This is a genomic window from Paenibacillus sp. CAU 1782 (assembly GCF_054551715.1).
In genome coordinates, this window is record NZ_JBTOLL010000020.1 from 1 (window position 1) to 93,622 (window position 93,622).

At 50.3% G+C, this 93,622-nt stretch carries 100 protein-coding genes and 1 other annotated feature; of the genes, 88 read left to right on the forward strand and 12 right to left on the reverse strand.

Translation table 11 applies throughout. The features are described 5' to 3' along the window. Nucleotides 1-252: 252 nt before the first annotated feature. Nucleotides 253-1,635, reverse strand: a complete 1,383-nt coding sequence (locus tag ACX93W_RS23820) for an aminotransferase-like domain-containing protein (RefSeq protein ID WP_459394883.1) — start codon at nt 1,633-1,635, stop codon at nt 253-255. Nucleotides 1,636-1,757: 122 nt separating this feature from the next. Here ACX93W_RS23820 and ACX93W_RS23825 point away from each other — a divergent pair, with 122 nt between their 5' ends. Continuing rightward, on the forward strand, nt 1,758-2,690 hold the full coding sequence (locus ACX93W_RS23825) for a DMT family transporter (protein WP_459394884.1): 933 nt from the start codon (nt 1,758-1,760) through the stop codon (nt 2,688-2,690). Nucleotides 2,691-3,151: 461 nt separating this feature from the next. Here ACX93W_RS23825 and ACX93W_RS23830 read toward each other — a convergent pair whose 3' ends face one another. From ACX93W_RS23830 to ACX93W_RS23845, 4 genes are all read right to left on the reverse strand, one after another. Beyond that, a complete protein-coding gene (locus tag ACX93W_RS23830; protein ID WP_459394885.1) occupies nt 3,152-3,628 on the reverse strand; it encodes a hypothetical protein in 477 nt (158 codons plus the stop codon). A 97-nt stretch (nt 3,629-3,725) separates the two neighbouring features. Next, nucleotides 3,726-5,567, reverse strand: coding sequence for an ABC transporter substrate-binding protein (locus ACX93W_RS23835; protein ID WP_459394886.1), 1,842 nt, complete (start codon nt 5,565-5,567; stop codon nt 3,726-3,728). A gap of 154 nt (nt 5,568-5,721) precedes the next feature. Continuing rightward, nucleotides 5,722-7,230 (reverse strand): ABC transporter permease, encoded by a 1,509-nt coding sequence (locus ACX93W_RS23840; protein ID WP_459394887.1) that lies wholly within the window; start codon nt 7,228-7,230, stop codon nt 5,722-5,724. A gap of 14 nt (nt 7,231-7,244) precedes the next feature. Next, a complete protein-coding gene (locus ACX93W_RS23845; protein ID WP_459394888.1) occupies nt 7,245-8,687 on the reverse strand; it encodes an ABC transporter permease in 1,443 nt (480 codons plus the stop codon). A 255-nt stretch (nt 8,688-8,942) separates the two neighbouring features. On the opposite strand from ACX93W_RS23845, the gene ACX93W_RS23850 reads away from it, so the two are divergent. Then, the gene (locus tag ACX93W_RS23850; RefSeq protein WP_459394889.1) at nt 8,943-10,670 is read left to right on the forward strand and encodes an ABC transporter ATP-binding protein; all 1,728 of its coding nucleotides are present in this window, start codon (nt 8,943-8,945) and stop codon (nt 10,668-10,670) included. A 221-nt stretch (nt 10,671-10,891) separates the two neighbouring features. On the opposite strand, the gene ACX93W_RS23855 is transcribed toward ACX93W_RS23850, so the two are convergent. Beyond that, the gene (locus ACX93W_RS23855) at nt 10,892-13,129 is read right to left on the reverse strand and encodes an S-layer homology domain-containing protein (protein ID WP_459394890.1); all 2,238 of its coding nucleotides are present in this window, start codon (nt 13,127-13,129) and stop codon (nt 10,892-10,894) included. A gap of 445 nt (nt 13,130-13,574) precedes the next feature. On the opposite strand from ACX93W_RS23855, the gene ACX93W_RS23860 reads away from it, so the two are divergent. The 15 genes from ACX93W_RS23860 (at nt 13,575) to ACX93W_RS23930 (ending at nt 31,538) form a co-directional block, all read left to right on the forward strand. After that, a complete protein-coding gene (locus ACX93W_RS23860) occupies nt 13,575-13,994 on the forward strand; it encodes an NEAT domain-containing protein (RefSeq protein WP_459394891.1) in 420 nt (139 codons plus the stop codon). Between the two features lie 161 nt (nt 13,995-14,155). Further along, on the forward strand, nt 14,156-17,575 hold the full coding sequence (locus ACX93W_RS23865) for an NEAT domain-containing protein (protein WP_459394892.1): 3,420 nt from the start codon (nt 14,156-14,158) through the stop codon (nt 17,573-17,575). Between the two features lie 228 nt (nt 17,576-17,803). After that, nucleotides 17,804-18,817, forward strand: a complete 1,014-nt coding sequence (locus tag ACX93W_RS23870; RefSeq protein ID WP_459394893.1) for an ABC transporter substrate-binding protein — start codon at nt 17,804-17,806, stop codon at nt 18,815-18,817. Further along, nucleotides 18,814-19,812, forward strand: coding sequence for a FecCD family ABC transporter permease (locus ACX93W_RS23875; RefSeq protein ID WP_459394894.1), 999 nt, complete (start codon nt 18,814-18,816; stop codon nt 19,810-19,812). The genes ACX93W_RS23870 and ACX93W_RS23875 overlap by 4 nt, the downstream gene beginning before the upstream one ends. Then, nucleotides 19,812-20,936 carry a heme oxygenase gene (isdG, locus tag ACX93W_RS23880; protein ID WP_459394895.1) on the forward strand — a complete coding sequence of 375 codons (1,125 nt, stop codon included), beginning with the start codon at nt 19,812-19,814 and terminating at the stop codon, nt 20,934-20,936. The genes ACX93W_RS23875 and isdG overlap by 1 nt, the downstream gene beginning before the upstream one ends. A gap of 289 nt (nt 20,937-21,225) precedes the next feature. Continuing rightward, a complete protein-coding gene (gene isdC / locus ACX93W_RS23885; RefSeq protein ID WP_459394896.1) occupies nt 21,226-22,314 on the forward strand; it encodes a heme uptake protein IsdC in 1,089 nt (362 codons plus the stop codon). Between the two features lie 75 nt (nt 22,315-22,389). Beyond that, nucleotides 22,390-23,367, forward strand: a complete 978-nt coding sequence (isdE, locus tag ACX93W_RS23890) for a heme ABC transporter substrate-binding protein IsdE (RefSeq protein ID WP_459394962.1) — start codon at nt 22,390-22,392, stop codon at nt 23,365-23,367. 19 nt (nt 23,368-23,386) lie between these two features. Beyond that, the gene (locus ACX93W_RS23895; protein WP_459394897.1) at nt 23,387-24,364 is read left to right on the forward strand and encodes a FecCD family ABC transporter permease; all 978 of its coding nucleotides are present in this window, start codon (nt 23,387-23,389) and stop codon (nt 24,362-24,364) included. Nucleotides 24,365-24,414: 50 nt separating this feature from the next. After that, nucleotides 24,415-25,098: a response regulator transcription factor gene (locus tag ACX93W_RS23900; RefSeq protein ID WP_459394898.1), complete on the forward strand. Its 684-nt coding sequence runs from the start codon at nt 24,415-24,417 to the stop codon at nt 25,096-25,098. Then, nucleotides 25,095-26,504, forward strand: a complete 1,410-nt coding sequence (locus ACX93W_RS23905) for a sensor histidine kinase (protein WP_459394899.1) — start codon at nt 25,095-25,097, stop codon at nt 26,502-26,504. The genes ACX93W_RS23900 and ACX93W_RS23905 overlap by 4 nt, the downstream gene beginning before the upstream one ends. 248 nt (nt 26,505-26,752) lie before the next feature. Continuing rightward, nucleotides 26,753-27,214, forward strand: a complete 462-nt coding sequence (locus tag ACX93W_RS23910; protein ID WP_459394900.1) for a CtsR family transcriptional regulator — start codon at nt 26,753-26,755, stop codon at nt 27,212-27,214. Nucleotides 27,215-27,239: 25 nt separating this feature from the next. Then, nucleotides 27,240-27,770, forward strand: a complete 531-nt coding sequence (locus ACX93W_RS23915; RefSeq protein WP_459394901.1) for a UvrB/UvrC motif-containing protein — start codon at nt 27,240-27,242, stop codon at nt 27,768-27,770. A gap of 6 nt (nt 27,771-27,776) precedes the next feature. Next, complete coding sequence (locus tag ACX93W_RS23920; RefSeq protein WP_459394902.1) at nt 27,777-28,880, forward strand: protein arginine kinase; 1,104 nt, start codon at nt 27,777-27,779, stop codon at nt 28,878-28,880. After that, entirely contained in the window at nt 28,877-31,336 is a 2,460-nt protein-coding gene (gene clpC / locus ACX93W_RS23925; RefSeq protein WP_459394903.1) for an ATP-dependent protease ATP-binding subunit ClpC, read from the forward strand. Before ACX93W_RS23920 ends, clpC begins: the two co-directional genes overlap by 4 nt. 61 nt (nt 31,337-31,397) lie before the next feature. Then, nucleotides 31,398-31,538 (forward strand): hypothetical protein, encoded by a 141-nt coding sequence (locus ACX93W_RS23930; RefSeq protein WP_459394904.1) that lies wholly within the window; start codon nt 31,398-31,400, stop codon nt 31,536-31,538. 237 nt (nt 31,539-31,775) lie between these two features. Here ACX93W_RS23930 and ACX93W_RS23935 read toward each other — a convergent pair whose 3' ends face one another. Together ACX93W_RS23935 and ACX93W_RS23940 are read right to left on the reverse strand one after the other, a co-directional pair. Then, nucleotides 31,776-32,045: a hypothetical protein gene (locus tag ACX93W_RS23935; RefSeq protein WP_459394905.1), complete on the reverse strand. Its 270-nt coding sequence runs from the start codon at nt 32,043-32,045 to the stop codon at nt 31,776-31,778. Nucleotides 32,046-32,087: 42 nt separating this feature from the next. Further along, nucleotides 32,088-32,936: a copper amine oxidase N-terminal domain-containing protein gene (locus tag ACX93W_RS23940; RefSeq protein WP_459394906.1), complete on the reverse strand. Its 849-nt coding sequence runs from the start codon at nt 32,934-32,936 to the stop codon at nt 32,088-32,090. A gap of 409 nt (nt 32,937-33,345) precedes the next feature. Here ACX93W_RS23940 and radA point away from each other — a divergent pair, with 409 nt between their 5' ends. The 3 genes from radA (at nt 33,346) to pssA (ending at nt 36,630) form a co-directional block, all read left to right on the forward strand. Next, nucleotides 33,346-34,713 carry a DNA repair protein RadA gene (gene radA, locus ACX93W_RS23945; protein WP_459394907.1) on the forward strand — a complete coding sequence of 456 codons (1,368 nt, stop codon included), beginning with the start codon at nt 33,346-33,348 and terminating at the stop codon, nt 34,711-34,713. Between the two features lie 9 nt (nt 34,714-34,722). Further along, nucleotides 34,723-35,799 carry a DNA integrity scanning diadenylate cyclase DisA gene (disA, locus tag ACX93W_RS23950; protein ID WP_459394908.1) on the forward strand — a complete coding sequence of 359 codons (1,077 nt, stop codon included), beginning with the start codon at nt 34,723-34,725 and terminating at the stop codon, nt 35,797-35,799. Nucleotides 35,800-35,886: 87 nt separating this feature from the next. Then, nucleotides 35,887-36,630: a CDP-diacylglycerol--serine O-phosphatidyltransferase gene (gene pssA, locus ACX93W_RS23955; protein ID WP_459394909.1), complete on the forward strand. Its 744-nt coding sequence runs from the start codon at nt 35,887-35,889 to the stop codon at nt 36,628-36,630. Between the two features lie 249 nt (nt 36,631-36,879). Here pssA and ACX93W_RS23960 read toward each other — a convergent pair whose 3' ends face one another. Further along, nucleotides 36,880-37,284 carry a nucleoside triphosphate pyrophosphohydrolase family protein gene (locus tag ACX93W_RS23960; protein ID WP_459394910.1) on the reverse strand — a complete coding sequence of 135 codons (405 nt, stop codon included), beginning with the start codon at nt 37,282-37,284 and terminating at the stop codon, nt 36,880-36,882. A 216-nt stretch (nt 37,285-37,500) separates the two neighbouring features. On the opposite strand from ACX93W_RS23960, the gene ACX93W_RS23965 reads away from it, so the two are divergent. The 59 genes from ACX93W_RS23965 (at nt 37,501) to truA (ending at nt 82,852) form a co-directional block, all read left to right on the forward strand. Continuing rightward, the gene (locus tag ACX93W_RS23965; protein WP_459394911.1) at nt 37,501-38,598 is read left to right on the forward strand and encodes a PIN domain-containing protein; all 1,098 of its coding nucleotides are present in this window, start codon (nt 37,501-37,503) and stop codon (nt 38,596-38,598) included. Between the two features lie 47 nt (nt 38,599-38,645). Continuing rightward, nucleotides 38,646-39,383 carry a 2-C-methyl-D-erythritol 4-phosphate cytidylyltransferase gene (gene ispD / locus ACX93W_RS23970; protein ID WP_459394912.1) on the forward strand — a complete coding sequence of 246 codons (738 nt, stop codon included), beginning with the start codon at nt 38,646-38,648 and terminating at the stop codon, nt 39,381-39,383. Continuing rightward, nucleotides 39,358-39,846: a 2-C-methyl-D-erythritol 2,4-cyclodiphosphate synthase gene (ispF, locus tag ACX93W_RS23975; RefSeq protein ID WP_459394913.1), complete on the forward strand. Its 489-nt coding sequence runs from the start codon at nt 39,358-39,360 to the stop codon at nt 39,844-39,846. Before ispD ends, ispF begins: the two co-directional genes overlap by 26 nt. A gap of 3 nt (nt 39,847-39,849) precedes the next feature. Then, nucleotides 39,850-41,322: a glutamate--tRNA ligase gene (gene gltX, locus ACX93W_RS23980; RefSeq protein ID WP_459394914.1), complete on the forward strand. Its 1,473-nt coding sequence runs from the start codon at nt 39,850-39,852 to the stop codon at nt 41,320-41,322. Between the two features lie 561 nt (nt 41,323-41,883). Further along, nucleotides 41,884-42,537 (forward strand): serine O-acetyltransferase, encoded by a 654-nt coding sequence (gene cysE / locus ACX93W_RS23985; RefSeq protein WP_459394915.1) that lies wholly within the window; start codon nt 41,884-41,886, stop codon nt 42,535-42,537. Nucleotides 42,538-42,542: 5 nt separating this feature from the next. After that, complete coding sequence (gene cysS, locus ACX93W_RS23990) at nt 42,543-43,955, forward strand: cysteine--tRNA ligase (RefSeq protein WP_459394916.1); 1,413 nt, start codon at nt 42,543-42,545, stop codon at nt 43,953-43,955. Next, on the forward strand, nt 43,952-44,398 hold the full coding sequence (locus ACX93W_RS23995) for a Mini-ribonuclease 3 (RefSeq protein ID WP_459394917.1): 447 nt from the start codon (nt 43,952-43,954) through the stop codon (nt 44,396-44,398). Before cysS ends, ACX93W_RS23995 begins: the two co-directional genes overlap by 4 nt. Nucleotides 44,399-44,450: 52 nt before the next feature. Beyond that, nucleotides 44,451-45,206, forward strand: a complete 756-nt coding sequence (gene rlmB, locus ACX93W_RS24000) for a 23S rRNA (guanosine(2251)-2'-O)-methyltransferase RlmB (RefSeq protein WP_459394918.1) — start codon at nt 44,451-44,453, stop codon at nt 45,204-45,206. 2 nt (nt 45,207-45,208) lie between these two features. Further along, nucleotides 45,209-45,739 (forward strand): NYN domain-containing protein, encoded by a 531-nt coding sequence (locus ACX93W_RS24005; RefSeq protein ID WP_459394919.1) that lies wholly within the window; start codon nt 45,209-45,211, stop codon nt 45,737-45,739. Nucleotides 45,740-45,964: 225 nt separating this feature from the next. Continuing rightward, on the forward strand, nt 45,965-46,618 hold the full coding sequence (gene sigH, locus ACX93W_RS24010) for an RNA polymerase sporulation sigma factor SigH (protein ID WP_459394920.1): 654 nt from the start codon (nt 45,965-45,967) through the stop codon (nt 46,616-46,618). Nucleotides 46,619-46,911: 293 nt separating this feature from the next. After that, complete coding sequence (gene rpmG / locus ACX93W_RS24015; RefSeq protein ID WP_082967189.1) at nt 46,912-47,061, forward strand: 50S ribosomal protein L33; 150 nt, start codon at nt 46,912-46,914, stop codon at nt 47,059-47,061. 18 nt (nt 47,062-47,079) lie between these two features. Further along, the gene (gene secE, locus ACX93W_RS24020) at nt 47,080-47,289 is read left to right on the forward strand and encodes a preprotein translocase subunit SecE (protein WP_459394921.1); all 210 of its coding nucleotides are present in this window, start codon (nt 47,080-47,082) and stop codon (nt 47,287-47,289) included. Nucleotides 47,290-47,313: 24 nt separating this feature from the next. Further along, on the forward strand, nt 47,314-47,847 hold the full coding sequence (gene nusG / locus ACX93W_RS24025) for a transcription termination/antitermination protein NusG (RefSeq protein ID WP_459394922.1): 534 nt from the start codon (nt 47,314-47,316) through the stop codon (nt 47,845-47,847). 59 nt (nt 47,848-47,906) lie between these two features. After that, nucleotides 47,907-48,332, forward strand: coding sequence for a 50S ribosomal protein L11 (gene rplK, locus ACX93W_RS24030; protein ID WP_068679396.1), 426 nt, complete (start codon nt 47,907-47,909; stop codon nt 48,330-48,332). 109 nt (nt 48,333-48,441) lie between these two features. Beyond that, nucleotides 48,442-49,134: a 50S ribosomal protein L1 gene (gene rplA, locus ACX93W_RS24035; protein WP_459394923.1), complete on the forward strand. Its 693-nt coding sequence runs from the start codon at nt 48,442-48,444 to the stop codon at nt 49,132-49,134. A gap of 19 nt (nt 49,135-49,153) precedes the next feature. Continuing rightward, nucleotides 49,154-49,319, forward strand: a sequence feature (ribosomal protein L10 leader region). 56 nt (nt 49,320-49,375) lie between these two features. Continuing rightward, nucleotides 49,376-49,879, forward strand: coding sequence for a 50S ribosomal protein L10 (gene rplJ, locus ACX93W_RS24040; RefSeq protein ID WP_459394924.1), 504 nt, complete (start codon nt 49,376-49,378; stop codon nt 49,877-49,879). An 84-nt stretch (nt 49,880-49,963) separates the two neighbouring features. Then, nucleotides 49,964-50,326: a 50S ribosomal protein L7/L12 gene (rplL, locus tag ACX93W_RS24045; protein ID WP_459394925.1), complete on the forward strand. Its 363-nt coding sequence runs from the start codon at nt 49,964-49,966 to the stop codon at nt 50,324-50,326. A gap of 92 nt (nt 50,327-50,418) precedes the next feature. Beyond that, nucleotides 50,419-51,018, forward strand: a complete 600-nt coding sequence (locus ACX93W_RS24050; RefSeq protein WP_459394926.1) for a class I SAM-dependent methyltransferase — start codon at nt 50,419-50,421, stop codon at nt 51,016-51,018. Nucleotides 51,019-51,397: 379 nt separating this feature from the next. Next, on the forward strand, nt 51,398-54,943 hold the full coding sequence (gene rpoB, locus ACX93W_RS24055; protein ID WP_459394927.1) for a DNA-directed RNA polymerase subunit beta: 3,546 nt from the start codon (nt 51,398-51,400) through the stop codon (nt 54,941-54,943). Between the two features lie 86 nt (nt 54,944-55,029). Next, nucleotides 55,030-58,656, forward strand: a complete 3,627-nt coding sequence (rpoC, locus tag ACX93W_RS24060) for a DNA-directed RNA polymerase subunit beta' (protein ID WP_459394928.1) — start codon at nt 55,030-55,032, stop codon at nt 58,654-58,656. Between the two features lie 278 nt (nt 58,657-58,934). Next, the gene (gene rpsL, locus ACX93W_RS24065; RefSeq protein WP_068679382.1) at nt 58,935-59,354 is read left to right on the forward strand and encodes a 30S ribosomal protein S12; all 420 of its coding nucleotides are present in this window, start codon (nt 58,935-58,937) and stop codon (nt 59,352-59,354) included. Between the two features lie 87 nt (nt 59,355-59,441). Further along, the gene (rpsG, locus tag ACX93W_RS24070; protein WP_068679380.1) at nt 59,442-59,912 is read left to right on the forward strand and encodes a 30S ribosomal protein S7; all 471 of its coding nucleotides are present in this window, start codon (nt 59,442-59,444) and stop codon (nt 59,910-59,912) included. Between the two features lie 29 nt (nt 59,913-59,941). Further along, entirely contained in the window at nt 59,942-62,020 is a 2,079-nt protein-coding gene (gene fusA / locus ACX93W_RS24075) for an elongation factor G (protein ID WP_459394929.1), read from the forward strand. A 116-nt stretch (nt 62,021-62,136) separates the two neighbouring features. Beyond that, the gene (gene tuf / locus ACX93W_RS24080; protein ID WP_459394930.1) at nt 62,137-63,327 is read left to right on the forward strand and encodes an elongation factor Tu; all 1,191 of its coding nucleotides are present in this window, start codon (nt 62,137-62,139) and stop codon (nt 63,325-63,327) included. A gap of 266 nt (nt 63,328-63,593) precedes the next feature. Continuing rightward, entirely contained in the window at nt 63,594-64,652 is a 1,059-nt protein-coding gene (locus ACX93W_RS24085) for an ABC transporter substrate-binding protein (RefSeq protein WP_459394931.1), read from the forward strand. Nucleotides 64,653-64,738: 86 nt separating this feature from the next. After that, on the forward strand, nt 64,739-65,656 hold the full coding sequence (locus tag ACX93W_RS24090; RefSeq protein WP_459394932.1) for an ABC transporter permease: 918 nt from the start codon (nt 64,739-64,741) through the stop codon (nt 65,654-65,656). Next, the gene (locus ACX93W_RS24095) at nt 65,656-66,450 is read left to right on the forward strand and encodes an ABC transporter ATP-binding protein (protein ID WP_459394933.1); all 795 of its coding nucleotides are present in this window, start codon (nt 65,656-65,658) and stop codon (nt 66,448-66,450) included. The genes ACX93W_RS24090 and ACX93W_RS24095 overlap by 1 nt, the downstream gene beginning before the upstream one ends. A 322-nt stretch (nt 66,451-66,772) precedes the next feature. Then, the gene (gene rpsJ, locus ACX93W_RS24100) at nt 66,773-67,081 is read left to right on the forward strand and encodes a 30S ribosomal protein S10 (RefSeq protein ID WP_005544556.1); all 309 of its coding nucleotides are present in this window, start codon (nt 66,773-66,775) and stop codon (nt 67,079-67,081) included. Nucleotides 67,082-67,138: 57 nt separating this feature from the next. Further along, on the forward strand, nt 67,139-67,762 hold the full coding sequence (gene rplC / locus ACX93W_RS24105) for a 50S ribosomal protein L3 (RefSeq protein ID WP_459394934.1): 624 nt from the start codon (nt 67,139-67,141) through the stop codon (nt 67,760-67,762). Between the two features lie 28 nt (nt 67,763-67,790). After that, nucleotides 67,791-68,414, forward strand: coding sequence for a 50S ribosomal protein L4 (gene rplD / locus ACX93W_RS24110; protein WP_459394935.1), 624 nt, complete (start codon nt 67,791-67,793; stop codon nt 68,412-68,414). Continuing rightward, entirely contained in the window at nt 68,414-68,707 is a 294-nt protein-coding gene (rplW, locus tag ACX93W_RS24115) for a 50S ribosomal protein L23 (protein ID WP_459394936.1), read from the forward strand. The genes rplD and rplW overlap by 1 nt, the downstream gene beginning before the upstream one ends. A gap of 17 nt (nt 68,708-68,724) precedes the next feature. Further along, a complete protein-coding gene (gene rplB / locus ACX93W_RS24120; RefSeq protein WP_459394937.1) occupies nt 68,725-69,555 on the forward strand; it encodes a 50S ribosomal protein L2 in 831 nt (276 codons plus the stop codon). Nucleotides 69,556-69,621: 66 nt separating this feature from the next. Continuing rightward, nucleotides 69,622-69,903 carry a 30S ribosomal protein S19 gene (rpsS, locus tag ACX93W_RS24125; RefSeq protein ID WP_459394938.1) on the forward strand — a complete coding sequence of 94 codons (282 nt, stop codon included), beginning with the start codon at nt 69,622-69,624 and terminating at the stop codon, nt 69,901-69,903. A 44-nt stretch (nt 69,904-69,947) separates the two neighbouring features. Then, nucleotides 69,948-70,283, forward strand: a complete 336-nt coding sequence (gene rplV / locus ACX93W_RS24130) for a 50S ribosomal protein L22 (RefSeq protein WP_459394939.1) — start codon at nt 69,948-69,950, stop codon at nt 70,281-70,283. A 13-nt stretch (nt 70,284-70,296) separates the two neighbouring features. Beyond that, nucleotides 70,297-70,959, forward strand: a complete 663-nt coding sequence (gene rpsC, locus ACX93W_RS24135) for a 30S ribosomal protein S3 (protein WP_459394940.1) — start codon at nt 70,297-70,299, stop codon at nt 70,957-70,959. Nucleotides 70,960-70,961: 2 nt separating this feature from the next. Beyond that, nucleotides 70,962-71,396: a 50S ribosomal protein L16 gene (gene rplP, locus ACX93W_RS24140; RefSeq protein WP_068679355.1), complete on the forward strand. Its 435-nt coding sequence runs from the start codon at nt 70,962-70,964 to the stop codon at nt 71,394-71,396. After that, the gene (rpmC, locus tag ACX93W_RS24145; protein WP_168123575.1) at nt 71,386-71,586 is read left to right on the forward strand and encodes a 50S ribosomal protein L29; all 201 of its coding nucleotides are present in this window, start codon (nt 71,386-71,388) and stop codon (nt 71,584-71,586) included. Before rplP ends, rpmC begins: the two co-directional genes overlap by 11 nt. Before the next feature lie 50 nt (nt 71,587-71,636). Continuing rightward, nucleotides 71,637-71,900: a 30S ribosomal protein S17 gene (rpsQ, locus tag ACX93W_RS24150; RefSeq protein WP_068679351.1), complete on the forward strand. Its 264-nt coding sequence runs from the start codon at nt 71,637-71,639 to the stop codon at nt 71,898-71,900. A gap of 50 nt (nt 71,901-71,950) precedes the next feature. Continuing rightward, nucleotides 71,951-72,319 (forward strand): 50S ribosomal protein L14, encoded by a 369-nt coding sequence (gene rplN, locus ACX93W_RS24155; protein WP_087570318.1) that lies wholly within the window; start codon nt 71,951-71,953, stop codon nt 72,317-72,319. A gap of 53 nt (nt 72,320-72,372) precedes the next feature. Next, complete coding sequence (gene rplX / locus ACX93W_RS24160; protein WP_459394941.1) at nt 72,373-72,726, forward strand: 50S ribosomal protein L24; 354 nt, start codon at nt 72,373-72,375, stop codon at nt 72,724-72,726. A gap of 31 nt (nt 72,727-72,757) precedes the next feature. Continuing rightward, a complete protein-coding gene (gene rplE, locus ACX93W_RS24165) occupies nt 72,758-73,300 on the forward strand; it encodes a 50S ribosomal protein L5 (protein ID WP_068679347.1) in 543 nt (180 codons plus the stop codon). A 26-nt stretch (nt 73,301-73,326) separates the two neighbouring features. Continuing rightward, entirely contained in the window at nt 73,327-73,512 is a 186-nt protein-coding gene (locus ACX93W_RS24170) for a type Z 30S ribosomal protein S14 (RefSeq protein ID WP_013312154.1), read from the forward strand. 32 nt (nt 73,513-73,544) lie between these two features. Further along, on the forward strand, nt 73,545-73,943 hold the full coding sequence (gene rpsH / locus ACX93W_RS24175; RefSeq protein WP_068679345.1) for a 30S ribosomal protein S8: 399 nt from the start codon (nt 73,545-73,547) through the stop codon (nt 73,941-73,943). Between the two features lie 31 nt (nt 73,944-73,974). Further along, nucleotides 73,975-74,517 (forward strand): 50S ribosomal protein L6, encoded by a 543-nt coding sequence (gene rplF / locus ACX93W_RS24180; RefSeq protein WP_459394942.1) that lies wholly within the window; start codon nt 73,975-73,977, stop codon nt 74,515-74,517. Nucleotides 74,518-74,603: 86 nt separating this feature from the next. Next, complete coding sequence (gene rplR / locus ACX93W_RS24185) at nt 74,604-74,972, forward strand: 50S ribosomal protein L18 (protein ID WP_459394943.1); 369 nt, start codon at nt 74,604-74,606, stop codon at nt 74,970-74,972. A 25-nt stretch (nt 74,973-74,997) separates the two neighbouring features. Further along, nucleotides 74,998-75,495, forward strand: coding sequence for a 30S ribosomal protein S5 (gene rpsE, locus ACX93W_RS24190; protein WP_459394944.1), 498 nt, complete (start codon nt 74,998-75,000; stop codon nt 75,493-75,495). A 13-nt stretch (nt 75,496-75,508) separates the two neighbouring features. Next, nucleotides 75,509-75,688 carry a 50S ribosomal protein L30 gene (rpmD, locus tag ACX93W_RS24195; protein ID WP_459394945.1) on the forward strand — a complete coding sequence of 60 codons (180 nt, stop codon included), beginning with the start codon at nt 75,509-75,511 and terminating at the stop codon, nt 75,686-75,688. Nucleotides 75,689-75,742: 54 nt separating this feature from the next. Next, on the forward strand, nt 75,743-76,183 hold the full coding sequence (gene rplO, locus ACX93W_RS24200) for a 50S ribosomal protein L15 (protein WP_459394946.1): 441 nt from the start codon (nt 75,743-75,745) through the stop codon (nt 76,181-76,183). Next, nucleotides 76,184-77,485, forward strand: coding sequence for a preprotein translocase subunit SecY (gene secY, locus ACX93W_RS24205; RefSeq protein ID WP_459394947.1), 1,302 nt, complete (start codon nt 76,184-76,186; stop codon nt 77,483-77,485). Nucleotides 77,486-77,577: 92 nt separating this feature from the next. Then, nucleotides 77,578-78,228, forward strand: a complete 651-nt coding sequence (locus ACX93W_RS24210) for an adenylate kinase (RefSeq protein WP_459394948.1) — start codon at nt 77,578-77,580, stop codon at nt 78,226-78,228. Beyond that, nucleotides 78,228-78,992, forward strand: coding sequence for a type I methionyl aminopeptidase (map, locus tag ACX93W_RS24215; protein ID WP_459394949.1), 765 nt, complete (start codon nt 78,228-78,230; stop codon nt 78,990-78,992). The genes ACX93W_RS24210 and map overlap by 1 nt, the downstream gene beginning before the upstream one ends. A gap of 5 nt (nt 78,993-78,997) precedes the next feature. Beyond that, nucleotides 78,998-79,279, forward strand: coding sequence for a KOW motif-containing protein (locus ACX93W_RS24220; protein ID WP_459394950.1), 282 nt, complete (start codon nt 78,998-79,000; stop codon nt 79,277-79,279). Nucleotides 79,280-79,282: 3 nt separating this feature from the next. Next, nucleotides 79,283-79,498, forward strand: a complete 216-nt coding sequence (infA, locus tag ACX93W_RS24225) for a translation initiation factor IF-1 (protein WP_015847200.1) — start codon at nt 79,283-79,285, stop codon at nt 79,496-79,498. A 48-nt stretch (nt 79,499-79,546) separates the two neighbouring features. Beyond that, nucleotides 79,547-79,660: a 50S ribosomal protein L36 gene (rpmJ, locus tag ACX93W_RS24230; protein ID WP_003333770.1), complete on the forward strand. Its 114-nt coding sequence runs from the start codon at nt 79,547-79,549 to the stop codon at nt 79,658-79,660. 19 nt (nt 79,661-79,679) lie between these two features. Continuing rightward, entirely contained in the window at nt 79,680-80,048 is a 369-nt protein-coding gene (rpsM, locus tag ACX93W_RS24235; RefSeq protein ID WP_459394951.1) for a 30S ribosomal protein S13, read from the forward strand. Between the two features lie 19 nt (nt 80,049-80,067). Beyond that, nucleotides 80,068-80,463: a 30S ribosomal protein S11 gene (gene rpsK, locus ACX93W_RS24240; RefSeq protein ID WP_116050217.1), complete on the forward strand. Its 396-nt coding sequence runs from the start codon at nt 80,068-80,070 to the stop codon at nt 80,461-80,463. A 126-nt stretch (nt 80,464-80,589) separates the two neighbouring features. Then, nucleotides 80,590-81,534 (forward strand): DNA-directed RNA polymerase subunit alpha, encoded by a 945-nt coding sequence (locus ACX93W_RS24245; protein WP_068679322.1) that lies wholly within the window; start codon nt 80,590-80,592, stop codon nt 81,532-81,534. A 45-nt stretch (nt 81,535-81,579) separates the two neighbouring features. Next, nucleotides 81,580-81,945, forward strand: coding sequence for a 50S ribosomal protein L17 (gene rplQ, locus ACX93W_RS24250; RefSeq protein ID WP_068679320.1), 366 nt, complete (start codon nt 81,580-81,582; stop codon nt 81,943-81,945). A gap of 103 nt (nt 81,946-82,048) precedes the next feature. After that, a complete protein-coding gene (gene truA / locus ACX93W_RS24255; RefSeq protein ID WP_459394952.1) occupies nt 82,049-82,852 on the forward strand; it encodes a tRNA pseudouridine(38-40) synthase TruA in 804 nt (267 codons plus the stop codon). A gap of 63 nt (nt 82,853-82,915) precedes the next feature. Here truA and ACX93W_RS24260 read toward each other — a convergent pair whose 3' ends face one another. Continuing rightward, a complete protein-coding gene (locus tag ACX93W_RS24260) occupies nt 82,916-83,950 on the reverse strand; it encodes a DUF4097 family beta strand repeat-containing protein (RefSeq protein ID WP_459394953.1) in 1,035 nt (344 codons plus the stop codon). 383 nt (nt 83,951-84,333) lie between these two features. Here ACX93W_RS24260 and rplM point away from each other — a divergent pair, with 383 nt between their 5' ends. From rplM to ACX93W_RS24290, 6 genes are all read left to right on the forward strand, one after another. Beyond that, on the forward strand, nt 84,334-84,771 hold the full coding sequence (gene rplM, locus ACX93W_RS24265) for a 50S ribosomal protein L13 (protein WP_459394954.1): 438 nt from the start codon (nt 84,334-84,336) through the stop codon (nt 84,769-84,771). A gap of 20 nt (nt 84,772-84,791) precedes the next feature. Further along, nucleotides 84,792-85,184 carry a 30S ribosomal protein S9 gene (gene rpsI, locus ACX93W_RS24270; protein WP_068679314.1) on the forward strand — a complete coding sequence of 131 codons (393 nt, stop codon included), beginning with the start codon at nt 84,792-84,794 and terminating at the stop codon, nt 85,182-85,184. 264 nt (nt 85,185-85,448) lie between these two features. Beyond that, nucleotides 85,449-86,144: a phosphoadenylyl-sulfate reductase gene (locus ACX93W_RS24275; RefSeq protein WP_459394955.1), complete on the forward strand. Its 696-nt coding sequence runs from the start codon at nt 85,449-85,451 to the stop codon at nt 86,142-86,144. Nucleotides 86,145-86,163: 19 nt separating this feature from the next. After that, nucleotides 86,164-87,330 carry a sulfate adenylyltransferase gene (gene sat / locus ACX93W_RS24280; RefSeq protein WP_459394956.1) on the forward strand — a complete coding sequence of 389 codons (1,167 nt, stop codon included), beginning with the start codon at nt 86,164-86,166 and terminating at the stop codon, nt 87,328-87,330. Between the two features lie 266 nt (nt 87,331-87,596). Further along, nucleotides 87,597-88,424: an N-acetylmuramoyl-L-alanine amidase CwlD gene (gene cwlD / locus ACX93W_RS24285; protein WP_459394963.1), complete on the forward strand. Its 828-nt coding sequence runs from the start codon at nt 87,597-87,599 to the stop codon at nt 88,422-88,424. A gap of 161 nt (nt 88,425-88,585) precedes the next feature. Then, nucleotides 88,586-89,689 (forward strand): Mrp/NBP35 family ATP-binding protein, encoded by a 1,104-nt coding sequence (locus tag ACX93W_RS24290; protein WP_459394957.1) that lies wholly within the window; start codon nt 88,586-88,588, stop codon nt 89,687-89,689. Between the two features lie 97 nt (nt 89,690-89,786). On the opposite strand, the gene gerD is transcribed toward ACX93W_RS24290, so the two are convergent. After that, the gene (gene gerD / locus ACX93W_RS24295) at nt 89,787-90,479 is read right to left on the reverse strand and encodes a spore germination lipoprotein GerD (protein ID WP_459394958.1); all 693 of its coding nucleotides are present in this window, start codon (nt 90,477-90,479) and stop codon (nt 89,787-89,789) included. Nucleotides 90,480-90,634: 155 nt separating this feature from the next. Between gerD and ACX93W_RS24300 the strand changes: the two genes are divergently transcribed. Then, complete coding sequence (locus tag ACX93W_RS24300; RefSeq protein ID WP_459394959.1) at nt 90,635-91,258, forward strand: KinB-signaling pathway activation protein; 624 nt, start codon at nt 90,635-90,637, stop codon at nt 91,256-91,258. 11 nt (nt 91,259-91,269) lie between these two features. Here ACX93W_RS24300 and pdaB read toward each other — a convergent pair whose 3' ends face one another. Continuing rightward, nucleotides 91,270-92,076 carry a polysaccharide deacetylase family sporulation protein PdaB gene (gene pdaB, locus ACX93W_RS24305; RefSeq protein ID WP_459394960.1) on the reverse strand — a complete coding sequence of 269 codons (807 nt, stop codon included), beginning with the start codon at nt 92,074-92,076 and terminating at the stop codon, nt 91,270-91,272. A gap of 133 nt (nt 92,077-92,209) precedes the next feature. Here pdaB and ACX93W_RS24310 point away from each other — a divergent pair, with 133 nt between their 5' ends. Further along, the gene (locus ACX93W_RS24310; RefSeq protein ID WP_459394961.1) at nt 92,210-92,836 is read left to right on the forward strand and encodes a stage II sporulation protein M; all 627 of its coding nucleotides are present in this window, start codon (nt 92,210-92,212) and stop codon (nt 92,834-92,836) included. 300 nt (nt 92,837-93,136) lie between these two features. After that, a complete protein-coding gene (locus ACX93W_RS24315; RefSeq protein WP_068679298.1) occupies nt 93,137-93,358 on the forward strand; it encodes a hypothetical protein in 222 nt (73 codons plus the stop codon). The last annotated feature ends 264 nt before the right edge of the window (nt 93,359-93,622 follow it).

Sequence of the window (93,622 nt, forward strand, 5' to 3'; positions counted from 1 at the left end):
ATCTTCAGATACATCATGGTCTACTACAACAGGCAGCGAATCTATACCTCTAATCCAGGGGGCTGGCCCCCAGCTATTTATCGCGAAAGAGTGCTATCACAAGCAGCCTAGTAACGGGATTTCAGCATGAGTGTGTTTTCAAACTGCACTTTTATTGACAACTCCATTCACAACTACCACCTGCTTGGCGCATATTATTGTGATCTGACTCATTATTGAATGTGCTGGTCGGTAGGTATAGCGGGTTAAAGATTAATGCCCTTTAATAATGCCTGAAAGTGCTTGATAGATGACTTGAATTCCCGCCTCTATACGATCCTCATGAATGTTTGAGATGTTAAGGCGAAGCATTTTGGGGGAAGCCGCTGCCGCCGTCTCAAAAAAATAAGGATCTGTAGTGCCCGCTATGATGCCTTGGGATCTCAGACGTTGTAATAATTGATCCTGCCTAACCTCATCCGGCAGAGGAAGAACGGTATGTTCACCGCCTGTGCGAGGGGCGAGCCGGAAGGGAGAAAAGTCCGGGTAGTCGTCCAATGCCTCAAAAAGCTTGGTCATCCGCCGTGCGTACCTGGATTGTATCGTTTTTCGATGTTGAGCAAACATTCCGTTGCGGATATACATATCCAACGCAGCTTGCGAAAGAATAGAGCTGTCGATATCGAGCATTCTTTTGTGCAGGCTGAAGGTTTCCGACAATGCTGAAGGTAATACTGCGGCTCCAATGCGCAAGCCGGGAAACAAAATTTTGGAAAAGCTTTTCAGATAGATTACTCGATCTTCCGTGTCATAAGACCTTAGTGGATCTTGTCTGGAGTTGTCCTCCAAATCGGCCAGATAATCATCTTCTACCAAATAAACATCGTATTTGGCTGCCATGGCGATTAGTCTTTTTTTGTCGGCTGCGGATAACGAAGTTCCTAATGGGTTGTGGAAACGCGGCATGACGTAAAAAAACTTGAGCGATTCCTCGCGAAAACGTTGTTCTAATACCTCCCAGTTTAGCCCTCCCAGGTTGCGGGGGACACCAAGCATAGGAACGTTTAGGCTCCGCAGCAGCGGCGGCATATTATGATACCCCGGCTGCTCCAGAAGTACATTGCGCTTACCGCCGGGGAAAGGCATTAAGGCGAGGACAGCCAAGGCTTGCTGAACGCCGGAGGTAATAAAAAATTGCTGAGGTTTTGCAAAAACCTGATAATCTGCAAACTGGTTTTGCAGCAACCCGATTAAAGATGGAAGACCCCGTTCTGTCCCGTAAAGAAACAAATCCTCATGATTTTTTTCCATAGCCTGGGCGACACAATGTTTGAAATCTCCATATGGGAACACGCGAGGATCAGGTGCAGCTGAGGCGAAATCAAGCAACCCTTCATCCAGAGCCTGGTCGTCTCTGCCTGTTGAATTTCTGACTACATAATATCCGGATTGCGGCAGGGCATAAACTAAATGCCGCTCCTCCAATATGGAGTATGCACGGATTACGGTGCTTATACTGCAGTTATACTGTTTTGCTAAAACACGGACGGCAGGCAGTTTGATGCCTTGCGCTTTATGATGGATAGAATCTGATTGATCTGCTTGCTGTCTAATCCACTGCAAGATTGCGTCAGCGATTTGCTCGTATTTTTTCATTACAGCCGCCTCTATGAACTGTACCGGTACAATTCTCTTTTTTACACATTGTAACCGAATTAGTCGCAAGATACACTATAGAAGCAGCTTGGCACAACACAATCATTTGGAGGAAAATAATTATGAACACATCACGATCGCAGCAATATGCATATCTGGCCGCCATTTTATACGCAAGTATCATCGGATTATCCTTCTTATTCGTTAAACTGACCGTTCAGCAAGCTCATCCCATGGATGTGTTAGCTCATCGATTTACTCTATCCCTGATCGTTACAAGTGTTCCAATCGCGTTAGGCTGGTTCAAGTGGAGCTTAAAATGGAGCGATATTTGGCGGATCATTCCATTGGGGCTGTTGTCGCCGGTCTTATTCTTTCTGTTTCAGGCATTTGGATTGGTTACGTCCAACTCCTCGGAAGCTGGCATTATACAAGCAACTGCACCGGTATTCACGCTGTTAATGGCCTCTTTGTTTCTGAAAGAAAAAACATCGTTGCTGCAAAAGCTTAGCTTGCTGCTATCGATAGGCGGAGTTATTTTTATTCTTGCAATGAAAGGCATCGGGTTATCCCTCGAAAACTTCCAAGGCATCGGATTGCTGCTTCTGTCTACCTTGTGCTTTGCAGGGTATGGGGTACTTGCCCGTCCGTTAACCCGCCGCTACAAGCCGATGGAACTCACATGGGTAACATTGGCGCTTGGATTCCTGGTGTTTAACGCTGCTGCATTCATACGTCATGCGATGGATGGAACGATGGATGCTTATGTGGCTCCGCTTACTGATCCCGGTTATTTGGGGGCACTTGGATATCTGGCGATATTGTCCACGATGGGAACAACGTTGTTGTCTAGCTATGCCTTAACGCATTTGGAGGCTTCAAAGGTGAGTGTATTCAGTAACCTGGCAACATTGATCTCAATTGCGGGTGGAGCATTGATTTTGGGCGAGCCGTTATTCATGTACCACTATGTTGGGGCTATCCTGATTATTGCGGGTGTATTGGGCACCAACAGAGATGCCAATCCGTTGAAAGTTCGCAAAACCGGGAAGTAACATAAAGCTGGGATAAAAGCGGACAAGTAAATAAGGAAGTAAGTGAAAGAGTAAGTAAGTAGTGATAGAGTAATTAAATGAGTAAATGAGTAAGTAAGCAAATAAGTGAATGAGTAAGCAATTGAGTAAATGAGCAAGCAATTGAGTAAATGAAGTAAGTAAGTGATAAAAGAGTAATTAAATGAATAAATGAGCAAGTAAGCAAGTGAGCAAACGAGCAAACGAGCAAACGAGCGAGCCAGCCGTATGGAGATAAGTACCGAGAGAAACAAAAAAGGAAGCACGTAATGGCAGAATAAAGGCTAAGAGATATCTTGAATAAATGCAAAAAAAGTTGAGTGGATAACATCATCATGTTTTCCGCTCAACTTTTTATTTTGGAGGCATATTAGCCTTCCCTATTCCTAACCCTTGAGAGCTCCACATAAGAAGCAACAATAACGGTACACGCGCTCTACTATTTATAAAGAAGTGCTTGCCGCTGGTTTGATCTGGTAGCTTTTTCTGCCTTCCTGCAAGGCTTGTCCTTCGTCAGCCACAGCGGGAGACAATGCCCAGCCAAAAGAAAGCACGGAGGATAGAAGCTCCGCTTCGGAATCGGTCAGAGCAGCAGAGACGGCCTCTTCGCCGGCTTCCAGCGACAAAACGCCCTCCTGCTTCAAAGCAACCAGAATCCAGCTGTGAATGCCGCGAATCGTATTATATTTGATTTGATAGCCATCCTGAACGGCGCTTCGGAACAACTCTTCATTTTTTTTGGCGAAGGACGTCAAGAGAGTGTAGTCAAAATGGAACTTGCTGTCGTCCTGCGGCAGATTCCCCTCCAGTACCTTTTGAATGAGCTCATCCTTTGGCCAACCCAAAGCCTTGACCGACTCCAGCATAAGAGCGTCCCATTGAGATAGTTTCGCTTTTGCTTGCGATAATGAATGGGTCATGCGGTTATCCTCCTCATTTTCCATGCAGGTGTGTAATACAAAAGCAAGAGACGCCGTGTGAGGCCGCCTCTTGCCAATGTTGGTTGTGTAAGCTGGATTATTTGCTGGCTTTGTACGCGTTCAGGAATTCCTTGACTTTAGCCGCGTCGGCTTTCAGTTCCAATCCGGTGTCAACAAGCGGGCTGAGGGTAGATACAGCCTTGAATTTGTTACCGCCGTAGAACGCCAGAATTTCATCCTGATTGATGGAATACAAAACAGCTTTACGCAGATCTACGCTTTCCGCTACAGGGCGGTTGCTAGTATTGAACAGCAGGTAGGATGCAGCGTTGCTTGGAACAGTTTGCAGCAACAGCTTGCTGTCGCCCTTCACAACATCAAATTTCGTTTCGCTTACGCCATAATACAGGTGGATTTCACCGCTGCGAAGCGCAGCCAGAGTGCTGTCTGCATCTTTGATGAAGCGAACATTGATGTTTTTGATTTTTGGTTCGTTTTCAGTGCCCTTCATGTAGCCAGGGTTTTTGTAGAAAACAGCTTCGTAATCATTTTTGTAAGCCAGGATGTAAGGACCGCTTGCATACAGCGTGTTGTTGTATTGAGCGCCTTCTGTTACGGTGTTTTGGTCGCCGTATGGAATATCTTTGTTGACGTCGAAGTTTGCTACGTCATACGTGTTGATGGCTTGAACCTGTTTTTGCGATACGATACCGGCAGATTGGTGAGCCAGGTAATTCAGAACTTGCGGGAAAGGTTTGGTTGTAGTCAATTTAACAACCTGGTATTTGCCGTCTTTGTTGCTTGCTTGGTTTTTATCGGAAACCAGCTCGGATATTTTGGCGTTCAGGCCATTTTCAAGAGCCGCTTTTACCGTTTCGGAGCTGCCGGATACTTTCAGCGCATCCAACGAAGCAACATCTGTTACAAGCTCAACGTTTTGGATATGCTCATGCAGCGTGTACGTACGGTGGTCAGGCACGGAATTTTTGTCTTTTGCACGCAACAGGGAGAAGATAACGTCGTCTGCGCCTACGCGCTCGCCGGAATCAACCGCTGTTTTGTTTTCAACACGGGCGAAGTTGATGTCGTCTCTCAGAATAAAGTAATAGTCGGAGTTTCCTTCAGCAATCGCGTGGTTCAGAGACAACGAACCTTCCGATGTTACTTTGTCATCGTCAGTCAGGTTAACGATACGAACGTTGGAGTTGGTGTTGATGATGTTGATGGAACCGTCATTGCCTTTGATTGGATCAAGCGATGTCAGAGTAGGCATCGTGGATTGCAGGACAAGCGCATCGGTTTCACGCTTGGATGTGTCGTTAAAGTCCAGCGCTTCCCAAGGCAGGGAACGCGATTTGGACAAGCGAACGGAATCTTTGTTCAGCACCTCTTGGTTAAATGCCTGAGATTTCAGCGAGCGGTACAAGGGCGCGATATAAGCTTTTTCAAAAACCAGCTTTTCTTCAAAAGCTTTGTAGGTTTCTTTATATTCTTCCGGTGTTTGAGTGGAAGCTTTTTCGATCAGCTCGTCGATTTCCGGATCGGACAGCTTGCTGTAGTCTCCGCCTGTTTTGAACAGCGAACGAACTGCATAGTCCGGGTTGCCGGTAACCGTAGTCCAGCCGGACAGGGAAATATCGAAGTTGCCGGCATCTTCTTGCGTTTTGAAGCTGCCGTAGTCTGGTTGAATGTTCAGTTTAACGTTAAAGCCGTTTTTGTTCAGTTGGTCGCGCACGATGTTGAGGTCGGCCTCGTTGGAGCTCATCCCGAGCAATTCGATATCCACGGGATTATTGTCGACGACAGCCTCGGTGCCCGCTGAAGCGGATGGGCTTGGGCTAGCTTCGTTAACGTCGTTTTTGGTGGTCAGCTTGCAGGCGCTTAGCAGAAGTGCCAAGCTTACCATTAGCAGTGCGACCAGCCTCATTTTCTTTTGCATGATTGTCTCCTCCTGTGTATCTAGATATATGTTAACTCACATTCATGCTTCGCCATTTTCGTTTGAACGGGAATGACGACGGAATATGAATGAGGTCCAAAATGGAAGGCCGTTAGGCCGTTTTAATCGGGTGTATCACCCTGCTAATCTGTTGTTAATCCAGCTTGGGATCAAGCGCGTCGCGCAAGCCGTCGCCCAGGAAGTTAAAGGACAGAACCAGCAAAATGATGGCAAGACCCGGATAAATGGCCGTGAACGAATGCGTCTCCAGATAGGCGCTTCCCAGCTTCAGAATATTGCCCCACTCCGGAATATGCGGCTCAACGCCAAGTCCGAGGAAGCTTAAGCTGCTGGTAGAAATGACGGCGGAACCAATCGTAAGCGTCGACTGCACGATCATGGGCGCAACGGAATTCGGCAGGATGTGCTTGAACAAAATAATCCAGTCGTTCGAGCCGAATGCCCGTGCGGCCTGAACATATTCCAGCGTCGAAACTTGAAGCACGTTCGCTCGCATGGTACGCGCATAGGTTGGAATGGAGCTGACGCTAAGCGCGATGATCAAATTGACGGTGCCGGCTCCAAAAGCCGCGATAATAGCAATGGCGAGCAGAATAGCGGGAACGGCATACAAAACATCCAGAGCACGCATAATTAGGTTGTCCGTGCGTTTGCCGTAATAACCGGATAAAGCACCTAGCAAACCGCCGATCAACAGTGGAATCAAAGTAGTTAAAAAGCCAACAATCAACGATATGCGCGCCCCGAACACGATGCGGGAGAAAAGATCCCGTCCATAGTTGTCCGTACCGAGAGGATACTCCGGCGTTGGCGATTGCAGAATAGCGCTGTAGTTGTTGTCGATAGCCAAGCCGTAATCAAATGTGATCAGGCTGGTGATCGACAGGGTTAGAAGAAACGTTACAAACAGCAGTCCAAGCATGGAGGTTGAGCTTCTTGACAATCTTTCAAAAACATCGCCAAAACGCGATCCAGACGTAAAACCTCGATTGCGAAGTTTGGCGAGCAGCATCAGACTGAGGAACAAGGCAAACAAATTGCCGGTTGCAGCCGTTGCCAGCAAAGCAATCGCAACAATTGCCATCCACCGCGGAAGAACGGCGCCGCCACCGAATTTTGCAATCAGCAGCAGGGATATCAATTGAATAATTCCCGCAATCAGCAGCAGCGACATGCCGGACAGGAAGCCATTAGCTACATAAGGTTTAAACAGGTTTAGGGCAGTTACGCCAAAAACCAGTACGGTAGTCATCAAAGAATAAACAGCCAGTGTATAAGCGGCGAATTTGTTTTTTTTCACGAGGTGGAATGCTGTCGAAGCGACAAAAACATTGCCTGTGAACAAGCTTGGCAGCAACAGAAAGCCAAGTCCCCGGGTCGCTTTGCCTATTGCGGCATGCTTGATGAGATTAGTCCGGATCAAATACCAGACAGTCAGCTGCAGCAAGCCGAACAGACCAAAGGCAATTCCGGCCCCCAACCCGATAGGCTTGAAGCTGCCATCCGCCGGGCTATAGGCATTCCATAACAGCAAAACGGCGATCGCCAGCGAGATAAGCCCGGCAAAGCTTGCTTGCCCGTATTCCGAATTGGATTTTAGCCGAAAATTCAGCTCTTGCTTGGTTAACGAAACATTTTTCACGGTCTGCACCTGCTTCAGTATTGTTTCATTTTGGATCGAATCCGAGGATCAAAAAACGCATAGAGCAAATCCACAATTACATTAACGATCGATATTGTGATGGCTACATAGACGACGCCGCCCATAATAGCGGGGATATCGGGAATGAATTGACGGTCGACAATGTAGCTTCCGATACCGCTGATATTAAACACCTTTTCCGTCACGGCAGCGCCGCCCAACATCCCGCCGAACATGAGGCCAATAACGGTGATGATGGGAATGAGCGCATTGCCGATGGCGTGCTTCCACAGCACTTGCCCGGAACGCAAGCCTTTGGCTTTGGCTGTCGTTATGTAGTCCTCGTGAATGACCTCAAGCGTGGAAGAACGGGTCATCCGCGCGACGGCGGCCGTAAAGCCGGTACCAAGCACGATGATCGGCATGACTGCAGATACCCAGTTATTAGGGTTGTATGTCGCCGGAAACCACGGCAGCTTGATCGAAAAGTTCAGAATAAAAATCAAGCCTTGCCAGAAGTTTGGAATTGACAATCCGAGCAGAGCGATAAACATAAAGGTATAGTCAAAAAAGGAATTGGGTCTGGTCGCCGAAATAATGCCGATCGGCAGCGCGATCACAACCGCAATGAGCGTCGCTATCACCGAAAGAGTCAACGTAATCGGGAATTTGTTGGAAATAGCGGTTGCCACTAATTCGTTGCCGGCAAACGACTTGCCGAGATCAAAGGTCAAGATGCCTTTTAGCGACTGCCAGAGCTGTACCAGATAAGGCTGATCCAGGCCATACATGCTATTAAAAGCCGCGATCTGTTCAGCGGTGGCCGTTTCTCCAAGCAGGTTGGCTGCGGGATTCATTGGTGATACATACAGAATCGTAAAGACAAGAACGGCAACTCCGATGATGACAAAAACGGTCATAACCAATCGTTCCGCAATATATTTCAGATAGGGATTGGCGTACAATGCCATCAAAAGATACATTGGGAATCCAATGACAAGAGATAGCGCAAAATAACCGGGATGGCTAATAAAACCATGGTAGGTGTCGGCAAAGGAAAAACGCGGGCTATCCGCTTCCTCCAGCTTGCGGGCAAGCTCTTCGCGAACGGCGGCATTAAACCGGGTTTCGGCTAAAGCTGCGGCTTCCTTCTCCAGGTCTTCCTTGCCGGCGTTTTTGCCGAAAAAGGCATGTTTGCGGGAAATTTGTTCCCGTGCTTCCCGAAGGAGCTCATTGCGGAGACCGGAATCCAGCAGTTCCTTGCTGATCGTTTGGGAAATATTGCGATAACCGCCTTTAGCGAGGCGATAACGATATAATATGTAGAGAAGAATGGTAAGCGGCGCGCCGAATACCAGTAGAAGGAATCGGTAGGACGGATGAAGAAGCATTTTGCGATAGAGGGATGCCGTTCCGTCTGCGATGCCGTTTTTTCTTGATGCAACATGCCCTGCCAAGCTGGTCCGCTCCTTTACAATCTATTTTTAATTTGCATTATTCCGATTGATATAGTAGATTTTATTTTACGAACTGCAAATTGTCAATAAAAACACGGCACAAATCACACAATCTTCATTATACAATATATAATAAGGATTAGTTAAGCCAAATGATGCGCAAGCATCGTTTTATCCCTATTACTTGATTATAGTATATCCATAACAACAATTAATGCGGCACTAAATATACAAAATGCGGATGCGGGTGACAACATGAGTGTATTGTTAGAGGTCAAGGATTTGGCGGTATCATTTTTTGCCAGAGACAAAGAGGTTGAAGCGGTTCGGGGCGTAAGCTTCGAGGTGCGCGAAGGAGAGACGCTGGGCATTGTCGGGGAATCCGGCAGCGGCAAAAGCGTAACGGCGCGTTCGATCATGCGGCTGCTTCCGTCCCCTCCGTCCATGGTAAAGGGCGGCCAGATTCTGTTTAAAGGGGAAAACCTGGCTTACAAATCGGATCGGGAAATGGAGAAAATCCGCGGCCGGGATATCGGTATGATTTTTCAAGATCCGATGTCATCTCTGAATCCGACCATGCGAATCGGCAAACAAATTGAAGAGGGGCTTATCAAGCATCGCAAGCTGAGCAAGGCGGAAGCCCGCAAGGAAGCAATCGCTATGCTGGAGCTCGTCGGCATACCTAACGGCGTAACCCGGTATACGCAATATCCGCATGAATTTTCCGGCGGCATGAGACAACGGGTCATGATTGCCATCGCGCTTGCCTGCAACCCGTCCCTGCTTATTGCGGACGAGCCTACGACCTCGCTGGATGTTACGATTCAAGCACAAATTCTGGATCAGATGAAAGTGCTTCAGAATAAATTCGGCACGGCCATCATTTTGATTACGCATGATCTGGGTGTTGTAGCCGGCGTGTGCGACCGAGTTGTCGTCATGAAAGAAGGCGAAATTGTCGAGACGGGAACAACGGCCGAAATATTCGCTAATCCCTCTCACCCCTATACAAAAAGGCTGCTAGGCGCTTTGCCGCGTCTGGATGAGAAGAAAAAGCCCAAGGCGGTGCCCGTTAAACAGGAGGGGCTGCCGATTTTGAAAGTTTCCTCTCTGAAGCAGCATTTCAACATGGGCAAAGGACAAATTCTTAAAGCCGTTAATGATATCAGCTTTGATGTGTGGGCTGGAGAAACGCTTGGCGTAGTCGGGGAGTCCGGCAGCGGCAAATCGACGACGGGCCGCAGCATTCTGCGCCTTAACGAGGTAACAGGCGGAGAGGTGTTGTTCAAGGGCATTCCACTGCAGCATTTGAACCGGTCGGAAATGAAAAAGATGCGCCGTTATATGGGCATGATTTTTCAGGATCCGTATGCTTCGCTTAATCCTCGTCTTCGTGTTGCGGACATTATCGGTGAATCGCTGGACGTGCATGGTTTGGCATCAGGCAAGCGGGAACGATTGAGAAGGGTGGAAGAGCTTCTGGACATGGTGGGGCTGGAATCTTCCCATGCCATGCGGTATCCCCATGAATTTTCCGGGGGACAAAGACAGCGGATCGGCATTGCCCGGACGCTCGCCGTTGAGCCGGAGCTGATCGTTTGCGACGAGCCGTTATCTGCACTCGACGTGTCTATTCAAGCCCAAATCGTCAAACTCCTGGAAGAGCTCCAGGAAAGACTGGGTTTGACTTATCTCTTTATCGCGCATGACCTCTCCATGGTCAAGCATATCAGCGACCGGGTAGCGGTCATGTACAAAGGAAAAATTGTGGAGCTGGCGGAAAGCGAAGAGTTGTATGCCAATCCGCTGCATGACTATACCAAATCGCTGCTGTCTGCCATTCCCGTGCCGGACCCCGAGATTCAATCCCGGAAAAAACCGATTATTAATGCGGAAGCGGGAAAAATCGATCCATACGGGCTGGACCGTTCCTCTTTTGTGGAAGTCAGCAAGGGGCATTGGCTTGCTGTGGCGCAGAAGTAAGGCTATACGCTCAAAGTATCCGGCTGTTTGTGCACGATCGACTTATGATGATGTTTTGTACAAGCTTTTGCTAGGGAGTGTCTGAACATGCCTTGAGCGAGTTTCCTGACACGCCCTAGAAAGCTGATCAGTAAAAAAGCGCGAATCAGGAACTGAAACGTTCCCGACCCGCGCTTTTTCTTTTTCAGCTACTTTTCCGATTGTTGCAGGTGATCGGTTTATTACAGCAGGGAAGCCAATACAATGGCGAATTCGCCGCGTGTCAGCAAGTTGCTGCCGCCTTGGGCCGCCTCAAAGGTTTTGCCTGTCAGCTCGCTGTATCGCGAGAGAATCAAATTCATATGATCGGCGGTAATGCCTTTGTTTGGTTGGAAGCGGCCATTTCCGTCGCCTTGCACCAGGCCGGCTTCCGCCGCCCAACCGACGTAACCGCTATACCAGCTGTTTTGAGCTACATCGCTGAACAAGCTGGATTCGGCAATGTCCACGCCCAGCAGTCGGCCAAGAGCTGTTACTGCGGCAGCTCTGGATAAGCCGGTGTCAGGAGAGAATGTTGTTGCGCCGGTACCTACCATAACGCCTTTGGCGTAGAGAGCCTGAATGGCTTCATAGGCGCTATCTCCCGGCTTGACATCCGTAAACGGCAAACCGCCGATGGTAAACTGCAGACGGGTTGCCCCTGTATAGGTCTCGTTGCCAGATATAACGGCAATCGTCAGCTGATATGTGCCGTCGGCTTCAGGCAGGATTGCGGCGAGCGCCTCCATTCCATCCGAAAGCAGGACGGATTCCGAATAGTTTTCAGATGGCACATCGGTAATGGTAATCTGAACATCTTCCTCTGGAACCTCGCGGTTGGCCGTAATGCTGTTTACGGCAACGCTTTTCCCGGACGCCGCATTGGAAATGCCTTTCCCTTCGTTCACGCTAAATGTTACTTTTTGCTTGCCGGAGGCATCTGTGGAATCCGTAACGGCGGAGAAGCTATGCACCGTTTCCGTCAAAATAAAGGAGACCGATGCTTCGCCGGTTGCAGCTGCTCCCGTAGTCGCTTGTCCGCTTGCCGCAGGAGGAGTCATGCCTTCAGGCATCTGTGGGATTTCACCGGATGGAGGCTCGGGAGCTTCGCCCGCGGGAGCCGTTCCTTGCTCGCCTGCCGGCCGTTCCCCGCCAGGAAAGACGCCGTCAGGGAAAGCGCCGCCGGCTCCAGGGAACCCGCCCATCATGCCGAAGGAGTTTCCGCTGTATTGCTGCTGGACTCCGTTCACATAAACGGAGTAATCCGTGTTAAGAGCCAAATCGGAAGACGTGAAGGTTAAGCTTTGGAATGCTTTTTCCGCGGTGTGGCGGAGCAGCTCCTTGCCATTGGCATCGGTAATTGTTACGACGCTGCCGGCTGATTGCGTAGAAGCAAACATAAGCTCCATGAAAGGTTGCTTGGAATTGGAGCTAGCCGCATCATTGCGTGTGCCTAATGCGATGACAGTGCCGCCGTTGAGCGTTATGTCCCCATCGGCGTCAATTCCGCCGTCCGGGCTGCGCTCATTGGACATCGTAATGACGGTGCCGCCATTAATCGTCAAGTAGCCGTTGGAGTCGATGCCATCCCCTTCGGCCCCCAGGCCGGCATTGACATGTAAATATCCGCCGTTGATAGTCGTAACGGAAATGCCGTCTTCATTTGTATTGATGCCATCATCCTGCGCTTTAATATAAATATTGCCGCTGTTTAAGGTGAGATGCAGCTCGGAATCCAGACCTTCGTTTTCGGCTGTAATGTACAGCTTGCCTGTTCCCGCCGTCTCGCCGCTGATGTTCATGGACATTTTGGAATAGAAGGCGCCATCGTATTTGTGAAGCTTTTTGGTTGTGCCTTCTTTATAAATACGGGCGACATATGAACCACTCACCTCATTAACAGAACCGTCTGCAAGGATTACCTGGGCGCCTGCTTTGGACAAGTTTGTTACGCCTCCCGTATCCTGACTTGCGCTATAAGGCTCATAGACGTTGTAAAAGATGACGGCGGGAGCTACTGTGGAAGTGATGTCTACGCCGTCCAGAATCAAGGTTACGACCGCTGCGGGATCATCCGAAGCGTCTTCGCCAAGATCAATGGCAAGCTGTCCAGCTGTCAACGTTCCCGAAACACGGTATGTACCCGGCTTTGTAATGGTAACGACGGTATGAGCGTCTGCTTCGCTGGCATCATGCTCGTCCACGGCCGTCCCTTCGCCGTAAGAAGCGCCTTGTCCGGCTTTATAGTAGATAATGTCTGCGCCTGTGTATACGGCAGAGGAAGATTGGGTCGAGGCGGTTGCGCCGTTTACCGTGACGCCGCTGTCGGCTAACTTGATTACGGTTTCGTCACTGCTTGCCGCATTTGCGGATGAAACAAAAAACAAGCAAGACCAGCTCATTACGACTGCAAGCAGCAGAGAGGTTGATCGTTTCAACATAAGGCTTACACATCCTTTTTTTAGTATGCTTGCAGTATAAATGCGTTTTCTTAAATGAATCTGAAGTGGAAACGGGCAAAAAATTTTGTAATCTTCCGTTCATACGTTGTTCATATTCATCTTGTACAATGAAAACTGTCACGGACGCCGTACACGTCCTGGACTTTTCTGTATTGTTAAGCAGGGTCTGTATACCGGTGCAGCCAGCTTTAGCCACAGAAATTTTTTTTGCACCTTTGTCGATAATGATTATCATTATCTTATTGCATAATAATCTGTGGTTCGCCGTTGGATTCATTTTTATAGCAAAGGGGAGATGAGCCCGACCTTCAATGGAAGCGGGGAAAGGAACGAGAAGCGGGAATTGATTGTCGCCAGTCAGGCCACTTTATTCATCCAGCCAGGAAAAATAAGAATGAAAACAAATTGAGGGAGAGATGATTCAATGAACTTTTCAATGAAAAAAACCTTGCCTGTTATGATCCTGACGTTAGTACTTTCGCTTGTAATGATTGCCGGTTCTGCGTTTGCAGCAACCTCGAAGGATTACAGAATCGTACGTGCCGACAACCCTGAAGTAAATTCCAGAGCCAATGACTTTGCGGTCACTCCTGCGTCTGTTGGGGACGACGGCACAACGGTCACACTGGGCTTCAACACTTCTTTCCTGTTCAATATCAATTCGCTGAGCATCTCCAATGACGGCGGTTCCACGTATACGACGTATTCCGGCACGACATCGGGCGGCGTGATCAACTTTACGTTCCCGGTTGATGATTTCTCCGTTAATACAAAAGCCAAAATTGCGGTTTCTGTCTTCGGGCTTTACAACGAAACTTACGATATTCAAATCAAATGGCTCTAGAGCCCAGGGCTTGAAATACTGCCTAACGTACGTTTAGAAGAAAGCTTTTCCTTTACTGTAGAAGCGACAGGCAGGTCGGTTAACATCGATCTGCCTGTCGCTTGTGCGGGAAAGCGGCCATTGGTTTTCTTCACAATCTATAATGCGAGGAGAGAAAAGGATTGAAAAAATCATTTAAGCGTTATTTAGCAATGCTGCTTTCATGCTTGCTTCTGTTGTCCGCCGCTCCGGTATATGGGGCCGATACGACATCAGCGTCAAAGGTTAGGGACGGGGAATATTCCGTTGACTTCAGAATTTTGAAAAATGGCACGAACAGCCAATCTGTAGCAGAGGGTTACCTGGAGTCGAAAACCGGGAAGCTGATTGCCCAGGACGGCAAGTACAAACTTCAAATCAAATTCATTAACTATGATTGGTTCCATTATTGGGGCAGCTTGAAAGCAGATGGAACGCCCGCTGGAGAAAACGCGGCTGCTGCGTCGCAATACGACGAAGCCAAGGAAATTGAAGTTTTGCCCGGTATGACCAAACGAGGCGTAGGAATGCCGGATACTCAGGTTGATGATTATTATGGGACAGTCGAGTTTGCAATCGAGGATATCCGAGTGAATCAGGATGTGTTGATGCACATCGTTGTAAAAGACACCTATATCTACAATCCGGGAACGGATTCGTGGTTGGAGTTTGGCTACAACAATTGGTACAGAGCGCAAATCGCAATTGATGTCAGCAATCTCCCTTTTGTTCCGCTTAACGATGAACCTTCCGGCACCGGCGCTACTCGCGAAGCTCTTTCCGAAAAGGTTGAGCAAGCCCGGTTGCTGCATAGAGACTCTGTAGACGGAAATTGGGAAGGAGCGTACCTGCCGGGGGCAAGATCCTCGCTGTTGTACGTAATAGAAAAAGCCGAAGCTCTTCTTGCCGATGGGGCAGCTGACGCGAATGACATTAACAAAACCTATAATGAGTTGGTTCAAATGCTGTCTTATTTTAACGAACAACTCGTTCATATCGATAAATCTGCTCTGCTTAATGTGCTGAATCAAGCAAATAGTCTGAAGCCAACGCTTTCCTACGTCGCTCCAAATGACGTTTATCAAGCAGGGTATATCGTTGGTTACGCAATCTCTCTGGATACTGTATTGCTCAATAGTCAAACTGTCTATGATAACGGACAGGCAACACAGGCAGAGGTAGATGCGAGCAGGACCGCATTGCTAAATGCATTGTCCGAAATCGAAAGAAACCGCATTGTCGAAGGCAATACCAAGCTCATTGTGCTGGACTCTCTGGCTTCCGATGCCGTAGAATCCGTCCATCGCGATTTGTTCGAAGAAGTCGTTGCCACTTTCACTAATGCTTCTAAGCGCACGCATGTTAATGTAACATTGAATACAGGCAAGGATGACCTGGAGGCAACGGCGCTAGCTTATTACAGGCCTGCCCTCAATGGAACAACGACTTTTGTCAGCCTAAAGCATTATCCGACGGAGACGGGTATTGATAAGGGTGCGGACAAATATTCTCTGCAATTTATACTTAATCCAAGCTTGAGCGCAGGTCAGTCTGTTAGCGGAATCATTCATTTGAATTACGCAACAAAGGAAGAACCAACCGTTACCCAATCCGTTTATTTAAGCATGAATGGTCAAGCGCTAGATAACTTGAACAAGGATGTTGCCTATGCTGAAGGCTTAGCTAACGGGAATCAAAATGCCGATGGAGACGCCCTTGCGAAGCTGCAGCAAGCGATTGTTGAAGCAAAAGCGGTTGGACAACAGCTTTCGTCGACACGTCCATCCATCGATTTGGCTTCCGAGAATCTGGGCAAGGCTGTTGGGGAATTCCTTACAACGAAGAACGAAACCAGACATTATACAATCGCTCATGCAACGGATAGCGCATTCTCCAGCTCGGACTCCTACTTTGGCAAACCGGCAGTGTTTGGCGGAGACGGCGCAGGAGCAAATTCCGTTATCATTACCATTTTGAACAGTTCGCAAATCAAGTCCTTCCAATATAAACAAGCAGACGGTACTTATGTTTCGCCTCAGGTGCTGTCGGAAGATACGTCCGGCAATTCCCGCACTGTGCTGCTGAAAAATATTAGCGCAAGCGGCTTGCTGGACGCCAAGCTGCAGGTCTCTATTCCCGCAGCCAACTATGAGCGCACTCATGATATTCGAATCAATTGGAACGGTGTTGACAATGCCGAATTGTCCGGTGAAATCAATGCCGGCAATACGAAGCTGCGCTCGGTCCAAGCAGGGACAGAGCCCGGCCAATACCCTGCCGCAGCGATAACGGCGTACAGAGCAGCCATTGCGACAGCTTCCCTCGAGGCTGTTAATACAAACGGATCGCAAGCGGCAACCGACGCCGCGCTTAACGCATTGCGTCAAGCAGTCCAAACCTTTAACGCTGCTGTCGTGCCGCCTGCAACGGGCAATCCCGATCCCGGCAACCCAGACACGGGAACGAACCCTCCAGTTACGCCTGTTGGTCCGGTGTACCCTGCTGATGGAACCTATTATGTTCCATTCACCATATTGAAGAAGGATTCCGGCGAGACTTCGGTAGCGAATCAATATTTTGTTAGTCCAGCGCTTGTGAAGGTTTCCGGCGGCAGCAAGACGGTTTCTTTCACCGTGCAGCAAAGCGCCGAAATTACAGGCCTGACAGTCGGCGGCTCCAGCGGTTCCGTCACTTCAAGCGATGCAGCAAAAAACACGCGGGTCGTTACCTTTACCCTATCCGATTTGTCGCAAAAGCTGAGATCGTGGGTAAAAGTGGATTGGCCTGCCGTTAACTACCATTATTCCTATGATATCGACTTCTTGTTCAACGAAGCAGGAGCTTATGCTGCAAGCGGCTCTGATGTGATTGGAGGAGGCCCTGTTGGACCTCCGGGATTGCCTAATCCAGCAACCCCCGGAAGCGGGACAACGCCTGGCGACGATGGAGACGACGAGCAAAGCGAAGGCAGCGAAGGCGCCAATCCTGGAACAAATCCGGGAACGCCAGCGACGCCAAACGTAGAATTTTCCGATACAGCTTCACATTGGGCAAAAGAGAGCATCGACCGCGCAGTGAAGCTTGGTATCGTAAACGGCTATCAGGACGGCAACTTCCGTCCGGAGAACGTGGTTACGCGCGGCGAGTTTGCCGTTATGCTGAGCCGCGCGCTGCAGCTGGAAGGAGAAGGAGATTCCTTGGCCTTTGGCGATATCGGCGACATTCCGGCATGGGCTCAGTCCCATGTGGCACGCGCCGTTGCGGCGGGGTTGATCGGGGGCTTCGAGGACGGCACATTCCGTTCCTCGGGCAAGCTATCCAGAGCGCAGCTGGCCGTTATGGTGTCAAGAGCGGCGGATCTGAAGCTGGATGAAGCAGATGCCGTTACATTTGACGACGGCGGTCAAATTCCGGCATGGGCTCAGAAGGAAGTGGCGGCAGCCGTCAAGGCGGGCCTGATCCAGGGCAAAGAAGGCAATGTCTTCGATCCCCATGCAACAGCAACAAGAGCGCAAGCATTAACCTTGATCATGCGACTTGTGGACAGCTTCACTCAATCCTGATCAATCCAATCTCCGATGTCTTGTCACTTCAACTCCGGGCTGCCTGACGGCGGCTCGGGGTTGTTGCTTTTTAACACGCTACGTTCAGGGGAATGGAAAATTGTAATCTGCTATTCACACGCCGTTCATATTTGGATAGTACAATGGAATCTATAGTGATAATCAATATCAATTAAAGAGCATCAATGAATGCAAAAACTTCAAGCAATAACAATGGAAGCAATAAAAATGGAAGCAACATCAATCACCATGCTTGGGGGCTTAAAAGTGAAGTTCGTCATAGGACGCAGCATAGGCTTTCTGGCAGCTATCGTCTGCGTAATTGGAATAACCGCAGGCTGCGGGGCATCGGCGGCAACCGATGGCGCAGAACATGCCATAAGCGCCGGAATCGGCGGAAGTAGTGGAGCCGTCGACATCACCGACTTTGCCGGTCGCAAAGTCAGCTTCGACAAAATGCCAGAACGAATTGTTGCGCTTGGCAGCGGAGAGGTGGATATCATCTACGCGTTGGGAGGAGAGGTCGTAGGCAGGCCCGATACAGAAGACTCCCTGCCGAATGAAAAAGCGGCCGCGGCAGCCAAGGTAGGTTCTACCCACACGGTTGATTTGGAAAAAATCGCGGTGCTCAAGCCGGATGTTCTGCTTGGCAATGATCCGCTTAATCTCAAGGATGTTCCGCTGCTGGAGAACATCGGAGCCAAGGTCGTGCTCACGCATGCCAATTCCGTTGAGGATATTCAGGAGCAGATCGAGCTGATAGGGCGGTTGTTGGGCAAGGAGGAGCGGGCTGCGGAGTTAATAGGGGACATAGAGGAAGGTTTGGCAAAGGAAGCAAAAAAACAGGCCAGAGATACCAGAGTATTGCTTGTTTACGGCGCTCCCGGGACTTACCTTGCCGCGCTGCCGAACTCCCTTAGCGGGGATATATTGGCGAAAGCCGGTGGCGTAAATGTTGCCGGAGAGTTTCAAGCCATGCAGAACTTTCCCCAATACGCCCAGTTGAATACGGAGCGGGTCGTGCAATCCAATCCCGAGGTTATTCTGATCATGACGCATGGCAGCTCGGAAGAGGTCGAAAAAGGGTTTGTGCGCGAGATGGAAGGCAGTCCTGCCTGGAATGCCCTAAGCGCCGTTCGGGAGGGCCGCATCCACGTGCTGCCGGCCGATTTGTTCGGAACCAATCCCGGAACGCGGGTGCTTGAAGCCATAGCGCTGCTGCAGGAGCTGCTGGAGCCATGAGCGTAAAATCCCGAAACAACAAAAGACGCTGGCTTGCCATCTTGGCCATTCCGGCCATTCTTATTGTATCGCTGTACGGAGTAGCCAGCGGCTCGGTTTTTATACCGCTGCCGGAAATCATTAAGGCGTTAAACGGAAACGGCGATGAAGCCTACCACACTATTATTTGGAATCTTCGCCTGCCCAGAGTGCTGGTGGGTCTGCTGGCCGGCGCTTGTCTTGCGGCTTCCGGCACGCTGCTGCAAGGCGTTATGCGCAATCCGCTTGCGGATCCCGGTATTATCGGCGTTTCAGCGGGGGGGGGGCTGGCAGCCGTCATTGCGCTGGTGCTATTCCCGCAGCTCTCCTATCTGCTGCCGGCGTTTGCTTTTGGAGGCGCCTTGATCTCCGCTTTGCTTATCTATTTGCTGGCATGGGATGGAGGAAGCTCCCCGGTCAAAATCGTGCTGGCGGGAATTGCCGTCAACGCGCTGTTGGGCGCTGTCATGAACGGCATTATGGTGCTCCATACCGACCGTATTCAAAGCGTTATTCCATGGCTGGCCGGCGGATTAAGCGGCCGAAGCTGGCCTCATCTGACCTTTATGCTGCCCTATGCCGCAATTGGTTTGCTGCTGACGCCTTTTGCGGCCAAAGCGTCCAATTTGCTCATATTGGGCGACCAATCCGCCCAATCGTTGGGGCAGCATGTGGAGCGGCAACGTTTCCTCATCATCGTGTTGGCGGCACTTCTTGCGGGAACGGCCGTCAGCGTCGCCGGACTTGTTGGTTTTGTCGGTCTGCTGGTTCCCCATGCGCTGCGGCTGGTCATAGGGGAGGATCACCGCTATCTGCTGCCCTTTTCCATCGTGGGGGGCGGAGTGCTCATGGTGCTGGCGGATACCATGGCCAGAAGCTGGTTTGATCCGCTCGAGCTGCCGGCAGGGATTTTGCTTGCTTGCGTAGGGGCTCCCGTTTTTCTCGTCTTGCTCAAAAAAAGGAGGCTGATCCGGTAATGGCTTTAGATATCAGGGAATTGTCCTACACCTTCGAACGGTTTCAGCTTCAGCACATTCATCAAAGCATACCTGCTGGCAAAATCACTTCCATTGTGGGCCGCAATGGTTCCGGCAAGTCGACGCTGCTTCGCCTCATTGCAAGATTGATGAAGCCGGATAGCGGAGAAATCCGCTACCAGGGGCAGCAATCCAAGGCCTACTCCCGCAAGGAATTCGCCAAGCTCGTCTCCCTGCTGGGCCAAGAGAAGGGCCAAATTCCGGATATTACCGTGCGGGAGCTGGTCGCTCTAGGCAGAGCGCCACGCCAATCTCCATTTAGGCAGCGGCTTTCGTCAACCGATCAATCCGCTATTGATTCGGCCCTGTCTGCCGTCGGCATCCGGCATCAGGAGGAACGATTGTTCCATACCTTGTCCGGCGGAGAGCAACAAAAAGCGAGAATTGCAATGGCGCTTGCCCAGGAAGCGGACATCGTGCTGCTGGATGAGCCCACGACCTACCTGGATTTATGCCACCAGCTAGAGCTGATGGAGACGCTAAAGCGCCTGAACCGGAAGCTCGGCATTACCGTCGTGATGGTGCTGCATGATTTGCAGCAGGCGGCCGCATACAGCGATCATCTGATCGCGATGGAGAACGGCAGCGTAGCGGCAAGCGGTCCGCCGCATGCCGTCATCAACCCCGCTTTTATGCTCAATGTATTCGGGGTTGCGGCCAAGGTTGATTTTAATGGAAGTTATCCCGTCATTATCCCCATACCAATCAAAAACGAGGAGGAAAACAAAATGGTAATTGTAACGAATGTATCGCAAATCACAAAGGGCAATGGAGAGAAGCTGATCGAGCGTTTCAACAAGGTAGGCAAAGTGGAAGGAATGGAAGGTTTTCTGGGTCTTGAGGTGCTTTTGACGGAAAATACGAAGGAATATGATGAAGTGTCGGTTGTAACCCGCTGGGCCAACAAAGAAAGCTTCCAGGGCTGGACTCGGAGCGAGGCGTTCCGCGAATCCCATTCCCACCGCGAGACGCCGGAATACATCATTTCCAACAAAATCGTATTTTATGAGGTGAAGGTTGTACGCCAGCCTCTCCAGCAATCCCTGGAAGCCCAAAACGCATAACCGAAGCAGACCGGATTTCTGGATCGGATTTCTGAACAATTTTAAAATGCACGAACTCCTTTTATAGCGGGCTATCAGGGATACAGCAGTTGCCTTGAGGCCCGTTAGGTCTGTTGCAGGAAAGAAGTTGAAGGGATATTCAGGAAAAAAGGTGTTGACATAGAGGATTTTATATTGATAATCTTGTAGTTGATAATAATTATCGTTATCATATAAAATTCTGACCGATATGTAACCGACGAATATGCAAGCTCCGATAGAATCCGTTGATCGAAGGGAAGGAACAACCTTGAAGGTAATTCAGACTTTGAAGTGGATAGGCATGTTTGTGCTTGTATTCCATGTGCTGATTAACCCCCAAAAGGCACAGGCCTCAAGCCAATTGGCAGACGGCACCTATACAGCCGATTATCTGGTGCTCAAAGCGGAGGATGACTCCGTGTCCATGGCCAATGACTATTGGGAAAAGCCGGCTACCGTAACGTTGAGCGGCGGCAAAGCCAGTATTCGCCTCACCATTAATCACAGCAAATGGGTAACGGAGTTTAAAGTGCCTTCCGGCGGAGGGTATGCCGACACGCGCGTCATATCCAGCAGCAAAAGCAAGGATACCCGTCTCGTTGAATTCGGGACGGATGACATCAGCAAACCAATCGTGTCCAAAATTCACGTTACGGTTGAAGAAATCGACTACGATCACGACTATACGATACGCATTGTATTCAAAGAGGATAGCTTCAAGTTGATTAAGGCGGCTGAAGCGGCAGCCGCGACCGTGAAGACGGAAGCTGTATCGACGGCAACCGCAGTGCCGACGCCTGCGCTAGCCGGCAGCGATAAGCCATCGGTTTCAACGAAACCATCCGGCTCCGAGAAACCTGCCGTTTCGGCATCGGCTGCACCAGGCCAGACTGTAGTTCCGGCAGCGCCTTCTGCTTCGGAAGCCGCCCTAGCGGCAGAAAGTGATAGCGCCAAGGAGAGTTCTCCCGAGCCTGATGGAGGTGCAGAGGGGGCTGAGCCATCTCAAGCGTCCGACCTGACTGCGGAGCTCAGTGAGGAAGCGGGAACCCCGGCAGCGGATTCCAGCAACAAGGCTGAAGGCGATGATCACGGCGGCGAAGAAGGACCAGCGCTTGCAGGAGGTGCTGATGCGGCGGCTGAAGAGCGCGCTTCATCAGAAGAACATGTGGTAGCCGACAGCACAGCTGAAAGCGGCCTTGAGGCAGAAAATGGAGAAGACGGCGGCTTGACGGCGGCAGCTCCTCAGAACAAGGAGGAATCGACATCCGGTTACGCGTTTCTGTGGTGGCTGCTGACGGCGGTTATCCTTCTTGGGGGCGCAGGAATCCTGTACGCCAGAAGGATGAAAAAACGGTAGGCGGCGTAAAAGCCATATGCCGTACAGGAGGATACAATGAAATTTTTGAATAGCTGGAAATCCGCAATGACATGGATGCTGCTGCTAACGGTACTGCTATTATCGGCTTGTGGTGCCAATTCAGCAATGGAACAGGGAGAGGCAGCGGCATCCCCGGAGTTGGGTCAAGAACAGAAAACGGAAGGCCCTCAAGACGATGGGAACAGACAGCAAGCAGTTGACTCGCAGAGCGAAGGAACGCGGCAGGAGGATGACAAGCAAGGGGATGACGAGGCTGACGGCGAACACCGCATCGTGTCCACGACGGTTGCGATTACGCAAATAATGGATCTGCTGGAGCTTGATCTGGTGGGAATCCCCAAAAGCGTAAAAACATTGCCTGAACGCTATAACGATGTCACCAAGGTAGGCAACCCTATGAGCCCGGATATGGAAATCGTCAAATCGCTTGCGCCAACCGATGTGCTTTCCGTGACGACGCTTCAATATGAATTGGAGCCAGCCTTCGACAATGCGGGAATCGCGGCTAGTTTTCTGAACTTGACCAGCATGGAAAATATGCAAACCGAGATTTTGAAGCTGGGAGAAAAATACGACAGAACCGAACAAGCGGAAGCCATCGTACGGGAATACGATGCCAAGCTGGAGCAGATCAAAGCTGCAACCGAGGGGAAGGAAAAACCAAGCGTACTGATTCTGATGGGCGTTCCCGGAAGCTACTTGGTAGCGACGGAGCATTCCTATATCGGCGACCTGGTGAGACTGATGGGCGGCGTAAACATTGTGCAGGGAGAATCGGTGGAGTTCTTGGCCTCCAATACCGAATACCTGCATCAGTCTAATCCCGACGTCATTCTGCGGGCAGCCCATGGCATGCCGGAGGAAGTCGTCAAGATGTTTGACGCGGAGTTCAAAAAGAACGATATATGGAAGCATTTCAAGGCGGTCCAGAATGATCGCGTATACGATCTGGAAGAAACGTTGTTTGGAACAACCGGTAATTTGGCGGCAGGCGAAGCGATGGATGTGCTGCTGCTAATGCTGTATCCGTAATGCGAAAGGAATGTGACAGATGGCCAGGCCTATTGTCGTATTAAGCTGCACGACGCTGCTGTTGATCGCGGCCGCCCTTTATTCCGCCACGACAGGAAGCTTGAAGATCGGTTTGCTTGAGTTGGTGCAAAGTCTTTTTAGCGGTTTCAGCGAACAGGGACAAATCGTCAAGGATTTGCGGTTTCCCCGCATCATCGTCTCCATGCTGGCGGGAGCTGCGCTTTCCGTATCCGGCGCGCTGCTGCAAGCCGTTATGAAAAATCCGCTGGCGGAGCCCGGCATCATCGGCGTTTCTTCGGGAGCGGGGCTGGTTTCTTTAACCGTCGTGACTCTTTTTCCGGCGCTGTATTTCTGGTCGCCGCTCTTCTCCGTGCTGGGCGGGGCGTTTGCCTGCTATCTGGTCTATTCCTTGTCATGGAAATCGGGATTGAGCCCTCTACGTTTGATCCTGGTGGGCGTAGCGATCAACGCTACCTTTACGGGACTGGGGCAATCCTTTAATTATCGCGGCAGCTACGCGGTGACAAGCGTCAATCAGGCGGTGTCATCTATTTTCACCATGAAGACCTGGGAGGATGTGCAGATTCTGGTCGTCTTCGGCGGTATAGGCTTGCTGTTGGCGATGCCGCTTGGCCGCTGGTGCAATATGCTGGCATTCCGGGATGAGACGGCCAAAAGCCTGGGCATGAGGGTTTTGCGGACCCGGCTGATTCTCTCGGCCGTAGCGGTACTTCTGGCCTCGGTCGCAACTGCGGTAGGCGGCCTGATTATGTTTGTAGGTTTGCTTGTGCCGCATATCGGAAGGCTGCTGCTGGGAGCCGACTTTCGTTACTTGCTGCCATTTTCCGCGGTTGGAGGCGCGCTCCTGATTCTGATTGCCGATACGCTGGGGCGCACGATACTTGCCCCGGTCGAAATTCCGGCTTCTATTATTATGACGGTGATCGGCGGGCCGTTTCTAATTTATATGTTGAAGCGCAGCGATCGCAAGCTCTAGCGTTAACCCGGGTTGGCAAATTTTCAAAAGGGATGGCAGGGAGGGGGAGTTTGTTAATGAAGCAGGTGCTGATTACGGATGATGATGATCACTATAGAGCGTTGCTCGGCCATTATATGGCCCAAGAGGGATTTCGCGTGCTGGAAGCTCAAAATGGGCGTCAAGCAATGAGTTTGCTGGAAGGAAATGTTGTCGATTTGGCCATTATGGATGTGATGATGCCGGAGGTCGACGGTTATTCGCTCTGTCAATATGTCAGAAAACATTATGATATACCCGTTATTATGCTGACGGCGCGAGATCAGCTTAGCGACAAGGAGCAAGGTTATCTGAGCGGAACCGATGACTACATAACAAAGCCGTTTGAGTTGCCGGAGCTGCTGTTTCGGATCAAAGCCCTGTTTCGCCGGTACTCCCTTGTCTCCAGCGACCAGATCAAGCTGTCCGGCATCGTGATCGACCGGAAAAACTACGAGGTGCAGGCTGGCGACGAAGTGTTTTTTTTGCCGCTTAAGGAATTTGAATTGCTGGCGCAGCTGGCGCAATACCCAGGACGACTTTTCTCGCGCGTAGAGTTGATCCGGCTTGTTTGGGGACTCGGCTACGAGGGCGACGAACGGACGGTTGACGTCCATATCAAACGTTTGCGAAAACGATTTTCCGAAAACGCGTGGAGCTTTGGCATACAGACGGTCAGGGGAATCGGCTACAAGTTTGAGGTAAGCCCGGCATGAGGTCGCTTTATTTTCGCGTATTCGTCATTACCATCTATACGATAACGCTCAGCAGCCTGTTGGGGTTTATCGTCTCCAATGTGTATTATCACTGGATGCTTAAGCCTTACAATGACGCCAAGCTATCCAGCATTGCCGGACACATACGCGAATTTGCCCAGCGCAATCCCGAACTGCTGCAGGAATATTTGCAAAATGCCGCGGATTTGGGTTATCAGCTTTATGTATACAGCGATGACGGTGCGGGCATCTTTTATGGAAGCCCGTTTCGCGATCCGGAGTTGCCGCAATCCGTCGCTCGGGAGGTGCTGGAGGGCGAGCCGTATCATGGCGTAGCCCGGTTCCCCAGCCACCTCCTCATTACGGGCTATTTTAAGAACAGCCTGGAAAATTCGGTTGGCCTGCCGCTGGAGGTGGGCGACAAACGGTACGCGTTGTTTTTGAGGCCGGACGTTTCCTTGCAATTCGGGGAGCTGCGAATCTTTTTTGCGATGATCCTGGTATTGTCCATCCTGTTCAGCATCCCTTATTTTCTGCTGAGTACCCGCTATCTGGTTCAGCCCATCACATTTTTGACGGAGGCGACCAAAAGAATCGCCCAAGGCGACTTTAATCTACGGCTTCCCACCAAGCGAAGGGATGAAATCGGACAATTGGCGTCTCATTTTCAGATCATGAGCAGTCAGTTGGAACGTTCGGACAAAGCCAGGAAAGACTTTGTCGCTAACGTCTCGCATGAAATCCATTCCCCGCTGGCTTCCATACAAGGCTTTGCGGATACGCTGCTGCAAGATGGACTGAATGATGGTCAGAAGCGTTATTATGCTGGAATTATCGGCCAGGAAGCGCGCCATTTGACCGCTCTCAGCAGGCAGCTTCTTTTGTTGTCCAAGCTGGACCATGACAAGGAAGACATAGCCAAAACCGTTTTCCCCGTGAAGTCCCAGCTTAGGCAAAGCCTCAAATTGCTGGAGTGGCAATTGACCGAAAAGGGGCTGGCCGTGCGCATGCAGGTACCGGTTGAGCTTCATGTTTTTGGGGACGAAGTGCTTCTTGTGCAGGTATGGTCCAATCTGCTGTCGAACGCGGTCAAGCATATAGCGGAAGGGCGATCGATCGAGATTAAGGCGTTCCAGGAAAACGGCTGTACCGTGGTTAATATTTCGGATAATGGAGACGGCATTCCGGAGGAGCAGCTTCCTTTTATTTTTGACCGGTTTTACCGTGGAGACGGCGCAAGGCAGAGGGGAGCGGGCAGCACGGGGCTTGGGCTGTCCATCGTCTGGGAAATTGTCAAGCTTCATGGCGGAGAGATCGGGGTTAAGAGCATTGTCGGGAAAGGAACGACGTTTTCTGTACGGCTGCCTTATGGGCACAAACCAACCGGACGAGGAGCCAATCGGTAAAAAGCAAACCAAAGATGCCGGAAAAATGGAGTTCGTAGGTATAATTTCGTGTTTGGCGCACCAACCTAAATGGAAAAGCGGTGCGCTTTTTTGGCGTGAAATTTTGCTTTTGAAGGGCCAGCGACGGGCATTTGGCGAGAAGCTTTGAATCGTCAGAAAATTTAAACGAAGACACTTGACCTCGGCCTTGTTTTGCGTATAATAAAGTTAAAGTCAAAGAAAGTCAAAGTCAATGGGAGGCTGGTGATTTGCGTAACATTTCCGACCTCATTGAACATTATTTAAAGCAGATGCTGGATGGGAGCGAGGAAGGCGCAGTCGAGATCCAACGCAACGAGCTGGCGGACCGCTTCTCCTGCGTGCCGTCGCAGATCAATTATGTAATCAGCACAAGATTTACGCTGGAGAAGGGCTACATGGTTGAGAGCAAGCGCGGCGGAGGGGGATACATCCGTATTCAGCGAGTGGATCTTCCCGCTCTTAAAAGTCTTCAGCACCATATTGAGGGCACCATCGGACGCAGCGTCGATCAGGCTGCCGCAGAAGGGCTGATCTATCAGCTCGAGGAAGCGGGAATCGTCTCCAAACGCGAAGGCAATATGCTTCGCGCGGCCATTCACAGGGATACGATAGCGTTAATGTTGCCAGCCCGTGATGAGATAAGAGCCCGATTGCTGACGTCCATGCTCATTTCGTTGCTGGTCAAATAGGACCGGCGGAAGGGAGGGGCTAACGTTGATTTGCCAGGAATGCGGCCAGAGGCCGGCAAGTTTGCATTTTACAAAAATCATTAACGGCGAAAAAACAGAATTCCATATCTGCGAATCCTGCGCCCGTGAAAAAGGCGAGGGCATACCGGGTTCGCCCGGAGGGTTTTCCATCCATAGTCTTCTATCCGGACTTCTGGATTTTGGTGCAGCAGGAATTGCGGGCCAGCATACAATAGGCAATGCGCCGCCGCAGCAGATTCGCTGCGAGGATTGCGGCATGACCTATGCGCAGTTCAGCAAAATCGGCCGTTTTGGATGCAGCTCCTGCTACCAGGCCTTTAACGAACGTTTGGACCCCCTGCTTAAGCGAGTGCATAGCAGCACGGCTCACAGCGGAAAGGTTCCAAAACGGACGGGCGGACAAATCCAGTGCAGACGGGAAATCGAGAAGCTGCGCCGTGAAATGCAGAGCCATATCCAGGAAGAAGAGTTCGAGAGCGCGGCGGGGCTGCGCGACCGGATTCGGGAGCTGGAGAAAAAGCTCGCAGAGCAATAAGGATGCATGGAAGGAGTGAGTCTGGTGAGCAATCACCGATTTTCGCGTGATGCGCTTAGCGATTGGATGCGAGGCACAGGTCCCGATTACGATGTTGTGATCAGCAGCAGAGTACGGCTGGCCCGCAATCTGAGACATCAGCCGTTCCCGCTCCTGGCGACAGGACAGCAGGCCATCGAGGTCCAGAAGCAGCTGACTGCGGTTAATGAAGAAGGACGGCTGAACAGCATAGGGACATTCGAAACGATTCTGCTCTCCGATCTCAGCGAGTTAGACAAGCGGGTGCTGGTGGAGAAGCATTTGATCAGCCCGGCGCTGGCGAACGAGTCGCGAGGCGGAGCCGTCATGCTGAGCGACAACGAAGCGGTAAGTATTATGGTTAACGAAGAGGATCATTTGCGCATCCAATGTCTATATCCCGGCTTTCAGATTGAAGAGGCCTGGGCATTGGCAAATGGAATCGATGATATATTTGAGGAAGCTGCGGACTTTGCGTTCGACGAAAAAAGGGGTTACTTGACGACATGCCCTACAAATGTAGGGACTGGAATTCGAGCTTCGGTGATGATGCACTTGCCTGCGCTTGTGCTGACTCAGCAGATCAACCGGATCTTGTCGGCAGTCACCCAGGTGGGCCTTGCTGTTCGGGGGCTTTACGGGGAAGGCAGCGAAGCGCTTGGCAATCTGTTTCAGATTTCCAATCAGATCACGCTTGGACTCTCCGAGGAAGAAATTATCGACAACCTGCATGGCGTTGCGAAGCAGATCGTGGAGCATGAACGCGCAGCCCGCAAACGGCTGCTGGAGGAATCCAGGGTTCGGATCGAGGATCGAGTAAGACGTTCCTATGGCATTTTGACGCATGCGGTTATTATGGATTCCAAGGAGGCGGCCCAGCGTCTGTCGGATGTCCGATTGGGCGTGGATTTGGGCATATTGCCTATCATTACGCCGCAAGTCATGAATGAATTGCTGGTGATGACGCAACCCGGTTTCCTGCAGCAAGCGTTTAATGAAAAAATGAGCGCGGAACAAAGGGATTGCCGGAGAGCTGATTTAATTAGGGAGAAATTGGGTAATCAAATGAATCATGGGGGTGCAGAACAATGATGTTTGGACGATTCACGGAACGCGCGCAGAAGGTACTTGCATTGGCTCAGGAAGAGGCGGTTCGCCTCGGACATAACAATATCGGCACCGAGCATATTTTGCTGGGACTTATTCGGGAAGGCGAAGGCATCGCCGCCAAAGCTTTGACCGGTCTGGGATTGGGATTGGAGAAAATTCAGGACGAGGTGGAGGCGCTTATCGGACGCGGCCAAGAGCAGCCGAACAATATCGCCTACACGCCCCGCGCCAAAAAAGTCATTGAGCTTTCCATGGACGAAGCCAGGAAGCTGGGCCACACTTACGTAGGCACCGAGCATATTCTGCTTGGCCTGATCCGCGAAGGCGAAGGCGTTGCCGCTCGCGTGCTCAACAATCTCGGCATCAGCCTGAACAAGGCGCGCCAGCAGGTTCTGCAATTGCTTGGAAGCAGCGAAGCGGTATCCAGCAACCATGGCGCGCCGGCTAACGTCAGCACGCCAACGCTGGACGGACTGGCACGCGATTTGACCGCCTATGCCAAGGAAGGCAATCTGGATCCTGTTATCGGACGCAGCAAGGAAATCGAGCGCGTCATTCAGGTGCTTAGCCGCAGGACCAAAAACAATCCGGTGCTCATCGGTGAACCCGGCGTCGGCAAAACAGCAATCGCGGAAGGTCTGGCGCAAAAAATCATCGCCAACGAAATTCCGGAAACGCTGCGCGACAAACGCGTTATGACGCTGGATATGGGCTCCGTCGTTGCGGGTACCAAATACCGTGGCGAATTCGAGGATCGCTTGAAAAAAATCATGGACGAAATTCGCCAAGCCGGCAATATCATCCTGTTTATTGACGAGCTGCATACGCTTATCGGAGCGGGAGGCGCGGAAGGCGCCATCGACGCATCCAACATTCTGAAGCCTGCGCTTGCGCGCGGCGAGCTGCAGTGCATCGGCGCTACGACGCTGGACGAATACCGCAAGTACATCGAGAAGGATGCAGCGCTGGAGCGCCGCTTCCAGCCGATTACGGTCGATCAGCCTTCCGTGGACGAGGCCATCCAGATTCTTCATGGCCTGCGCGACCGCTACGAAGCTCATCACCGCGTCAAAATTACGGACGAATCCATCGAGCAAGCCGTTAAGTTGTCGGACCGCTACATTACGGACCGCTTCCTGCCGGACAAAGCAATCGACCTGATCGACGAAGCAAGCTCCAAGGTAAGGCTTAACTCTTATACGGTACCGCCAAACCTGAAGCAGCTTGAAAACCGTCTGGAGGACATCCGTAAGGAGAAGGACGCAGCGGTACAAAGCCAGGAGTTTGAGAAGGCGGCTGCGCTTCGCGATACGGAGCAAAAAATCCGCGAAGAGCTCGACGTTACGAAAAACCAGTGGAAAGAGAAACAAGGCCGTACCGATTCCGAGGTTACGCCGGAGGATATCGCTCAGGTTGTGGCAAGCTGGACCGGCATTCCGGTCAGCAAGCTGGCGGAAGAGGAAACGGAGCGTCTGCTGAAAATGGAGGACATTCTGCATGACCGGGTTATCGGTCAGGAGGAAGCCGTTAAATCCGTTTCGCGCGCGATTCGCCGTGCTAGAGCAGGCCTCAAGGATCCAAAACGTCCAATCGGCTCCTTTATTTTCCTCGGCCCAACAGGCGTCGGTAAAACGGAGCTGGCGAGAGCGCTGGCGGAATCCATGTTTGGCGATGAAAATGCGGTGATCCGCATCGACATGTCGGAATACATGGAGAAACACTCCACTTCCAGACTGGTTGGAGCGCCTCCGGGGTATGTCGGCTACGAGGAAGGCGGCCAACTGACCGAAAAAGTGCGCCGCAAACCGTATTCCGTCGTGCTGCTGGACGAAATCGAAAAAGCGCATCCTGAAGTGTTCAACATCCTGCTTCAAGTGCTGGAAGACGGCCGTTTGACGGATTCCAAAGGCCGAGTGGTCGATTTCCGCAACACGCTGATCATCATGACGTCAAACGTGGGCGCCGATCAGATCAAGAAAAATTCCTCGCTTGGCTTTACGGCGGTACAGGATGCGGGCCGCGACTTTATCCTCATGAAGGATAAAGTGATGGCGGAGCTGAAGAAGAGCTTCCGTCCGGAGTTCCTGAACCGGATCGACGAAACGATCGTGTTCCATTCGCTGGGCGAAGAGCACATCGCTCAAATCGTAACGCTGATGTCCGACGAGCTGCGCAAGCGCCTGCGCGAGCAGCAAGTTGACTTTACGCTGACGGATGCAGCCAAGGCGTTCCTGGCCAAGGAAGGCTACGATCCGCAATATGGAGCTCGTCCATTGCGCAGAGCTATCCAGAAGCACATCGAGGACCGTCTGTCCGAAGATTTGCTGATGGGCCATATTCAAAAAGGCGATACCTTTGTCATCGACGAAAAAGAAGGCGCGCTTGTCGTGAACAAAATCGTTCAGGACCCAGCGCAAGAGCAGCCTGCCGCTCAATAAAGACCGTATACAAATGTAACCCCCCGATTCTTGCGATGCAAGAGCCGGGGGTTTTTTTGGCTTGATTCTGATAATTGATATTGATTTTGATTTTGATTTTGATTTTGATTTTGATATTGATTTTGATTTTGATATTGGGGTTGATGTTGGTGTTGGTGTTGGTGTTGGTGTTGGTGTTGATTTTTATACTGGTTTTGATTGAGACTTTTATTGTTTCTAACGGTTTCTAACGCGTGAATCACTTTCGACGGGGACTCGATCTGTGGGCTCGCGTTTTTTTTATGGACAAAAAAGGCCGTTAGAACACATTTAGGGCATCGAGAGTCATTCTAATGGTCATATATGTCCATTACTGCAAAAATAAAGCGAAAAATCTTCTTTTTCGGGCCCTAATGGACAGAATCGTCCGTTACAAGCGAGAATTTGCCTCAAAACGGTTTTAATGGACAGATTTGACCGTTAGGCGGCCATGCAGGGCAAGTAGTGCAAACAGTGCAAAAATGGCAAGCAGGCAATGCAGTGCAAGCAGTGGAAGCAGTGGAAGCAGTGCAAACATGGCAAGCAGGCCATGCAGGGCAAGCAGGGCAAGCAGGCAATGCGGTGGAAGCAGTGCAAACATGGCAAGCAGGCCATGCAGGGCAAGCAGTGGAAGCAGTGCAAGCAGTGCAAGCAGGCAATGCAGTGCAAGCAGCGCAAGCATTGCGGTCAAATCGAATAATAGCCATATGGTAACGGTGGCTGGCGATAGACATTAGACGACGTTGTTGCTGATCGTGCGCAAGAAGCCTTGCTGGGAAGCTGCGTCAAAGAGTTGATTAAAGGATTCTGCTTCGTCCGGTTGATACTCATACCATTGGTCCGCTGTCGCATCATAAAGCAACCAAGCCGGATATGGAGCTAACAGCTCGGCCGGAAAGTCGTTATTCAAGCTATACAACTCAAGCCGCAAAACAGAGCCGCCATCTTTGTCCAAAAAATCATTTTGGGGTCCTGGCGTATAGGAGCCTGGATCAACACTGCCCGTAATCCGATTTTGAACGAGTGGCGCTTCCACGGGCTTCCCTTTGGACTGCTGGAACAAATGATAAAAAGCTTCAACGTAGGCATTGCCCGTTATCTCAGAGACGATGCTGCCCATTGTCATGCGGACTTCGTTCTGCATGGCATAAATCTGTTTTCCTTCAATAATGAGAGGCGTGGTTTCAATTGTAACCGTTGGGCTGACATAATCCACCTTATACCCAAACGTTTCCGAAATAAAACGAAGCGGAACAAAAGTGTGCTTGTTCTTGATATAAGGCGCGACGTCCATCTGAATCGTTTTTCCGTTGACTATGGCTGTTTTGCTGTTTGCTTTCAGAGTAACTTCCAAATCATGCTTGGTTATTTTGACTTCAGGATCCAGCCATTCCACATGGGCGGCCAGGTTTTCACTTATTACGCGCAGAGGGACCATCGTGCGGTAATTTTTTGTTTCGGGCTTTACATCGCTTTTGATCGCGACGTCATCGATTTTGATTTGCAAGCCGGCGGCATAAGCGGGCGAAGCAATCAAACTTAACAATAGTGCAAAAATCAGGACGGATACGATTTTCTTCATTTCGGTCTCCTTTCAAAATCACCATGCTAACAAAAATGTGTTTCCTCTAGAACAAGGGAAGTCCAAAATTATAGACGCAATTACCGGGAAAAGGTTCCTTTATTTATTAAAATTTGGATAAAGAATGCCGATGAATGGCAGAACATTAGTAGAGGGAAGTCTAAGCTTCCGCTTAAAAGGAGGAGTCAAGGCATTTGGGGATGTCGGATCGTATTTTTTATAAAAAAATCACTTTTTCAAAATTGTCGAAAAAGCCTGAATAGCCGCCAATACGCAGGGGCGAGCCGTTGTTGTGTGGAAAGTGACAATGAAATTTGTGAACGTTAAGACTTTCTACATTCGACATATGATGGTAAACTCAAGGTAAACTGATTAGAATCATGAGAGAATCCTTCTGAAGGAGTTCGGAATGGCCAAAATAAAACTGAAGTTTGTCTGCACCGATTGCGGCGCCGAATCGCCCAAGTGGATGGGGAAATGCCCCGGCTGCAATGCCTGGAACACCATGGTGGAAGAAAAGGAAACCGTCGTCAAAACAAAGGGTGTCGGCTTATCGGGAATCCATACGAAAGAAAAGCCCCAATCCATCATACATATAGAGAGCGGGCAGGAGCCGCGCATCGAAACGCGAATGGTGGAACTGAATCGCGTGCTCGGCGGCGGCGTTGTGCCCGGCTCCCTTATTCTGGTGGGCGGCGATCCCGGTATCGGCAAGTCGACGCTGCTGCTGCAAACCTCGCACGCGCTGGCGAGCAAAGGATTGAAAGTGCTGTATATTTCCGGCGAAGAATCCGTCCGGCAGACTAAACTGCGGGCAGATCGGCTGGGAGCGCTTTCCGAAAATCTCTTTGTGCTGTGCGAGACCAATATGGAGCATATTAATGATGCGATAGAATCCGTCAATCCGGAATTTCTGGTGATTGACTCCATCCAGACCGTCTATGACCCCCGCGTGGAGTCGGCGCCCGGCTCCGTATCGCAGGTTAGGGAATGCACAGCCCATTTCATGCGTACGGCCAAAATAAAAGGCGTTGCCACGGTACTGGTCGGCCACGTGACCAAAGAGGGCGCTATTGCGGGACCGCGGCTGCTGGAGCATATGGTGGATTGCGTGCTCTATTTTGAGGGCGAGCGCCATCATACGTACCGATTGCTTCGGGCCGTGAAGAACCGTTTTGGCTCCACTAACGAAATTGGCATATTCGAAATGATCGAAGACGGGCTGCGAGAGGTGTCGAATCCATCGGAGCTATTCCTGTCGGAGCGGCCGCTAGGCGTGGCAGGCTCCACGGTTGTCGCCAGCATGGAAGGGACGCGTCCCGTGCTGGTGGAGCTGCAGGCGCTTGTAGCTACGACTCATTTCCCCTCGCCGAGACGGATGTCCACGGGAATCGATCATCATCGGATGGCGTTGATCATTGCGGTGCTGGAGAAGCGCAACGGGATGTTTCTCCAGACGCAGGATGCGTATTTGAATGTAGCGGGCGGAGTCAAGCTGGATGAGCCCGCGGTGGATCTGGCGGCCGCGGTGAGCATAGCCTCCAGTTTCCGCGATGCTCCGACCAAACCTTACGATGTTATATTCGGAGAGGTTGGCCTGACGGGCGAGGTAAGGGCAGTATCCCGTGCGGAGCAGCGAGTGAAGGAAGCGGAGAAGCTTGGGTTCAAAAGGGTGATCATGCCTGAGAAAAGCCTGAAGGGGTGGAAAGCTCCCCAAGGGATCGAATTGATTGGCGTCAATACAGTATCGGAAGCACTTAAAGCAGCGCTTGGATAGGGGGCACAGATGAAGGAACAGACTCAGCAGGAAGTCATGAATCAGCTTTTGCAGCTGGTGGCGCCAGGAACCCCTTTTCGGGAAGGGCTTGAAAATGTGCTCAGAGCCAAAACAGGGGCGCTTATTGTGGTGGGATACAGTCCGGAGGTCATGGAGGTCGTTGACGGAGGTTTCTCCATCAACTGCGATTTTTCCTCCAACTACCTCTACGAGTTGGCCAAAATGGACGGAGCCATCATTATGAGCGAGGATATGCGGCGCATTTTGTATGCCAACACGCAGCTGATTCCAAACAGCAGCATTCCATCCATTGAAACAGGCATTCGCCATAGGACAGCGGAGCGTGTGGCGAAACAAACCGGCAAGCTGGTGGTATCCATCTCCCAACGGCGGAATGTGATTACGTTGTACCAGGGCAACCTGAGGTATTCGCTTAAAGATATTGGCGTCATTCTCACCAAGGCCAATCAGGCCATCCAAACGCTGGAGAAATATAAGGCAGTTCTTTCGCAATCCCTGACCAACCTGTCGGCGCTGGAGTTTGAAGAGCTGGTAACGCTGCAGGAAGTTGCCCATGTCATTCAACGGCTGGAAATGGTGCTTCGGGTCAAAACGGAAATTAACCGCTATATCAACGAGCTTGGAACGGAAGGCCGCCTGATCAGCATGCAGATGGATGAGCTGGTGGGTGGCGTTGAAGAGGATGCCTGGTATTTGATTAAGGACTATGCCAAGGATAACAGCGATGAAAAGATCAAGGAAATTCGGGCAGGCCTGAAAAAGCTGAGCGCAGACGAGCAGTTGGATGGAGCGCCCATTGTCCGTTTGCTGGGTTATCCTCAGGGTCATAATATGGCAGAAGAATCGGTTTCGCCGAAAGGTTATCGCCTGCTTGGAAAAATACCGCGTTTGCCGCTTGTTATAATGAACAATCTTGTGGAACGCTTCCAGAATCTTCCCCGGATTCTAATGGCAACCATTGAGGAATTGGATGAAGTGGACGGCATCGGAGAGGTTCGTGCGCGGGCAATCAAGGATGGATTGAAGCGGATTCAAGAGCAGATGTTCATTGACAGGCAAATTTAAATCTCCTACAATGGATTGAATGTGTGCCAAACTTTAGGCGATAGGATCGAGGCCGGGTTTGGGCATATTAGAGAAGAGGTGGAACAGATGATTGCAAAATCGATACCGAGCCTTCTCACGGTTGGCAATTTGTTTTTGGGCGTTATTGCCATTATTCTGGTTTTTAACGACAATCCCGGAATGGCGGCCATGATGGTTCTGATTGCCATGCTGCTGGACGGGGTTGACGGTCGTGTGGCGCGTGCGCTTAACGCGCAAAGTGAGTTTGGCAAAGAATTGGATTCGTTGTCTGACGTTATTTCCTTTGGAGTAGCGCCGGCTTTTATTATGTACGTCGTTGCGTTTCAAGATTTGAATCATGCTTTGGCCTGGACCACAACGGCCATTTTCCCGATTTGCGGAGCGCTTAGACTGGCAAGATTTAACGTGGTTGCGAGTTCCCCTGGTTACTTTATCGGTCTGCCGATCCCTGCTGCAGGCGGTGTGTTAGCAACGCTTGCCCTGTTTAAAGAAGATATTCCGTTGCCTGTGCTGCTGGGCAGCATGCTGCTGCTTTCCTTCCTGATGGTCAGCACGATTCGTTATCCTAACTTTAAGAAGGTAGGCATTCCGCGCAGCGCGGTATGGGTTGTTCCTATCATTGTTGTTGTATCCGTTGTGCTGGGCCTCTTATTTGAGAACCAGCTGTCCAAAATATTGTTTGTGCCGTTGCTGCTATATGCGCTGTACGGCTTAAAAAAAAACGTTGACCGCCGGCTTCCGAAAGCGCGCAAGCGCCGTGCATTAGAGGAAGAATCGGAGGAAAAGGTTAATAACGAAAAGCCGGCCTGATAAACGGACTGGCTGACAGACTGTCTTGCATGCGGATTTTTTCGCAGGCAAGGCGGTCTTTTTTTTGTGCGACAGCATCACCAGCCTCCCGCTAAAAGAAAAAAAGCGCAAATGCCGGCACGGTTGCCGCCACTTACGCTTTAATTGCCACATAAGAAATCAATTCTTATTGGCGATAAAACCTACCGCTACACGCGGCCGCTCATCTTCGAGAGGCATGGGTAGAGGTTTCTCATCAGGTTAAATTAATCAGGTTAAATTAAACAGGCCAAGCGTAGAACATTTGTCGTATTCCTCGGCAACAACTTCATCCAAATTAATGTGCAGCAGATTGCATAATGCCGTCATATAGAACAAATTGCGGCCAAGCTCGCTCCTTAATACTTCGTTGCAATTCTCGCAGAGCGAACCGGACAGATGGCTTTGCAGCGTTTCCTTGGCATTTTCCAAATCCGGCTTGTCCGAATAATGCTGTTTTCTGGCATTCAGCTCAATGCAACCGCAGTCCGTCACTGCTTTGGAAACGGCGCGGTTTACCGAAGCGCCGGATTGTCCAAGCTTTGACATCACGTCAAGCAAACTGCGATGTCTGAGGAGAAGCTCCGAAACTTGCTGTTGGAATTGCTCCAGTGTGGGAGCGTTAGTGGATTCCACTTCAATCACCCGCCTTCGCGAAGAAGTTATCTCTTACCTATTATAATCTTCCTTTGGTCGTATTTCCACATGCCGGAAGCCACAGGTTCGTCCCGGGACCGCTTCAGCAAGGCTGAAAGGCCGCCGGCAGAGGTTTTCTCCTTTTTGCAAATTTTCACTCCGCCTCCGATTAGAGTTCCAAAGTTTGGAACATAATTGTAATGGAGGTGAACCGTAATGGTTAGAGTAGTCATTCAATTGATTGGTCTCGTGATCGGCGGCATGGTCGGCGGAGAGGTATACGGATTGATGGATAGCACCGCGGCTTGGTCAGGGTCGTCTTACGGCATGCTGGAGCAGTCCGGAACTTATTACATGAATGTTGCGGTTGGCGCACTGATAGGGGGTATTGCAGCCTCTTTTCTGGCTGCACCTGCAGTGAGGTTGTTTGGAAAAGGCGTGACCCTGATAGCGGAATTGCCGCTCAGGCAGCTCATGGTCGGTATTTGCGGGCTTGGGGCGGGATTATTGATGTCCGTTTTGCTGCATCCCGCTGTTTCCGATTTGCAGGGCATCGGCAGGCTGCTGCCTGCGCTGCTCGCATTGGGACTTGGGTACGGCGGACTGCGAATCGCGCTTGCGAAGCAGGATGAAATTGCGACGGGTTTTGCCGCACTGATGGAAAGGCCGGCCGCTCCTCAGCAAGAGGAGGAGAACCCGCGGTTCGAAGAGCACAAAATATTGGATACAAGCGTCATCATCGATGGACGGATTGCAGACATTTGCAAAACGGGATTTATCGAAGGCACGTTGGTTATTCCGGAGTTTGTGCTGGAGGAGCTGCAGCATATAGCGGATTCCTCGGATTTGCTCAAACGCAACCGCGGCCGGAGGGGGCTGGACATCCTTAACAAAATCCAGAAGGAGCTGGACGTCAAGGTGCTGATCTACGAAGGCGACTTCGAAGAGATCGGCGAGGTGGACAGCAAGCTGGTCAAGCTGGCGAAGGCGCTGCGCGGCAAGGTAGTCACCAATGACTTCAACCTGAACAAGGTATGCGAACTGCAAGGGGTTTCGGTGCTTAATATCAACGATCTCGCCAATGCCGTCAAGCCGGTTGTGCTGCCGGGCGAAGAAATCGTCGTCCAGGTTATCAAGGACGGCAAGGAGCATGGACAAGGCGTTGCCTATCTGGATGACGGAACGATGATTGTTGTGGAGGGCGGACGCGATTATATCGGCACCACGATGGAGGTGCTGGTAACAAGCGTTTTGCAGACAAGTGCGGGCCGCATGATTTTTGCCAAGCCGAAGCTGTTGGAAAAAGCTCAGTAACAAGGTATGATAGAACTAATTCCTTGAGCTTAAGGCAGGTAGAATGAATGGCAATTAACAAATGGGGTGTTGTCATCGTTGCGGCCGGTCGCGGTTCGCGGATGGGAACTGAGGAGAGCAAGCAATATTTGCTGCTTGACGGCAAGCCGATCCTGGTCCATACGCTGGAGCTATTCCAGCGCATGGACCTTATTGGCGAGATTGCGCTTGTTGTGGGCAGCGGCGATGTGGAACGTTGTTGTGAATGGGTCGAAGCTTACGGCTTGACCAAGGTCGGATCGGTGCTGGCTGGCGGAGCCGAGCGCCAGCATTCCGTATTATGCGGCCTTCGGGCGCTTTCTTGCCAGTGGGTGATGGTTCATGACGGCGTTCGTCCGCTTGTGACGGAACGGGCTGTGACGGCTTGCGCCGATGCCGCCGTTCAGACGGGCGCCGCCGTGCTTGGAGTGCCGGTGAAGGACACCATCAAGCAGGTGAATGCTTCTGGCGCAATTGTAGACACGCCGGATCGCTCGGCTCTGAGAGCGATCCAGACGCCGCAGGCTTTTCGGCGGGATTTGCTGCTGTCTGCCCATGAGCGGGCCGCGCAAGAAGGTTTTTTGGGCACGGACGATGCAATGGTAGTTGAACGCACGGGGACTTCGGTCGTTGTTGCGGAAGGAGAATACACCAATATAAAGATTACGACGCCGGAGGATTTGCCTTACGCAGAATTTCTGCTTGCGCAGCGTTTGGCGTCGGCAATGGGAGGTGAACGGAATGATTCGGGTAGGACAAGGATTTGACGTCCATCAGCTGGTTGAAGGACGTCCTTGCATCATTGGCGGAGTAACCATTCCGTACGAAAAGGGATTGTTGGGCCATTCCGATGCGGATGTGCTGCTTCACGCTATTAGCGACGCTATTCTGGGAGCGTTGGGACTTGGCGATATCGGCAAACATTTTCCGGATACGGATGAGGCGTATAAGGACGCGGATAGCGTCAAGCTGCTGGAGCGGGTATGGGAGCTTGCCGTAAGCAGAGGGTACAAGCTAGGCAATGTGGATTCCACGATTATTGCCCAAAAACCGAAAATGCTGCCTTACATACCTCAAATGGCCGAGGTTATCGCACGTACGCTGGGGGCCGAAGAATTGTTGCAGGTGAACGTAAAGGCGACAACTACGGAGCAGCTGGGCTTTACGGGCCGCGGCGAAGGAATTGCCGCGCAATCCGTCGTTTGCTTGATCAAGGAAAGAGAGGGATAGTTCATGACATCAGAGGTACGCGTACGTTATGCGCCTTCGCCGACAGGGCATCTGCATATCGGCAATGCCCGGACGGCCTTATTCAATTATTTATTTGCAAGAAACCTGGGCGGGAAGTTTATTATCCGCATTGAAGACACCGACGTGAAGCGCAATGTGGCCGGCGGCGAGGAAAATCAGCTGACCTATTTGAAATGGCTTGGCATCGAATGGGATGAAAGCGTGGATATTGGCGGCGGCTACGGCCCTTACCGACAAACGGAGCGACTGGACATTTACAAGGAGTATTGGCAGCAATTGCTGGATCAGGGTTTGGCTTACCGCTGTTACTGCACGGAGCAGGAGCTGGAGCAAGAGCGCGAGGAGCAACAAGCGCGCGGTGAAACGCCGCGTTACTCCGGCAAACATCGCGATTTGACGCCGGAGCAGGAGCAGGCATTCCGGGAGGAAGGCCGGATCGCCAGCATTCGTTTCCGCGTGCCTGAAAACCGCACCTACACATTCCGTGACATGGTTAAAGGCGAGATTTCGTTTGATACGTCGGAAATGGGCGATTTTGTTATCGTGAAAAAAGACGGCATTCCAACCTATAATTTTGCCGTTGCGCTCGACGATCACCTGATGAAAATCAGCCATGTGCTGCGGGGCGAGGACCACATTTCCAATACGCCGCGCCAGCTTATGATTTACGAGGCTTTGGGCTGGGAGCCGCCGATTTTTGCCCACATGACGCTTATCGTCAACGAAAGCCGCAAAAAGCTGAGCAAGCGCGATGAGTCCATCATCCAGTTTATCGAGCAATACGATGACCTTGGCTATCTGCCCGAAGCCTTGTTTAATTTTATTACGCTGCTGGGCTGGTCACCGGAAGGCGAGCAGGAGATCTTTACCCGCGAGGAGCTTGTTGCGGCGTTTAATGCGGATCGTTTGAGCAAAAGCCCTGCATTGTTCGACACGCAGAAGCTGGCTTGGATGAATAATGAATATATCAAAAAAACCGAAACAAGCCGGATCGTTGATCTGTGCCTGCCGCACCTTCAAAAAGCAGGCCGCATTCAGGAAAACGTGGACGGCGCTGCACGCGAATGGCTGACGGCTCTTGTTGCGCTGCATCAAGACAAGCTTCGCAGCGCTTCCGACATTGTTGCCGTAACGGAACTGTTCTTCCGCGAGGATGTGCAGGACGAGGAAGAAGCGGCTGCCGTGCTGGCAGAGGAGACGGTTCCCGTCGTGCTGGGGGCTTTCCTGAGCCAGTTGGAAAATGGAGCGGCGGAGTTTACGGCGGACGGCATCAAGGATGCCATCAAAACGGTTCAAAAGGAAACAGGCTGCAAGGGCAAAGCGCTCTTTATGCCGATTCGCGCTGCTTTGACGGGCCAGACGCATGGTCCTGACTTGAATCAATCGGTGGCTCTGCTGGGCCGTGACAAGGTGCTTGCCCGCCTGCGGAGCAGATTGGGTCAAGGGGCTCGGTAAGGCATCTATCCAGCCAACAGCCCGCAAGCGGCCGCTATGCTGGCTAATTGGCGCAAAAGGGGTTCCCTCTTGCACTTTTTCGGCTTTTCGGTATACTATAGTCTATTAATAAAATAGATGTACCGGCTATGAACAGGAGAAGTACGCCCTGGTATTGGATTTCCAGAGAGGACAACCGTCATGGAATCGGAAACAGAAGCGGGAGCATTATGCGCTTGCGGAGTAATCGATGTTTGCATGGGGCTGAAAGTTGTCTAATCCGCTTGGACGGAAATATGCACCTGGGAGCTTTGCTCCGAGCCGCTGCTTGCGGAAGCGCCATGTCGCGCTGCAAGCACGGGGTAGGCAGCAACGCAGGTCTGCGTTATGGACATGAGATGAACCGTGTCGGCGTAAGCTGGACGCGTGTTCAAGCAGAGTGGAACCGCGATTGCAAACGCCTCTGCAGCACATATGTGCTGCGGGGGCTTTTTTTCAATGTTCGCATAGAAGCTGCCGTAGATGCGGCCACGGCCCGAGAATAGAGATAAAGGCCGGCGAAGGCAAAAAGGGGGAGAGCTTGTGCTGTCAACATTTCGTTCGGACATCAAAGCTGTATTTGACAATGATCCCGCAGCCAGGAGCACGTTTGAAGTTGTGTTCACTTATTCCGGGCTGCATGCGATTTGGGCGCAGCGGATCGCGCACGGCTTTTACAAGAGGAAGTGGTTTTCGCTGGCCCGCGTGGTGTCCCAATTCAGCCGTTTTATGACGGGAATCGAGATTCACCCCGGCGCCGTTATCGGGAATCGGCTGTTTATCGATCATGGCATGGGCGTCGTCATCGGAGAAACATGCGAAATCGGAGATGACGTTGTCATTTATCAGGGCGTTACGCTTGGCGGCACAGGCAAGGAAAAGGGCAAGCGCCACCCCACCATCGGCAATAATGTCGTGGTTGGTTCCGGAGCAAAGGTTTTAGGCTCCTTCCGCGTGGGAGACAATTGCAATATAGGGTCCAACTCGGTTGTGCTGCGCGAGGTGCCCGACAATTGCACGGTGGTCGGCAATCCCGGCCGCGTCGTGAGGCGCAACGGAGAACGTGTCGGCGACAGGCTGGACCATACCCAGCTTCCGGATCCCGTGATCGAAATGTTCCGCGCAATGCAGAAGGAAATCGACGGGTTGAGGACGCAGGTGGAAGAACTGCGAGGCCCTGGTCATAAAGGAGAATGATAGATATGAGCATAACCGTTTACAATACGATGAGCCGGGCCAAGGTGCCGTTTGAACCGCAAGAGGCCGGCAAAGTGAAAATGTATGTTTGCGGCCCGACCGTTTACGATTATATTCACATCGGAAATGCGCGTCCGGTTATCTTTTTCGATGTCGTGCGGCGTTATTTGGAGGATGTAGGCTACGATGTTCTGTATGTTACCAATTTTACGGATGTTGACGATAAGCTGATTCGCAAGGCGGAGGAGCTTGGTACAACTGTACCGGAGGTGGCGGAGCAATTCATTGAGGCGTTTAATGCCGACATCGAAGCGCTGGGCGTTCGCAAGGCTAGCCTAAATCCGCGGGTGACGGAGCATATTTCGGATATCGTCGACTTTATCGGCGAGCTTGTGGCTAAAGGGCAAGCTTATGAAAGCGAAGGAGACGTATATTTCCGGACATCCTCCTTCTCGGAGTACGGCAAGCTTTCGCATCAGAACCTTGATGAGCTGCAATTCGGCATTCGTATCGAGGTTGGCGACCGCAAGGAAAACCAGGGTGATTTCGTCCTGTGGAAAGGCGCAAAACCCGGCGAGATCAACTGGGAAAGTCCATGGGGACCCGGCCGGCCCGGCTGGCATATCGAATGCTCGGCGATGGCTCGCCGTTATCTGGGCGATACAATGGATATCCATGGCGGAGGCCATGATCTGCAATTCCCGCATCATGAGTGCGAAATTGCCCAATCGGAATCGCTGACCGGCAAACCGCTGTCCAACTACTGGCTGCATAACGGTTATATTAATATCGACAACGAAAAAATGTCCAAATCGCTGGGCAACGGCATTAAGGTAAAGGAGCTTGTTCAAAAGATCAAGCCTCAGGCGATCCGCTATTTCATGCTGTCGACTCATTACCGCAGTCCGCATAATTTCAGCGACGATGCCATTCAGCAGGCGGAAAACAGCGTTGAGCGCATTGCCAACTGCCATGCCAACCTGCGCCACAGGCTGGAAACGGCGGGAGAAGCAGTTGGATCTAACGACGTTTTTCAGTCGCTGCAAGTCAAAACAAAGGCAATCCGCGAGCAGTTCGAGCTTAAAATGAACGACGACTTCAATACGCCTGACGCCATCACCGCATTGTTCGAGCTTGTGACGGAGAGCAATTTATATATGAATAATTCGGAAGCGGGAGCAGAGGGCTTTAAGCTGCTGCTGGCGGAAATCGACAGGATCAACGGCGTGTTGGGATTACTTCCCTTGAATGCGGGAGGCGATTCGCTGGATGAGGAAGTTGAAGGATTGATTGCGGAGCGTACGGAAGCGCGCAAAAATAAAAATTGGGCCCGGGCCGATGAAATCCGCGACAGGCTGAACGAACTGAATATCGTCATCGAGGATACGCCGCAAGGTATCCGCTGGCGGCGCAAATGACGGAGCGTGAGATCGTAAACCCGCTTGCCTTCCATCCCCCTCATAAGGAAGCCTCGCAGATGAATCCGGTGGTTCTTGCTTATATGGGGGATGTGGTTTTTGAACTGGTTGTGAGGCAATATCTGATTTCGCTTCCCAACCAGAAGCCGCATCATCTGCATCGCGAGGCGACGGGCCTGGTATCGGCCAAGGCGCAGCGGAGGCTGCTTGAGCGGCTTCAGCCGCTGCTAACCGAAGAAGAGGCGGACATGGTTAGGAGAGGGCGGAACGCCAAATCCGGCGCTCCGCCCAAAAACGCCGATGTTGCCGACTACAGGCAAGCGACCGCGCTGGAATGTTTGATCGGTTATTTGTATTATCAGGGCAAGCTGGAGAGAATCGGCGAGCTGTTAAATGCGGCCATTCAAGAACGCGGCCAAGTAGGAACAGACGCAACAAATTGATGTGCGGGGTCAAAAGATCGCTTTTTGAACAACCTCTTAAGGAGTGGATAGGATGTCAGAACAAATCAATCAGGAAGAGCTGATCGCGGGGAAACACCCTGTGCTTGAAGCGCTGCGTTCCGGCCGGAGCATTCATAAAATATGGATTGCCGAAGGCTCGCAGAAAAACGCAGGGGCGATAGTAGCCGAGGCCAAAAAGGCGGGAATCGTCGTTATGACGGTCGACAAGCGCAAGCTGGATGCGATGGCTGGTGGAGACATTGCCCATCAAGGCGTGATTGCTCAAGCTGCCCCATTTCCGTATGCGGAAGTCGAGGATTTGCTGGAAATTGCCCGGGAGCGGGGAGAGCAGCCTTTTTTGATGCTGCTTGACGAAATCGAAGATCCGCACAATTTAGGGTCCATTCTAAGGACGGCGGAATGCACGGGGGTGCATGGCGTCATTATTCCTAAACGCCGTTCGGCGGGCTTGACCGCAACCGTGCTGAAAACATCGGCGGGAGCGGCGGAGCACGTGGCAGTCGCCCGTGTGACCAATCTGGCGCAAACGATAGATAAGCTGAAGGAAGCGGGAGTTTGGGTTGCCGGGACCGATGTTTCCGCGACGGATGACGTGTACCGGTCCCGTTTTGACATGCCGCTGGCTGTTGTCATCGGCAACGAGAGCAAGGGCATGGGCCGCCTGATTAAAGAGAAATGCGATTTTCTGGTCAAGCTGCCCCTGCTGGGACGTCTCAATTCTTTGAACGCTTCGGTTGCGGCTGGTGTGCTTATGTATGAGGTTGTCAGGCAGCGCCGGAGTCTCTAGCGATGGCCCGGAAAAACGACGTCCTTCTGGTCGACGGATACAATATTATTGGTGCGTGGCCTGAACTGGAGCGGCTGAAGGAACAGGATTTGGAGGATGCGCGCGACCGTTTGCTGGACATGCTGGCCGATTATCAGGGCTTTACCGGCATGCAGATCTACGTGATCTTCGACGCGCATCAGGTTCCCGGCCTTGGCGCGACCTACAAGCAGCATAAGCTGATTATTGTTTATACGAGAGAGAAAGAGACGGCTGACGAATGCATCGAGCGCTTGTGCAGCGAGCTGATTTCCAGGAGGCGCGATGTCTATGTCGCCACCTCCGATCTGGTGGAGCAGCATGTCGCTTTTGGAAAAGGGGCGCTTCGGGTATCCGCCCGGGAACTCTATATCGACATTACCCAGAATGTGAAGATCATACGGGATTCCATACGGGAGGGCGTCGAACGGCCCGGCAAACGGAACCCCCTTGACGAAAATATCAGCCTTGACGTCTGGAGCAAGCTGGAGCGCTTGCGCAGAGGCGACAAGTAACGCCGAATCATGTATTAGCAAAACATGCCACAAAGTTACATTTTTGCTAGATAATCGATGGGTTTCGGGTGGTCTTTTGGTTGACGGTGTAAGGTTTCATCATGTATACTGGCTCTATGTTTATACAAGCATGCACAACCTTGGATTTGCCAATCATTTATTTTTTTTGACTTTAAAAATATGAATCTAGCGCGGTGTACGCCTTGCAGGCCGGAGGGATAGTTTGTGAGTATCGACCTCAAAGAGTGGAGTACGCTACAATACGAATGCAGCACAGACGAGGACATCGTTGAAGCGGTCCGTAACGGCGACAGCCTTGCGCTGGAATATCTCATTAACAAATACAAAAATTTTGTCAGGGCGAAGGCGCGTTCCTACTTTCTGATCGGCGCAGACCGTGAGGATATCGTACAAGAGGGCATGATTGGACTTTACAAGGCCATTCGCGACTTCAAGGGAGACAAGCTTGCCAGCTTTAAAGCTTTTGCCGAGCTGTGCATCACCAGACAAATCATTACAGCGATCAAGACGGCTACTCGCCAGAAGCACATTCCTCTTAACTCCTACGTTTCGCTGGACAAGCCCATCTATGATGAAGATTCCGACCGGACATTGCTTGACGTGATATGCGGCACACGCGTATCCGACCCCGAGGAGCTGATCATCAACCAGGAAGAGTTTGTTGGTCTGGAGGACAAGATGTCCCAGATTCTTAGCGACCTGGAACGGAAGGTGCTGATGCTTTATTTGGACGGGCGCTCGTATCAGGAGATCGCAGTTGATCTGAAGCGGCATGTCAAGTCAATCGACAACGCGTTGCAGCGCGTGAAGCGCAAACTGGAGAAGTATTTGGAAGTGCGGGATTTCGGCGGTTTGTAGCTCGAAGCAATCAACGATCCCTCTTTGCTGTCCGACGTTTTCGGGCAATAAAGAGGGTTCATTGGTTTATAGGGTAACCGGAGCGGCTATACTGGATAATAATTCAGGGAACGCCAGAGGTTGAGAAGGCCGTAATTTCGTTGACATGCGGTATTTCGTGTGATAAAGTGTTTAGGTAGGCCTTAATTCGAGGTTTTTTTTCGTTATGGGCCCATACGCTTTTGTGGAATCAATGAACTTTAACATAGAGTTTTGTGATTCGTATTTTTGAGCAGTTCGGGAGGTGTATTTGGGTGCGGGTAATTATCACGCTGGCATGTACAAATTGCAAGCAGAGGAACTATGCAACCACCAAGAATAAACGGAATCACCCCGACCGCATCGAGTTGAAGAAGTTTTGCAAGTTCTGTAACGAGCAGACTCCTCATCGCGAGACGCGATAGTCCATTGGAGGTGGAACCGTGGCTTTTTTGGCGAAACTGAAAAAAGGCTTTGGTACAACGTTTGGTTTTTTTGCCGACAGCTGGGCAGAACTGAAGAAGGTTCGCTGGCCAAGTCGTAAGGAGCTGACGAGCTATTCCATCGTCGTCTTAATGACGGTTGTGGCTGTGACGATTTACTTCTGGCTTCTTGACATCGGAATCTCTGAATTGGTTCAACTAATTGTCTAAGAAGGGTCCAAAGGTGGATTTGTAATGGAAAAAAGATGGTACGTCGTGCACACTTACTCTGGGTACGAGAACAAGGTCAAAACCAATCTGGAGCGCCGTGTTGAATCCATGGGCATGGAAGACAAGATTTTCCGTGTGCTGGTTCCAATGGAAGACGAGCTGGTGGAGAAGGACGGCAAGAAAAAAACCGTTCAACGCAAGGTCTACCCTGGTTACGTTCTGGTGGAAATGGTTCAAACCGACGATTCATGGTACGTTGTCCGCAATACGCCGGGCGTTACCGGTTTTGTAGGTTCAACAGGTTCAGGCTCAAAACCGACTCCTTTATTGCCTGATGAAGTGGATCAGATTCTGAAACACATGGGCATGGAAGAGCCGAAGCCGAAAATCGAGTTTGAACTGAAAGAAACGGTGCGCGTAAAGGTTGGTCCTTTTGCCGATTTTGTTGGATCGGTGGAGGAAATTTTGCTGGACAAGGCAAAGCTGAAAGTCCATGTCAACATGTTTGGCAGAGAAACTCCGCTTGAACTGGATTACACCCAGGTGGAAAAGGTTTAACGCAGAGCTTCGCACATAGACGCTTGGCGTCTGTATATCAAGGCAAGGAGGTGTGAATCATGGCAAAAAAGGTCATCAAGATGGTCAAACTGCAAGTTCCTGCAGGTAAAGCGAATCCGGCTCCGCCAATCGGTCCGGCACTGGGTCAAGCAGGCGTTAACATTATGGCGTTCTGTAAAGAGTTCAACGCTCGTACAGCGGATCAAGCAGGTCTGATTATTCCAGTCGTGATCACGGTATTCGAGGACCGTTCCTTCACTTTTGAAACCAAAACGCCGCCGGCAGCAGTATTGCTCCGCGTAGCAGCTGGTATCGAAAAAGGTTCCGGTGAACCGAACAAAAAGAAAGTAGCTACTGTTAAGCGTGATAAAGTACGCGAAATCGCCGAGACAAAAATGCAAGACCTTAACGCAGCATCCGTGGAAGCGGCAATGCGTATGGTTGAGGGCACAGCTCGCAGCATGGGCGTAACAATCGTTGATTAATCCGGAGATGTCCTAGAGACATCGACGGGCGCAGGCCTTCTGGCTCTGCAAGTGGGAGGATCGTCCCAAGGAGGATGCTTCGCTACTACCACATAAGGAGGAACTTACAATGGCTAAACACGGTAAAAAATATGTTGAAGCTGCTAAGCTGATTGACAGCGAAGCAAGCTATGAGTCACTGGAAGCAATCGAGCTTGTTAAAAAAGCTTCGACAGCCAAATTCGACGAATCCGTCGAAGTTGCAGTGCGTCTGGGTGTAGACCCTCGTAAACAAGACCAAGCGGTTCGCGGCGTAGTTGTCCTTCCGCATGGCACAGGTAAAACAAAACGCGTTCTCGTTTTCGCAAAAGGCGAAAAGGTGAAAGAAGCGGAAGCTGCTGGCGCTGACTTTGTTGGCGATGCAGACATGATCAACAAAATCCAACAAGGCTGGTTCGATTTCGACGTTTGCGTAGCAACGCCGGACATGATGGCTGAAGTTGGTAAGCTCGGCCGTATCCTGGGCGGTAAAGGTCTTATGCCTAACCCGAAAGCAGGTACTGTAACGTTTGACGTTGCAAAAGCCGTTCAAGAAATCAAAGCAGGTAAAATCGAGTACCGTCTGGACAAAGCGGGTCAAATCCACGCTCCAATCGGCAAAGTTTCGTTCGACTCCGAAAAGCTGAACGAAAACCTGAAAGCTCTGATTGATGCCCTTGTTCGCGCCAAACCGGCTGCTGCAAAAGGCGTTTACCTGAAAAACATCGCCGTTTCCTCCACAATGGGCCCTGGCGCTCGCGTTTCGACTGCTAACTACCGTTAAGTCGAAGGGAAACGACCACTTATATCGAATACGCATACCGTAGACAGTAGGTGCCCATGCCGGGCTTAATTTCCTACCGAGGTGTTATGATAAAATGTTGATGAATCGAGCAGGCTTGTCCCGCAAAATCATCTTAACGACATCATGGCCTTCGCAGTTCTGCGAGGGCCTTTCTCATGCATCGAGGAGAGGAAGATCCGACGCATAAACGGGATGTATAATTTTACGGGAGGTGTACAATTTGGCTAACGCAAAGATCATCCAAGGGAAACAAGAAGCGGTTGCTGTGGTTGCTTCGAAGCTGACTTCCAGCCCAAGCACTGTAGTTGCTGACTATCGTGGATTGAACGTTGCGCAAGTAACCGAACTTCGGAAACAGCTCCGCGAAGCGGGCGTTGACTTCCAAGTTCTGAAAAACTCCATCGTTCGCCGCGCTACTGAAGGTACGGAGCTGACGGAGCTTAACGAAATTTTGACAGGACCAACTGCGGTTGCATTTAGCGGCGATGACGCTATCGCTCCTGCAAAAATCCTGAACGATTTCGCTAAGAAAAACGATGCTTTGAAACTTAAAGGCGGCGTTGTTGAAGGTAAAGTAGTAAGTATGGAGCAAATCAAGGCTCTTGCTGAGCTTCCTTCCCGCGAAGGTTTGCTTTCCATGCTCCTCAGCGTGCTTCAAGCGCCAGTTCGCAACTTCGCGCTTGCAGTTAAAGCAGTTGGAGAAAAACAAGAAGCAGGAGCTTAAGCTTCTACTTTATGAAAGACCTGCTGCATAGCATCGCAATAAATGATTTAACAAAAATTAAACCAAATTACCGGAGGTATAACCATGTCTAAAGAGCAAATCCTGGAAGCAATCAAAGGTATGACTGTTCTTGAACTGAACGATCTTGTTAAAGCTATCGAAGAAGAATTCGGCGTAACTGCTGCAGCTCCTGTTGCAGTTGTAGCTGGCGGCGGCGCTGCTGAAGCTGCTGCTCAAACTGAATTCGACGTTATTCTGACAAGCGCTGGCGCTTCCAAAATCAACGTTATCAAAGTTGTTCGCGAAATCACTGGTCTTGGCTTGAAAGAAGCAAAAGAACTGGTTGACGGCGCTCCTAAAGCAATCAAAGAAAAAATTGCTGAAGACGAAGCTAACGGCATCAAAGCTAAGCTTGAAGAAGCTGGCGCTGTAGTAGAAGTTAAGTAATTTTTCTTTCCGCAAAGAAACCCCTTGAATCGCATAACTTGCGGTTCAAGGGGTTTCTTTCTTGCAATAATAAAAGAAAGGAGATGTGGCGTATGAGCAATCACTATTACAGCAAAAAGCCGGAAATCGCTCATAACCGGCAAACCCATGATTTTACGATTCGGGGACAACAGTTGAAGCTGATGACTGATGCCGGGGTATTTTCAAAAACAGGTGTAGATTACGGCAGCCGTGTTTTGATCCAGCAGATGGAGCTAAAGAAGGACGACCACATCCTAGATGTTGGATGCGGTTATGGTCCGATCGGGCTTGTGGCAGCCAGATTGGCTCCCGCCGGTCAAACCGTTTTGATTGACATAAACGAGCGCGCGGTGCAATTGGCGGCGGAAAATGCGAAATCAAACGGCATTTCCAACGTCGAGGCGCTGCAAAGTGACTTGTTCGAAGCGGTAAAGGGGAGACGATTCGACGTTATTTTGACCAATCCTCCTATCAGGGCGGGCAAAGCGGTAGTTCATCAGATTTTTGAAGAAGGCCTGGAGTTGTTGAAAGCCGGCGGCGCCATGTGGGTCGTCATTCAGAAGAAGCAAGGCGCGCCTTCCGCGCTGGAGAAACTTGAATCGTTGTACGAGTCTGTGGAAGAGGTAACAAGAGATAAAGGCTACTGGATTCTTAAGGCAATCAAAGCATAAAGCAGCATTAACACCGAAAAGTCCATAATTGAAATGGAAATGAATTGACTTGACATTTTGGATGTGGTAATATTATAAAATGTCAGCATAAAATTGCTCGAAATCTCTTTAGTCAACTAAAATGTCAAGTATGAATTTTTAGCGCAGAAATGCATACATTTGTGACATTTGACGTATAATGTTTACATTTTGGGCAAAATTACTTGATATGAGACCAACGCGCACTGCGCTGCGTATGGCAAACTGCCAGAAACATGCTCTTTTTTCGAACTATTCGATAAGGGCTTTTCTTTATTTATCTGTATAGGCGGCTGCCGCTGCCTAAGGGTAACGCAGGAAGTATCGATGCTGTAAGACAGACTTGAGGGGTGAGGTTAAGTTGGCAGGACAACTTGTTCAGTATGGTCGGCGAGCGAGGAGAAGCTACGCAAGGATCAGCGAGGTGCTGGAAGTCCCGAACCTGATTGAAATCCAACAAAAATCGTATGAAAAGTTTCTGGAAACCGATTTGATCGAGCTATTCCAGGACATTTCGCCGATTTCGGACTTTACGGGCAATCTATCGCTGGAATTTATCGACTATAGCTTAGGCGAGCCGAAATATTCGGTCGATGAGTCGAAGGAACGTGATGTCACGTATGCAGCCCCATTGCGGGTGAAGGTGCGTCTGTTCAATAAGGAAACGGGCGAAGTTAAGGAACAGGAAGTATTCATGGGCGATTTTCCGCTTATGACCGAGACAGGCACGTTTATCATCAACGGCGCAGAACGCGTTATCGTCAGCCAATTGGTTCGCTCCCCCAGTGTGTATTTCAGCACGAAGGTTGACAAGAACGGCAAGAAGACGTACACCGCAACGGTTATTCCTAACCGCGGCGCTTGGCTGGAGCTTGAAACAGACGCCAAGGATATCGTCTATGTTCGTATTGACCGGACCCGGAAAATCCCGGTAACGGTGCTTTTGCGTGCGCTTGGCTTCGGTACAGACGCTGAAATTCTGGATTTGCTCGGACATGACGAGTATATCCGCAATACGCTGGACAAGGACAGCACGGATTCCACGGAGAAAGCGCTCATTGAAATTTACGAGCGTTTGCGTCCGGGCGAGCCGCCTACCTTGGACAACGCGAAAAGCTTGCTGGTTGCACGCTTTTTCGATCCCAAACGATATGACCTGGCCAATGTCGGCCGTTACAAAATAAACAAGAAGCTCCACATCAAAAACCGCTTGTTCAATCAAAAGCTTGCGGAAAACCTGATCGATCCTTCCACCGGCGAAATTATCGCCGAGGCGGGCCAAATGATCGACCGTCGTTTGCTTGACGAGATTCTTGAGAAGCTGGAGAAAGACATTGGCTTCCGTACTTATCACGTCGCGACTGGAGTGCTTGATGCCGATAGTATACCACTGCAGGCTATCAGCGTATTCTCGCCGAACGACGAAGGCAAAGTCATTAAAGTGATTTCCAACGGCATTATCGACAAAGCAGTCAAGCATATTACGCCTGCGGACATCATTGCATCCATCAACTATTTCCTGAATTTGCTTCATGGCGTGGGAAGCACGGACGATATCGACCATCTGGGCAACCGCCGTCTGCGTTCTGTAGGTGAGCTGCTGCAAAACCAGTTCCGTATCGGCCTGTCCCGTATGGAGCGCGTCGTGCGCGAGCGCATGTCCATTCAGGATGCCAACGCGATTACGCCGCAGGCGCTGATCAACATTCGCCCGGTTATCGCGTCCATTAAAGAGTTTTTCGGTTCTTCGCAGCTGTCGCAGTTTATGGACCAGACGAACCCGCTAGCTGAACTTACGCACAAACGTCGTCTATCCGCGCTTGGACCGGGCGGTTTGACGCGCGAACGCGCGGGCTTTGAAGTACGGGACGTCCATCACTCCCACTATGGCCGCATGTGTCCGATCGAGACGCCTGAGGGACCGAACATCGGTCTGATCAACTCTCTGTCCACTTTTGCGCGAATTAACGAATATGGCTTTATCGAAGCGCCTTACCGTTGGGTAGATCCCAAATCGGGTACGGTTACGGACCAAATCGCCTATTTGACTGCGGACGAGGAAGACAACTACATTATCGCGCAAGCGAATGCCCAGTTGACTTCGGAGAACCAGTTTGCGGAAAAGCAAACCATCGTTCGTTACAATAAGCAGGCCGACAATATCCTGACAATGCCGAGCGACCGCGTCGACTACATGGACGTATCGCCGAAGCAGGTTGTATCCGTGGCGACGGCGCTGATTCCGTTCCTGGAGAACGATGACTCCAACCGCGCGCTCATGGGTTCCAACATGCAACGGCAGGCGGTTCCGCTTCTCATTCCGAAAGCGCCGTTTGTCGGTACAGGCATGGAGCATAAAGCTGCAAAGGATTCCGGCGTTTGCGTTGTTTCCAAATACGATGGCGTTATCGAGCGTTCCAGCGCCAACGAAATTTGGCTGCGCCGCGTCGAATTGATTGACGGCAAACCGGTTAACGGTGACCTGGTGAAGCACAAACTGCATAAGTTTATGCGTTCCAACCAAGGTACGTGCATCAATCAGCGTCCTCTTGTACGCAAGGGCGACATCATCAAAAAAGGCGATATCCTCGCCGACGGCCCGTCCACGGAAATGGGCGAGCTGGCACTGGGCCGCAACGTTGTCGTTGCCTTCATGACTTGGGAAGGCTACAACTACGAGGATGCGATCCTGCTTAGCGAAAAGCTGGTCAAGGAGGATGTTTACACCTCCATTCATATCGAGGAATACGAGTCCGAAGCTCGCGATACGAAGCTTGGACCTGAAGAAATTACGCGCGACATTCCGAACGTCGGCGAGGAGGCGCTTCGCAACCTCGACGAACGCGGCATCATCCGCGTAGGCGCCGAAATCGGCGCAGGCGACATCCTCGTGGGCAAGGTAACGCCTAAGGGCGTAACGGAGCTGACGGCGGAAGAACGCTTGCTGCACGCCATATTCGGCGAAAAAGCTCGCGAAGTACGCGACACCTCGCTGCGCGTTCCTCACGGAACTGACGGCATTGTCGTTGATGTTAAAGTCTTTACCCGCGAGAACGGCGATGAGCTGCCTCCGGGCGTCAATCAGCTGGTTCGCGCCTACATCGCTCAAAAACGGAAAATTTCCGAAGGCGACAAAATGGCGGGACGCCACGGCAACAAGGGCGTTATCGCCCGCATCATGCCAGAAGAAGATATGCCGTTCCTGCCGGACGGCACGCCGGTCGAGGTTGTTCTTAACCCGCTGGGCGTACCATCCCGGATGAACATCGGCCAGGCGCTGGAGGTTCACCTTGGCATGGCATGTAAGCATCTTGGCATCCACGCGGCAACGCCGGTATTCGACGGCGCGCGAGAAAACGATGTTTTCGACACGATGGAAGAAGCAGGCATGCAGCGCAACGGTAAAACGATTCTGTACGACGGACGCACAGGCGAATCCTTCGAGCGTGAAGTTACGGTCGGCGTCATGTACATGATCAAACTGGCGCACATGGTCGACGACAAAATCCATGCCCGTTCCACGGGTCCATACTCTCTCGTTACGCAGCAGCCGCTTGGCGGTAAAGCCCAGTTCGGCGGACAGCGCTTCGGCGAGATGGAAGTTTGGGCGCTCGAGGCCTACGGCGCGGCATATACGCTGCAGGAAATTTTGACCGTCAAGTCCGATGACGTGGTTGGCCGCGTGAAAACGTACGAATCCATCGTCAAAGGCGAAAATGTGCCGGAGCCAGGCGTTCCAGAATCGTTTAAGGTCTTGATCAAGGAGCTTCAAAGCCTTGGCATGGATGTCAAAATCCTGACCGAAAACGAGGAAGAAATCGAAATGAAAGAAATCGATGACGAGGACGAAGGCACAGGCGATAAGCTGAATCTCAATCTGGAAGGTTCAGAAGCAGGCGTTGAATAAATCATAAACTGAGCGTAGCGGCGGGTTCGGAAGCGAAGCCGCTGCTGCGCCGGTTACAGTCATACATGACGAAGGAGGGTTGCTCCTTGTTGGACGTTAACAACTTCGAGTATATGAAAATTGGTCTGGCTTCGCCGGATAAAATTCGCTCGTGGTCCCGCGGAGAAGTTAAAAAGCCGGAAACCATCAACTACAGGACGCTCAAACCGGAGAAGGAAGGTCTCTTCTGCGAAAAGATTTTTGGTCCTACAAAAGACTGGGAATGCCATTGCGGCAAATACAAGCGTGTACGTTATAAAGGCGTTGTCTGCGATCGCTGCGGCGTCGAAGTTACGCGCGCAAAAGTACGCCGCGAAAGAATGGGCCATATCGAGCTAGCCGCTCCGGTGTCTCATATCTGGTATTTCAAAGGAATTCCAAGCCGCATGGGTCTGGCTCTGGATATGTCCCCTCGCTCGCTTGAGGAGATCATTTACTTCGCATCCTATGTCGTAACCGATCCCGGTGATACGCCGCTGGAGAAAAAGCAACTGTTGTCCGAGAAGGAATACCGCAGCTACCGTGAAAAATACGGATACGGATTCCAAGCCGGCATGGGCGCCGAAGCCGTCAAAAAGCTGCTTCAGGATATCGATGTGGATCGCGAGCTTGACACGCTGAAGGAAGAGCTGCGCACGGCTCAAGGCCAACGCCGCAACCGCGCGATCAAGCGCCTTGAAGTAATCGAAGCGTTCCGCAACTCCGGAAATGCGCCGGAGTGGATGATTCTGGACGTGCTGCCTGTCATCCCGCCGGAACTTCGTCCAATGGTTCAGCTTGACGGCGGCCGTTTCGCAACGTCCGACCTGAATGACCTGTACCGCCGCGTCATTAACCGGAATAACCGTCTGAAGCGTCTTTTGGATCTGGGCGCTCCCGACATTATCGTACAAAACGAAAAACGGATGCTGCAGGAAGCAGTTGACGCCTTGATCGACAATGGCCGTCGCGGCCGTCCTGTAACAGGTCCTGGCAACCGTCCTCTGAAATCGCTCAGCCACATGCTGAAAGGTAAACAAGGCCGTTTCCGTCAGAACTTGCTGGGTAAACGCGTTGACTACTCCGGTCGTTCCGTTATCGTCGTAGGTCCAAACCTGAAGATGTTCCAATGCGGTCTGCCTAAAGAGATGGCGCTGGAGCTGTTTAAGCCTTTTGTTATGAAAGAGCTGGTTAACAAAGGTCTGGCCCACAATATCAAGAGTGCGAAGCGCAAAGTAGAACGCGTCAGCCCCGAGGTATGGGATGTGCTGGAGGAAGTTATCAAGGAGCATCCGGTTCTTCTGAACCGTGCCCCCACACTTCACAGACTGGGTATCCAGGCGTTTGAACCGATTCTGGTGGAAGGCCGCGCAATCAAGCTGCATCCGCTGGTATGTACGGCATACAACGCCGACTTTGACGGCGACCAAATGGCCGTTCACGTTCCGCTGTCCGCAGAAGCTCAAGCTGAAGCTCGTTTGCTCATGTTGGCATCGGGCAACATTTTGAACCCTAAAGACGGCAAACCTGTTGTTACGCCTTCGCAGGATATGGTTCTTGGCAGTTACTACCTGACCATGGACAACAAAGAGTCCAAAGGTTCGGGCGCTGTCTTTGCATCCGTGAATGAAGCGATCTCCGCTTATCAACGCGGTATTGTTTCCTTGCATGCGCGTATCTTGATTCCTGCTAAAGTTCTGAATAAAAAGAGCTTTACGGAACAACAACAGAAATCGCTGCTTATTACGACGGTCGGCAAAGTTATTTTTAACGAAATTTTCCCGACGGACTTCCCATTCATTAACGAAGCGACAAAGGTTAACCTGCTTCAAGGCACACCTGACAAATACTTCGTTTATGAAAAAGGTTCCGATCTGGTGAAACTCGCTGAAGAGCTTCCAACTCCGGGCGCGGTAGGCAAGGACTACTTGGCTTTGATCATTGCGGAGTGCTTCCGTCAATACCATACAACGCTGACTGCGATTATTTTGGACCGCATCAAGCAGCTTGGCTTTACCTATTCCACTAAAGCGGGGATTACGATCGGTGTATCCGACGTTATTATCCCGAAAGAAAAAGCGGAAATTATGAAAGCCTCCGATGAAAAAGTCGCTACGGTAATGAACCAATACCGTCGCGGTCTGATTACGAACGAAGAACGTTACGATCGTATTATCAGCATCTGGAGCAAATGTAAGGATGAAATTACCGAAGTGCTCATGAAGTCCATGGATCGCTACAACAACATCATGTTGATGGTGGACTCCAAGGCGCGGGGTAACAAATCCCAGATTACTCAGCTTGGCGGCATGCGCGGTCTGATGGCGAACCCGTCCGGCCGTATCATCGAATTGCCGATCAAATCGAACTTCCGCGAAGGCCTGACGGTCTTGGAATACTTTATTTCCACTCACGGCGCGCGGAAAGGTCTTGCCGATACGGCGCTTCGTACCGCTGACTCCGGTTACTTGACCCGTCGTCTCGTCGATGTTGCGCAGGACGTAATTGTGCGCGAAGACGATTGCGGAACGGACAAAGGCTTTAGCGTAAGCAAAATCCAGGATGGCAAAGAGGTTATCGAAGATCTGTACGACCGTATTGAAGGCCGTTATGCGTTCGAGACCGTTCGTCATCCGCAGACCGGCGAAATCATTGTTAACCGCAATGATCTCATCGATGCCGGAAAAGCAGACGAAATCATTTCGGCCGGCGTAGAGCGCCTGCAAATCCGCTCTGTTCTGAGCTGCCGCGCCCGTCACGGCGTCTGCAAAATTTGTTACGGACGCAACCTTGCTACAGGCAAGCATGTTGAGATCGGCGAAGCGGTTGGTATTATCGCTGCCCAATCCATCGGCGAGCCGGGAACACAGCTCACGATGCGTACGTTCCATACCGGCGGCGTAGCCGGCGACGATATCACGCAAGGTTTGCCGCGTATCCAGGAGTTGTTCGAGGCCCGTAATCCAAAAGGCCAAGCGATTATCTCCGAGCTGGACGGCGTCATCAAGGAAATTCGCGAAGCCAAGGACCGTCGCGAAATCGAGGTTCAAGGCGAAGCGGAATCCAAAGTGTATTCCGTTACCTATGGTTCCCGTATCCGCGTAGCGGAAGGCCAACAAATCGAAGCCGGCGACGAGCTGACCGACGGATCTATCGATCCTAAGGATATGCTGCGCATCAAAGGCATCCGAGGCGTGCAGAACTACATTCTGCAAGAGGTTCAGCGCGTTTACCGGAACCAGGGCGTTGAGATCAACGACAAACACGTTGAAGTTATGATCAAGCAGATGCTTCGCAAAATCCGTATCGTGGACGCAGGGGATACAACTCTTCTGCCAGGCGCATTCGTAGACATTCATGAATACGAAGCAGCCAACCGCGAGGCGATTTTTGCCGACAAAGAACCTGCGGTTGCCAAGCCGGTATTGCTTGGTATTACAAAAGCTTCCCTTGAGACGGATTCCTTCTTGTCCGCAGCATCCTTCCAGGAGACCACTCGTGTCCTGACAGATGCAGCGATCAAAGGCAAGGTCGACCAATTGCTCGGCCTGAAGGAAAATGTTATCATCGGCAAGCTGATCCCTGCAGGAACAGGCATGCATCGCTATCGCAACATTCGTCTGACTGGTCTGGAAGAGGAGACTCTGGAAGGCGAAGTTCAGGAAGAAACAGCGGAAGCTGTTGTCGTTGAATAAATAAAAGTCTTGTAAAGGCAGAATAGCAGTCGCTTGCATTCACTGATTCTAGGGGATGCAAGCGGCTGTTATGCTTTAATCAAGCAATGACTATAAACTTGGAACTTCCCGCTTGACATGTGGATAGGGGAAGTGATAATATATCGAAGTGTGCCTAACAGCCAGGCTTGTAGCACAGCATTGATCAATTATGAACCGCCTGGATCTGTGGGCTTAAATGTAGGGTGAAATGTCTACCACATAAAGACATGAATAAGGGGAAGGGGGTGGCAACCAAAATGCCAACTATTAACCAGCTCGTTCGCAAAGGACGTCAAGCGAAAGTCGTTAAATCGAAATCGCCAGCCTTGCAAAAAGGCTTTAATGCTCTGAAACGTGAAGCTACTGATATCAGCGCGCCTCAAAAACGCGGTGTCTGCACTCGTGTAGGAACGATGACTCCGAAAAAACCGAACTCCGCGCTTCGTAAATATGCGCGTGTGCGTTTGTCCAACCGTGTAGAGGTTACAGCGTACATTCCAGGTATCGGTCATAACCTGCAAGAGCACAGCGTTGTTTTGATCCGCGGCGGTCGTGTTAAAGACCTTCCGGGCGTGCGTTACCATATTGTTCGTGGTGCACTGGATACAGCGGGTGTTAACAACCGTAACCAGGCTCGTTCCAAATACGGCACGAAACGTCCTAAAGTTAAGAAATAAGACCGCGCTCTAAGCGGGCCGGATTGAATGGATTCACTCCATTTTGTTACAAAGTAATCCACTATTAAAAGAAAGGGGGACTTTTTCATGCCACGCAAAGGTCCTGTTACAAAACGCGACGTATTGCCGGATCCGGTGTACCATAGCAAACTGGTTACTCGTTTGATTAACCGAATTATGGTTGACGGAAAAAGAGGCGTAGCGCAAACTTTGCTGTATGATGCATTCAAGCTCATTCAAGAGCGTTCGGGAAATGATCCGATGGAAGTATTCGAAGCAGCAATGAAAAACATCATGCCTGTACTTGAGGTTAAAGCTCGTCGTGTTGGCGGCTCCAACTATCAAGTGCCAATCGAAGTTAAGCCTGAGCGCCGTACGGCACTTGCTCTTCGTTGGTTGGTAAACTACTCCCGCAACCGCGGCGAAAAAACAATGGTTGAACGTTTGGCTGCTGAAATTCTTGACGCATCCAACAACACGGGCGCATCGGTTAAAAAACGTGAAGACACGCACAAAATGGCTGATGCAAACAGAGCGTTTGCTCACTACCGCTGGTAGAATTATAATGATTGAAAGGAGACGATTTTATGTCAAGAGAGTTCTCCTTGGAAAATACGCGTAATATCGGGATTATGGCGCATATTGACGCTGGTAAAACCACAACAACTGAACGGATCTTGTTCTTCACGGGCCGTACCCACAAAATCGGCGAGGTGCACGAAGGTGCAGCGACGATGGACTGGATGGAACAGGAGCAAGAGCGCGGCATCACGATTACGTCTGCCGCTACAACCGCTCAATGGAAGGGTAACCGCATTAATATTATCGACACCCCAGGTCACGTTGACTTCACAGTTGAAGTTGAACGTTCCCTGCGCGTATTGGACGGGGCCGTTGGGGTTTTCAGTGCGAAAGAAGGCGTTGAGCCTCAGTCCGAAACTGTATGGCGTCAAGCTGACCGCTACGGTGTTCCACGGATCGCTTATGTCAACAAAATGGATATCATCGGTGCAGACTACCTCAATGTCGTAAAAGACATGCGTGAGCGTCTGCAAGCCAATGCGGTAGCTATCCAGCTTCCAATTGGTGCCGAGTCCGATTTCCTTGGCGTAATCGACATCATCGAGCGCGTTGCTTACACGTACAAAGACGACTTGGGCAAAGACCCAATCCAAGGCCCGATTCCTGCAGAATATGCAGATCAGGTTGAAGAGCTTCGCAATGAATTGGTAGAGAAAGTTGCTGAGCTGGATGAAGAACTGACTATGAAATATCTGGAAGGTGAAGAAATCACCGTTGCAGAATTGAAAGCAGTACTTCGCAAAGGTGTTTGCGAAGTTAAAATCTTCCCGGTTGTAGCAGGCTCCTCGTACCGCAACAAAGGTGTTCAGCTTGTTCTGGACGCTGTTGTTGACTACCTGCCTGCACCAGTGGATGTACCTGCCATTAAAGGTACGCTTGAAGATGGTGAGGAAGCGGTTCGTCCTTCTTCCGACACTGAGCCATTCTCCGCATTGGCCTTCAAAATCATGACTGACCCATACGTGGGCAGACTGACGTTCTTCCGTGTGTACTCGGGTATCCTGAAATCCGGTTCGTATGTTCTGAACGCAACAAAGAACAAACGTGAGCGGATTGGCCGGATTCTTCAAATGCACGCGAACAGCCGTCAAGAAATCTCGGAAGTGTATTCTGGTGACATCGCCGCTGCCGTTGGTCTTAAAGACACAACTACGGGCGACACACTGTGCGACGAGAAGTTCCCGATTGTACTTGAATCCATGAACTTCCCAGAGCCGGTTATCCAAATCGCTATCGAGCCTAAGACAAAAGCGGACCAGGACAAATTGGGCGTTGCTATCTCGAAGCTCGCCGAAGAAGATCCAACGTTCCGTGCTTACACAGACGAAGAAACGAATCAAACGATCATCGCGGGTATGGGTGAGCTTCACCTTGAAATCCTCGTTGACCGGATGTTCCGTGAATTCAAGGTTGAGACCAATGTCGGCAAGCCGCAGGTTGCATACCGTGAAACATTCCGTCTGGGTGCTAAAGTCGAAGGTAAATTCGTTCGTCAATCCGGCGGTAAAGGCCAATTTGGTCATTGTTGGGTTGAGTTCGAACCGCAAGAGGCTGGAGCAGGTTTTACATTTGAAAGCAAAGTAGTCGGCGGCGCTATTCCTCGCGAATACATCGCTCCGATTCAAGCAGGTATCGAAGAGTCGATGAAAAACGGCGTTCTTGCCGGCTTCCCGCTCGTTGATATCAAAGCGACTGTTGTCGATGGTTCATACCATGACGTCGACTCCTCGGAAATGGCGTTTAAAATTGCCGGCTCCCTGGCGCTTAAAGCTGCTAAAGACAAATGTAAACCAGTCCTTCTTGAGCCAATCATGAAGGTAGAAGTAACCGTTCCTGAAGAATACATGGGCGACGTTATGGGCATGCTGAACTCCCGTCGTGGTCGCATCGAAGGTATGGATTCCCGCGCTGGTGCGCAAATTATCCGTGCTAAGGTGCCTCTCTCCGAGATGTTTGGTTACTCCACAACACTTCGTTCCGGTACACAAGGACGCGGCGTATTCTCTATGGAGCTTTCCCATTACGAGGAAGTTCCTAAATCGATCTCTGAAGAGATCATCGCGAAGCATAGAGGCGGAGAATAGTTCTCCAAACGGCAATGCTCGCTCAACCGTTTGTTTTTGGTCCCGCCGGACGTGTACGCACAACCGGCGTCGGCCCGCACATAAAAATCAAGATATATTGAGGAGGACTCAGTTCAATGGCTAAGGCAAAATTTGAACGTAATAAACCGCATGTTAACATCGGTACTATTGGTCACGTCGACCATGGTAAAACAACTCTTACAGCTGCGATCACAACTGTACTTTCCAAAAAATACGGCGGTGCTGCAATCGCATTTGACCAAATCGACAAAGCTCCAGAAGAGCGCGAGCGCGGTATCACTATCTCCACTGCTCACGTTGAGTATGAGACTCCTAACCGTCACTATGCTCACGTTGACTGCCCAGGTCACGCCGACTATGTTAAAAACATGATCACTGGCGCTGCACAAATGGACGGAGCTATCCTGGTAGTATCCGCTTCTGACGGCCCAATGCCACAAACGCGCGAGCACATCCTGCTCTCCCGCCAAGTAGGCGTTCCTTACATCGTTGTATTCCTTAACAAATGCGACATGGTTGAAGACGAAGAGCTTCTTGAGCTGGTTGAAATGGAAGTTCGCGACCTTCTTTCCGAGTATGAGTTCCCAGGCGACGACACTCCAATCGTTCGTGGTGCTGCTCGTGAAGCCCTGCAAAACCCAGAAGGCCCTTGGGCTGACAAAATCGTTGAGCTGTTTGAGCATGTTGACTCTTACATCCCAACTCCAGAGCGCGACACAGCTAAGCCTTTCCTTATGCCTGTCGAGGACGTATTCACGATCACTGGTCGTGGTACAGTTGCAACAGGCCGTATCGATCGTGGCGTAGTTAAAGTTGGCGACGAAATCGAAATCATCGGTTTGCAAGAAGAAACTCGCAAATCCGTTGTTACGGGCGTAGAAATGTTCCGTAAGCTGATGGACTCCGCTCAAGCGGGCGACAACATCGGCGCATTGCTTCGCGGTGTAGACCGTAAAGACATCGAGCGTGGTCAAGTTTTGGCTAAACCGGCTTCCGTTAAGCCACACACAAACTTCACTGCTCAAATCTACGTTCTGACTAAAGAAGAGGGTGGCCGTCACAAGCCTTTCTTCACAGGCTACCGTCCACAATTCTATTTCCGTACAACTGACGTAACAGGTATCATCAACCTGCCAGAAGGTACTGAAATGGTTATGCCTGGCGACAACATCACTGTTACAGTTGAACTGATCGCTCCAATCGCTGTTGAAGAAGGAACTCGCTTCTCCATCCGTGAAGGCGGCCGTACAGTTGGCGCCGGCGCTGTTGCAACTATCCAAAAATAATGTATTGCGACATTAGTCGCTTTGCATGCAAAACCCTCACTTCGGTGAGGGTTTTTTTGTGTTTTATATAACGAATTGTCAAGTATTCTCGGTAACTTTACATTGACTATAAACATGACATCGACTTAATATAAAACGTATAGTCAGCTAGGGGCTTAGCTCTATCACATTGCTTCCCCAGTGCAAAGTGTTGAAGCGGTGGTCTGGACAAGCCCGCATACCATTGGTCATTAAGAAACAGAATATAATGAAAGGGGTTTTTGAAAATGAAAAAGAAAACAATGCTGGGTCTATTGCTGGCGGCCGTCATGGTGATTATGGCAGCCTGCGGAGGCGGCAACGGCGGCAAAACCAATGAAGGAGGCGCTGCAGGCGAAGGATCTGCTAACGGCGGCGCAACAGGCGGAGATGAAAAGGTATATAACATTGCGATTTCGCAAATCGTTGAGCATCCTTCATTAGATTCCACCCGATTGGGATTTTTGAAGGCGCTTGAGGATGCAGGTTATGTTGAAGGCAAAAATCTTAAAATTGATTACAATAATGCTCAAGGCGATCCTAATAACTTCAAGCCGATCGCTGAGAAAATTGCCTCTAATAAACCGGACCTTGCACTTGGTATCGCTACGCCAAATACTCAGGTGCTGGTAGACGAGATAAAAGATTTTCCGGTGTTGTTTGCAGCAGTTACCGATCCGGTTGATTCCGGAATCGTGTCGCAGCTGGAAGCTCCGGGCGGCAATGTGACAGGCGCTTCCGATACAAATCCGGATGCAATTGTGCAGACCATTGATTTTATCGCCAAAGAAATTGCTGATGTCAAAAGCGTAGGCCTTATTATTGACGAATCTCAGGATAATGCGGTCTATATGAGCAAAGTGGCTGAAGAGGCTCTTGCCAAACACAACATTCAGTTGGTAAAAGCGGCAGTAGCCAATGTGTCGGATATCCAGCAAGCCGCTCAATCCCTGGTGGGTCGCGTTCAAGCCATCTACATTACATTGGATAACACCGTTGTTCAAGGCGCGGAGAGCATCATTGATGTGGCCAACGCGAACGACATTCCATTTTTCTCGGCTGACCGAGATACGGTAGAAAAGGGCGCTTTTGCAACAGTTGGATTCAAATATTATGATCATGGTTACGAAGTGGGACAAATGGCAGTCGAAATTTTGAAAGGTAAAAACCCGGGCGAAATGAACGTAACCAGACCGCAGAAGCTGGACTTTATCATGAATTTGAATGCGGCGGAGGAACAAGGCATTACTGTAACGGATGAAATGAAGGCCTATGTTAAAGATGCAGAAAACAACCTGATTCAATAATGAATGGTTCATGCTGCATAACGTGTTTAAATGGGGTGGACCGGATTATGGTCACCCCATTGTCATGAAGTTGGGAGGCGATTTTGTTGCTGACATCGATTAGCGGCGCTATCGAGGCTGGTTTGCTCTATGCATTAATGGCGCTTGGCGTTTATATCACATTTCGTATTCTTGATTTTCCCGATCTGACTGTGGACGGAAGTTTTACGACCGGTGCTGCCGTTGGCGCCACCATGACCATAGCGGGTAGCCCTCCATGGCTTTCGCTGCTGGGGGCATTCATAAGCGGAGGGCTGGCAGGCGTATGTACGGGCTTGCTCCATACAAAAGGCAAAATCAACGGATTGTTGTCCGGCATCATCATGATGATCGCGCTCTATTCCATCAATCTTCGCATATTGGGAAAACCGAATTTGTCGCTTCGGGGCGAGGCGAATATTTTCCAGAACGGCGCTTCGCAGTTATTGATTGGGGGAATCCTGGTTATTGCGGCGGTTGTGCTGCTGGTTTTGTTCTTCAAAACCGATCTTGGACTTAGCCTTAGAGGCACGGGCGACAATAATCGCATGATACGCAGCTTTGGGGCAAATACGGACATGAGCATTATTTTGGGAGTGGGGCTTTCCAACGCTTTGGTGGCATGCTCTGGCGCTCTCGTTGCGTATTCGCAAAATGCGGCAAATAATTTGATGGGTATCGGCATGATCGTAATCGGCCTGGCTTCGGTTATTATCGGCGAAGCGATCGTGGGAGCCCGTACCGTCTTGCGGGCGCTTATAGCGGTGGTGATCGGGGCGATTATTTACCGAGTCATCTACGCGCTGGCTTTGCGTGTTCCTGGCTTGGACGCACAGGATATGAAGCTGATTACGGCGGTTATTATTATAGGTGCTTTGGTTATTCCTGCGATCCGGCGCACGCTCAAAGAAAAATCTGTGGGAAAAAAGCGCACCGAGCAAGTGTTGGCCTCTCTTGGCAGCAATAAAACGGGAGGTGTTCGCTGATGCTGAAAATCGAAAGTGTATCCAAGCTGTTTAATCCCGGGACCGTCGATGAAAAAATAGCTTTGCTGAACGGAAACCTTCATTTAAAAGCCGGCGACTTCGTTACGGTTATCGGGAGTAACGGCGCGGGCAAGTCTACTTTAATGAATATTATTTCCGGCGTTATGAAACCTGATGCCGGGAAGGTGTGGATAGATGGATATGATGTAAGCCTATTGCCTGAGCATAAGCGGAGCAAGTGGATCGGGCGGGTATTTCAGGATCCAATGGCGGGCACTGCTCCGCGGATGACCATTGAGGAAAATTTGGCGATTGCCTACAAGCGCGGCAAAACACGGGGATTAAGCTTTGGCATCAACAGCAAGCTCCGAAAGGTTTTCCGTCAAGAATTGTCGAGTCTTGGCATTGGTTTGGAGAATCGTCTCGGCGCTAAAGTAGGTCTGCTCTCAGGCGGCGAGAGACAGGCGCTCAGCCTTTTGATGGCAACCTTTACCCGCCCGCAAATCTTGCTGCTTGACGAGCATACGGCTGCTTTAGATCCCGCCAGGGCGGAGCTCGTAACTACGCTCACGGAAACCATCGTGAGAGAGCTGAAGCTGACTACCTTGATGGTCACTCATAACATGGAGCAGGCCATTCGGCTCGGCAACCGATTAATCATGATGGACAAGGGCAAGATTATTCTCCAGGTAGATGACAACCGCAAGGATAATCTGACTGTTGAGCAATTGTTAGGCGAGTTCGAAGCAATCAGCGGCAAGAAGATGGCGGATGACCGGGTTGTGCTGGGATAAGCATGGAAGAATAGCAATGGAGTAACGCGCGCGCGATCGGCTGGAACAAGCCGGAAGCATGCGCGTTTTTATGTGCGTGCAAAACGGTTCTATATAATAGAAGAAACCCGATAAAGAGGCTTGCTCAAAAGGCGATTTTTGCATTAAAAACTTTTAGTTGCATTCGCCCGCCTAATTGTATATAATATTGACTGTTGGTCTGACGTTGCGTTGATGTGAGAGGTTGCCGACACACCCGGCCCCTTTGCCATGGGACCTGTGGCGGGTTATTCTCACGGAGTATGTCCGATTAAAAAATTGGGCGATAGAAGGAGGGACTTATATGGCAAAGCAAAAGATTCGTATCCGCTTGAAAGCATACGATCACAGAATTCTTGATCAATCCGCAGAGAAAATCGTGGAAACTGCAAAACGTTCCGGTGCAGGCGTATCCGGGCCGATTCCGTTGCCAACGGAAAAGCAAATTATCACTATTCTTCGTGCGGTTCACAAGTACAAGGATTCCCGTGAGCAATTCGAAATGCGCACACACAAGCGCTTGATCGATATTGTGAATCCGACGCCGCAAACTGTTGATGCGCTGATGCGCCTTGACTTGCCGTCCGGTGTGGACATCGAAATCAAGCTGTAAAGTTATACACAAGTAAACATGTGATAGACGATCATAGAGAGGAAACGAGGTGTCAACATGAAAGGTATCTTAGGGAAAAAGCTTGGAATGACGCAAGTATTTACGCCTGAAGGCAACGTTATTCCTGTAACGGTTATCGAGGCTGGCCCTTGCGTGGTTCTCCAGAAGAAAGATGTGGAGACTGACGGCTACGAGGCAGTACAGCTCGGTTTCTCCGATAAGAAAGAAAAAAGAGCGACTAAACCAGAGATCGGCCATGCTAAAAAAGCAGGTTCGACTCCTAAGCGCTACGTTCGCGAAATTCGCGGTATCAACCTTGGTGAGTTTGAAGTTGGCCAGGAAGTTAAAGCTGACTTGTTCGCGGAGGGCGAATTTGTTGACGTAACAGGTATTTCCAAAGGTAAAGGCTTTGCCGGCGTTATCAAACGTTGGGGACAAAGCACGGGACCTATGTCCCACGGTTCCCGCTACCACCGCGGACCAGGTTCCATGGGTTCCATCCAGGCTAACCGCGTGCCTAAAGGCAAACGCCTGCCAGGACATATGGGTCATGAAACCATCACGATTCAAAAGCTTGAAGTTATTCGCGTAGACGCTGAGCGTAACGTGATTCTGGTTAAAGGCTCCGTGCCTGGACCTAAAAACGGTTTTGTGAAAGTGAAAGAAACCGTTAAGAAATAAATGGTGAGAAAGAAAGGAGGAACACGAAATGCCAAAAGTAACAGTATTTAATGTGAGCGGTTCGCAAGTTGGCGAATTGGAACTGGCGGATAGCGTATTCGGTATTCAGCCTAATACTCATGTTATGCACAGCGCAGTCATTCTGCAGCAAGCTGCAGAGCGTCAAGGATCGCACAAAACGAAAGGTCGCTCCGAAGTACGCGGCGGCGGTCGCAAGCCTTGGAAACAAAAAGGCACTGGCCGCGCTCGTCAAGGCAGCATTCGCTCCCCGCAATGGGTTGGCGGCGGTACTGTATTTGGTCCAACGCCACGCTCGTACGGCTTCAAGCTTCCTAAGAAGGTTCGCCGTCTTGCAATCAAATCGGCTCTTTCTTCTAAAGTAATTGCCGAAAACATCATCGTTTTGGATCAGCTGACATTTGCAGCTCCTAAAACGAAAGAATTCAAAAACATTCTGAACAACCTGAAAGCCGATCGTAAAGCTTTGGTTGTTACAGCCAACTACGAGGATAATGTGGCATTGTCCGCACGCAACATCCCCGGCGTGAAGTTCGTCGCTGCTGACGGCATCAATGTTCGCGATGTGCTTGTGTATGACAAGCTGATCATTACCAAAGAAGCGGTTGAGAAAGTACAGGAGGTGTTTGCGTAATGAAAAACCCTCGCGATATTATCAAGCGCCCAGTTATTACAGAACGTACGAGCGATTACATGGCTGTCAAACGTTACGTGTTTGAAGTTGATCTTCGTGCGAACAAAACGGAAATCAAACAAGCTGTAGAACAAATTTTTGGCGTTAAAGTAACCAGCGTGAACACAATGCGTGTTGCAGGTAAGCCAAAACGCTATGGCAAACATAGCGGCTACAGACCTGACTGGAAAAAAGCAATCGTTCAACTGAGCGATGACAGCAAAGAACTTGAGTTCTTTGAAACGTCTGTTTAGAAAAGGAGGGAAACCAAGTGCCAATCAAAAAGTACAAACCGACATCTCCTGCGCGTCGTCACATGTCCGTTTCGACATTTGAAGAAATTACGACAAGCACACCGGAGAAATCGTTGCTGGCTCCTTTGTTCAAAAAAGCAGGCCGCAACAACCAAGGTAAAATTACAGTTCGTCACCATGGCGGCGGACATAAACGTAAATATCGTATCATCGACTTCAAACGTACCAAAGACGGTATTGTTGGCAACGTGGCAACGATCGAATACGATCCGAACCGTACCTCCAACATCGCTCTTATCCACTACGTGGACGGCGCTAAAGCTTACATCATCGCGCCTAAAGGTCTTAAAGTCGGCGATCAAGTTGTTTCCGGACCTGAATCGGATATCAAAATCGGCAACGCTTTGCCGCTTAAAAATATCCCTGTTGGTACGATTATCCACAACATTGAGTTGAAACCGGGCAAAGGCGGCCAATTGGTTCGCGCAGCTGGTACAGAAGCTCAATTGCTGGGTAAAGAAGAAAACTATGTTTCGATCCGTCTGAGCTCTGGCGAAGTTCGTCGCATTCTGAACACTTGCCGTGCAACAATCGGTTCTGTTGGCAACGAAGATCACGAACTCGTGAAAATCGGTAAAGCCGGCCGTTCCCGTTGGTTGGGCAAACGTCCTGAAGTTCGCGGCGTAGTAATGAACCCGAACGATCACCCACACGGTGGTGGTGAAGGCCGCGCTCCAATCGGACGCAAGTCGCCTCTGTCCCCATGGGGCAAACCGACTCTCGGTTACAAAACACGCAAGAAGAAAAAAGCATCGAGCCAATACATTATTCGTCGTCGCACGAAATAAAGTCAGCTTGATTAAGTCCGCGTGAGCTCGTCTCACGCCAGCGCTTACGTGAAGGGAGGAACACACATGGGTCGCAGTTTGAAAAAAGGTCCTTTTATCGACGGTCATCTGTTGAAAAAGGTTGAGGATCTGAACGAAACCAGCAAAAAGGTTGTTATTAAAACATGGTCCCGTCGTTCGACGATTTTCCCACAATTCATCGGTCACACAATCGCGGTTTATGATGGTCGCAAACACGTGCCGGTTTATGTGACAGAGGACATGGTTGGACACAAATTTGGCGAGTTCGCGCCTACGCGTACTTACAAAGGCCATGCCAGCGATGACAAAAAAACGGGCAGACGTTAATCGGTGCCCTTTATCATTTGCAATGAACGAGAGGAGGTTCTCACATGCCAGAAGCTAAAGCGCACGCTAATTTCGTACGCATCGCGCCTCGTAAAGCGCAGCTCGTAGCGGACTTGATTCGCGGCAAGCAAGTGGGCGAAGCGATCGCAATTCTGCGTCACACGCCAAAATCTGCTTCCCCGATTATCGAGAAGCTGCTGAACTCTGCGATTGCTAATGCCGAGCATAACTATCAGTTGGACGTCAACAAGCTGGTTGTTACTCAGGTGTTCGCTAACCAGGGGCCAACAATGAAACGTTTCCGTCCTCGCGCGATGGGTCGTGCAAGCCGGATCAACAAAAGAACCAGCCACATCACCTTGGTGGTATCTGAAAAATAAGGAGGGATAACGTGTGGGTCAAAAGGTAAATCCAGTCGGCCTTCGTGTCGGGATTATCCGTGATTGGGAATCCAAATGGTACGCTGGCAAAGACTTTGGCGATCTTCTTCTGGAAGATGTAAAAATCCGTGAATACCTGAAGAACAAGCTGAAAGAAGCAGCTGTTTCCCATATTGAAATCGAGCGTGCCGCTAACCGCGTAAACGTAACGATTCAAACCGCTAAACCAGGCATGGTTATCGGTAAAGGCGGTTCCGAAGTTGAAAACCTTCGTACGGAACTGGGCAAAATCACTAAAGGCAAAAAGGTTCACATCAATATCTCTGAAATCAAACAAGCCGATCTGGACGCTATCTTGGTAGCTGAAAGCATCGCACAACAATTGGAGCGTCGTGTTTCGTTCCGTCGCGCACTGAAACAAGCAATTCAACGTTCTATGCGCGCTGGCGCCAAAGGGATTAAAACCGCTGTTAGCGGACGTCTTGGCGGTGCGGAAATCGCACGTTCAGAAGGTTATAGCGAAGGAACGGTACCGCTTCATACATTGCGTGCCGACATCGACTATGGCACTGCTGAAGCTCATACTACTTACGGCCGTATCGGCGTAAAAGTATGGATCTACCGTGGCGAAGTCCTTCCGACGAAGAAGAAAGCTCCCCAGGAAGGAGGCAACTAATCATGTTGGTACCAAAACGTGTAAAACACCGCAAACAACAACGCGGTAACATGAAAGGTCGCGCGAAAGGCGGCACTACTGTTGCTTTCGGCGAATACGGTCTTCAAGCACTTGAGCCGTCCTGGATTACGAACCGCCAAATCGAAGCGGCTCGTATTGCCATGACTCGTTACATCAAACGGGGCGGTAAAGTTTGGATCAAAATTTTCCCTGACAAACCAATCACTCAAAAGCCTCTCGAAGTGCGGATGGGTAGCGGTAAAGGTAACGTTGAAAAATGGGTAGCCGTTGTTAAGCCGGGCAAAATCATGTTCGAGCTGGCTGGCGTACCTGAAGAAGTAGCGCGCGAAGCCATGCGTCTTGCGGCTCACAAACTGCCTGTCAAGACCAAGTTCGTGAAACGCGAAGAAGTGGGTGGTGAAGCAAATGAAGGCTAGTGAATTTCGCAACCTAACCTCTGCTGAGATTGAACAACAAGTTGCCGGTTTTAAAGAAGAGCTGTTCAACCTTCGTTTCCAATTGGCTACTGGCCAACTGGACAACCCGACTCGGATTCGTGACGTGCGTAAGGAAATAGCTCGTGCTAAAACCGTTTTGCGTGAAAGAGAACTCGGAATCAGCAGCTAATCGGTATCCTTGCATAAAGTACGATCACGGATGAAGGAAGGAGGAAGAACATGAGCGAACGCAATGCCCGCAAAGTTCAAATCGGCAAAGTCGTAAGCGACAAAATGGATAAAACAATCGTGGTGGCTGTAGAAACTTACAAAAAACATGATTTGTACCATAAACGCATTAAGTACACGAAAAAGTACAAAGCGCATGATGAAAACAACCAAGCCAAAATCGGCGACACCGTAAAAATCATGGAGACTCGTCCACTATCCAAAGACAAGCGCTTCAGACTGGTTGAAGTCGTAGAAGTTGCTGTTGTTCTCTAATGAGCGTATGAGTGACCGAAGCATTTTTTTGCTGAAAGGAGGACGCTAAAATGATCCAACCATTTACACGTTTGAGAGTTGCCGACAACTCCGGCGCTAAGGAATTGATGTGTATCCGCGTTTTGGGCGGCACTGGCCGTCGCGTTGGCCACATCGGCGATCTGATCGTTTGTTCCGTCAAACAAGCAACACCAGGCGGCGTTGTCAAAAAGGGTGATGTTGTTAAGGCCGTTATCGTTCGTACAAAACGTTCGGTTCGTCGTAAAGACGGTTCTTACATCGCATTTGACGAAAATGCAGCGGTAATCGTGAAGGAAGACAAGAGCCCACGTGGCACTCGTATCTTCGGACCAGTTGCTCGCGAACTTCGCGACAAGGACTTCATGAAAATCGTATCGCTTGCGCCTGAAGTAATCTAATTGATGCAAGACAGATAAATGCCCGAAAGCTTAGCGAGCAGGAGGTGTAACAAATGCCAAGGCTTAAAAAAGTATTGGAATCCCATAACAACAAACTGCATGTGAAGAAGGATGACAACGTCATCGTCATCACAGGTAAAGATAAAGGTAAAAAAGGCCGTGTCATCGCAGCTTATCCGCGCGAAAACCGCGTTCTTGTAGAAGGCGTTAATATGGTGAAGAAGCATAGCCGCCCTTCCCAAGCCAATCCGCAAGGCGGAATCATCGAGCAGGAAGCTCCGATCCATGTGTCCAACGTCATGCACATCGATCCGAAAAGCGGTAAAGTAACGCGTATCGGATACAAAGTGCTGGACAACGGCAAAAAAGTCCGGATCGCTAAACGCTCCGGAGAAGTGATTGACTAATTGTTTAGGTAGGAAAGGAGGTCCATGATCAATGACAGCAAGAATGAAAGGTCGTTTTCTTAACGAAATCACTCCTGCGTTGATGCAGAAGTTCAACTATACTTCGGTTATGCAAGTGCCGAAAATTGAGAAAGTCGTAATCAACATGGGTGTTGGCGAAGCAGTTTCCAACTCCAAAATTCTGGATGTTGCTGTTGAAGAGCTTCGTATCATTTCCGGTCAAAAACCGGTTGTCACTCGTGCAAAGAAATCTATCGCTGGCTTCAAGCTTCGTGAGAATATGCCGATCGGGGTTAAAGTGACGCTGCGCGGCGAGCGCATGTATCACTTCCTTGACAAGTTGTTCAATATCTCGTTGCCACGCGTTCGTGACTTCCGCGGTGTATCGACCAAAGCATTTGATGGACGTGGAAACTACACGCTTGGTCTTAAAGAACAGCTGATTTTCCCGGAAATCGAGTACGATAAAGTTGATAAAGTACGCGGTATGGACATCGTCATCGTCACGACGGCAAAAACGGACGAAGAATCTCGTGAGCTGCTGACCCAATTGGGCATGCCGTTTGCGAAGTAATCCACTTCTAGGAGGTGTAATACCCAGTGGCAAAAACTTCGATGAAAGTGAAGCAACAACGCACACCGAAATTCAAAGTGCGCGCATATACGCGCTGTGAGCGTTGCGGCCGTCCGCACTCTGTTCTGCAAAAGTTTAAAATTTGCCGGATTTGTTTCCGCGAATTAGCATACAAGGGCCAGATTCCTGGCGTTAAAAAAGCAAGCTGGTAATAAGCTTAAGTTCGGGAAGGAGGTTCACATAAATGGTTATGTCTGATCCGATTGCAGATATGCTGACACGTATTCGCAACGCGAATGTCGTTCGTCACGAAACAGTGGAATTGCCAGCTTCGAAAGTGAAGAAGCAAATTGCTGAAATCTTGAAGCGCGAGGGTTTTATCCGCGACGCTGAATATATCGAGGACAACAAACAAGGGATTATCCGTATCTTCTTGAAATACGGCCCTAACCAAGAGCGCGTTATCACTGGTCTGAAACGTATCTCGAAGCCAGGCCTGCGCGTTTACACGCAAGCGACTGAAATTCCGCGCGTTTTGGGCGGACTGGGAATCGCGATTATTTCCACGTCCAAAGGCGTTATGACGGACAAAGAAGCACGTCAAGTTAAATCCGGCGGCGAAGTTGTCTGCTACGTTTGGTAATTAATAAGTCAGAAAGACAGGAGGTGTAACAATGTCCCGTATTGGTCGTAAACCAATCGTTGTCCCTGCCGGCGTTAACGTTAGCTTGGACAATACCGTTATTACTGTAAAAGGACCAAAAGGTACGCTGTCCCGCGAGCTTCATAAAGACATGAAGATCAACGTAAGCGAAGCCGAGATTCTGATCGAGCGTCCTTCCGATAATAAATTGCACCGCTCTCTGCATGGTACTACGCGCAGCCTCGTTGCGAACATGGTGACAGGTGTTACCGATGGATTTACTAGAAACCTGGAATTGGTTGGTGTTGGTTACCGCGCCAGCAAATCCGGTGATAAAGTAGTTCTGAACGTGGGTTACTCTCACCCGGTTGAGATTGCTCCCGAGGCTAACATCGAGTTCGATGTGCCGGTTAACACTAAAATTACCGTTCGCGGCATCGACAAGGAACGCGTAGGTGCTGTTGCTGCTCAAATCCGTGCTGTACGTGAACCTGAGCCGTATAAAGGCAAAGGCATCAAGTACGAAGGCGAGCGCATCATCCGCAAAGAAGGTAAAGCTGGTAAGAAAAAGTAAGCTAAACTTCAATGAAGCCGGTCGGAGAAATCCGGACTCGTTTCATCCAATAGCTTCCTAAGGTTTAAAGAAAGGAGTGAATCGGCATGATTACAAAAGGCGACAAAAACAAGGCCCGTCTGAAAAGACACCTTCGTGTTCGTAAAAAAATTAACGGTTCGGCAGCACGTCCGCGTCTGTCTGTATTCCGTTCCTCCAAGCATATCTATGCTCAGCTGATTGATGATGTTGCAGGCGTAACGCTGGCTTCCGCGTCCACTAAAGACAAAGAACTGGCAGCTTCCATCGGAAACGGCGGCAACGTTGAAGCGGCAAGCAAAGTTGGCGAGCTGATCGCTAACCGCGCTAAGGCTCAAGGAGTTACTGACGTCGTGTTTGACCGCGGCGGATATTTGTACCATGGCAGAATTCAGGCGCTGGCAACAGCAGCTCGCGAAGCAGGCCTGAACTTCTAATCACTCAATAAGGAGGTTAAACGACTTGCGTGTAGATCCTAATACGTTAGAACTAACTGAAAAAGTTGTTCATATCAATCGTGTTGCTAAGGTTGTTAAAGGCGGACGCCGCTTCAGCTTTAGCGCACTTGTAGTCGTCGGCGACGGCAAAGGCTACGTTGGCGCAGGCATCGGTAAAGCGGGCGAAGTGCCGGACGCGATTCGCAAAGGCATTGAAGACGCTAAGAAAAACCTGATCCAGGTGCCACTCGTAGGAACAACGATTCCTCACCTTGTTCTGGGACACTTTGGCGCTGGCGAAGTTCTTCTGAAGCCTGCTTCTGAAGGTACTGGCGTTATCGCTGGTGGTCCTGTCCGCGCAGTTCTTGAACTGGCTGGTGTAGGCGACATTTTAACGAAATCTCTTGGTTCTTCGAATTCACTGAACATGGTGAACGCAACGCTGGAAGGTCTTTCCCGTTTGAAACGTGCGGAAGACGTAGCAAAGCTGCGCGGCAAAACCGTCGAAGAGCTTTTGGGTTAAGGAGGGACAAACGATGGCAAAATTGCAAATCACCCTCGTTCGCAGCTTGATCGGCCGTAACGAGAAGCAACGCGCGACTGTTGAAGCGCTTGGTCTTCGCAAAATTCGTCAATCGGTCGTTCAGAACGACAGCCCGGCGATTCGCGGCATGGCCAACGCCGTTAGTCATTTGGTTAAAGTTGAAGAAGTTTAAATAAGGCTCTAAACGGGCTTGCTTTACTTAAGAGATAAACAAGGAGGTGCACACATGAAATTGCACGAGTTAGCACCAGCACCAGGTTCTACCCAAGAGCCTAAGCGCAAGGGTCGCGGTATCGGCTCCGGTAACGGCAAAACGGCCGGTAAAGGTCATAAAGGTCAAAACGCACGCTCCGGCGGCGGTGTTCGTCCTGGCTTTGAGGGTGGACAAAACCCGTTGTACCGTCGTGTTCCTAAACGCGGCTTCAACAACCCTTTCCGTACCGAATATGCGATCGTCAACATTGAGACTCTGAACAGCTTTGAAGCAGGTACTGAAGTTACTCCAGCTCTTCTGCTCGAGCAAGGGATCATCAAAAATCCTCTGGCCGGCATTAAAGTATTGGGTAACGGCGAACTAAAAGTAGGACTCACTGTCAAAGCGAATAAGTTCTCTCAATCTGCGGTAGAGAAAATCCAGGCTGCCGGCGGTAAAACCGAGGTGATCTAATTGTTCAAAACCTTGTCCAACATTTGGAAAGTGACGGATCTGAGAACAAGGATCTTGTTTACGCTTTTCATTCTATTCATTTATCGTATCGGAGCGTTTATTCCGGTACCGGGCGTTGACAAAGAAATTCTCAAGAACAATGATGCTTTGGGTGCGGATTTGTTTGGTTTGTTGAACACCTTCTCCGGCGGCGCCTTGTTCCAGTTCTCCATTTTTGCAATCGGGATTACCCCATACATTACGGCTTCCATTATCGTGCAGCTGTTGTCGATGGACGTTATTCCGAAGTTTGCAGAATGGGCTAAAGAAGGCGAAAACGGCAAGCGCAAGCTGGCTCAGATTACCCGTTACGGTACGGTCATTCTTGGTCTGGTGCAAGGTTTTGCTACGGCCATCGGATTTAACCGCTTGTACTCGCTGGAAATGATTCCAAACGCAACATTTGCCGATTATGTCGTAATCGCCATTATTTTGACCGCCGGTACTGCATTCCTGATGTGGCTCGGCGAGCAAATTACGGAACGCGGCATCGGTAACGGCATCTCAATTCTGATCTTTGCTGCCATCGTGGCTGGTATTCCTGGCCATATCATGACAATCTACGAGCAAGAATTTGTAGGCGCAGCTGATCAATTGTTCCTGAATATTGCTAAGATGCTTCTGATTCTGATTGCGATTATCGCGATTATCGTCGGAGTAATCTTTATCCAGCAAGGTATTCGCAAAATTCCAGTTCAATACGCTAAACGTGTAGTTGGACGGAAAATGTACGGCGGACAATCGACGCATATCCCGATGAAAGTTAACGGCGCAGGCGTTATCCCCGTTATCTTCGCGGTATCCCTGATCATGTTCCCGGTTACGATTGCGAACTTCTGGCAAGGACAAACTTGGGCGAATTGGATTATCAACAATATGAACTACACTCAGCCGCTTGGCATGGTGCTGTATGTCATTCTGATTATCTTCTTCACCTTCTTCTACACATTCGTACAGATTAATCCGGTACAAATGGCGGATCAGATGAAGAAAAATGGCGGGTACATTCCCGGCATTCGTCCTGGCAAGCCAACATCCGCTTACTTGACTCGCGTTATGACGCGTATCACGCTGACGGGTGCGGTTTTCCTGGCGGCAATCTCCATCCTTCCGGTATTCTTCGGTTCTTTGGCCGGCCTACCGCAATCTGTGCAGCTTGGCGGCACTTCATTGCTGATCGTTGTTGGCGTTGCGCTTGACACGATGAAGCAAATCGAGAGCCAGTTGATCAAACGCCATTACAAAGGGTTTATCAATAAATAACAATGGGTTCGAAAGCGGGCTGCCGCACCCAAGACTGCTTGATGTCGCGGTGCCCGAACGGGCCTATTGTGTTTAAAGCGAGGAACACGGTAATGAACATTTTATTCATGGGCCCTCCGGGAGCCGGCAAGGGCACTCAAGCTGAACGGATCGTGGAGCAATTCGGCATTCCCCATATCTCTACCGGCGATGCATTCCGTCTTGCTATGAAGGAAGGCACACCGCTTGGCTTGAAAGCCAAGGAATATGTGGATCAAGGACTGCTTGTTCCGGATGAAATTACAAACGGCATCGTCAAAGAACGTCTGGCGCTGGATGACTGCAAGAAGGGTTTTCTTCTGGACGGTTTTCCCCGTACATTGCAGCAAGCCGAAGCGCTTGACGCTATGCTCGCGGAGCTGGGACGAGGCATTGACCATGTCGTCAATCTGAAGGTTGACCGCAGCTTGCTGCTTGCTCGCCTGACGGGCAGACGCATCTGCAAAACTTGCGGAACGACTTACCATGTTTTGTTCAACCCTCCAAAAGTCGAAGGCATCTGCGACAAGGATGGAGGAGAGCTGTACCAACGCTCCGACGATACGGAAGAGAAAGTTGGCACTCGTCTGGATGAATACACATCCAAGACAGCTCCCCTGCTGGACTACTACAGCGGTAAAGGCCTGTTGCGCGAAGTAGACGGCGAGAAGGATATCGATGTCGTTACCTCCGAAATTGCCGCCCGCTTGAAAGGTACGTTGTAATGATTATTTGCAAATCCGAAACGGAACTGCGATTAATGAGAGAAGCCGGACGTATTGTGGCCGAAACTCATCGGCTAATGGCAGCTGCAGTGAAACCTGGTGTTACAACCGGCGAGCTGGACGCCATTGCTGAGAAGTTTATTAGAAGCCAAGGTGCGATTCCCTCCTTTAAAGGTTACAACGGCTTTCCATCCAGCGTATGCGCATCGGTCAATGACGAGTTGGTGCATGGTTTCCCCGGGTCGCGCAAGTTGAACGAAGGCGATATTATCAGCATTGATATCGGCGCCCAGTACGAAGGCTATCATGGCGATTCCGCCTGGACCTATGCGGTCGGGAAGGTATCGGATGAAGTTCAGCGGCTGCTGGACGTAACGGAGGAGTCGCTTTATGCGGGTCTTGCGCTCGTCAAACCTGATATTCGGCTGTATAGTATATCGCACGCCATCCAGAAGGTAATTGAAGCAGCAGGCTTTTCGGTAGTACGGGAATACGTAGGGCACGGAATCGGCGCGGATCTGCACGAAGAGCCGCAAATACCGAACTATGGTATCCCGGACAGAGGGCCGCGGCTAAAGCCGGGTATGGTGCTTGCTATCGAGCCAATGGTCAATATCGGAGAACGGTATGTCCGGACGCTTGAGGACAATTGGACAGTCGTAACACAAGACGGCTCATGGTGCGCTCATTTCGAGCATACAGTAGCCGTAACCGAAGACGGCTTTGAAATATTGACCATTCTGCCGCAGCAAACGGAAGGCTAGAAGCGATGGATGCTCGTCCCCAGATTGGTCAGTTCGTCAAAGTGCTTAGAGGCAAAGACGAAGACAGCTATGCAGTCATTATCGACATATTGGATGAACGTTTCGTCCTGATTGTGGATGGCGACAAGCGGCGTTTCGACTCGCCAAAAAGAAAAAACGTTCTTCATCTTCAGTTACAGCCTGCCATTAGTCAAGAAGTAACAAGCAGCTTGCAAGAAACGGGCAGGGTGACCAACGCCAAGTTGCGTTATGTGATTCAGAAGTTTGCGCATGCGAAAGGAGAATGACGGTTGGCTAAGGAAGACGTCATTGAGGTCGAAGGCACGGTAATCGAGCCGTTGCCAAATGCCATGTTCAAGGTGGAGCTGGAGAACGGTCATCAAATTCTCGCCCATGTCTCCGGCAAACTCAGAATGCACTTTATTCGCATTCTGACAGGAGATAAAGTGGTTATACAGTTATCGCCTTACGATTTATCGAGAGGGCGCATCACCTATCGGAAGTAGTCCGCTATGTAGCGGTCGGCTTTGCGAAAGATTCGGGAGGTAATCACAATGAAGGTTAGACCTTCGGTTAAGCCCATTTGCGAAAAATGCAAGGTTATTCGTCGCAAAGGCAACGTTATGGTGATTTGTGAAAATCCGAAACACAAACAAAAACAAGGATAAAAGGAGGGACATATAGCCCATGGCACGTATAGCTGGTGTAGATATTCCGCGCGACAAGCGCGTTGAAATCGCCCTGACGTATATTTTCGGTATCGGCAAAACGACTTCTCAAAAACTGCTGGTAGCAACCGAGGTCAACCCTGACACTCGCGTTCGCGACCTGACGGAAGATGAGCTGGCTCGTCTGCGCGAAGCCATCGACAAATCGGTTAAAGTGGAAGGCGACCTGCGTCGCGAAATTTCCCTTAACATCAAACGTCTAACTGAGATCGGCTGCTACCGTGGCTTGCGTCACCGTCGCGGACTTCCAGTTCGTGGTCAACGTACGAAAACAAACGCACGCACACGCAAAGGTCCTCGTCGGACTGTAGCGAACAAGAAGAAATAAGAAGGGAGGATAATGGACAATGGCTAAACCTAAAAAAGTCGTTCGCACAAAACGTCGCGACCGGAAAAACATTGACAGCGGTGTGGCTCACATCCGTTCAACATTCAATAACACGATTGTTACGATCACGGATCCTCACGGCAATGCAATCTCCTGGGCAAGCTCCGGCAACCTTGGATTCAAGGGCTCCCGTAAGAGCACGCCTTTTGCTGCTCAAATGGCTGCTGAATCTGCAGCTAAAGCAGCAATGGAGCATGGCATGAGAACAGTCGAAGTTATGGTTAAAGGACCTGGCGCCGGCCGTGAAGCAGCAATTCGCTCGCTTCAGGCAGCTGGATTGGAAGTTAACCTCATTAAGGATGTAACCCCAGTTCCGCATAACGGATGCCGTCCGCCTAAACGTCGTCGCGTATAGTCCGATCTGCGGTGGTATCAAATAACTGCAACTTGTGAATAATGGTTGTGAAGGTTTGGCATACTACGAGATTTGGCAAAATGAAGGTACAGGTAACGGAGCGACGTTTGAAGGAGGGTACTATTAGTGATTGAGATCGAAAAGCCGAAAATCGAAACCGTAGAGCTGAACGATGCAGGAACCTACGGACGTTTCGTAGTCGAGCCGCTGGAACGCGGATACGGTACGACGCTTGGAAATTCGCTTCGCCGGATTCTGTTGTCGTCTTTGCCAGGCGCGGCTGTAACATCGGTACAAATCGATGGGGTGCTGCATGAGTTTTCGACGGTTCCAGGAGTGATTGAAGACGTTACGGAAATCATTCTGAACCTGAAAGGCCTGTCGTTGAAAATCCACTCCGATGAAGAAAAGGTGCTGGAAATTGATGCGGAAGGCGAAGGAAACATCACAGCGGGCGATATTCGAGCTGATAGCGATGTCGAGATATTGAGCCCTGATCTTCACATTGCGACCTTGGCCTCCGGAGCGCGTCTTCATATGAGGATTTTTGCTAATCGCGGGCGCGGTTACGTGCAAGCGGACCGGAACAAGAGCGATGATCAACCGATTGGCGTCATTCCCGTTGATTCGATTTACACGCCCATTACTCGTGTTAATTACAGCGTGGAAAACACACGCGTTGGCCAAGTCACTAACTATGACAAGCTGACGCTTGAAGTATGGACGGATGGAAGTATTCGCCCTGAAGAGGCAGTAAGCCTCGGCGCTAAAATATTGACCGAGCACCTGGACTTGTTCGTCGGGTTGACGGATGAAGCCAAAGATGCCGAAATCATGGTTGAAAAAGAAGAAGACAAAAAAGAGAAAGTTCTGGAGATGACTATCGAGGAACTGGATCTGTCTGTGCGTTCATACAACTGCTTGAAGCGTGCCGGTATTAATACCGTGCAAGAGCTGATCACGAAATCCGAAGAGGACATGATGAAGGTTCGCAACCTGGGCCGCAAGTCGCTTGAGGAAGTTCAAGAGAAGCTTGAAGAGCTGGGTCTCGGCTTACGCATGGAAGAGTAGCGGTACAGCAAGCTCAGACCACTCAGCAAGGGAGGGGAAAACAAAATGGCATATCAAAAATTGGGTCGTGACGCAAGCGCTCGTAAAGCCTTGTTCCGCGATCTCGTAACGGATCTGTTCCTGTACGAGCGTATTCAAACGACTGAGGCTAAAGCCAAAGAAGTTCGCTCGATCGCTGAGAAACTGATCACGAAGGCGAAAAAAGGCGATCTTCACGCTCGTCGTCAAGTTGCTGCATACGTGCGCCGCGAGACGGTTGACGGTGAAAAAGACGCTATCCAAAAGCTGTTCTCTGAACTGGCTACACGTTATTCGGAGCGTGCTGGCGGTTACACGCGCATCCTGAAGCTGGGTCCACGTCGCGGTGATTCCGCGCCTATGGTTTACCTGGAACTGGTTGACCGCGGTTAATGATTGATAGAAAGGGTGGACCCATGCGGCCACCTTTTTTTATTACCCCTTTAAGTGAAATAAAAGCCGAATGAGTGAACCCATACAGGAGCAGGGGGATGAAATGCGGAATATATGCGTCAAAGTCAGCTATGACGGGACGGCCTTTAACGGCTTTCAATCACAGCCCTACGGCCGTACTGTGCAGGTTGAAATCGAGCATGCAATCAAACATCTGACAGGCGAATCCATTATCATAACAGCTTCCGGAAGAACGGATGCAGGCGTTCATGCTAGGGGACAGATTTTTAATTTTCATACCGCTTCATCTATCCCGACGGAACGCTGGGCAATTGCGCTGAATACGAGGCTGCCCAAAGATATTATTATTTTGGATGTATGGGATGTGCCTGACGGTTTTCATGCCAGACGTTCTGCTAAACGAAAAACGTACCGGTATTCCATCGATATCGGAAAGTTTCCGGATGTATTTCAAAGAGCCTACCGTTTTCATCATCCTACACCGTTAAATTTTGATGCGATGAAGGAAGGGCTGGGTTATGTGATCGGACGTCATGATTTTACTTCATACACGTCTATCCGTTCGACCAAACCTCATCATATCCGCACGATCTACGAAGCAGAGCTTGTGCAAGAGGGCCAAGCAATCCATATGACGATTACAGGCAATGGATTCCTTTACAACATGGTAAGGGTGATTATGGGAACCTTGCTGCAGATAGGCGAGGGCAAACGGAAGCCTGAAGAGATGGGAGCAATACTGGAAGGTCGTTCAAGAGCACTGGCCGGTCCTACGGCAATGCCCCATGGCTTAATGCTGGTCGACGTTGAATATGGGGAGTACGGAGAACCGCTGCCGCCCGACATGCCGGACGATGACGGGGATTTCGACGAGCAGGATGAATAAAAGCGCCGTTTATGAGCAAACGGCGCTTTTTTCATGATTATTTTATACAAGACAGGTAGCGACTTATTCCAGAGTAAAGTTTCCGGAGCCGGTAGTTACGTTAAGCTTAATGTTGCCGGAACCAATAACGGCATCAATGGAATCTCGCTCGCTGCTTTTGTGATTGTAGGTGAAACCATCCTTTTTAATGGAGCCGACGCCAGATCCACCTTTATATTCTACCGCCAGGGATTCGGGATCGTTCTCCAAAGCAACTACTACACGGCCGCTGGAGGCTTTAAGAGTCGTATCAAAAAACAGGTTTTCGGCTTTCAGCGTTATATTGCCGGATGATGATTTGCCGTCAACCTTTGCGCGTCCGTCAATAAGCTTGGCATTTCCGCTGCTGATCTCGAATTTTAGCGTTTCTGCAGTATATCCTTCGATTTCAAGATTTCCGCTGCCAAGCTTCAATTCCACGGTGTCTCCAATCACATTGTTTATTTTCATGTTTCCGCTGCTCACTTTTGCTGTCAGTTCCTTTGTCCGGGTATCTTGCATCTTCACGTTTCCGGAACCGCTGTCGAGCTCGAGATCTTTCAATTCAAGGGCGTTTAAGGACAAATTGCCGCTTCCGGTGTCGATAACAAGCTGTTCAGCATGCAATTCATCAATGTTGACATTGCCGCTGCCGGTTTCAATGGTTACGTTGTTCCATACAGCCTCCGGCAATTCGACCCGCAGACCTTCGTTCATCCAGTTTACACCAAAGGACCAGCCCTTTTGTTCAATTTCAATGATTAGTTTGTCGCCGGAACGAAGGACTTCCAGATTAATCTTTTTGGCAATGTTGGGTGTAGCCTTTCCTTTTAAGGTAGCAATAGCTTGGGACTGACTTCCTTTAACAAGCGTTACGTTAGTACCGCTGGTATCAATGACAATATCCTTGATGTTGTCGATTTCGCTGCTTTTCTCCAGATTCACTTCTTCCAGGAGACGGTCCGTAATATTATCGAGTCGGGCAAGCACGTTATCATTTCCTCTGTCTAAGTAAACTAATGCAACTCCGGCCACTCCGACGATCACAAGCAGCAGGCCGATAAATGTTCTGAATTTCATTGTTCTTCTCTCCTTAGCTTCCATTGCTTGCACGGCAAGGTCGTATACATCTCATGGCATTATTTTACCAATATGGGATGTCTAATTGGAACGGTCCGATGACTTAATTGCATACTGGACTTAGGGCTAGTATGAGGGACAATTTGCATGATAATGAAAAAGGATCAGGATGATGTTAGTTTAGCATAAAAAAGAAGACATTAGAGGAAATAAGGCCTTGCTTCTGGGCACGAATTATAGTAATATATAACTTGTGCTTTCTTAGTGGCTCTCCCACAGCCCCGACTAAGAATGGCCGCAAAAGCAATACCAAACATGACAATTGAACCAACGTTTACGTTGTTATAAAAAGATCAATGCAAGAGATTGAAGGAGGATCATCCATGGGTAACACCTATATGGCCAAGCCAAATGAAGTTGAACGCAAATGGTTTGTCATTGATGCGGAAGGCAAAACGCTCGGACGTCTTGCAAGCGAAGCTGCAAGCCTGATCCGCGGCAAACACAAACCGCAATTTACGCCGCACATCGACACGGGCGATTTCGTTGTCGTAATCAATGCTGAGAAAATCGTTCTGACAGGCAACAAACTTGCCGACAAGAACTACTACCGCCATTCCATGCACCCAGGCGGTCTGAAAGTTACTCCCGCGCATGAAATGCTGAAAAAGCACCCTGAGCGCGTAATTGAATTCGCTGTTCACGGTATGCTGCCTAAAAACCGTCTTGGCAACAAAATGAAGCTTAAATTGAAAGTCTACGCAGGTGCGGAACATCCACATCAAGCACAAAACCCTGAAGTTTACGAGCTTCGCGGGTAATAAAGAGGAGGACACGTTTCATGGCTCAAGTGCAATACTATGGAACCGGTCGTCGTAAACACTCTGTTGCACGTGTACGTCTCGTGCCAGGTGAAGGACGAATCATTGTTAACAAACGCGATCTGAATGAATATTTCGGATTGGAAACTCTCAAGCTGATCGTTAAACAACCGCTTAACCTTACTGATACATTGTCCAAATACGATGTATTGGTAATCGCGAACGGCGGAGGCATCTCCGGTCAAGCCGGCGCTATCCGTCACGGTATTTCCCGTGCTCTGCTGAAAGCAGACCCTGAATTCCGTCCTGCTCTGAAACGTGCAGGTTTCTTGACTCGCGACCCACGTATGAAAGAGCGTAAGAAATACGGCTTGAAAGCCGCTCGTCGCGCTCCACAGTTCTCGAAACGTTAATATTCCTTGTGTACAAGGATCAGCCCTTGGCCTTTTGGCCAGGGGCTTTTTATTTTGTCCGAAACATCTTGGTAAGGGTTAACCTGAACCTCTTAGCGGCAGCCGGCCGAATTGTTTGGCGAGGTAAGGGTGGGCTCGTTATTGAGAGAGATTCTCGACTTGTTTTCAAAATGGTGAAAAGTTTTCGTTGATCTGACGGGATAAAGCGCGTATAATAATCAATACAGACTAATTCACTAGGAATTACTACGGAGGTTGCATACTATGAATCTTTTTGAGAAGGAAGCATTGATTGCGCAGAAGGCGGTAGAACTGGAAACGGCTTCTCCGGAAGAAATAATTGCGTTTGCGGTAGAAACATTCCCTAACATTACCTTTGCTTGCAGCTTCGGCGCAGAGGATGTTGTGCTTGTTGATATGCTGCAAAAAATCAGCCCCAAAACAGATATTTTCTATCTGGATACAGACTTTCACTTCAAGGAAACCTATGAGACGCGCGACAAGCTTGCAGAACGTTATCCCGGTATTCCTTTTGTGGAGGTTAAACCCGAAATTACACCTGAGGAGCAGGCAGCGCAATATGGTGAAGAGTTGTGGAAAACCGACGCTAACCAATGCTGCAATATCCGTAAGGTTCAACCATTGACCAAAATTTTGTCCAAATACGAAGCATGGATTACCGGCATTCGCCGTGATCAGGCGCCGACTCGGGCTAATTCCAAAAAAATTGAGTATGATGTCAAATTCGGTCTGGTGAAGTTTAATCCAATTGCCGGATGGACCAGCGAAGATGTATGGAATTACATTCGTGAAAACAATGTTGTTTACAACCCTTTGCATGACAACTATTATCCAAGCATAGGCTGCGAATATTGCACCAGACAGGTTATGCCGGGCGAAGACCCAAGAGCGGGACGTTGGTCCGGCCAAGAAAAAACGGAATGCGGATTGCACAAATAACAGGAGGCTTCTAACCATTATGAGTCAAATACTACCTCATGGCGGCACACTGGTTAACCGGATTGCCGAAGGCGCAAAACGTGAAGAATTGCTAAAGGAAGCACAGGGCTTGCCTGCAATCGTTATTAACGCATGGACAGTTTCGGATTTGGATTTGATCGGCGTAGGCGCGTTTTCGCCGCTTACCGGTTTTCTGAATGAAGAAGACTACCACTCCGTTGTAAACAACATGAGGTTGTCGAACGGGACAGTATGGAGCATTCCGATCACCCTTTCCGTTGATTCTGCCAAAGCGGCTCAATTAAAGACTGGAACACGGGCGTCGCTGGTAGGCGAAGACGGAGTGACTTATGGCATTCTGGACGTGCAAAGCATCTACACTGTGGATCAAAAGCACGAAGCAGTTAACGTATTCAAGACGGATGATCTTGAGCATCCCGGCGTTAAAAAGCTGCTGGAGCGTTCCGCGACTTATGTAGGCGGCGACATTACGGTGTTGAATCGTCCGCAGCCGGAGAAATTCCAGGAGTTTTATTTTGACCCGGCGGAAACCCGCCGCATCTTTGCCGAAAAAGGCTGGAAGAGCGTTGTTGGCTTTCAGACGCGTAACCCGGTGCACCGCGCGCATGAATATATCCAGAAGACGGCAATGGAGATTGTGGATGCGTTGTTCCTGAATCCGCTGGTTGGCGAAACGAAGTCCGACGATGTACCTGCGAATGTGCGGATGAAGAGTTATCTGGCTCTGCTGGAAAACTATTATCCCTCCAATCGCGTCTTCTTGGGCGTATTTCCGGCAGCAATGCGGTATGCGGGTCCGCGTGAAGCCATTTTCCATGCGTTGGTTCGCAAAAACTATGGCTGTACGCACTTTATTGTTGGACGCGATCATGCCGGCGTTGGCGATTATTACGGCACTTATGAAGCGCAGGAGCTGCTCAAAAGCATTCCTGCTGAAGATTTGGGCATTACTCCGCTTTATTTTGAACATAGCTTTTTCTGTAAATCTTGCGGCAATATGGCTACAACCAAAACGTGTCCGCATGACAAGGAGCATCATCTGACCTTGTCCGGCACCAAAGTCAGAGCGCTGCTGCGTGACGGCGTATGTCCTCCTCCGGAGTTCTCGCGACCAGAAGTTGCCAAAATTCTGATCGAAGGCATGTCGGAGCAGCCCGTCGGCTAAAGGGTTAGGCAACCTTTTAGGGTCATAGCGACTTACGGGCAGCTAACGTTGCCTCAATGAGCAAGCTAAGCCAACACATAATTAACCACCTCGTCCCATATAAATAGGAATGAGCGCGGAGGACCTGTCCTTCTGCTCAGAGCGCAAAACGGCGCCTATTCCTATTGCGGAAATCGAGGTGGTTTTTTGTTATGACGAAATTGGCAAACCCAACGAAAAGGGCCGAATCAAATAATGCCGACATCAGCCATACGCCGGCTTCAGGAATGACCGTTGGAAAGCTGCGGAGGGAAACGCGCTCCCCGTTTCGGCGTGTGGTGGTTTGGTTGACGCCTTCAGGGTGGCTTCGTATCGTTTTGGGTATTTTGATTGCGTTTGTTATCGTCTTGTTATTGCGGCAATCGGAACCGTCTGCAGGTCAAGCCTGGTCTTATTGGAGCATGCCGCTTTCGGGCACAACCATAGCGATAGATGCCGGACATGGGGGAGCGGACGGTGGGGCGGTCAGCAAATCGGGCGTTATTGAAAAAGATTTGAATCTTGCGATTGCGCTGTATTTGAGGGATTACCTGCAACAGGGCGGCGCGGTCGTCGTGATGACCCGGGAAGGCGACTATGATCTGGCGTCAGGAGATGCCAACGCCTACAGCAAACGAAAGACGGAAGACCTGAAACGAAGGGCAAATGTGATCCAAACCAGCGATGCTTCGTTGTTCGTCAGCATTCATATGAACAGCATCCCCTCCGACAAATGGTCCGGCGCACAAACGTTTTACCATTCCTCCCGGCATGCCGGGAACCGGCAGCTGGCCGCGCTCATACAGGAAGAGATTAGAAAGAACCTGGAAAATACCAATCGGGTAGCGGCGGTCAAAAACGATGTTTACTTAATGAAGGCCGTGGACAAAATACCGACTGCATTGGTCGAGGTTGGATTCCTGTCAAACCCGGATGAAGCTGCAAGGCTTGCTGATGCCAACTATCAGCGAAAGGTAGCGGCTTCGGTTTACCAGGGGATCCTTCGTTATTTGTCGGGGGAGAAGCTTAGCGGAGGGGCAGAAGAGCGGCTTCAGCTGCATAATGGGGAAAGCTGACAACGTGTGCTATAATGGATGGTGAAAACGCAGTCATCCAAGCGTAAACGGCATCGCTGTTCTTGAACGACAAAAGCAACGCTTCGCGATGTCATAGAGTAAATATGCATGACGTGCAGCTTATGCAAGCTTATATTTCGAAAAAGGTGGGACGCGGCAATATGTTGACACGTGAATCTGCAATAGAAGCCATCCAATCGGCGATGGCTGAAGACTATACAGCGGAAGGAATCACCTTCCGCGACGTCATGGTCAGGAACCGTCAAGTATCGCTGACGGTTCTTGACGCAAGCGCGGCTGTGCAGCCCGCGCTTGAGGCCGCGCTCCGCGCGGCCCTGGCGCCGCTCGGCGTCGAAACCGTGCATTGCCGGTTTCGGGACGAGGCGGCGCCAGCCGGCGGCGCAACGCAGTCGCCGCCGGAAGCAGCGGCGCAGCGCGCAGACGCCGCAGAACCGGGCCCCGTTCAAGGCCACGGGGCCGATCTGGAGAGCCCGCTGCTGTCCGACAGCGGGACAACCTTTATCGCCGTCGCCAGTGGAAAAGGCGGCGTAGGCAAGTCCACGGTGACCGTTAACTTGGCGGTCGCCCTGGCCCGCAAGGGCAAACGCGTCGGCATCATCGACGCGGACATCTACGGCTTCAGCGTGCCCGACATGATGGGCATCGAAGAAACGCCGGAAATCATCGGCGAACGGATTATTCCGATCGAGCGTTTTGGCGTTAAAGTCATTTCAATGGGCTTTTTTGTCGAGGACAACAGCCCGATCGTATGGCGCGGCCCGATGCTGGGCAAAATGATCCGCAACTTTTTCCAGGAAATCGCTTGGGGCGAGCTGGACTACATGCTGCTGGATCTGCCTCCGGGCACTGGAGACGTTGCGCTGGATGTCCATCAGATCATTCCCCATAGCAAAGAAATCATTGTAACGACTCCCCATGCGACGGCCGCTTTTGTTGCGGCAAGAGCGGGCGCCATGGCCATCAAGACCGAGCATGAAATTCTGGGCGTTGTCGAAAACATGTCCTATTATGTCTCCAAATCCGGCGACAAGGAATATGTGTTCGGCAGAGGCGGCGGCGGCAGGCTGGCAGAAACGCTGCATTGCGATCTGTTGGCGCAAATTCCGCTTGGCGCGCCGGACAACCATATTTCCGAGCCTGATTTTTCGCCATCCGTCTACAAAGAGGATAGCGAGACGGGACAGCTTTATATGGAGCTTGCCGAAAGCGTGTTGAGCCGTTGTCAGGAGCCTTCAGTCAAATAAAGGCTTCCTAGATTAAAAGCATCCTAACCCATACAAAAGAACCTTCAAAACCACGTCGATCAAAGTGGTATTGAAGGCTCTTTTTGCTTTACAGTCCTTAACTTTGCTGGTCGTTTTGGCTTTGATCGTCCTGGCTTTGCTGGTCGTCCTGGCCCTGGTCTTGACCCTGCTGCTCCTCGTCGCCCGACTTTTGCACCTTTTCGTTGGGTTTGGTTTGCAGCTCTTCCTTGACGGCAGCCTTCATCAGATCCAGCACTTCCAGGCGGAATAATGGATTCTGCATCGATTCCTGCATCAGCGACATCACTTCTTTGCGATATTGCGCGCTTTTGAGCACTTCCAGAATGAGCTTCTCCATCTCCGGCGTTTTCATTGTTTTGACTAACTCGGCCTGGTATTGAGGGTCTTTCATCAATTCCTTATGAATCGTTTTGTTTTCTTTATTGACCGACTTGGCGAATTCGCCGGCGAATCGGGTGTCCGTCATCAGCTTTTTGATTACTTTATCATAATCCGGAGAGCTAATGACATCCTTGACCGCAACCCGCACTTCCTCTTGATCCGAAACCGACAGCAGCTTGGAGGATTGCGCGCTGTAACCCGACATTTGCTCCGCCGATTCCTGCAGCGCTTTTTGGGCGTCCTCCGTCTTCAGGATGTCAATCACCATGGATTTCATATCCTTGTAGCTGAGTCCTTGAGACGCCGCTCCGGATGATTCGGAGCCGCAGCTTGTCATGATCAACAGCATTGCCAATAGTGACGGCCATAAAGTCCATTTTTTGGTCATAATATGGCTCCCTTCCGTATCCATGCGCTTGCTTGATGTCTTGGTCCGACGATCATCCTTATTATGTGCAGCGCGCAATGATTTATCAGGGTTAGGCATAGCTTTTTGCTGTGATCATGGTAAAATAAAGCCAAAACGTTCGGGGGGACATGGAAGTGACACTGCGCAAATGGTTTTTTCTGTTCTGGAGCACGATGGCGGTTGGCGCCTTGGTCTGTATTTTATGCGGCTCCATCATGCTGTTAACGAATCAGGAATTCGGTTTTCTCGGTTTTGAAGCAACCGGCTTTAATGCCTTGATGATGGGCATATCGGGCCTGATGATCGGAGCATTCAGCCAAATGGGCTTTTTTGCTTATTTGACGCTTAACTATATCGCGCTCAGCGTATTCCGTAAAAAATATTTGTGGAACGCCTTGCAGGGCTATACCACGTTTTTTGCCGCTTTTGGTTTGGGTTACGTCCTATATGAGGACCGGACGAACGGCTGGTTTTTCTGGGTAGTGCCGATCATTTTGCTGGCGGCTTCGCTTTTGTTTACCTGGCTTAAGGTTAAACAAACGAATCAGAGCGCTTTTGTCCCAACGATGTTTCTGTTGTTTGTTGTGACGTTTATTGAAGCATGGCCGGCTCTGCAAGGAGAGACTAATGTAGCGGCTATTGTGTTTATGATGGTTCCGTTATTCCTCTGCAATGCCTACCAAAATATGATGATGCACCGCCTGCTCAAAAAGGAAACGGCCGACTCCGCAGCTATTCCTGCAAAATCAGCCGTTTAAAGCGCCCAATATTAGAAACCGGATGCTCTGAGATCCTCTTTTAGAGGTGCTGGATTGTCGCTTTGCACCGTTTTTCCGGAAGCGTCGCTTTGCGAAATAAGCTGGGACACGTTAACGAAATCGTATCCTTTGTCCCGAAGCTGATCGATGATGGCGGGCAGAGCCTCATGGGTTTGCAGAACGGTGTCGCTGGCATGGAGCAAAATAATATCGCCGGGATGGCTTCGCGTCACGACGCGATTGATGATTTTATCCGTCCCGATATTCATCCAGTCCAGCGAATCGGTGTCCCATTGAATAACCTTGTACTGCAATTCTTCCGCTATGCGCAGAACCCTTTTGTCAAAATCGCCGTTGGGCATTCTGATAAGATTGGGCTCCTGACCCGTAATGCCGCTTAATATGGTGTGCGCGGTTGAGATTTGTTTGCGAATTTCCTCATCCGTCATTTTGGTGTAGAAATCGTGCTTGTGGCCATGGCTTCCGATCTCAAAGCCGGCATCTTTGATTTTGTTCACCAGATCGGGATGCGATTGACCCCATGGCGCGGAAAGAAAGAAGGTTGCTTGCGTTACATTTTTTTCTTTCAGCACTTCAAGGATCGGCTCCGCCCGTTTGTCTCCCCAACTGATGTCAAAGGTCAAGGCGACAACCTTTTTATCGGTGGGAACGCTATAAATAGCAGCGGGTTGTTGCGGCGCAAATACCGTGATATTATCACGTTCGGCATAAATGATTCCAATGGAGAACACCAGGGCGATTGCGATAAAAAAATACTTTTTGAGCTTTTTTCCATTCAGCACATAAAACAAATTCATGGAAAAGCCTCTCCTCTCTTCAAGCTCGCCTTGTACAGAAGGCGGGGGCTTTTTGCATTAGTAGTACAATCTATGCTCGTACACCGGAGATATGACTCTTGTCTCTGCATTTCGAACGATCGGAGGAGGACCAGTGCTGCAGTTTGGGAAATTTACAAGCCATCTCAAGGAGATGCGCGGTTATATCGGCGTTGCTTTTGTTATCTTTTTTGCGGGGGTGTTTATTGGTTCAAGCAATCCCGTGTTCTCGAATTTTCTGGATTCTCAGCTGGAGGGACTGCAAAGGCTTGTTCAATCGGTCGACAACTCTGCGAATCCAGCGTTAACGATGATGATCATCATCTTTTTGAATAACGTCATTAAATGTATCTTTGTCATGTATTTGGGCGTGTTTTTCGGCATCATTCCTGTCGCTTTCCTGATCATTAACGGATTGCTGATTGGTTACTTGCTGGAGTTGATTAGCCGTAATCCCGAAATGCCCTCTGTTCTTGAAATGGTTGCAAAAGGGCTGCTGCCGCACGGCATAATCGAAATTCCAGCCCTTGTCATTGCTTGTGCCTATGGTATGAAGTTTGGGAGTCTTGCCTTGAGGGGAACGGGCAGCTTCCTGTTTCAACGAAGCAAGCTGCAGGGGATAGGCGCCGAATTCGGTTTTTTCGCGGAGAGAACGGTTGCGATGATTGTGGCGCTGATCGTTTCATTGCTAGTAGCCTCCGTAATTGAAAGCACGGTTACGGTGTGGCTCATGTCGGTGTAATAATATTTCCAATATTTGAGCATAACAGTAAAGCGGTGCCTGACACCTTGGTGCAGGTGCTGCTTTTTCGCTTTTGCAGACCATGCGGACTGCAGGCGCAATCAATGGCTTGACTTAAAACTCTCTCAAGGGCAACGATTTTCGCCTTTTCGATCCCAGCTGAGTGCTTTTTCCTTTACTTGCTTCCGGCAGTCCTGCGAAAAAGACCCGTGCCGCGTACGAAAATTCGGCAATGCCTGCTTACTGAGGAGCTTTAAGTCCCGCCTTAGTCTTCATCTTTCAAAGGAGGCCGCTTACGTTATGCTCGGAATACTGTTTAACGACAAGGAGTGCAAGGAACTGGATTACGTTTTGCGCAAGGAGTTGGACGAGATGCTTCTCGACCTGAATGATTCAAGATTGGATGGAGACATTAAAAGCGCAATAACCCGCAGGTACAAAATTGTCTTTAGGATGTATGCGCGCATCGCTTCTCCAAAGGAGCTTTCGCGCTATGCATTAAAAGCAAAAACCTATCAATAACAAACCACTATCCAAGCCTTTCGAGGATGAGTAATATAGCCCGAAATAGGCAAAATAAAAAAAAGAAAAATAGGGGTTGCATTCATATGGACCCCTGTGTTATATTATTTAAGTCGCCGCTGAGACATGCGGGACACACGGAACAAAACGAAACAAAAGCTTGTTCTTTGAAAACTGAACAACGAGTGAAACTGCCCTGTTTAATCTCCTTGAGAAGCAGCAATGCTTCAAGGGATCAAATGGATAAAGCAACACGTAATGAGC

Excerpts from the sequence above, each read along its gene's own strand:
- ACX93W_RS23870 (WP_459394893.1), top strand. The coding sequence starts at position 17,804 with ATGGAAGCAACATCAATCACCATGCTTGGGGGCTTAAAAGTGAAGTTC.
- nusG (WP_459394922.1), top strand. The coding sequence starts at position 47,314 with ATGGAAAAAAGATGGTACGTCGTGCACACTTACTCTGGGTACGAGAAC.
- ACX93W_RS23895 (WP_459394897.1), top strand. The coding sequence starts at position 23,387 with ATGGCCAGGCCTATTGTCGTATTAAGCTGCACGACGCTGCTGTTGATC.
- pdaB (WP_459394960.1), bottom strand. The coding sequence starts at position 92,076 with ATGAATTTGTTTTATGTGCTGAATGGAAAAAAGCTCAAAAAGTATTTT.
- rplP (WP_068679355.1), top strand. The coding sequence starts at position 70,962 with ATGTTGGTACCAAAACGTGTAAAACACCGCAAACAACAACGCGGTAAC.
- rplR (WP_459394943.1), top strand. The coding sequence starts at position 74,604 with ATGATTACAAAAGGCGACAAAAACAAGGCCCGTCTGAAAAGACACCTT.
- rpsK (WP_116050217.1), top strand. The coding sequence starts at position 80,068 with ATGGCTAAACCTAAAAAAGTCGTTCGCACAAAACGTCGCGACCGGAAA.
- rplC (WP_459394934.1), top strand. The coding sequence starts at position 67,139 with ATGAAAGGTATCTTAGGGAAAAAGCTTGGAATGACGCAAGTATTTACG.
- rplN (WP_087570318.1), top strand. The coding sequence starts at position 71,951 with ATGATCCAACCATTTACACGTTTGAGAGTTGCCGACAACTCCGGCGCT.
- rplQ (WP_068679320.1), top strand. The coding sequence starts at position 81,580 with ATGGCATATCAAAAATTGGGTCGTGACGCAAGCGCTCGTAAAGCCTTG.
- ACX93W_RS24315 (WP_068679298.1), top strand. The coding sequence starts at position 93,137 with ATGCTCGGAATACTGTTTAACGACAAGGAGTGCAAGGAACTGGATTAC.
- rplE (WP_068679347.1), top strand. The coding sequence starts at position 72,758 with ATGACAGCAAGAATGAAAGGTCGTTTTCTTAACGAAATCACTCCTGCG.
- rplD (WP_459394935.1), top strand. The coding sequence starts at position 67,791 with ATGCCAAAAGTAACAGTATTTAATGTGAGCGGTTCGCAAGTTGGCGAA.
- rpmD (WP_459394945.1), top strand. The coding sequence starts at position 75,509 with ATGGCAAAATTGCAAATCACCCTCGTTCGCAGCTTGATCGGCCGTAAC.
- ACX93W_RS24005 (WP_459394919.1), top strand. The coding sequence starts at position 45,209 with ATGGCCCGGAAAAACGACGTCCTTCTGGTCGACGGATACAATATTATT.
- ACX93W_RS24290 (WP_459394957.1), top strand. The coding sequence starts at position 88,586 with ATGTTGACACGTGAATCTGCAATAGAAGCCATCCAATCGGCGATGGCT.
- disA (WP_459394908.1), top strand. The coding sequence starts at position 34,723 with ATGAAGGAACAGACTCAGCAGGAAGTCATGAATCAGCTTTTGCAGCTG.
- rplO (WP_459394946.1), top strand. The coding sequence starts at position 75,743 with ATGAAATTGCACGAGTTAGCACCAGCACCAGGTTCTACCCAAGAGCCT.
- ACX93W_RS23875 (WP_459394894.1), top strand. The coding sequence starts at position 18,814 with ATGAGCGTAAAATCCCGAAACAACAAAAGACGCTGGCTTGCCATCTTG.
- rlmB (WP_459394918.1), top strand. The coding sequence starts at position 44,451 with ATGTCAGAACAAATCAATCAGGAAGAGCTGATCGCGGGGAAACACCCT.
- rplA (WP_459394923.1), top strand. The coding sequence starts at position 48,442 with ATGGCTAAACACGGTAAAAAATATGTTGAAGCTGCTAAGCTGATTGAC.
- rpsI (WP_068679314.1), top strand. The coding sequence starts at position 84,792 with ATGGCTCAAGTGCAATACTATGGAACCGGTCGTCGTAAACACTCTGTT.
- rpsG (WP_068679380.1), top strand. The coding sequence starts at position 59,442 with ATGCCACGCAAAGGTCCTGTTACAAAACGCGACGTATTGCCGGATCCG.
- ACX93W_RS23965 (WP_459394911.1), top strand. The coding sequence starts at position 37,501 with ATGGTTAGAGTAGTCATTCAATTGATTGGTCTCGTGATCGGCGGCATG.
- sat (WP_459394956.1), top strand. The coding sequence starts at position 86,164 with ATGAGTCAAATACTACCTCATGGCGGCACACTGGTTAACCGGATTGCC.
- isdG (WP_459394895.1), top strand. The coding sequence starts at position 19,812 with ATGGCTTTAGATATCAGGGAATTGTCCTACACCTTCGAACGGTTTCAG.
- fusA (WP_459394929.1), top strand. The coding sequence starts at position 59,942 with ATGTCAAGAGAGTTCTCCTTGGAAAATACGCGTAATATCGGGATTATG.
- radA (WP_459394907.1), top strand. The coding sequence starts at position 33,346 with ATGGCCAAAATAAAACTGAAGTTTGTCTGCACCGATTGCGGCGCCGAA.
- ACX93W_RS24085 (WP_459394931.1), top strand. The coding sequence starts at position 63,594 with ATGAAAAAGAAAACAATGCTGGGTCTATTGCTGGCGGCCGTCATGGTG.
- ispD (WP_459394912.1), top strand. The coding sequence starts at position 38,646 with ATGGCAATTAACAAATGGGGTGTTGTCATCGTTGCGGCCGGTCGCGGT.
- ACX93W_RS23905 (WP_459394899.1), top strand. The coding sequence starts at position 25,095 with ATGAGGTCGCTTTATTTTCGCGTATTCGTCATTACCATCTATACGATA.
- rpmJ (WP_003333770.1), top strand. The coding sequence starts at position 79,547 with ATGAAGGTTAGACCTTCGGTTAAGCCCATTTGCGAAAAATGCAAGGTT.
- cwlD (WP_459394963.1), top strand. The coding sequence starts at position 87,597 with ATGACCGTTGGAAAGCTGCGGAGGGAAACGCGCTCCCCGTTTCGGCGT.
- ACX93W_RS23940 (WP_459394906.1), bottom strand. The coding sequence starts at position 32,936 with ATGAAGAAAATCGTATCCGTCCTGATTTTTGCACTATTGTTAAGTTTG.
- rplW (WP_459394936.1), top strand. The coding sequence starts at position 68,414 with ATGAAAAACCCTCGCGATATTATCAAGCGCCCAGTTATTACAGAACGT.
- ACX93W_RS23820 (WP_459394883.1), bottom strand. The coding sequence starts at position 1,635 with ATGAAAAAATACGAGCAAATCGCTGACGCAATCTTGCAGTGGATTAGA.
- ACX93W_RS23825 (WP_459394884.1), top strand. The coding sequence starts at position 1,758 with ATGAACACATCACGATCGCAGCAATATGCATATCTGGCCGCCATTTTA.
- rpsJ (WP_005544556.1), top strand. The coding sequence starts at position 66,773 with ATGGCAAAGCAAAAGATTCGTATCCGCTTGAAAGCATACGATCACAGA.
- rplM (WP_459394954.1), top strand. The coding sequence starts at position 84,334 with ATGGGTAACACCTATATGGCCAAGCCAAATGAAGTTGAACGCAAATGG.
- ACX93W_RS23860 (WP_459394891.1), top strand. The coding sequence starts at position 13,575 with ATGAACTTTTCAATGAAAAAAACCTTGCCTGTTATGATCCTGACGTTA.
- truA (WP_459394952.1), top strand. The coding sequence starts at position 82,049 with ATGCGGAATATATGCGTCAAAGTCAGCTATGACGGGACGGCCTTTAAC.
- rpsQ (WP_068679351.1), top strand. The coding sequence starts at position 71,637 with ATGAGCGAACGCAATGCCCGCAAAGTTCAAATCGGCAAAGTCGTAAGC.
- map (WP_459394949.1), top strand. The coding sequence starts at position 78,228 with ATGATTATTTGCAAATCCGAAACGGAACTGCGATTAATGAGAGAAGCC.
- ACX93W_RS23835 (WP_459394886.1), bottom strand. The coding sequence starts at position 5,567 with ATGCAAAAGAAAATGAGGCTGGTCGCACTGCTAATGGTAAGCTTGGCA.
- rpsS (WP_459394938.1), top strand. The coding sequence starts at position 69,622 with ATGGGTCGCAGTTTGAAAAAAGGTCCTTTTATCGACGGTCATCTGTTG.
- ACX93W_RS24275 (WP_459394955.1), top strand. The coding sequence starts at position 85,449 with ATGAATCTTTTTGAGAAGGAAGCATTGATTGCGCAGAAGGCGGTAGAA.
- rpsM (WP_459394951.1), top strand. The coding sequence starts at position 79,680 with ATGGCACGTATAGCTGGTGTAGATATTCCGCGCGACAAGCGCGTTGAA.
- tuf (WP_459394930.1), top strand. The coding sequence starts at position 62,137 with ATGGCTAAGGCAAAATTTGAACGTAATAAACCGCATGTTAACATCGGT.
- rpmC (WP_168123575.1), top strand. The coding sequence starts at position 71,386 with ATGAAGGCTAGTGAATTTCGCAACCTAACCTCTGCTGAGATTGAACAA.
- ispF (WP_459394913.1), top strand. The coding sequence starts at position 39,358 with ATGATTCGGGTAGGACAAGGATTTGACGTCCATCAGCTGGTTGAAGGA.
- rplF (WP_459394942.1), top strand. The coding sequence starts at position 73,975 with ATGTCCCGTATTGGTCGTAAACCAATCGTTGTCCCTGCCGGCGTTAAC.
- rpsL (WP_068679382.1), top strand. The coding sequence starts at position 58,935 with ATGCCAACTATTAACCAGCTCGTTCGCAAAGGACGTCAAGCGAAAGTC.
- ACX93W_RS24220 (WP_459394950.1), top strand. The coding sequence starts at position 78,998 with ATGGATGCTCGTCCCCAGATTGGTCAGTTCGTCAAAGTGCTTAGAGGC.
- ACX93W_RS24095 (WP_459394933.1), top strand. The coding sequence starts at position 65,656 with ATGCTGAAAATCGAAAGTGTATCCAAGCTGTTTAATCCCGGGACCGTC.
- gerD (WP_459394958.1), bottom strand. The coding sequence starts at position 90,479 with ATGACCAAAAAATGGACTTTATGGCCGTCACTATTGGCAATGCTGTTG.
- ACX93W_RS23995 (WP_459394917.1), top strand. The coding sequence starts at position 43,952 with ATGACGGAGCGTGAGATCGTAAACCCGCTTGCCTTCCATCCCCCTCAT.
- ACX93W_RS23850 (WP_459394889.1), top strand. The coding sequence starts at position 8,943 with ATGAGTGTATTGTTAGAGGTCAAGGATTTGGCGGTATCATTTTTTGCC.
- rplL (WP_459394925.1), top strand. The coding sequence starts at position 49,964 with ATGTCTAAAGAGCAAATCCTGGAAGCAATCAAAGGTATGACTGTTCTT.
- rplV (WP_459394939.1), top strand. The coding sequence starts at position 69,948 with ATGCCAGAAGCTAAAGCGCACGCTAATTTCGTACGCATCGCGCCTCGT.
- ACX93W_RS23830 (WP_459394885.1), bottom strand. The coding sequence starts at position 3,628 with ATGACCCATTCATTATCGCAAGCAAAAGCGAAACTATCTCAATGGGAC.
- rplX (WP_459394941.1), top strand. The coding sequence starts at position 72,373 with ATGCCAAGGCTTAAAAAAGTATTGGAATCCCATAACAACAAACTGCAT.
- ACX93W_RS23920 (WP_459394902.1), top strand. The coding sequence starts at position 27,777 with ATGGAAGGAGTGAGTCTGGTGAGCAATCACCGATTTTCGCGTGATGCG.
- rpsH (WP_068679345.1), top strand. The coding sequence starts at position 73,545 with ATGGTTATGTCTGATCCGATTGCAGATATGCTGACACGTATTCGCAAC.
- isdE (WP_459394962.1), top strand. The coding sequence starts at position 22,390 with ATGCTGCTGCTAACGGTACTGCTATTATCGGCTTGTGGTGCCAATTCA.
- ACX93W_RS24050 (WP_459394926.1), top strand. The coding sequence starts at position 50,419 with ATGAGCAATCACTATTACAGCAAAAAGCCGGAAATCGCTCATAACCGG.
- pssA (WP_459394909.1), top strand. The coding sequence starts at position 35,887 with ATGATTGCAAAATCGATACCGAGCCTTCTCACGGTTGGCAATTTGTTT.
- clpC (WP_459394903.1), top strand. The coding sequence starts at position 28,877 with ATGATGTTTGGACGATTCACGGAACGCGCGCAGAAGGTACTTGCATTG.
- rplK (WP_068679396.1), top strand. The coding sequence starts at position 47,907 with ATGGCAAAAAAGGTCATCAAGATGGTCAAACTGCAAGTTCCTGCAGGT.
- cysS (WP_459394916.1), top strand. The coding sequence starts at position 42,543 with ATGAGCATAACCGTTTACAATACGATGAGCCGGGCCAAGGTGCCGTTT.
- ACX93W_RS24260 (WP_459394953.1), bottom strand. The coding sequence starts at position 83,950 with ATGAAATTCAGAACATTTATCGGCCTGCTGCTTGTGATCGTCGGAGTG.
- gltX (WP_459394914.1), top strand. The coding sequence starts at position 39,850 with ATGACATCAGAGGTACGCGTACGTTATGCGCCTTCGCCGACAGGGCAT.
- ACX93W_RS23855 (WP_459394890.1), bottom strand. The coding sequence starts at position 13,129 with ATGTTGAAACGATCAACCTCTCTGCTGCTTGCAGTCGTAATGAGCTGG.
- ACX93W_RS24210 (WP_459394948.1), top strand. The coding sequence starts at position 77,578 with ATGAACATTTTATTCATGGGCCCTCCGGGAGCCGGCAAGGGCACTCAA.